This is a genomic window from uncultured Shimia sp. (genome assembly GCF_947498095.1).
Lineage (GTDB): Bacteria > Pseudomonadota > Alphaproteobacteria > Rhodobacterales > Rhodobacteraceae > Shimia.
Genome location: NZ_CANMJE010000009.1, coordinates 111,231 through 206,530, shown reverse-complemented (window position 1 = coordinate 206,530; position 95,300 = coordinate 111,231). Strand labels below are relative to the sequence as shown.

The following is a 95,300-nucleotide window of genomic DNA, read 5'->3' as shown; positions in this document are numbered from 1 at the left end:
GGAAACCATCATACCAATGGAACCCAGGCCGATCATGCACTAACAATCAACTTGGACCCGTCAGATAGGGCTGCTCAGTCCAGCAACCGTCCGTCACATCATCATACAACGACACCCTGTACTTGTTCAATTCTTGTAAGGTTAGCCATCTTGCGTCGTCAAAAACAAAGGTGCTTTCAGCTTCTGCGCGCGCACCACTCGCCGCCACTGTCACAGCGAAAGCCAGTACGACAACTAAATGATAGAATTTCATTCTCAATTACCCCAATTAGGTCCGGATAACTTGAAGTTAGTTACCGCTTTTTGGGATTGAACCACTGTTCACATTGACGCTACGTCAGAAGGTTAAACCTGAAATCAACTGAAACACAGAGGGCAGGCTTACGCTCATTTTCCAAACGATTGCCAAGTGTCATCGCTTGTCGATGGGGCAACTAAAAGCCGGGGTGGGCCTTGGTCTGATGAGTGAAAAAGGGGCCACCGACGGGACAGAAGGTGACCCCATAACACTCAAGCATCCATCAATTGGGGAATGGATGTAAACACATAGGCAGCTGGTCATGGCGGGACTGTGGCGACGGCGGGGATTTGTAGTGGCGTGAGAGAAGGCTTGCAGATGTCAGCTAGCGGTCCACTACCCCTAGACATAGGCCGATAAACGCTCCAACCCCCGCAAATACGATAAGTGCCTCGTTTTCACGACCCAGTGTTGAAAAGTTTCGAGGCAACCATTCAACGCTCATGCCGATTGCGTTTATCCCATAACCGAGAAAGGCTCCCAGAATTGCGCCAATTGCAATTTTCATCAACATTGAACGCTCCCACTGACTAAACCTAATGGGCATTTTGGCATGATTGAACCAAATCACCAAATTAGGTCAGTCAAATATGGGGATGAGCCTAACGATAGTGCCCCAGTTGGATACTGAATGCGATTGTTTCCAAAGTGGCCGGACGTTCTCAGTATTTGACAGAACTGTTTCCATCTTCACGTAACGTTCGCCATCTGTCCTGCTGAAAACTGTTATCTGCTTGAACTCTCGCAGCCACGGGCGACCTTGTTTCCATCAATTTTTAGCAAAGTTGCCTTATCTCGCTGGCATTTCGGGTGAGCGCCATCGCCCAGCCACCATTATCGAACTAAGGTCGCACCCCAAGCGAAAGGCATCGTGAACGGCGCCGACTCTGGTACTGTGCGCAGAAACGTCCTTGCGACCCGTGCAACGCTGAAAGATACGAGAAATCGTTGCCGGGTCCAAAGGGGTCCGTTTCCCGCCTTTCTGCGACTTTGTAAGGATGGGGTCGTTTAACTTTAGCTCAGCCATCTTTATCCATTCAAATACTGCCCTCGTCCCAGCGGGAGACAAGTAGGCATAAGCTCTTTCTCCAAACTGATCCGTCTTTGAGCGCTCAATGAATAACAGGCTGGAGCCGTCTTCCTGCATGTTGACATCTTTCACCTTGAACGCGACGATTTCAGAAGCACGACACCAACTGTCGGACGCAATCCAAAGGGTTGCTTTGTCCCTGGTTTCTAGACGTGACTGTCCGAGCTTCTCGATTGCATCCAACACTTCACGCTTGCAAAGCGGTGGGACTTGGTTGGTACTTGCGCCGTAAGTGCGCTTAACTCCTTTTAGAGCCAACTCAACCAAACGATGCCTTGTGGGAGAGGCACAGAAGTTCGCGTTGTGATACTCCGAAATAGCCCAGAGCCTGGTTTCTATGGTATTGGGTCGTATTTTCCCGCCTTGGTATTCAACATACTCTGCCACAATTCTTGGGGCGACCGGTGGTTTAGAGTCATGTCCGTGCTCCTGACACCAACTCTTGAAGTTGGCAATTATCTGCCTGTAGTTCCTCCGCGTTGATGCGGCGAAAGCTATCTCTGATCTGCGTTGATATTCTTCAATCAACTCCTGACGAGATTGCGCCGGTGCTTCCAGAAGTTTAACTGCGGTTTGAAATCGTTCTGTTTCCCTTTCGAACTCTTCAGGCATATCGATTTCCTTTGTCTCGATTTGGCCCGCGCCTCCTGCCCCAAGCTTACCCTAATCACATATGCCTGTCCTTCGTAGAAACTCGAACGAGGCCAACTCCAATCGTCTTTAGCGGCTGCGTATTTACGCCAAGTTTTCGAAAGCAAATCTCAAAAAAACCAGAACGCCAAAAGCACAAGCAGCCACCTTGGTTAGACTTCTTTAAAAGCAAATGCCGAAGCAAACTAACGTCAACCCCACTAGGCAAGAGTAAAGTTGCGCCATCATGAAACCTGTCATGCCAGCGGGTATATCATTGTCCCTAAAAAGGACAAATAGGCCTACAGACCCACCCGAGCGGGGTTCTTCTTATTCTCGTCATACTCACGACATGCTCCCTAGTTAAGTTACATCATGGCCGGTGTCCTTTTGGCCTTGTGAAGCATTTCAAATAAGTGCGCCCCGTCTCCCCCAGAGGCGGGGCTTTTCTTGCCTGAAACTCACCAAGTATCCAAGCCGCTCTAATTGGCAACATGCCCCTCGGCAAAGCTCCCCTTCAGTGGGGGCATCTTCATGGGTGAATTAGGACGTGGCCGTGAAGGCGATGGAAGGGAAAGAGCGGGGGAAGCCCGATGTGCCATCAATGTGATGATAGAGAACTTGTAAGTAGGCTGAAATTGTAAAGGAAAAGCGAGGCCGAAGCCCCGCCATTTGTTGTCTGACACATCACGTCGGAACTGATTTTCTAAAACTAGACTCGCAAAAACGCGGCGCACACTTGATCCAGTTGAATATTAGCCGTTTTCTTCCGTTTCCTGTATGTCTTCGTCCGAAGCATTCGTTACGGTGGCGTCAGAGGTAGCTCCCGCTTCTTCTCCGTCAGATAAAGCTTCTTCTATTTCCGCGTCGGTAGGAAATCTGGCTTGCACAGCGCCCAGCACATCTTGGGCTTCGCTGCTCGTCGGATCTAAGGTCTCTTTGTAGCTCGCTAGAACGGCGGCTTGGGCAACCGTCACGCTTTGTTCAACTGCCAGAGCTTCTGCCTGGGCTTCCGCCAAAGCTGCCATCGTGGTTGAGTCTGTAGTGTCAACCAGTGATTCTGCCGCGGTTAACGCAATAGCTTCTTCACTTGTGGGATCGAGGGCAGCTTTGGCATCTTCAGAATAACTACCAATAAGCGCAACAGCCGCCGCTAAGGCTTCCATCTCCGGACTAAGTGCTTCCTGTTGGCTCGCGTTATACTGAGCGACCGCCAATGCCGCAGCAACCCCAACCGTACCATTGTAATTTCCGTTACGGATATGGGCGAGCTTTGCATTCACACTGGAATTAATCATCCCGTTGATTTTCCCAAGTTTACTGGGGTGCATATGGTCTTTTGTTTTGCCAACAGTCTTCGTTCCAGTCTTGGCCGCATTGCCATTGGCTTTGCCAGTGTTACCTTTTTCCTTTCCTTTGATGCCGAAGACGCCCAGTGCGCCTTTCAGCCCACCGCCAAATATGCCGCCACCGGATTTCCCTTTACCGTTTCCTCGATTACCATTAGCGCTCGAACTTTTGCTAAAGCCCTTTCCGCCCGATTTACCGTTATCGGCTCCATTACCACTGCCGTTGCCGTTTCCGCCACCATTACCACCACCGTTCCCGTTCCCACCGCCATTTCCATTTTTGGCGATAGCAAAGTCAGCAGTCATGAGCAGCACTGCAGGAGCCGCTACAAATGTTGATAAAAGCAGGGATGCCATCCCAATTCTCAAGAGCTTTTTCATTTTAATCTTCCTTTCAGGCGCAGCAGAAGATGTGCCAATACTTCGGTCCGATTTAGACATAATTGCCGAATCTGACAGGTTTGTGGCCGCCAGAGAAGTTTTCATCTCGGAAGCGAAAACGAGCGAGCGGCAAACCAAAAGGTAGGAATCTTGTACAAGTACCGGCTGGCCTTTCGGGACCAATACGCGCGCGCGAGGGCAAACGGGGTGAAGGCGGCCACATCTCGTTGCGCCGCACAGAAGTTGCCCGGTTCATACCGGGAAATAACGGGCAGAAAAACAAAGGACGGAACCGGCCCGAGTTTATCAGAATCGGATCTGTTTGTCACAGTACGGCATTAGCGTACTTTGATGCCGTATTGGGAGCGCAGTGTGGAAATGGGCTGGCATCCTAAATGTACTAAAATCAAAAAAACCAACAAAAGCATAAGGATGAAGAATGCAATGACGCCTAAGATAGAAGTGAAGTTGGGCGCGCCGGAAACCCCAAATGTTCTGTAACTGAACAATTGCCTTGAAAGGCGACTATGTTCCAACTGCCTTAAAGGCCCGCCTGCTCGTCATAAAATGGGAAATTGCCACGCCCAAGGCTCATTGGGTGGACGAAAGGGTGGATATGAAGCCGATCAAAATCTCTAATAGCTTGAGGGTATTGTGATTTTTTTAGGAAAATGGTGCTGTGAGGGAGGATTGAACTCCCGACCTCACCCTTACCAAGGGTGCGCTCTACCACTGAGCTACCACAGCATCTGTCGTGGCGCGGGATTTAGACTCAAAGTGCGACCCTTGCAACCCTAATCTGGACCCTTTTTTAAGGCTCATGTAAGGAAAGGTCATGCAAAGCAATTCGCACCCCAACAAACACAAGCCCAAACCAAATGCACGGGAAGAGCGGCTCAAGGCAGCTCTCAAGGCAAATATGGGGCGTCGCAAGGCTCAGGCCCGCGCACGTGCCACCGTGGATGAGGACAACAAGGGCACAGAGCAGGACAAAGGGCAGAGCTGATGGATTCGATTATTGTACGTGGAAATGGCCCGTTGAGCGGGCAAATTCCGATTGCTGGCGCCAAGAATGCCTGCCTGACACTGATGCCGGCCACATTGTTAAGCGAAGAACCGCTTACATTGACCAATGCGCCGCGTCTTTCGGACATCAAGACGATGAGCGAATTGCTGGCGTCTTTGGGCGCCGAAGTCAGCAGTTTGCAGGACGGCAAAGTTCTGGCGATGTCGAGCCATGATCTGAACTCAACCCATGCCGATTACGACATCGTGCGCAAAATGCGCGCGTCTAATCTGGTTCTCGGGCCACTCTTGGCGCGGATGGGACAGGCTGAGGTTTCGTTGCCTGGCGGGTGCGCCATTGGTGACAGACCGATGGACTTGCACATTCACGGTCTTGAAGCGCTGGGCGCCGAGATCGATCAACGAGACGGATACCTTTACGCCACCGCGCCCAAAGGTTTGAAAGGAGCAGAGGTCAATCTGACATTTGCCTCTGTCGGTGCCACGGAAAACATCCTGATGGCAGCCACACTGGCCAAAGGGACCACCATCATCAACAACGCCGCGCGTGAGCCGGAGATTGTCGATCTCGCAACGTGTCTGCGTGCGATGGGGGCCCAGATCGAAGGCGATGGCACCAGCCGCATCGAAGTACAGGGTGTTGACCGGTTGCACGGCGCGACGCACCCGGTTGTGACAGATCGGATTGAGCTGGGCACTTACATGCTTGCCCCTGCGATCTGCGGTGGTGAAGTCGAATGCCTTGGCGGGCGGATCAACCTTGTCAGCGCCTTTTGCGAGAAACTGGATGCCGCTGGAATTCACGTCGAAGAAACCGCCAATGGTATCAAGGTGGCCCGCAAAAACGGCCGGGTTAAAGCGGTTGATGTTGTTACGGAGCCTTTCCCCGGCTTCCCAACGGATTTGCAGGCCCAGATGATGGCCCTGATGTGCACCGCCGAGGGCACCTCGGTTCTGGAAGAGAAGATTTTTGAGAACCGCTTTATGCACGCCCCCGAGTTGCGCCGCATGGGCGCTTCGATCGAAGTTCAGGGGGGCACCGCCACTGTACACGGTGTTGAACGGTTAAAGGGTGCGCCTGTGATGGCCACGGATCTGCGTGCGTCGGTCTCGCTGATCCTTGCGGCGATGGCCGCCGAGGGTGAAACCGTTGTTAACCGCGTCTATCATTTGGATCGCGGCTATGAGCGCGTCGAAGAGAAACTGGGCAATCTAGGGGCCCATATTGAGCGGGTAAAAGTCTGATGGCAGCGGATGCACGTTTCGAAGATGGTGGTGACAAGCCGCTGAACCTTGGCGCATTAGATGCTGAGGATTTGCAGATTGTGTCCTCATTGGCGCAAGACGCCATTTTCCCGGCGTCCGAGATGCAGTGGCGGGCAAGCGAGCGCCGGTTTGCTCTGCTGCTGAACCGTTTTCGCTGGGAAGACGCACTTGCCGCCGAGCGGCGCGGCAGAGCTGCGGAACGTGTTCAGTCTCTCTTGGTCGTTGATCAGGTTTTGTCCGTCGCGTCTCAGGGCGTTGAGCGTGGTGATGCGGATACGATCCTGTCTCTGCTCTCGGTCAGTTTCGAACCCGGTGAAGATGGCGCGGGGCAGGTGATTCTAACGCTTGCAGGCGATGGGGCAATACGCTTGTCAGTCGAAGCGCTGGAGGTGACGTTGAAAGATGTGACTCGCCCCTATCTGGCCCCCTCGGGGCAAGTTCCTCAGCATCAGGATTAAGGTGCGCGGCCTGTCCTGACGCCATGGTCGGTCCAAACCTGTTCGACCGCATCACGTAAGAACCACAAGAAGCCGTGGCTGCGGGGTTGAGACCCGTGTCCAGCAAGGGTATTGAGCGCCTAAAGGAGAGCTTTATGCCCCAGTTTCTTGATGCCAGCGCGCCTGATTTCGAAGATCGCTTTATCGCTCTTTTGGGGGCCAAGCGCGAAGACAGCCCGGATGTCGATGCCGTTGTTGCGGAGATCATCGAAGACGTGCGTACGCGCGGCGATCAGGCCGTTCTTGATCTGACGGCGCGGTTTGATCGGCTGGAATTGACACAGGAAACTTTGGCGTTCTCCGCTCAGGAGATTGCGGATTTCTGTGCCGAGGTCAGTGACGAAGATCGCGCAGCCCTTGAACTGGCGGCAGACCGAATTCGGGACTATCACGCACGCCAGATGCCAACGGATGAAAGCTGGACGGATGAAAGCGGTGCAATGCTGGGCTGGCGCTGGACACCAGTTTCAGCCGCGGGGCTTTACGTACCGGGCGGGCGGGCATCCTATCCGTCCTCGGTTCTGATGAACGCGATTCCAGCCAAGGTTGCCGGGGTTGAGCGTTTGGCGATTGTCGTGCCTACGCCGGATGGCGTGGCCAATCCTCTGGTCCTGCTTGCCGCACAGCTGGCGGGTGTAGATGAGATCTATCGCATTGGCGGCGCACAAGCAGTGGCCGCGCTGGCCTATGGCACCGAAACAATTGCGCCGGTTGATAAGATCACTGGCCCCGGAAATGCCTTCGTCGCTGCTGCCAAGCGGCGGGTGTTTGGCAAGGTCGGCATTGATATGATCGCCGGTCCGTCCGAAATCCTTGTGATTGCTGACAAAGACAACAACCCAGATTGGATTGCTCTGGACCTGCTCAGCCAGGCCGAGCATGACGAGAGCGCACAATCTATTCTGATCACGGATGATGCTGCCTTTGGGCAGGCCGTGAGCGAGGCCGTGGACAAGCGGCTGGAAACGCTTGAGCGCCGTGCCATTGCTGGCGCCAGCTGGCGTGACAACGGCGCGGTCATCGTGGTGTCCAGCCTTCAGCAGGCGGCGGATCTGTCCAATCGTGTGGCGCCCGAGCACTTGGAGCTTTGCGTTGCGGACCCTGACGGGTTGTCCGAGCAGATCACCCACGCCGGGGCCATTTTCCTTGGCCAATACACACCCGAGGCCATCGGGGACTATGTTGGCGGGCCAAACCACGTATTGCCCACGGCCCGGTCCGCGCGGTTCTCGTCTGGCTTAAGTGTCATGGACTTTCTCAAGCGTACAACGCTGTCAAAAATGACGCCCGAAGCCTTGCGCGCGATTGGTCCGGCAGCGGCCACATTGGCAACCAGTGAAAGTCTTGAAGCACATGGCCTGTCCGTCACAGCACGCTTGAAGGCATTGAACGACTGATCCTTGGCGTTGCCCCGCTTGCTTTGATCCGCTAGTCAGGATGGAATTCAGAGTAAGCAAGAGTCCCATGTCCCGTATTAACAAGATCGAAATCGACGATCGTAATCTCCCGCCTCCGACGCCAGAGATCGAACAAGAGCGCAAAGTTGCCATGTTCGACCTGCTGGAAGAGAACAGTTTTGACTTGCCCAAGCGGGATGACCGGTTGGTGCCGGATGGCCCGTTTAGCGTAGACTTGTCGATCCGCGATAAACGCCTGGTATTTGATGTGACGGCTGAAAGTGGTGACAAAGCGGCTGAGTTTCACCTGTCGTTGTCGCCTTTCCGTCAGGTGGTGAAAGACTACTGGGCGATCTGCGAAAGTTATTATGACGCGGTGAAGAACATGCCACCCAGCCAGATCGAGACCATCGACATGGCAAGGCGCGGCATCCATGACGAGGGCGCGCGCATTTTGGCAGAGCGTCTGGAAGGTAAGGCGACAATCGATCACGACACCGCGCGGCGCCTGTTTACCCTCATTTGCGTGCTGCATTTCGGAGCGTGAACCAAGTGAGTCTGGATCTTCCTCAATCGGTTCTGTTCTGCTGCGATCATAACGCAGTGCGCTCGCCGATGGCCGAAGGCATCATGAAGCAGTTCTACGGATCAGACACCTATGTGCAGTCTGCCGGGATAAAGAACGATTTGGAAATTGACGGCTTTGCCATTGCGGTGTGCAAAGAACTGAACGTGGAATTGTCGCGCCACCGCTCGCGCAGTTTCGAAGAGATGGAAAAATGGGGTGACCACCTGTCATCCTTTGATCTGGTCGTGGCTTTGACACCTGCGTCACGCCGTGAAGTGCAGGACCTGACCCGATATTACCACCTTGAGGTCGAGTATTGGCCCATTTCAGACCCGTGCGGCGTGGGCGAGACCCGCGAGACACGGCTCATGGCGTATCGACAAAGTCGCGATGAAATCATCGCCCGGCTAACCGAACGCTGGGGCGATCCGCGCGGCTGATTTTGTTGTCAAAGGCGTCGCAAACGGCGTGGCGGCCTCGGTTTTCCAAGTTACTCTGACCCGCAGAAACTCATGAGGGTGCGATGAGCAGAGACACGATTCAACGGTACTATGACGCTTTTAATGCAGGTGATCTGGCAGGCATGCTGGACTGCTTGTCAGAGGACTTTGTGCATGATGTGAACGAAGGCGACCGGCGTAGCGGCAAAGAGGCATTCGCGGATTTCTGCGGGCATATGAACGCCTGCTACAAGGAAGAGCTGACCGATATAGTGTTGATGGCCAGCGCAGACGGAACTCGCGGTGCGGCGGAATTCACGGTGAACGGAACCTATCTGAAGACCGATGGAAATCTGCCTGAGGCAAAGGGGCAGAGTTACCGCTTGCCCGGCGGTGGGTTCTTTTCTCTGAAGGATGGCAAAATCACCCGGGTCACGACCTATTACAATCTCGCCGAGTGGATGCGGCAGGTGTCATGATCGAATGCCGTGTTTTGACCGGAGAGGGCCTGGAGGCGGCCCTTGACGATGTAGCGCGGTTGCGGATCACGGTGTTTCGGGCTTTTCCTTACCTTTATGACGGCGATCTGGCCTACGAACGGTCCTATTTGCAGAGCTTTCGCAGCAGTGATCGCGCGGTATTGGTTGGGGCTTTTTACGGCGAAGGCCTGATTGGCGCGTCGACTGGCGCGCCTCTTTCAGATCATGCGGATGAGTTTGGTGCAGCTTTTGACGGAACCGAGCTGGACCTCGACACCATCTTTTACTGCGCCGAATCTGTTCTGTTGCCACAGTTTCGTGGGTTGGGCATTGGACATGCGTTTTTTGACCAGCGCGAGAAGCACGCCCGCGCGCATGGGTATGTAAAAAGCGCATTTTGTGGGGTGGTCAGGCCGGCGAACCACCCGTTGCGGCCCAGTGACTATGCGCCGCTTGATCCGTTCTGGCACAAGCGGGGTTATGCGCCCCTACCCGGTGTGCTCGCCAGGTTTCGCTGGAAAGACATAGATCAAGTGGGTGAGACCGCCAAGCCGCTGCAATTCTGGATCAGGGACCTGTGATTTCATGGCCTCTGGTCCTTGGCGAAAAACCGGCTTACATAACGGGCAATGAAGTTTCTATGGAGCAAGCTCAAGATGATGGGCAAGGGCCGCCAGACCCGGGACGGGATCAGGATTTATGAAGACGCGGATTTCGCGGGGATGCACAAGGCCGGTGAGCTGGCCGCGCGTATTCTTGATGAAATCGCCGAACACGTCTTTCCCGGTCAAACAACGGGTGAACTGGACCGGATGATCGAGGAAAAGGTCGATGCGGCGGGCGCAACCTCGGCCACCATTGGCTATCGCGGCTACAAACACGCCAGCTGTATCAGTGTGAACCACGTGGTCTGTCACGGCATTCCCGGCGACAAGAAATTGAAAGATGGCGATATTCTGAACATCGACGTCACGGTGATCGTCGATGGCTGGTTTGGCGACACAAGCCGTATGTATGTGGCCGGTAAACTGAACCGTAAGGCCGAGCGCCTGATTCAGGTGACCCATGATTCTCTTATGAAGGGCATTGAGGCGGTCAAACCCGGCAACACTTTTGGCGATATTGGTCACGCCATCCAGACCTATGTGGAAGGCAACCGCATGTCCGTCGTACGCGACTTCTGTGGCCATGGTCTGGGTCAAGTGTTCCATTCTCCACCCAACGTGCTGCACTATGGTCGTCCGGGCACCGGCGCCGTGCTGGAAGAAGGCATGTTCTTTACCATCGAGCCGATGGTGAACCTTGGCCGCCCCGAAACCAAAGTACTGGCGGATGACTGGACGGCCGTAACTCGTGACAAATCCCTCAGCGCGCAGTTCGAGCATTCGGTCGGTGTCACGGCAGATGGAGTCGAGATCTTTACGCTCTCGCCATCGGGTAAGTTTCACCCGACCTACTAAAGCCCCAGCAAGGTCGCTGCTTCATTCATTGAGTTTATCGGTTCTGCACCAGCTGCGGCCAGTGTGTCGTGCTGGCCGCGCTCGGCAAAGCCCAAACAGCGGATACCAGCATTGCGTGCAGACAGACATCCTGGTGCGCTATCGTCGATCATCACACTCAGATCCAATGGCGCTCCGGTTTCGCGGATCGCGTGTAAGGGCATATCCGCTGCCGGTTTTGGCGTGAACTGCTCACGTGACATGATGCGCCCGGCAAACCGGTCCCATAAGCCAGAGGGGCCAAGCGAAACCCGCATTTTGCGCATAGGCCCGTTAGAGGCCACCCAGATCGCAACGCCCCTGTCTTCCAGCGTGGCAATCAAGTCCAGCACGCCTGGAATGGTTGCCGCCCCCTGCTCGAGCCGGTCGAGGACCTCTGTATAAAGCCCTTCAATCCAATCGTCGGGCAGGTTTGCCCCGAGACGTCTGGCTTTGTCAAAGACGTCCATAACGGTTCCGCCGATGAACAGGTTTTCACAATGCTCTGGCGTTATTGGCAGGCCATGACGGCTAAGATTGGCGGCAAGAACCTCATTGACCGGCCCTTCGGTGTCGACGAGGACACCGTCGCAGTCGAATATGACCAGCTTTGGGATCATGCAAACTCCAGAAGGGTCACATGGGTGTCGCCATATTTGCGGGTGTCGAGCAGAGTGAAGCCTTCGGGTGCGAATTGCGGCGCGCTTTCTTCCCAGACGATCAAGGCCTCGGGTGCGATCCAGCCTTGCTGGCGCGCGCTTTCAAGAGCTTTTTGCCCCAGCGATTTGCCATAGGGTGGGTCCAGGAAGATCAGGGTCGCCGGTTCACCTTCGCAAGGTGGCAGGCGGGTTGCGTCGCGGGAAATGATCTTAGTCGCGTCCTTGCTGCGCGTGAGACGTATGTTCTCGCGGATCAGGCTAGTGGCTTTGCGGCCATCGTCGACAAAGGTGACTTGGGTCGCACCACGCGAGAGGGCTTCGAGCCCCAGCGCGCCGGTGCCAGCAAACAGGTCCAGCACAATGGCGTCGGTGATCGGATCACCGAACTTCCCGCCCATCAGCACGTTGAACAGGCTCTCGCGCACGCGGTCGGTGGTTGGGCGCAAATGTGCGCCCGCGTCACCCTTGCCGACGCTGGCAAGGGCCGTGCCGCGAAATTGCCCGGCGATGATCCTCACAGGCGCATCAGCGCTTTCATGTCGGTGTCCGGGTCGGCGATCATGGCCGGTGCGGGGGATTTGCCGCCTTCGATCAGGCGCTTGCCGATCATGTAGTCGCGCGGTGCGTTCATCGCGTCCACGGCCAAAAGCGTGTCACCCTGATAGTACCAGAACGAGACAGACCCTTCGTCGCCATTGCGGGTCACCACGGTGTCATAGCCAGTGTTGAGGCCTGCAATCTGCAGTTTGACGTCATACTGATCCGACCAGAACCACGGCTTGGCGACATAGTCCTTGCCTGCACCCATGATGTTCTCTGCCACGCATTCGGCCTGGTCGATGGCATTGGGCACGCTTTCCAGACGGATACGTCCGCCTTTGTAAGGGAAAGACGCGCAATCGCCCGCGGCCCAGACATTGGGGACAGAGGTGCGGCCATGAGCATCCGTTTTGATGCCGTTGTCCAATTCGATCCCGGCGGCCTCGGCCAGACTGGTGCCGGGCATGATGCCGACGCCGACAATCACGAAATCCAACTCTAACTTGGTGCCATCGGTCAGTTTTGCACCCGTGACATGGCCCTCGCCAATGAGGTGATCGAGGCCGACGCCTTCAATGATGTTTACGTCGTGCGATTGGTGCAGATCGCGGAAGTAGTCGCTGGTTTCGGGCGCTGCGACCCTTTGCAGGATGCGGTCGGCCATTTCGACCAGTGTCACACTCAGTCCGCGCGAGGCCGCGACAGCCGCCGCCTCAAGGCCGATATACCCTCCGCCAACGATCAGAACGCGTTTGCCTTCGGTGAAGTTGGGCGCCATCGAGTCGACGTCTTTGAGGTCGCGCACGACTGAGACGCCTTCGAGAGTTCCGCCAATGGCGGCCGGGAGGTATCGCGGGGCCGAGCCCGTCGTCAGAACCAACTCGTCATACGACAGAGTTTCGTCACCCGCCGTGACCGTCTTGGCATCGGTATCAATGGCCGTGACTTTTTCGTTCAGGCGCATGGTAATGTTGTTGTCGCCGTAGAAACTCTCGGGTCGCAGAAACAGGCGTTCCAGCTCCATATCGCCAAGCAGGTATTTCTTAGAAAGCGGAGGGCGCTGGTAGGGCGGGACCGGCTCGTCTCCGATCAGCGTAATCTGTCCTTCAAAGCCGCCATTGCGCAGTTTTGCCACGAGGGACGATCCTGCCTGTCCCGCACCGATCACAACTACGTGGGTCATTGAACCCTCCCGATTTTTGTCATTGCCCATTCAACGCTGGACCCTATATCGACGAATCCGGATAGTGCAATCAATGAGATGATTAACATGACAATTAATGTGGGTCAAAAGCTTCCCGACGGCGTTTTTATGTACCTGAGCGACGGGGTTCCTACCCCTATTAACGTGGCTGATCTGACAAAAGGGCGCAAGATTGCGCTCTTCGGGCTGCCGGGGGCCTTCACCTCGACGTGTTCCAGCGCGCACTTGCCCAGCTTCATGCGTAATGTTGCAGCACTAAAGGCAAAAGGCGTGGACGAGATTGTCTGTATGTCGGTGAATGACCCGTGGGTCATGGATGCCTGGGACAAATCCACTGGCGCAGGCGAGGCGGGCATCACGATGTTGACCGACCCTGATGGAACGTTGAGTACCGCAATGGGGTTGGAGTTTTCGGCGGCACCAGTTGGATTTGTAAACCGCACCCGCCGGTTTGCAGCGGTGGTGGAAGACGGCGTTGTGACCTGGCTTCAGGAAGAAATCGAACGAGGCGTTTGTGAGTTATCGGCGGGCGAAACACTGCTGGGCGCGCTGTAATTTGCCGTGTCAACGTGGAAGCAATGGGACCGGAGTTAGCCACTTCGGTCCTTTTTTCTTTGCAATCTAGAGCGTGTCGAGTTTGCGCGCGAGTTTCGCGTCCAGGGCGCTCAGCCCATCGACATCATGGGTGGTTAGAACTACGTCGACCCGATTGTAGACGTTAGACCATTCCGGATGATGGTTCCATTTCTCGGCCCAAATGGCCGCGCGGGTCATCCAGCCAAAGGCGTCAATAAAACTGGGAAAGCGGAACGTCTTTTGAATCGCGTCGCGTCCTTCGACCATTTCCCAACCATTTTCGAACAAGGGGCCAAGAACCGCGTCCCGCGCCGCTGCGCTGAGTTTTTCGCTCATTCGTGATCCTCTCTGTTATCCTTGCGAAACGGTCCGTATGACGTCAGCACTTCGATCTCTTCGGCCACGGCATCGCGTTCGGCATTCAAGTATTGTTCAACCGCATTGGCAAAGCCCGGATCGGCGATCCAGTGCAGTGAATGTGTCGTCACAGGCAGATAGCCGCGCGCCAGTTTGTGCTCCCCCTGTGCGCCAGCTTCGACACGCCTGAGGTCATTGGCTATCGCCCAATCCATGGCCTGATAGTAGCACAGTTCAAAATGCAATGAGTGATGATCCTCGGTGCATCCCCAATATCGGCCATAAAGCGCCTCGCGCCCGATGAAGTTCATCGCCCCGGCCACGGGAACCCCATCCCTCATGGCAAAGATCAAAAGGATGTCATCGCGCAACGTTTCGTGGGCACGGTCAAAGAATGCGCGTTCCAGATACGGCGTGCCCCATTTCCGCGCGCCTGTGTCCTGATAAAACCGCCACATGTAATCCCAATGCACGGGCTGGATGTCGTCACCTGTCAAAAGCACGATGTCGCCACCAAATGCTTGTGCCTTGGCGCGTTCCTTTCGGATATTCTTGCGTTTGCGCGACGACAGCGTGGCAAGGAATGTATCGAAGTTGGGGTAATCCTCGTTCAGCCAATGAAATTGCTGCCCAGTGCGGTGCATCAACCCCATTTGTTGCCCGGCTACGGCCTCATCCTCGGCACAGAATGTCAGGTGCAGGGACGACAATTGATTGTCGGATGCCACTTGCACGGCCCCTTGGACCAGTGCGCTGATTCCTGTCACCTCATGGCCGGGACGTGTCAGAAAGCGGCGGCCTGAGACCGGGGTAAAGGGAACAGCCGCCTGTAACTTGGGGTAATAGCGACCGCCGGCCTGTTCGTAGGCATGCGCCCAACTGTAATCAAAGACGTATTCGCCCTGAGAGTGCCCCTTGGCATAAAGCGGCATGACCGCAATTGTCTCGCCAGAGACCCGGGCGCTCAGGTATTGCGGTTGCCAACCGGTGCCGGGGCCAACAGACCCGCTGTCTTCAATCGCCTTGAGAAACCGATAGGTGGTAAAGGGATCGTTGGGGCGATCCCCTGCAGCAGCCTCGGGGCAGGCGCAGGCGTCCCACGTGGCCTCGCCTATCGAGGACAGGCTTTGGTGCAATTCAATCTCGATGCTGGCGCCGTCCATCGTGTTCTCCCATTCGCCCTGTCATATTTGGTGCGTATGAGGTGGGGATCAAGCCGGTATCTCGGCGGTGTACCCTTCAAACGTTATGTTGTCGGCAACCATGCGGGCTTCGGCTTCTTGTTGCTTCGACTTCACCGTCCAACAAAAAACCGGTGCACCACCTGCTTTGATCTCGGCCACGCGCGGGCGTGACAGGTCAGCGACACCGTGGCTGATAAAGCAGGCTCCGACCCGGTCAAAATCGGGAATTTCGCGCAACTCGTCCCGCCGCTCGGAGCGTAACAGCGACCAGTTTTGCTCAAGGTAGCCATCCGTCACGAGACCTCGCGGCACGTTTGGCGCCAACTCTTTCAATCGTGCAACGGAGTGCGGGTTGAAGGACATCAGCGCCACCGGCCCCTCATATCCCGTAACCGCGGCAGCCGCAGCGGCTTCAAGTGGCCCCAGGTTGTCGCCCATTGCGCCATCTTGATCCTTTAGCTCGACCAATAGCGGAACCTGACCGTCCACCAGAGCCAGAACTTCGGACAGAGTCGGGATGCCTTCATCGCCGCCTGACAAGGGGATTGCGGCCAGATCACTTGCGCTGCGTTGCCGAACCGGACCGCTTTCCGGGGTTAAGCGATCCAGAATATAGTCATGGAACACCATCGCCTGTCCGTCCGAGGACAATTGCAGGTCGATCTCAATACCGTAACCTGCGGCAATGGCCGCGCTGATGGCCGCGCGACTGTTTTCGGGTCTTCCATCGGTCACATCGTGAAAACCACGATGCGCCAATGGTATCGACAAAAAGCTTGGGTGCAGCATTCTGAAGTTATCGGATTTGGAAGATGCCTTCGATCTCAACAGCTACGCCAAGAGGCAGCGAAGCGGCAGAGACGGCTGAGCGTGCGTGGCGCCCGGCATCGCCCAAAGCCTCGACCAGGAAATCCGATGCGCCGTTGATGACCTTGGGCTGATCGGTGAAATCACCGGTCGAGTTTACAAAGCCCGTGAGTTTGATCACGCGGACCATCCGGTCCAGATCACCGCCACACGCGGCTTTTACTTGGCTCAAAAGGTTGATTGCGCAGGTCTTGGCCGCCTTGGCACCGGCTTCGACGTCCATGTTTTCACCAAGCTTGCCAGTAATCAGGCCGTTAGCGTCCATCGAGATTTGTCCGGACACATGCAGCAGCTCACCGACCTGAACAAAAGGCACATAATTCGCGGCAGGGGCTGGAGCGTCGCTCAGGGTAACGCCCAAGTCGGCCAGTTTGGATTCGATTGCACTCATAGTTGTTACTCCAAGTCATTCTGTTCGCAGGGACGCTAGAGATGGCGGCGCCATAAGAAAAGCCAAAAGTCTCGCAGGTTTCAGCCTTCGCGGAAGGCCTTGGCAAAATAGTCGGTAAAGGGTTTCACCAAGTATGCCAGAGGACTGCGGTCATTGGTTCGCAGATAGGTTTCTACGGGCATTCCGGGAATCAGGATCACACCCTCAGGGAGTTTTTCGATTTCCCCTTCGTTCATGGTGATTTCTGCCCGATAATATGCGGCACTGGTGGCTGATCCTGAAAGGCATCGGCGGAAACGGTGGTCACCTGGCCAAACAGTTCGGGTGTATTGCGCTGATCAAGCGAGGAAAACCGCAGCGACACAGTTTGCCCGCTATAGACCTGATCGACATGAATGACCGGAACCTGCGCCGCAATGACCAGTGGCCGATCTTGGAGTACAATAAACAGAACAGGGTCCGCGGCGCGAAGGACGGACCGCTCTGCAAACACCTGTAGGCCGTAAACGATCCCCGAGACTGGGGATACGATGTCGAGCCGCGATAGGCGCTCGGCCATGGCGCGTCGCTGCTCGGTCAGTTCCAGTTCATTGTATTGAAGATCCCGAAGGCGGGTGATTGCATCTTCCCGCCGACGTGTCTCGAGCTTGATAACCTCGATCTCCATCTCGGTGATGCGTCCTTCGAACTGGGCCTTGCCTGCAGCCAATTTCCCGGCGCGGCCCTGCAATTGTGCCTATTGGCGGCGCAGGGCCAGAACCCGGCTGGCCTGTGCGAGACCCTTGTCCAAGAGTTCCTGTTGATCGCGCAGCTCGTCGGCAAACAGATCCAATTGGATCTTGAGCGATCTTTGCTGGGCTTCGATCCCGCGGATCTGATCCTCGATCTGGATGCGTCGCTTGTGAAGCTGTTCGATTTTGCGTTGCAGAGATTCTGCGCGGGTGCTGAACAGGCGTTCCTGACCGGCCATGATGTCGGCGATGTCCTGATTGGTTTTCGCATCTCCATCAGCTCGGCGTCAAAGGTAATTGTTTCTGCCTCGTCGCTTTCGGCTTCAAGGCGCACACGTCTGGCCAGAATTTCGAAAAGCTGCCCTTCGACAATCGTCAGGTTCGAGGCCAGCAGGGTAGAATCAAGTCGCAAGAGGACTTGCCCGGCTTCAACGCGGTCACCCTCGTCGACCAGAATGGACGCGACAACGCCGCCGTCCGGGTGCTGCACAACCTGCCGATTGCTATCAACCTCAATCCGACCGCTGGCGATAATGGCGCCAGAGATATTGGTGACGGTTGCCCAGGTTCCAAACCCGCCAACAAGCAAGAGCAAAGCCAGAATTCCGATCAACATGGGCGTGCGAGCCGACCAGTTTGGCGTTGTAGGCAATGTCATTTCACGCCTCCGGGGCCTTGGGCCTTTTGAATATCCTCGTGGGTTTTGACCATTTCCCGCAGGACGTCGTCGCGCGGTCCGAATTTGCGAACGGCACCGCCATCAAGCACCAAGAGTATTTCGCATTCCTGAATTGCTGCTGGACGATGTGCCATGATCAATACTGATTTCCCTTCGGCCTTCATTGCCCGAATGGCGGCATTCAGCGCGTTGGATCCCTCATTGTCGAGGTTCGAGTTCGGCTCGTCCAGCACGAGAATGATCGGGTCCGAATACATCGCGCGCGCAAGGCCGATCCGCTGAATCTGTCCCCCCGACAATCGCCCGCCGTTTGCACTGACTCGGGTATCGTAGCCGTCTGGCAGTTTGACAATCATATCGTGGGCAGCGGCTTTTTTGGCAGCTTCAACAACCATGTCCGAATCCGGTTCCAGCGACAAACGGGCGATATTCTCCGAAATTGTTCCGTCAAACAGTTGCACGCGCTGTGGCAGATAGCCGATGTATGTTCCCAGAATATCGGGGTCATATTGATCCAGAGTTGCGCCATCCAGCCTGATTTTCCCACCTGCCGGGCGCCAAACTCCGGTGATCGCGCGCGCAAGCGTGGATTTGCCTGACCCGGATGAGCCGATAATGCCCACGGCCTGACCCGGTCCAACTTGAAAGGTCACGTTTCGCAACGTCGCCTGCGCATCTCCGGGGGCAATGACGGAAAGCTGTTCGGTTTTGAGGGGCGCTTTTGGGGACGGGCAATTGCGTGCGTGGAGCCTCGGGCGGTACGTCATCCAGCAACGTTGCCAGACTTTTCCAGCCGTGACTTGCCCGTTGCACAAGTGCCCATTGACCAATTGCCGGTTCGATCGGAGCCAAGGCGCGTCCCATCAGGATAGCCCCCGCAATCATCGCTTCGGGCGTCAGCTCGTTCTGAAGAACCAGATAGGCGCCAAGACCCAGCATCGCGGATTGCAAAAATAGCCGGAAGGTCTTGGTCGCGACCGTAAAACCGCCGCTCAGGTCGCTGGCCTGTACAGTGCTGGTCATTGCTGACATGCGCGATGTCTGCCAGCGGTCAAAGGCTGCACTGCGCATTCCCATCGCCTGAACTATTTCTGACTCGGTGCGAATTTGCTCTCCAAGGAGATCGGATTTGTGAGATCGGACCGCGGCCTCCTGAAGCGGACGTTTGCTGAACACCCGGTTCAGCAAGGTCGCAGCCACGAGGATTGCCCCACCTGCGATAGCCAAAAGGCCGAGGGCAGGGTGGAAAATGGATATCCCAAACAAGAACAATGGCGTCCAGGGCAGGTCAAAGGCGGCCATCAGAACCGGCGAGGACATCAATTTTTGGACGACGCCCAAGTCTTTTAGGCCAGTCATAGCGGCCTTAGTGGGCTTGGTTGATGAGCTTTTAACCACAGCAACAAACACGCGGCGTTCAAGGGCGTCCTGAAACCGGGCCGCGCCGCGCGACATGATGCGACCTCGAGCAAAATCCAAAAGCCCCATGATCCCATAAAGAAAGATGATGAGGACTGATAACGCCAGAAGTGTTTCAAGAGAACGGCTGCCCAGAACTCGGTCATATACCTGAAGCATATAAAGAGGCCCGGTCAGCATCAGCATATTGGCAAAAAAACTGAACACACCAACGGCCCAATACAGCTTTCTGCTTTGCTAGCGCGCAGCAATCAATTCTGAAATGCCATCATGTGGAGCTGTAGGAGCCATCGTTGTGTTATCCGGAAAATGTTCTTAAAACGTGGGGCTAGCCCTGAGTATGGCGGTTTGTCTCACATCTGCCACAGGCGTTGCGGATATGATTGCAAAGACTTGGGGCTCATCTGAAAATTGGTCTACACGCTTTGATACGCAGATTAACTTGAGAATTCTATTGCTGTTTTTGTACGATCTTAACTTCCGGCCATTGTTTCTAGCCGTCACCCTTGTTGCAGGCGCGCTGGTGCTGTCCGGCTGCGCCTCGCAAGAGGCATTGCAAGCCGAGGGGGGAATTTATGATCCCTACGAGGAAGACAACAGACAGACGCACGCGTTTAATAAGGCGGCGGACAAGTATCTTGTTGACCCCCTGTCACAAGGCTACGGCAACTCCACGTCGGGTGGTGTTCGTGAAGTGGTCGGCAATTTTTCATCGCATCTCAGCCTGCCAAACGACGTGATCAACAATGTTTTGCAAGGTGATTTCGGCTATGCGGCCCAGAACACTGGGCGGTTTCTATTGAACACCTTTGTCGGGTTCGCCGGTTTTCTAGACCCGGCAGAAGAACTCAACATGCCGCGTGTGCGGGCTGATTTTGGACAAACCCTGCATGTCTGGGGCGCCGGAGAGGGCGCCTATGTTGAACTTCCATTCTGGGGGCCTTCGACATCGCGAGACACCGTCGGCATTTTTGTCGATCTTGCCCTGGATCCGTTCTTTGTGGTTTTGCGAAGCCCTGAAACTTATATTGGTGGCGTTGCCTATATACTGGATGCCATGGGGAGCCGTTACACGTTCGATGCCACGGTTGATTCGGTCTTGTATGACAGCGCCGACAGTTATGCGCAGGCACGAAGTATTTACCTGCAAAACCGTCGTTACGAACTTGGAATAACGGGGGAGGACCTTTACCTTGATCCTTACTCTGACCCGTATTCGGACCCATACGAGGATTTTTAAGATGAAACGCCGTGGTTTTATTGGTTTTGTTTCGGCTTTTGCCCTCAGCGCTGCCCTCCCTGGCACTGCCTCAGCGTTGAATGATGCACAAGCCAAAGCGTTGGTGGACAATGTGGTGCGCGACATCAATAAGGTGATCGCGAGCGGAAAATCGCTGAATTCAATGATCAAAGACTTCGAAAGAATCTTTGTGAAATACGCGGATGTTCCGATCATCGCGAGGTCCGCGTTGGGCGCCGACGCCCGCCGCGCCACGGGGTCGCAACTCAATTCTTACACCAAGGCGTTTCAGGGCTATATCGCGCGCAAGTACGGCAAGCGGTTCGAAGAGTTTGTTGGTGGGCGGATCGAAGTCAAAGATGCCCGCCAGGTCAAAAGCTTTCACGAGGTTCGCACAATTGCCTATCTCAAGGGTCAGTCACCCTTTGATGTGAATTTCCTGGTCTCCGACAAATCTGGAAAGCCGCGCTTTTTCGACATGATCATCGAGGGCATTAGCCTGCGACTGAGTGAAAAAGAAGAGATCGGCGCGATGTTGGATCGCCGCAAAGGGAACATCGACCAGTTGACCCAAGACCTGAAAAAGGCCGGCTGAGTACGCGCAAACATTGCGCACTCGCGCGGCAACTATCTTTCAGATCAGTTGCCGCCAAAAATATCTCGCAAGATCGTGTTGACGGTATCTTCAATGACTCTGCCGGGCGATTTCCGCTTGTTTCCCGTTTCAGGGCGTGGCGCCTTGGGTTTGGGGTCAAAGGCGGGCAAGGGGCTTGGTGTGACCCCCTCGTGAATTCGGATCATTGCTTCGTGCCAGATTTCCGCCGGAAGGCCGCTGCCGGTCACACCGGTCAATGGCGTGTTGTCGTCGTACCCCATCCAGACACCGGCGACATATTCTGACGTGAACCCGATGAACCACGCATCCCGCGCCGCTTGGGTTGTGCCAGTTTTCCCGGCAACTTGCCAACCGGGCAGTCCCGCGCGACCTCCGGTTCCGTTGCTCACCACTTTTTCCATCATATAGATCAGCTCGCGTGCCGCAGCTTCGGTGATGACCCGTTCGCCAATCCCGCCGCCTGTACCCATCAACGGATTAGGGTCGCCTGCCAGCCGTAGTTCGATCAACCCATAGGGCGTTACCGATGATCCGCCATTCAGGATGCCGGCGTAAGCGCCGGTCATTTCCAGAAGCGAGCTTTCAGACGCACCCAGTGCAAGTGCGGGTCCCGCGGCCAGATCGCTTTCAATGCCAAACTCGCTGGCAACCTTTCGGACGTTTTCGCGCCCAACCGACTCGGAAATCTTTACGGCGGGAACATTGAGAGAATCCTTGAGCGCCGTGGTCAGCGTGACCATGCCATAGTGTTTGCCAGTGTAATTGCGCGGACACCACTCACCAGACCCCGGAGTGTTGATGCAATAGGGCGCGTCGCTGACAAGATCGTCATAGGCATAGCCGAGGTCCAATGCAGCGCCGTAGACAAAGGGTTTGAAGGCCGAGCCAGTTTGTCGTTTTGCCTGAACGGCGCGATTGAAGGCGCCTGACACTTTGGTATCGCGACCGCCGAGCATTGCGCGTACTGCGCCGTCTGCGCTCATGACAACAATGGCGGCCTGTGCTTTGGACCCTTCGCGGACCTTGTTTTCAAACACCCACTGCATGCCTTCTTCGGCCGCTGCCTGAATACGGGGATCAAGGGTTGTCCTAAGAACCACATCTTCGGTGGTGTTGCGGGTAAAGTAGTCAGGCCCTGACCCCATCACCCAATCCGCAAAGTACCCACCTGTGCGCGCCTCGGCGGCCTCAGACAGAACCGCTGGATTGGCTTGCCAATAGGCGGTCTCTTTTTCCGTCAGGTATCCCTGTTCCTGCATCAGGCGCAGGATGGTCGCGGCGCGATCTTGCGAGCGTTTCAGGTTGGAAGTTGGTGCCAGAGACGACGGTGCCGTCAGAAGCCCGGCGATCATCGCGCTTTCTGCGGGGGTCACCACGGCGGCGGGTTTGCCAAAATATCGTTGAGAGGCCGCCTCGGCGCCGTAGGCACCGCCGCCCATATAGGCGCGGTTCAGATAGATAGAGAGGATTTCGTCCTTGCTGTACTTCACTTCCATCGCAAGCGCATAGATCGCCTCTTTGGCTTTGCGCGACAAAGACCCACGGCGACAGTCTTTGACATAAGCCGCCTCGCTCTCCCAATCATCCGGATCGAACTCAACGCCAAGACACAACAGCTTGGCGGTTTGCTGGGTAATGGTTGACCCACCGTGTCCTGACAAAGGCCCACGCCCTTCGCGCAGATTGATACGGACCGCGCTGGCAATCCCTCGGGGGCTCACTCCAAAATGCCGGTAAAAGCGCTTGTCCTCGGTCGCGACAACCGCGTTCTTCAAATCAGGTGAAACCGAATTGGCGGTCACAACCCCGCCAAACTGATCACCGCGCCAGGCAAACACCTGATCGTAGCGGTCCAGCAAAGTGACTGATCCGCGCGCGCGCCCGTCCAAAAGTTCGTTCATCTCTGGAAGCGTCGTATAAATGTATCCGACTGCCAACGCGACGATGAGGGCAACCACGGCACCAACGCGCCAGGTAAAGCCCCAGACAATGCGCCAAACCCAATTCAGGAACCGCATGACAAAGGCGACGATAGGATGCCGTTTCTTGGCTGACGGTTTGCGGGCGGGTTTGCGCTTTCTAACCCAAAAGCCCGACTTGGACTTGGGTTTTGCCTTGGGTTTGGATGCAGGTTTCCGGGCCGCTGGCTTGGATTTGCCATAGCGCCTCTCAGCCACAAGCGGTGGCTTTTTTCGTCCTGAATCACTCACGAGCTGCTCTGCCGAGTCTGTTTGTTTGCAAGCACTCTAAACGGAATTGGTATCAAAGTAGAGAGGACGTGCGCGGATCCTCGCCTTTTTGTTATGTTCAAAAATTAAGCATCTGATTCAATTTGTGCAAAAAATGTGCGTTTTTACGTGTTTTCCTCCCAAAATTTCCCCGTTCCGTCTTCGATTCTGCGGTACGGCGCGGTTTTTCTGCATGTGCAAAACGCAGGAACAACCCTGTAATCGAAAAGGGGAAAACGGTGAAACTGATTATCGCAACAATCAAACCGTTCAAGTTGGAAGAAGTTCGCGAGGCGCTGACCGGTATTGGCGTGCGCGGCATGATGGTGACCGAAATCAAAGGTTTTGGATCACAGTCGGGGCACACGGAAATCTATCGCGGCGCTGAGTACGCGGTGAATTTCGTTCCCAAAGTCAAACTTGAACTCGTTGTGCCAGCCGCGATGGCTGACCAGGTGGCCGAGACCATCACCAAGACCGCGCAGACCGGCAAGATCGGCGACGGCAAAATCTTTGTACTGGACGTGCAGCAGGCCATTCGCGTGCGCACCGGAGAAACCGACGCGGACGCGCTCTGAGCGCCGCCACGGGAAGGAAACGACACATGAAAACTCTTATGAAATTTGCCCTGCCAGCCGCGCTTGTCGCGCTGCCGGTTGCGGGCCTTGCCGAAGAAGGTCCGGTGGCGGGTGTCAACGCTTCGACCGACACCGTCTTTATTCTCAACTCGCTTTTGTTCCTCGTCGGCGGCTTTCTCGTGTTCTGGATGGCAGCTGGATTTGCCATGCTCGAGGCGGGTCTGGTGCGTTCCAAGAACGTAACCATGCAGCTTATGAAGAACGTGGCTTTGTTTTCACTGGCCGCGATCTTTTACTATCTGATTGGCTACAACCTCATGTACCCCTTGGGCACATGGTCGGTTGACGGCATCCTGTCTGGCGTCTGGGGGCCCGGAGTTCTCGAAGCCGTTGGTGTTACCGCTGACGCAGCAGACGACTATGGGTATGCGTCAACAGGATCTGACTTTTTCTTCCAGCTGATGTTCTGTGCCACCACGGCCTCGATCGTGTCGGGTACGCTGGCTGAGCGGATCAAGCTGTGGCCTTTCCTGATCTTCACGATCATCCTGACAGCGATCATCTATCCGCTGCAGGCGTCGTGGAAGTGGGGCGGTGGTTTCCTGGATGCGATGGGTTTCCTCGACTTTGCAGGCTCGACCGTTGTGCACTCGGTTGGTGGCTGGGCGGCTTTGACCGGTGCGATCATCCTTGGGCCACGCCTGGGCAAGTACAATAAAGAGGGCAAAACAGTTCCGATCCCCGGTTCGAACCTGACCCTTGCTACCTTGGGTACGTTCATCCTGTGGCTTGGCTGGTTCGGCTTCAATGGCGGCTCTCAGCTGGCTATGGGTACCGTGAGCGACGTCGCAGACGTGAGCCGCATCTTCGCAAATACCAATACGGCTGCTGCCGGTGGCGCGATTGCCGCAATGATCGTCTCGCAGCTGATGTTCAAAAAGCCTGACCTTACCATGGTCCTGAACGGCGCGCTGGCCGGTCTGGTTTCGATCACTGCAGAACCCCTGACCCCCTCGCTGGGCGCAGCCACTTTGATCGGTGCTGTCGGCGGTGTGATCGTAGTCTTTGCCATTCCTTTCATGGACAAGCTCAAGATCGACGATGTCGTCGGTGCCATTCCGGTTCACCTGATCTGCGGTATCTGGGGCACGATTGCGGTGGTTTTCACCAACGCTGATGCCTCGCTGATGACCCAGCTTTATGCGATCGTCGTGGTTGGTATCTTCACCGTCGTGACCTCTGGAGTTGTCTGGTTCATTCTCAAGGCCACCATGGGTATCCGAGTGGATGAAGAGACCGAGATCAATGGTCTGGACATGGCTGAACTGGGTATGGAAGCTTATCCCGAGTTCACCAACGGCTAAGTCAAAATACTGAACAAAACAAGGGCCCGGACGCCATGTCCGGGCCCTTTTCTGTTTACTGCCCCTTAGGGTTTTACTGTCACCATCACGCCATGACACAGACTGGCCTTGATAAGAGCAATCGCGCCGGCATGCGCCGAACCATTGGGCGTCTGGTCTGTCTTTTTGCCAGCTTGGTTTTGGGCAATGGTCTCTATGCGCGGTGCGGTTTGCCCCAGGATTTTATGGCGCTGGTGGACAGTCTGTATGTCACCACCCTCCCAGATGGGGGCGCGGATTCTGCATTGGCGCAGCGGCTTGGTCGCGACGCCGCAGCTGTCGATATGAAAAAGGTGAGTTCAAAGCTGTTTTCGCTTGGACTATCCGACCGGAGGGACCGGGTAGACTCCATCTTGAACGAAGCGCAATCCGTTGCTCAGACTGGCAGGGCGCAGAGCCCATGCTTATTGAGGGAAAAGCTCAAGCGAGCTGAACGCCTGAATGATATGGTGTGCAACCTTGAGCGTATTCAAGAGAAACAGTCGCCCTCGCAAAGCGCTTCGGACATTGGTCAAAAACAAGACAGTGTTGCGTTGCCGTTTGACCTGAGTAACTTGGGAACGACAGCCCGTATCGCTGGCTTGCTCATGGTCATGGGGGCTCTGGTCACATTCCTGTTCGTCCTAAGATCTGCATGGAGCTTGGCCGTCAGACATTTTAACAGTCAGCGCACCTGCCGTGTTTCAGCCGCAGTAGAGCAAGGGCTGGATGTGATTGACGGGCACATCACGGTCTTGGGCAAGGGTGCCTGCCGTTTTCGGCCTGTGAACGAAGGAGCTTATGATCGTGTGGTTGCGCTCAATGCCGATCGTACAATCTATGTCATTGTGGCGGGACATCGGTTGCCGACGCAACTGAGCGACGCGCATGGTGTTTTTGTCGATCTGGTATTTTCCTGGCCATTAATCAGCGCAACCCAATGTGAGATATTGGAAGCCTCCCGTTTAAAGCCTCAGATGTTGCAAAGCGGGACGTCAATTGCCTATCTGAAAACCCGCCGTTCCCCTTGGTTCTCGATGTGGCGCAGTATTACGGCCCGATAGAAAAAGGGGCGCAAATGCGCCCCTTGTCATCAGGATGTCATAGGTTGACCGATTCCGTTCAAATGCCGACTTCGGCAATCGCATTGGCAAGGATCGGAACCGTCGTGGAGTTCAGGCCCGCTATGTTCAGGCGGCTGTCAGACACCATGTAGATACCGTGTTCTGCGCGCAGGCGCTCGACCAGATCTGGCGTTGTTCCCAAGAGCGAGAACATGCCGCGGTGTTGCGCAATAAAGCCAAAACGATCAGATCCACACAGGCGCTGCAGCTCACTAGCCAATTGTTCGCGCAGGCGCAGCATGCCCAGACGTGTATCTTCCAGTTCTGCCGCCCAATCCGCACGCAAGCCATCATCTGTCAGAATTGTGGTCACAACCCGGGCGCCGTGATCTGGCGGGAAGGAATAGTTCTGTCGGTTCAGATAGTTAAGATTGGCTTGGGTCAAACCGGTATTGTCCGCCGTTTCCGACACGGCCATCAAAAGGCCCGTGCGCTCGCGGTAGACGCCAAAGTTCTTCGAGCAGCTGCCTGCAATCAGGCATTCTGAGACGCTTGAAGCAACCAGGCGTGTTGCGGCGGCATCTTCTTCCAGCCCATCCCCAAAGCCCTGATAGGCGATGTCGATCATCGGGATCAGGCCTTTGTCGTTCAATAGATCCACAACGGCCTGCCACTGGGTCAGGTTGAGGTTGGCGCCGGTTGGGTTGTGGCAACACCCGTGCAAAAGCACCACATCGCCAGCCTTGGCACCGGCAAGGTCTGCCATCATGCCGTCAAAATCCACACCACGGGTCTCGGCGTCGAAATAGCGATAGGCGGTGTTTTTCATCCCAAGGTAATTCAGGATAGACACATGGTTGGGCCAGGTCGGGTTCGACACCCAAACGGTGGCCTCGGGGCTGGTATTGCGGATCAGCTCGAAAGCCTGACGTACCGCGCCGGTCCCACCCGGGGTCGCTATCGCGGCAACACGGTCACGATCGACCGATGTTCCAAGGATCAGCCCAACCATCGCATCTGAGTATGCGGGGTCACCGGCCAGCGCCACGTAAGCCTTTGAGGTTTGCTCTTCGACCAGACGACGCTCGGCTTCCTTAACGGCGCGCATGACCGGCGTGATACCCTCGGCGTTCTTGTAGACGCCAACGCCAAGGTCAATCTTGGTTGGGCGTGGATCTTCGCGATACATCGCCATGAGGGCGAGGATTTTGTCGGCAGGTTGTTGTTGCAGCTTGGTCAGCATCAGGCTTCTCCCGTGGAAATAGGCAATGTGGGGAAGGCTCCCCATTCAGTCCAGGACCCGTCGTAAAGGGCAAAATCTGTTTTGCCAAAACGTTGCATCGCAAGGCACAGCACCGCAGCAGTGATGCCGGACCCACAACTGGTGATGACGGGTTTTGACAGATCGACGCCCGCGGCCTCGAACACCGCGCGTTGGTCTTCGGGCGATTTCATGGTCCCATCGCTGCCCAACAGCTCGCCGAACGGAACATTCTTGGCGCCGGGAATATGGCCCGCGCGAATGCCCTCTCTCGGTTCAGGCGCTTCGCCTTTGAACCGAGGCGCAGCCCGTGCATCAACGATTTCAAAGTCACCCAGTTTAGAGGCAGACGAAACCTGCGTAACATCCTTGACCAGATGATTTTGCCGCCGAACCGTCATGTGACGATCACGGATAATGGGCGGCATGTCTTCGATGGCGCGGCCTTCGGCCTGCCATTTGGGCAAGCCGCCGTCCAAAACGGCCACATCGTTTTGGCCCATCAGTTTGAACAACCACCAGACGCGGGGAGCCGAGAAAGTGCCAGCACCGTCATAGACCACCACCTGATGGCCGTCTCCAACACCCAAGGCGCGCATCCGGCTCATAAATTTTTCAACGGGCGGGACCATATGCGGCAGGTCGCTGCGCAGATCTGAAATCTCATCAATGTCAAAGAAGCGTGCGCCGGGAATGTGGGCAGCATCGTATTCTGCGCGTGGATCACGGTTGTGCGCGGGCATGTACCAGGACGCATCTAGAATGCGCAGGTCCGGGTCTTTGATATGCGCTGCAAGCCAGTCGGTGGAAACAAGTGTTCTGGGATCGTCCTGTGCCATGAGGCCCCCTCGAATTCGTCTCGTCCTGAGTACTATCCAAGGGGCAGAGTCGCAAGGGGCGCCAGCTTGAATAGCGGCGCCCCCAGCAAGATTATTCCTGTTTTTACTTGTCTATGGCGTTGCGGATCAGCCCAATGACCGCCAGCACCACGCCGCCACCAACTCCGCCCGAGACAACCTGACCGATGATGCCAGCAATATCCATGCCGCCGCCAGCAAGGCCACCTGCTCCTACGGCGCCCAGAAGAGTGCTGCCAATACCGCCGCCCACAATGCCCGCGACGGCGTTTATCAGGGTGCCCTGGTCGATTTTCGAAATCAGTTTGCCTGCGGCTGTGCCACCAAGCGCGCCGGACAGAAGACCAATAATAAGTTCCATGATGTTTCTCTTCCCTCAGGAGCTGTGAACCATTGTAACCGGAGCTCCACTATCCGGATTTGCCAGCACCCTGACAGGTGTGATGGTTTGGGTCAGCGGGAAAAAGGGGGGAAACCTCCCCGCGGGTCACTCTCCGTGGCGCAGGAGACGCTGTTTTTGACGTCCCCAGTCGCGCTTGGCCTCGGTTGCACGTTTGTCGTGCACCTTTTTACCCTTGGCGATGCCGATCTTCATTTTCACAAACCCCTTGTGATTGAAGTACATCACAAGCGGTACAAGGGTCATGCCCTTGCGTTGGGTTGCATTCCAAAGATTCGACAGTTGCTTGCGGCTGACCAGAAGTTTGCGGCGTCGTCGTTCCATATGGGGGAACATGGCGCGCTCGTAGGGGGCGATATGCGAATTGACCAGCCACAGTTCGCCATCTTCGACGGCTGCATAGCTTTCGGCAATGTTCGACCCGCCCTGACGCAAGGATTTGACCTCGGACCCGGTCAGAACAATGCCGCACTCGAGATCATCCTCGATGGCATAATCGAACCGCGCGCGCCGGTTTTCGGCGATCACTTTATAGTTCGGATCGGATTTTTGCGTCTTCTTGGCCATAACCGCGTCTGATTACAGCGCGCTTTTCTGAGTGTCTATGGGGAACGACTTTACAGCGCCGCATTGTGTCCGTAACACTGCGGTTGATGGTTCCTGCCCTTCGGGGTGGGAAATGGGAACACGGTGCGGCCCCGCCTAGATTTTGGTAGAGCCAAGTCCGAGACTGCCCCCGCAACTGTAAGCGGCGAGCGACCCTGAAACAGCCACTGGCCAAGCGCCGGGAAGGTTCAGGCAAGCGATGACCCGCAAGTCAGGAGACCAGCCATCACTAACTGTAACCGAAACCGGGCGGGGTGCTCCGGCAGGAGGCTGATCTGATGACGCATTTCGTTCCAAAATCTGGTTTTTCTGTCCCCCCGCACAAACGCGGAGGGCGTCATGAACCGGAAAACACCTCACCAAATCACACGTTGTTCAATCTGTCCCCACACGGGCGAGGCCTGTCACATCGGCTTTGAACTGGCCCGTAAGCTGTGCCAGTCGATTTCGGCTGGCGGCGACATGATTTCGGACGATTTCGAGATCACGGGCCATATCGAATTGGTCGGCTGCATGCGCCCCTGTACCGCGGCTTTTCATGCAACCAAGAAGGCCTGTCACATGTTCGGGGATGTCATCGAAGGCGCCGATGTCGATGCGCTGTTGTTGGATACCTCGGCCGCTGCCGCGATCACGCTTGAACAGGGCGGAATGCCGATGATGTAAACGTTGAAGCCGATTGCGGATGCCTGTGTATGGGCGTACCAGTACCTTGAACAACAAGCGCTATTCTATCGCCGAAGACTGATTGTGCGATACGGGTTAAGTCGACTGGTAGGCCTATGGAACACATCCACATAACCGGGGTTTCTCCCAGAACCGGCACGACATTGATGATGGAATTGATGGTCAGCTGTTTTGAGTTTGACGGTTGGCCAGTTCACGAACGAAGCCTTCTGATCCCGCCACGCGAGGAATTTGCGCGGTTTTGCTCAAAGAATCCTGGTCCAGACGACCTTCGGTTTGCCAAGGCAGCCCTGACGAAAAACCCGAACCTTTGGATCATTGCTATGGTTCGTGATCCAAGGGACGTTGTTGTCAGCAGGCACCGGGCAAGCCCTGATCATTTTTGGTCGGATCTGGAGTGGATCAAAGTAAGAGTGCGTCTGTTCAACAAGGCCATATCCCATCCCAGATTCATCTCAATTCGCTACGAAGATCTTGTGGCAAACCCTGACGAGGTTCAGGCGACCCTGATGCGTAAGATCGGCTTTTTACGTAAGAAAGCGGCGTTTTCTGATTTTGCCAAGGTGGCGCGTCCTTCGGAGTCCGCGGTCCGTGCCTTGGGAGGTGTTCGGGACATCTCAACCGAGAGTATTGCGCGCTGGCGAGGCGAGCTTGCGCGTTTGCTGGGGCAGATAAAAAAGTTTGGTCCGATCGATGGGGTGATGCAGGATCTGGGATACGATCTTGAGGGTGATTGGGACAGCGTGTTTGACGGTGTTGAGCCTGATATGGAACCCGGTTTCTGGGAAGGGATCCGCAAGAGAAGAAGCCTTTATCGGACCGTGCGTTCAAGTGTTGTACGATGGCCGCTGAGATTACGCTTCCTTTTGGGCTTTCCGGAGAGGTCGGATAAGGATTTGGTCAGGCCACCGAACGCAGACGCGGCGCCCGCCAAAGAGCTTTAGGTAACGAGTGGTCGTTAAGTCTTTGAATATTAAACGAAATCAGACTTACAGGGCTGCCGAACTTGCGACCCGGACGCCCGTTTTTTGCCGCTTCCGGCGTTGGGTATTTGCGCTAGTTCACTACCTTCTGCGGATCCGCGTCGGGAAAACGCTGTAATAGCGCCTTGGTCAGCATGTCTTTCATCTCGTCCCGGCTCCGGGTGGCGGGGCGGGTGACGATGGCAAAACCATTCAACGTCAGCTCACCGCGCCAGAACTCTTCACCCAAGGCCGGGTCAGACCAGATTTGCGAGCCGATTTCGACGATGGTTTCCAGCTTTTGTGTCATCGTATCCTCCTCAGATCTTTCGTTAGTGATAGCGCTAACGTTACCTGCATACTGCGGCGGAAAGTTGACTCTGTCAAAGCTATTTTTTGTGAAGTCAGAGGGCGGTCCGCCTTCGGGCCGCGATCACTTTGTCCTGCGCCGCCACGCATGTATGTAGTTCGAAGCCAACTTGGGACCCAAGTTGGCCCTGAAACGTCCGCGACATCAGTCGGTTCTGCGCGTCTCGCCCTTTTGCTGCGAGACTAATAAAGAATGCTTATTGCGTGAAGTCGCGTGTTTTTCCGGCCTCGCGCAATTCCTGTATTGTCCGGTCGGCGCAATCTCCGGCATTCATGGTGTCAGTAGGTTTGATTTTGCCGTCGGCCCCAACCAGGGCTACCCCACCGTGGATGCCTGCATACAACGCCGATCCGTCGCTTTCGATCTTGGACAAGTACACGACATAAGTCTGATCTGATACGGCGCACATTATTGCGGCCGGGAGGTCCGCCACATCTTCAGCCCTTGATGTATTTACCCAGGTGATCTGGCTGAGCGTCAGGGCGGCACCAACCAACAACATTTTTGAGACGCGCATTTTGGGGTTCCTTGTGATTTTCTTGTTGGCCCATGATTTCTTGTCTACGTTTGTGTGTCGAGTGTTCTTTTTGTCTTAGTGCCTGTGGCGTCCGCGCTGATGCTGGCTAATTGCCTCTTGCTCAGTGACATCACGATTGCTGTTTTGGTGATTGCCTTATCCGTGCCTGAGATTTGGGTCAGGCTTGTCTGGGGTCAACAGGTGCCTGAGCAGCGCTACCGGATGGCTGCGCAGCGTCAGCCGCATTGAAACGTAATCCTCGAGCACCTCTTCGCCTTCGGTCATCACCGGCAGGTTCGAGGTGGGTTCCAGAATGCCTTCGCCATCCATGTCCCCGGAAAACAGCGGCAGAGGGTTTTCTGAGCGGATCGCGCGGGCCTGCCATAACGCCTCGCGTCGGGTCATGCGCAGGGATAGGAAGGCATCCGCTTCGGCCAGCCGCAACAGCACCGGGGGGCTGATCCCGGCGCGTCGCCAGACATCTTCGACCGAGCGATAGCCATTGCCCCGCGCTGCGGTGATCCAGGCGGCATCCTCTTCGCGCAGCTTCTTGACCTGCCGGAACCCGAGCCGTAGCGCCCAGCCCCCCCTGCCATCGGGCTCCATCACGTTGTCCCAATAGCTTTCGTTGATGTCGACGGGCCGTACCTCGACCCCGTGCTCGCGGGCGTCCCGCACGATTTGGGCGGGGGCATAAAACCCCATAGGCTGGCTGTTCAAAAGCGCGCAGGCAAAGATCCCCGGATGGTGGCATTTGATCCAGGCGCTGGCATAGACCAAGAGCGCGAAACTGGCGGCGTGGCTTTCGGGAAAGCCATAAGATCCGAATCCTTCAATCTGGCTGAAACAGCGGGCGGCAAAATCCTCTTCATAGCCGTTCTTCTTCATCCCCCGCATGAAGCGGTCATGAAACTCGCTGACATTGCCATGTTTCTTGAAGGTTGCCAGCGAGCGCCGCAGCCGATCCGCCTCTTCCGGGGTGAAGCCTGCGCCGATAATGGCGATCTGCATGGCCTGCTCCTGAAACAGCGGCACGCCCAACGTCTTGCCCAGCACCGCGCCCAGTTCATCGGAGGGAAATGAGACCTTCTCTTCGCCATTTCGGCGTCGGATATAGGGATGCACCATGTCGCCCTGAATGGGCCCTGGCCGGATAATGGCCACCTCGATCACCAGATCGTAGAAATTGCGTGGTTTCATGCGTGGCAGAAAGTTCATCTGCGCCCGGCTTTCCACCTGAAACACGCCAATGCTGTCGGCCTTGCACAGCATGTCATAAACGCGGGAGTCCTCTTGCGGCAGGTTGGCCAGCGTATAGCTCTGACCCATATGCTGGGTCATCAGATCAAACGCCTTGCGGATACAGGTCAACATCCCCAAGGACAGCACGTCGACCTTCAAAATCCCAAGGGAATCAATGTCATCCTTGTCCCAACAGATGACCGTGCGGTCCTCCATCGTGGCGTTTTCAATCGGCACCAGCTCGTCCAACCGTCCCTCGGTCACGATAAAGCCGCCGACGTGTTGCGACAGGTGGCGGGGAAAGCCAATGATCTCGTTGACCAGCTCCATCGTTTGTTTCAGGCGGCGATCATTAGGATCGAGACCAATCTCGCGCATGCGCTCGTCCGCGACTGCATCAGTTGAGAAAAAGCCCCAGAGCTGCGAACTGAGTGCAGAGATCGTATCATCCCCCAACCCCATGGCACGCCCTACCTCGCGGATGGCGCGTTTGCCGCGATAATGGATCACCGTGGCACATAGCCCCGCGCGGTGGCGGCCATAGCGTTCATAGATCCACTGGATCACCTCTTCGCGGCGTTCATGTTCGAAATCGACGTCAATGTCCGGCGGCTCGTCGCGGGCCTCAGAGACAAAGCGTTCAAACACCATGGTGCCCACCTCGGGGCTGACGCTGGTCACCCCAAGGCAATAGCACACAACCGAATTGGCAGCGCTGCCGCGCCCCTGGCAGAGGATGTCGCGGGAGCGTGCAAAATGCACGATGTCGCGCACGGTCAGGAAATAGGGCTCGTAATTCAGCTTGGCGATCAGGGTCAATTCATGCTCAAGCATGGTCTTCACCCGCTCAGGCGCGCCATAGGGATAGCGCCAGCGCAAACCCTCATGCGCAAGCCTGCGCAAACGTGCGTCGGCGGTCTCGCCCTCTGCCACTTCGCTGGGGTATTCATAGCGCAGGCTGTCGAGGGAAAAGTTGGCTTTCGCGGCCAACTCCGCGGTGTTTTCCAACGCATCCTCATAGCCCTGAAACAGGCGTTGCATCTCGGGGATATTGCGCAGGCGTTGTTCGCCGTTGGCCAATGCATCGCGCCCCAATGCGTCGATGCGCTTGCTGGTCCGGATGGCGCTAAGGACATCCGCCAGCCGACGGCGGCGGCCCTGATGCATGCGCGGGGTGCCGCTGGCCAAAAGCGGCAGATCAAGCTGGGTGGCCAAAGCTGCGATGGCCTTAAAGCGCTGCGAGTCTTCGCCGTTATACGTGGGCGCCATCAAAAGATGCATGTGCCCAGCAAAGCGGCGCGTCAATCGTTTCATATGGGGATGCCAAGCGCCCGCGCCGCGCGGAGAGGCTGGCGCTTGGGGCGGCGGATGTAGGATCAGTTCCAGCCCTTTGGACTGCGCAAGCAGGTCCGCGATATTCAGGATGCATGTGCCTTTTTCTGCGCGCAGCCGCCCTTTGGAGAGAAGCCGGCACAGGTTGGCCCATCCCTGTCGTGTGGCGGCCAGAGCGGTGATGGGGGGCGCATCGGTGAAAATCAGACGGGCAGCGGGTATGAGCCGCGGCGTGTTGTAAATTGCGGCTGAGGGCACAGCGGACAGGCCCTCTGGGCAAGGCGGCCCGATCAGCCCGTGCTCTGCGTCAAAGCGCTGTCGGTTGCGAACCTGCCGGGCAATGTCACGGGCTTCGGTATGGGCGCGTACGATGCCCGCCACCGTGTTGTCGTCGGCAATCGCAATCGCCTCGTAGCCCTCCAGAGCCGCACGGCGCATGTATTCCTCGGGGTGAGAGGCCCCGGTGAGAAAGGTGAAATTCGAAGTGATGCAGAGTTCTGCCACCATGCGCAGGGCCTCGTGTCTCGACAGAAGAGGGCGAATCGTAATAAAGAGAACAAAAAGAGAACAAAATGCTGCCCGCATGTCAAACCGTCGTACACTTTCCCTGTGGTTCCCGCGTCTGGGGGCTGACCGCCTGATCCGGATTGAGCCGGATCTTTGGGGGCAGTCTTTGGCTGTTCTCAGGGACACGGGCCAGATGCAGGTGGTGTCGTCGCTGTCCGAGGTGGCCGCACGGGAAGGCGTGCATGTGGGCCAACCGCATCGCGATGCCCAGGCCCTGTGTCCCGGTTTGGTGACGCGATTGCAAAACCCGCAGGCCGAAGCCGCGTTCCTGTCGACGTTGCGGCGTTGGGCGGTGCGGTTTTCCCCTTGGGTGTCCGAGGAGGCGCCCGCCTCGCTCATGCTGGATATCACTGGTTGCGCCCATCTTTTTGGCGGTGAGCGCGGGCTGATCGACACGGTGCAGGACGGCTGTCTGAGAATGGGGCTGAGTGTCCGCGCCGGGATTGCGGATACCCCCGGAGCGGCCTGGGCGCTGGCAAGGTTTGCTGGGGAGACCAAGATGCCAGCCCATCGCAGTGGGGATGCCATCGACCAAGAGGCCCCGGCAACCCGCGTGCGCGCGGCGCGGCGACGCCATTGGACCAAAGGAGGCCCGGCGCCGCACATCGGTCTCAAGGGGCCTGTGCCATCTGCCATTGCGGGCCGTGGGCAAACCCGGACAGCACTGGCCGACCTGCCGGTGGCGGGGCTGCGTATCGACCAAGAGACCCAAGCGCATTTGGCGCGGTTGGGGCTGCGTAAGATCGGGGATCTGGCAGGGCAACCTCGGGCAACCGTGGCGCGGCGCTTTGGCAAAGGGCTGATCCTGCGGCTGGATCAGGCGTTGGGTGTGACGCCCGAGCCGATCACCCCGGCCCGCGAGGCCCCTAATTTTGCCGTGCGGCTGACGTTGCCGGAACCGATTGGCCTGCGAGCAGATATCGAGGCCGGGATGCATCGCTTGCTCGAGCGGCTTTGTAACCTGCTGCAGGAACGCGGCAAGGCGGCGCGCAAGGTTCGCCTGCAGGCCTTTCGGGCGGATCAGGGGGTGGAGTGGATTGAGGTTGGGCTGGCGCGGCCTTCGGCAGTGAGTGACCGCATCCGCCCGCTGCTCGAGATGAAGCTGGACGAGATTGATGCCGGGTTTGGCGTGGACATGCTGCGGCTTGAGGCTGTGCAGGTCGAGGCTGCGCAAAAGCGTCGTATGGCAGGGCATTTTGAGGCCCGCAATACGGCCGCAAAACGGTTGGGGGATGATGAGGCACTGGATGATCTGATCGGGCGGCTGGGCGCGCGGGTCGGGTTGGACCGTATCATTCGGTTTTATCCTGCGGACAGTCATCTGCCCGAAAAAACATCAAAGCCGATGGCGGCGGCCTGGGCCGGGCCGTATGAGGACCCCTGGCCCGTTCCAACCACGCCGCGCCCGCTCCAGCAGTGGCGCCCCGAACCGGTCATGGCACCGGACAGCCCGTATCCTCCGGGCCAGTTTCGCTGGCGGGGGCAGGATCTGCATTTGGCGGTTGCGATGGGGCCGGAGCGGATCACGCCGGAATGGTGGCTGGATGATCCTGACTGGCGCAGTGGCGTGCGCGACTATTGGCGTGTGACCTGTATCGAGGGGGCGTGCCTGCATCTGTTTTATGCGCATGGTGACACGATGTCCGCAGGCTGGTTTTGCCAGGGGCGTTTTGCTTGATCATCTAAATGTCAGGAAAAAGAAGGCCCTCCGGCGACACAGACTGGGTGGGGGCAAGAACGCCGCGCCGCCGGAGGTAGCGTTTGTTTCGCTATGAAATCAATATGCTGACGGCATGCGGCGACAAGAGGGAGAGCAAAAGGCCATTTGCCGAATAAGTTGCGGCAAAAACGGGGCAGGGTTGATTTTTTGCTAATCCGGGGTGAGGGTAGGAGGTATGAATGCCCAACCGCCCATCCCATTTGGCAAACCCTCTCAAATGCCTGCGCAGGTGGCGTTTCACCGAACCGAGCTCAGCCTGATCCTGTCGCTATATGGCCGCATGGTGGCTGCTGGAGAGTGGCGCGATTATGGCATTTCCAACCTGCGCGACGTTGCTGTGTTTTCGATCTTCCGCCGTACAGCGGAAAATCCTCTCTATAGAATTGAGAAACGTCCCAAGCTGCGCAATCGTCAGGGTCTCTATGCGGTGATTGGAATTGATGGCCAGGTTTTGAAGCGCGGCCATGATCTGAAAACCGTGTTGCGCGTGCTTGAGCGCAAGCTGATCCGTTCCGTTGAATAGATAGGGCGCGCCAAGGCGCGCGCAGGATATCTCGTCATCGGGCCTTTGGCCCGCTGTCTCGGGGTTGCCTCCGGCGGGAGTATATTTGCCAAAATGAAGCCGGGACCGGATTACCCCGCGATCCGTTTGGCCATCACACAGAGTAGTTCAAACATGATCGAGACGCCGAGGAAGGCCGTGCCTCCGCTTTCGTCGAATGGCGGGGAAACTTCGACCATATCTGCGCCAATGATATTGAGACCATCCAGTTCGCGCACCACCTGAAGCGCCTGGAACGAGTTGGGGCCGCCGACCTCGGGCGTGCCTGTGCCGGGGGCATAGGTTGGGTCGACAAAGTCGATGTCGTAAGAGACATACGTGTCACCGGAGCCGACAATCTCGCGGGCTTCAGCCATGACATCCGGAATGCCACGATCGAAAAATTCTTCGATGCGAATAATGCGAATGCCGACACTGTCGGCAAAGTCGAGGTCCTCGCGGTCATAGGCGGTGCCGCGAATGCCGATCTGGACGACTCGTTTGGGGTCAAGCAGGTCTTCTTCGACGGCGCGACGGAAGGGGGTGCCATGGGTGAACATGGTGCCGCCAAAATAGCTGTGAAACAGGTCTGTGTGGCTATCGAAATGCACCATGCCGACGGGGGCGTCGGCGGCCAGCGCGCGTAAGATCGGCAAAGAGGACAGGTGATCGCCGCCCGCCGTCAAAGGCGCGATGCCACGGTCCTTGAGCTTGGCATAGAACGCCGTGATCCGGTTCATACTATCGGGGATATCAGCCGGGTTTGGCCCGACGTCCCCCATATCGGCGCAGTTCACCAGCTCAAACGGGCGCACACCGGTGGCGCCATTTTCGGCGCGGATCATGGTGGAGGCATCACGTAGCTGTCTGGGGCCATGGCGTGGACCCGGACGGTTGGTTGTGCCGCTGTCCCAAGGCACGCCGACGAGGCCGACCTGCACCTCGTCACAGCGGTCATGGTCAAACCCGACATGTGGCAGGCGCATAAAGCTGGGCACGCCGGCAAACCGTGGCAGGTCCATCCCTGAGACGGGAGTAAAGAAATCATTGCTCATGGTTGAACCTCTTTGGTGGGGCGTTTGTGGGACGTGACGTGACCGTCGCCTTGTTTCTCGATTCTGGCAATAGCCGCGTCGATGTCCTCATAGGCTACGGCCATGTGATGGGCGTTCGCGTGGATTAGCGTACTTGCGGTGACGACCATGGCGACATGACCTTTCCAAAACAAAAGGTCGCCGCGTTGATAGGGGCGAGCGGCGTCGGGAAAGGCCGCCTCTTGCAGATCGCTGTCGCCGGGGCAGGGGATGCCGCAGGCGAGAAGCGCTGCCTGCACGAGGCCGGAACAGTCGATACCAAAGGCCGAGTTGCCGCCCCAAAGGTAGGGTGTGCCGAGGAAGCGTTCGGCCATTGCGACGGGGTCATTGTTACTGGTTGCTGTGGGGACGAGATGTTGGTCTGGAACAAAAAGGTCTCTTGGCACGGTGCCGCGCGACCAGGCAATGCGGCTCCAGCCGTCCTTCTGATCCAGCACGGGCAAGAGGCTACCAAAAGACAGGTTGGTGACCCGCCCCATATCCTTGAGACCGGGCGTGGATTTGCCGTAACTCATTTGAGCAATGACGCGATGTGTCGGTTCGGGCAAACCCCCTGAGATCAAATCAGCAGAATCGATCCATCCGGCATAGCCGTCTTTCTTGGCGTAGCCAAAGGCCAAGCCCTCATCGATGTCCAAAGCGACAAATGCCTCGCCCCGTAACAGCTGACGATCTCGCGGCCCGGAGGGTTTTGCACAAAGATCAGCGACTGTGCTGGCAACACGATGCAGGTCGCCCTTTAAGAAGTGTTCGGCTTTGACCTTGCCTTGCAACGAGATATGCGCCACCCGGCCATTGGATCTGAGCAGTCGCCGATCCATCACAGTCCCAGCATGTTGGGCAGGGCCTGCAACAGGGCGCGCGCGCCCATGCCGGTGCCGCCCTTGCTGCGTGCTGGGGCTGCGTTGGGATTCCAGCCATATATGTCAAAATGGGTATAGCGTGGGTTATCCGTGAAACGGCGCAGGAACAAGGCTGCTGTGATCGACCCGGCAAATCCGCCTTTGGGCGCGTTGTCGAGGTCGGCAATGCCCGGTTCGATCATCTTTTCATAGGGGTCCCAAAACGGCATGCGCCAAACCGGGTCAGAGACCTCGCTGGCGGCCTTTGCCAAATCCGCCGCGATGCTTTCGTCATCCGTGTAATATGGTGACAGGTCCGGACCGACTGCGACCCGGGCGGCCCCGGTCAGGGTCGCCATTGAGATCAAAAGATCGGGGGTATCTTCATCCGCCAAAGTCAACGCGTCGGCCAACACCAACCGTCCTTCTGCATCGGTGTTGTTGATCTCAACCGTAAGACCTTTGCGCGAGGTCAGGATGTCGCCGGGTCGAAACGCATTGCCCGAGACCGCGTTTTCCACGGCCGGAATCAGGACACGCAGTTGTATCGGCAGGTTCAGCGCCATGATCATACGGGCCAAACCCAAGACTGTTGCCGCGCCGCCCATATCCTTTTTCATCAACCCCATGGACGCGCCGGGCTTGAGGTTCAAGCCACCGGTATCAAAGCAGACGCCTTTGCCAACCAGTGTCAGCTTTGGACCATTCTTACCCCAGTGCATGTCGATCAATCGCGGTGCCTGATCAGAGGCGCGACCCACTGCATGGATCATTGGCAGGTTCTGCTCTAGCAGGTCATCGCCGCGTGTAACGGTTATCGCCGCGTCAAACTCAGCCGCCAATGTGTCCGCGGCCTGTTCTAACGCGACGGGGCCGAGATCTGCCGCAGGTGTATTGATGAGATCGCGGATCAGTGTTTCGGCTTGCGCGATGGCCTCGACACGTTGGGCATCAACGCCGTTGGGGCAGATCAATTGGGCCTCGGAGCCGGATTTTTGCTTATAGCGGTCAAAGGCATAGCCGGACATCAGCCATCCCAAGACTTCGGTCTCAAGGTCTCCGGCCGGAAGATCATTGGCAAGGGCATAACAGCCTTTGGGCAACTTGGCGGCAGCCGCTCCGAGGGGGAAACGCCCGCGCGCGCGAGCTGCGGGATCGCCAAACCCCGCAACGGCAAATGCTGGATGGCCGCTACCGTCAGGAACAACCTGAACAGATCCGATCGAGGGTTTGAAACCCATCGACGCCAACCTCACTTTGGTTGCTTCTTCTTGTGCCTTGAGCCAGCCATCATAATTCTTGGCATCGACCAGAAATAACGGAATAGCTGGGCTGTCGGCGGCGGCAAAGGTCAGGGGCATATCGGTCCTGTTCAGGCAGTGTTTGTTTCCCACAGCCTATCCGCTTTGGCGTATCCTGCAAGCGCCATCAGCGACGTGTGCCTTGCAACTCCCAGATTTCACTTAAGGAGGTTTTGCCGCTTCGCATCAGGCGGGTAAAGGTCGCAGACAGCGCGACCAGATCACCTGAATCGATACAGGTCACAACGTCATCCTCGGCCATCGTCAATGTGTCCAACCCAATCTGATCTGCAATGGCCAGCAAAGAGCGCGTGTATTTGCGCATATCCAGCTGATGCTCGGATGTGTAGCAGTTTTGAACCTGCTCAAGGCGCAAAGCCAACGCTTCCATCGCCCGGCTGAGCACATCCCTAGCCGCGTCATTCCCCAATTGCCGTTTTAGTTGAACCACCCGTTCCGGATTGAGGCACACATGCTCATCCGGCCGCAAAAGGCATACCTGTTCCACACTCTCACCCTTAGAAATTTCACCCTCACCGGGGCAGAATGTGGCTGCAATAAGTATCCAAATCGTTAGGCCGCGACCAAATTTGCACTCGAAATCCTGTCAATTTGAGATTATCTCCGAACAAACGAGGGAGACCAGAGAGACAATGCAACACGCCAAGCCATTGCCGAATTACCTGATCCAAAGGTTCCAGGGCTGGAAAGCCACGACTTACGAAAAGAACCAAAGCTGGTACAAACACCTTATGACCCAGGGTCAGCATCCGCGTGCGATGATCATATCCTGCTGCGATAGCCGGGTGCATGTCACGTCGATCTTTGGGGCAGATCAGGGCGAGTTCTTTATCCATCGCAACATTGCCAACCTTGTGCCGCCCTACGAACCGGATGGCAACAAGCACGGGACATCCGCAGCAATTGAATATGCGGTAACTGCGCTGAAAGTGGCGCATGTGGTCGTGATGGGCCATTCCCAATGTGGCGGTGTGCGTGGCTGTATGGACATGTGCGAAGGCAATGCCCCGGCGCTGGAAAGCAAAGAAAGCTTTGTTGGGCGTTGGATGGACACGCTGCGTCCTGGTTATGAAAAAGTCGCTGAAATCAAGGATACCGAGCAACGCGCTGGTGCTTTGGAGCGTGAAGCGGTTCTGGTGTCACTGGAGAATCTGATGACATTCCCGTTTGTGCGTGACGGTGTCGAGGCTGGCGATCTGACCTTGCATGGATTGTGGCACGACATTGGTGCGGGCGGGCTGGAATGCTTCAACTCGCAAATAGGCGCGTTTGAAGCGGTCTAAGCCAGAATAAGAAAAGCGGCCCTGCCCCCATTTGACCGGACCGCTTTCCTAATAGCGAAACAAACTATTCGTTACAGTGAGACCCGTCTTTAGATAAAGAGGTTCTCTTCGGACTCTTCACAAACCAGAAGAGCGCGCAGTCGGCGTTGACGTGCTTTGTCCAAAAGTGTCGTGCCGGGTTGGCCTGCGGCCTCGATACGGGGTGTGTAAAATTCCTTACGCATTGTTTCAGTCTCCTAAGCGTTTTGCCCTTGCTTGATGAGATTGAGTATGCGGACGAACTGTGGCCAAATTTTTGCAAATTGGGGCGATTGCAAGGCAAATGACCCCGAAAACGGAAACAGTCCGTTCGGATTTTGGCAACATTATCAGTCTGTTACGCTTGCGTAAACCTTGGCCCCTGTTCTGGCAAGGGAATAGGGCGATAGTTTCCCCACTTTGCGGAAACACTGTGTTTGTCGTGGCGGAAATGGGGCAAATGAACGACGGGGCGCCCCAAAGGACGCCCCTATTCAATAACATAGATCGCAGGTTCAGCCCTTTTTCAGAACTTCCCGGCCCAGTGTCTCGGCGATCTGGACGGCGTTCAGGGCAGCACCTTTACGCAGGTTGTCCGAAACGCACCACAGGTTCAGGCCGTTGTCGATGGTCGAGTCCTGACGGATACGGCTGATGAATGTCGCAAAGTCACCAACGCATTCTTTTGGCGTGACGTAGCCACCGTCTTCGCGCTTGTCGATCACCATGATGCCGGGCGACTCGCGCAGGATGTCGCGTGCTTCGTCTTCGTCGAGGAACTCTTCAAACTCGATGTTCACTGCTTCCGAGTGGCCGACGAACACTGGAACACGCACGCACGTTGCGGTGACCTTGATCGAGGTATCAATGATCTTTTTGGTTTCAGCGACCATCTTCCATTCTTCTTTGGTCGAGCCGTCTTCCATGAAAACGTCGATGTGCGGAATGACGTTGAACGCGATTTCCTTAGGGTAGACCTTGGGGGGAACGTCCTGCGTAGGGTTGTAGACCGCCTTGGTTTGATCCCACAGTTCTTCCATTGCCTCTTTGCCCGAACCCGAGACCGACTGATAGGTCGACACGACAACACGTTTGATCTTGGCGCGGTCATGCAGGGGCTTCAGGGCGACAACCATCTGCGCGGTCGAGCAGTTGGGGTTGGCGATGATGTTTTTCTTGGCGTAGCCGTGGATCGCATCTGCGTTGCACTCAGGAACAATCAGCGGCACGTCGGGATCATACCGGTAGAGTGACGAGTTATCGATCACCACGCAGCCAGCTTTGGCCGCAATGGGCGCATAGACTTTGGTCGCGTCAGAGCCGATGGCAAACAGCGCCATGTCCCAGCCGGCAAAATCGAACTGTTCGATGTCCTGGGTCTTGTGGGTTTCGTCGCCAAAGCTGACTTCGGTGCCCAAGCTACGACGGCTGGCAAGAACGGCGATTTCATCCACCGGAAACTGGCGCTCGGCCAGGATGTTCAGCATTTCGCGACCCACATTGCCAGTGGCACCCGCGACAACGACACGATAACCCATGTTATCTCCCCAAAATTATATGCGTTTCAGATCAGGTTCTGATGAACTTGCTGCCGAAACGCCATTCGACGCGCCCTATTAGCGCCGATTCCCCAAGGACAAAAGAGGGGCAACCGGGTTTTTCGTGAAGTGGGACATTTCGCACCGCGATGAATGCGCCCTCGGCGACGCCGCTTTGATGTGTGCGTTGGCCAAGGTGGCGTTAGTCTGTTCTGTCAGTGCTAAACAGATACACCATAACACCCATCAGCGTCAGCAGGCCAAACAGAGCAAACAAAGTCTGATAGGCAAGTATTGGGGAAGTCTCAGCGAGCGATCCGTGCAATTTTCCTGAAACGGCCTGCATGACGCCAACGCCCCCGATGCCAAACAGATTCATCAAAGTGACACCGCGCCCGGTCAGGTGCGGTGGAATGAAACTGCGTGCATGTGCGATAATCACCGGGAACGAGGCCCCGAACACGCCGATGGCTGACATCATGATGATTGCAGGAACGGGACCGGCCTCGATCCACCACGCCAGGGCAAAGCACGACAGAGCAACGGCGAAATTGCCAACAATGATGACCCATTTTCGGGTGCCGAAAATCCGATCAGCCGGACCGTAGAGCAGCGTGCCAGCAATCATGGCCATGCCCATCACTAGCGACGCTGTGCCAATTTGCGATGTGCTGAGCGCAAAAACATCGCTCAGATAGGGGCCAATCCAAAGGCCACGGATACCGCCCGAGGGCATATAATTGACAAGCATCAGGGGAAACAGCAGCCACAGTGCGGGCATTTTCAACAGGTCAAGCACAGACCCCTTTTCGTCATGTTCAACCTTGGGCGGGTCTTTGACGATGAACCCCAGTCCAATCGCAGTCACTGCACTGAAGGCTGCCAGAGCCACCAGTGACATCCGCCAGCCGATCGTTTCAGCGGCCCAGGCCATCGGATAAGAAGCCACGAGATTGCCAACCGACCCGACGCCCAACATCAACGCGGCCAAGGTTGCAAACTGCGCTGCCGGATAGCTGCGGGCAAAGATGTAGTAACTTGCCATCAGCACAGGTGAACAGCCGATCCCAATCAACGCCATTGCCATATTAATATGGGCAGGCGACGTCGCAAAGGCGAACAGCAAGGCCCCACCACCGCCACCGATCAGCAACAGCACCGATGACGTCAGCCTGGGGCCAATTCGATCCAATGCGGCGCCAACAGGGATTTGCATTGCCGCAAAAACCAAAAACCAAAGACCTGAGGCAAAGGCCAAATCTTCCGGCGTGGCACCGAGGTCAGTATTCAGAACCTGAGTGAGAACGGCCAGAAATGCGCGAAAAAACTGGCTCAGCACATAGGCAAAGCACAAAAGTATCAGGTCTGGGCGCATGTCCGGTCTCCTATTGGCTGAGCGACATGACCCCAGCAGACCCGGAAAGGCAAGAGCGCAGCCTTGTCTGCATAGGGCCGGGAACTGAAATTGATCCGGATTAGTGCGGGCGCCGTAGTTCTAGTGACTATGGCAAACAAAGCGCATGATATGGCGATGATCTCTGAAACATCTGATTTCTACGACACGATCCAACCAGTCGACGACTTTCGTCGGCTTAGCGACGTGTCAGCGTATACAGCCTTGCCCGACGATTGGGTGGTTGGCACCGCTGATATTGTCGGGTCGACCAAAGAGATTGCAGCAGGTCGATACAAGACGGTCAACATGATAGGTGCCGCGGTGATCTCGGCCCAGGTTAATGCTGCCGCGCATCGATCCTTTCCATATGTGTTCGGGGGTGACGGTGCTGGATTTGCCGTATGGCCAGAACAGCGTGCGGCCGCGGAACGCGCATTGTTGGCCGTTCAGCGTTGGGCACGTGAAGAGTTCGACATTGAACTGCGTGCGGCCACAACCACCGTCGCCGAGATTCGCGCAGCTGGTCAGAATGTGCGTGTGGCCCGGCATCGCGCCAGCAGCGGCGTCGACTATGGCATGTTTTCTGGCGGGGGCATGGCCTGGGCGGAAAGCGAAATGAAATCCGGAAACCTGCGGCTTCGGGAAACGGAGTCGGTGGAGCGTCCGGATTTGACCGGGTTGTCCTGCCGGTGGTCCAATATGCCCGCGCGAAACGGCATTGTGTTGTCACTGGTTATGAAGGCCGGGCAGGACGCGTCAGAAACGGCTGTCGCTTCGGTGGCCTCAGATATCATCTCGGTTGTTGATGGGCTCGAGCGGTCCGGCCATCCGGTTCCGATCAATGGGCCGGGATTTCGCTTCCCACCCGAGGGAATTGGGCTCGAGGCGCGGGTCTCGCGCGCTGGGCGTTCGCTATGGCGCCAGCAAGCTGCGCTTTTCGTGCAGAATGCTTTTATCTGGGCGATTTTCACGATTGGGCGACGGCTGGGTAAGTTTGAGCCTTTGCATTACCGCCAGATGACCGCTCGAAATGCGGATTTTCGCAAGTTCGATGACGGCCTGAAAATGACACTGGATTGCGATCCGGTCACCCGTGACAAAATCCGAAGTCGACTGGAACAGGCCCAGGCCGATGGGGTCATTCGATATGGGCTACATGAGCAGGACGAGGCCATGATGACCTGTTTTGTCCCGTCACCGTCTGAAGACACCCATGTTCATTTTGTTGATGGCGCGGCAGGGGGCTATGCCCATGCCGCGGCTCAAATTGTCTGAGCGAGGTCTGAGATGCTTTTCATTCTGGCCATTTCAGCACTGCGGTACCTGTCCGAGAGGCGCAGGCCTAAAGACTAGGTCAGGGTGCCAGCCACCTCTTGGATAACATCAAACGCCAGCATGACATCTTCGCGCGTGGCGTCGACCTGTCCGGCCTGAAACCGGACCACAAGCGCATCGTTGACGCGGGTCTGGGTGATGTAGATACGCCCATCATCATTGACTGCGTCGACCAGCCGTTGATTGAGGTCATCCAGATCCTCAACCCCGTCCGGCGCATATCGGAAGGTGAACAGCGATAGCACCGGTTCGGTCACAATCTCATATCCGGGGGCTGCGGCGATCACGTCATGCAACTCTTCGGACCATGCCACGTGGTCACGGATCATTTTTTGCAGCCCTTCGACACCATAGATGCGCAGCACGAACCAGATCTTCAGTGCGCGAAAGCGCCGCCCCAGTGGTACCGACCATTCTGAATAGTTGATGATCCCATCTTTACCGTGGGTCTTCAGATACTCGGGCCGGATAGCAAGCGTCCGCACAAGGTCGTCCGGGTTTTTCACAAAGTGTGCGGAACAGTCGAACTGCATGCCCAGCCACTTGTGGGGGTTGAAGACCACCGAATCCGCCTTGTCGACTCCTTCCCAAAGGTGTCGGAACTCGGGGCAGATCATCGCCGCACCGGCCCATGCGGCATCCACATGTACATAAAGCCCATATTTTTGCGCGATATCGCAGACCGCGGACACATCATCACATCCACCAGTGCCCGTGCCACCAACGCAGGCCACAATGCCCGCTGGTTTCAGCCCATTTGCAATGTCTTGTTGAACGGCCTGTTCCAATGCCTCTGGCTGCATCGCCCTGAGCGGTCCATGCGTCGGAATGCGCTGCAGGTTGTTCTGTCCGATGCCAGACACCCAAATGGCCCGATCCACGGATGTGTGCACCTCTTTCGAGCAATAAATCCGCAAGGTGTCCAAGCCGCTCAGACCCTGTTCATTGCCCTGCCAGCCTAGTGCCTTTTCTCGCATGGTCAGCACCGCTGCGAGGGTCGCTGTTGATGCGCTGTCCTGAATAACGCCCTCAAAATGATCTGCCAGACCTAGCGACCCGCGCAGCCATTGCAGCATGCGCGTTTCCATTTCGGTCGCCGCAGGCGAGGTTTGCCATAACATGCATTGTGGGGCGATGACCGTGGACAGATAGTCAGCCAGCATTGAAGGCGGCGTTGCATTGGCCGGAAAATAGGCAAAGAACCGGGGATGTTGCCAGTGGGTGATCCCCGGCATCACGATGCGTTCAAAGTCTTCAAACACACTCTCCATATCTCCGCCGGTCTCAGGTGCAGTCATGGGCAGTTGACTGAGAATGTCACCAGGCGCAACCTGTGCGCGCACTGATCGATCTCTCAGGGTTCCGTGATAGCCGCGTGCCCAATCAGAAATCCGAGCACCCCATTTTGCGAACTCATTCCAGTCCATAAAACTCTCCTCCACACTTTAATTAACACGTTAATAAAGTGCGACGATGTTGACAACCCAATGATATTGCCCTTTTCGGGCGTAGCGTGCATGAATGAATTATGGCGACAAAGACAAAAAACCCGTCCACCACCCGATCCCTTCCTATCGCGTTGTTGCGGTCACGTGAACGGGTCATGGGACCCATTCGCGGCATGCTGGCAGATGCGGGTGTGACCGAGCAGCAATGGCGCGTATTGCGCGTGCTTGACGAAGAAGGTCCGATGGATCCCACTTCCATTGCCGAGCGTGCGGTTTTGCTGCTGCCCAGCCTGACCCGGATCTTGCAAAAACTCGAAGACAAGGGATTTGTCACCCGCGAGCGTGATGACTCGGATCGCCGCCGTCAGATCATCCGCGCGACGCAAGCCGGGCGCAACGTGATCGCCGCGAACATGGACACCAGCCGCCGCATTCTGACAGATCTGCGCGAGAAGCTGGGCGATGAGCGGCACGAAACGCTGATCGAGTTGCTGAACGAACTGACAGCCCTCGAAGAATAACCCGTTTCTTAGACGGCGCCTTCCAAAACCTTGAGATGCGGCTGCCCCAGCCGCTCTAGCGCGTCCATCACCTTGGTGCGGCACGCGACACCTTTCCAACCCTCGGGAAAGAAACTCGGCGGCAGGTCCGCGTGCGAGAACAGCGCCTTGCGCCAGACGTGCACGACAATCGTGCGCAGCGTCGCAACCTCGAGAGGCCCAAGACTGGGCATGTCCTCACACATCACGGCAAAGCGCTCCAATGCCGCGTCCAGATCCTCATAGGACTGCATGACCGCCTGTGGTGCGATCTTGTCCCGCAGCCAATCCGGCACATTGTTCACGTCTCCGGTCATGGTCAGGCTGTCTGGCACGGTGTCCGCTTGGGCTGGCGCCAGAAAGACACCCGGGACCACCGGCAGGACACCCTTGCGCCGCATCGCCTTGTCCCGCGCACCCTTGCCGCCCTGTCGGGTAGGCGGGGCAATGCTCAACTGCCAGGTTTGCGGATAATCGATCACGCGCTGGTAGATCCTTGGACTGGCCGCCTGACTTTGTGCCAAACCGCTGTCGGTCAAAGAATAGTGGCTCGTGCGGCCTTCCCGCTCGCTGCGAATCCAGCCGTCTCCGCGCAAACGGTGCAGGGCAACACGCATGGCTTCGGGCTTAATTCCCATCGGTTCGGTCAGGCGCGACAGGACCGCACCACTGATCCGATCGCCGGGGCGTTGGGCAAGATCACCAAAGATGGTCACGATGATCGACCAAACCCGCTGATTGCGGTTGTAGGTCAGAACGTCGACGCTTTCGGCAAACCAGTTCTTGGGGTCATCTCGCATGCCCCATTCAATATCCGGGCTTCTGGTGTTTGGCCAGAGCGCCCGGAGGTTGAACAGGTTTTGTCCGACCTACGCCGGCACCTTAATAGGCGTTCATGGTCAAAAGCTCATACTCTGCGACCATCTCGTCATCCTGATTGGTCAGCGTCACGTGCCAGCGCACTTCGCCGTACTCCTCGTTGCGCGGAGTCTTTTTCTTAACCGTCAGGCGAACCTTGATGCTGTCCCCGGCCGACACCGGCTTCATAAAGCGCAAGTTGTCCAAACCGGTGTTGGCCAGAACCGGCCCTTCGTTCGGCTCGACAAACAGACCCGCCGCAAAGCTGAGCAAGAGATAGCCATGCGCCACGCGACCCGGGAAGAACGGGTTCCGCTCGGCGGCCTCCTGATCCATGTGGGCATAAAAGGTGTCGCCCGTGAAATTGGCGAAATGCTCGATGTCGTCCATCGTGACGGTGCGCGGCTCGGTGTGCAGGGTTTCGCCAATCGAGACCTCGTGGAAGGTGCGCGTGAATGGATGCGCCGGGCCTTTGATTTCGGTGCCGCCGGGCACCCATGTGCCGCCGATTGCCGACAGGATATCGGGTGAGCCCTGAATAGCCGTGCGTTGCATATAGTGTTTCACACCGCGCACGCCTCCCATTTCCTCGCCACCTCCGGCACGACCCGGACCACCGTGCACCATGTGAGGCAGGGGTGAGCCGTGGCCGGTCGACTCTTTCATAGAGTCGCGGTTGTTAAAGTACAGACGCCCGTGATAGGCGCCCGCACCAATCGCCACCTGACGCGCCACTTCCGCATCATGGGTGATGACCGAGGCCACAAGCGAGCCCATGCCCTTGTTGACCAGTTCAATCGCGTGGTCGACATCACGGTAGCCCATGATCGTGCTGACCGGACCAAAGGCCTCGGTATCGTGCACGCGCTTTGCGGCATCTGGATTGGCGCAATGGAACAGCATGGGTGGCACAAAGGCGCCTTTCTCGGCGTCTGCCCCATCGACGTTGAAATTCTCAGGGTCGCCGAACACGCGCTCGGCTTCCTGACCGATGATCGCCGCCTTTTCCAGCACGTCACGTTTCTGACCGCCTGAGACCAGCGCCCCCATACGGGTGGTCTCCAGACGTGGGTCGCCAATCACGGTTTTGGCCAGACGATCCGACAGGGCCTCGATCACCGCTTGCACAGTGTTTTCCGGCGCAAATATCCGACGGATGGCGGTACATTTCTGCCCCGCTTTTGTGGTCATCTCGCGCTGCACTTCTTTCACGAACAGGTCAAACTCGGGCGTGCCGGGTTCCGCATCCGGCCCCAGAATGGAGGCATTCAAGGAATCCTGCTCGGCCACAAACCGCACTGAGTTCTCCAAGAGGATCGGGTTTGAGCGCAGCTTCAGCGCGGTGTCGGCTGAGCCGGTAAAGCTGACCACATCCATCATGCCCAGCCGGTCCAGCATGTCGCCCAAACCACCCGAGACCAATTGCACAGAGCCCGCCGGCATCAATCCGGACTCGATCATCAAACGTACGCACAGCTCGGTCACGTAACACGAGTTTGTGGCGGGCTTTACGATACAAGGCACGCCCGCCAGGATCGTCGGCGCCAGTTTCTCAAGCATGCCCCAAACCGGGAAGTTATAGGCATTGATATGTACCGCGACACCTTGCAAAGGCGTACAGATGTGTTGCCCCAAAAAGGTGCCGTTGCGCGACAGCTGTTCAACCTCACCGTCCAGATAGACATGCCCGTCCGGCATTTCCCGACGCCCTTTCGAGGCAAAGACCAGCATGGTGCCGATGCCACCATCAATGTCGATCATGTGATCTGACTGGGTTGCTCCGGTATCAAACGACAGGTCATACATCGCCTGACGGTGCTCACGCAGGTAAAGTGCCACGGCTTTCAGCATGCGCGCACGGTCATGGAAAGTCATCTTGCGCAGGGCAGGGCCGCCCACATTGCGCCCGTAGTCCAGCATTGCTTGGACGTCGAGATCATTGTTGCCCGCGCTGGCGATCACCTCGCCGGTGATAGCACTGGCAATGTTGCGCGCACCCGCGCCGGGGGCCAGCCACTCACCTGCGGCAAAGCTGGAAATCTGTTGGACAGTCATTGATGTCTCCTCGTCCTGTCGCGCGTTGCGACGTTCGAATCCGGTTGTTGCTACCAATCTAATACATGACCGAACGGTCGGTCAATAAGGGTGCCATAAGGAATACGCGGCACCCGTCGTTGGGATTAGCTCAGACGGGCGGGCAGGCTGGCGAAGCCACGGAACCGCAAGCGGCCGCCGCGCTTTGTGCCGGGCAGTATCTCATAGTTCGGGTAGCGTTCCAGAAAACGCCCCACCGCGATGCGCCCTTCCATTCGCGCCAGTGTCAGGCCCACGCAGGTATGTGCGCCTCCGGCGAAAGCGATGTGCTTGTTGGGGCGGCGGTCCAGAACCATCTCGTCGGGGTTCGGGAATTGTGCCGGATCGCGATTGGCGCCGCCCATACACAGGTGAATATCGGTCCCCGCCGGGATCGTGGTCTCATGCATCTCGACCTCAGATGTGGTCAGCCGATTGCCAAATTGGTTCGGGCTTTCCATGCGCAGGAACTCGTCTACCGCCGTGGTGATCAGCTGGGGATTGGCAATCAACTCGGCACGTTTGTCCCGGTGTTGATCCAGCAAGGCAATTGAGTTGCCGATCAGGTTGGTTGTGGTCTCATGCCCTGCATTCAGAATGAAGATACAGTTCTGATACAGCTCCACCTCGGTCAGATGATCGCCTTCGGTGTGGATAAGCCGCGTCAGCACATCCACTTCCGGGTCACGCGGGTTGGCATTGCGGTCCTCGATGATGTCGCGCAGGAAGATCTTGAAATCCGTGACCGACTGGTTCCCCAGCGCTTCCTGTTCTGGTGTCAGCGCAGGCTCCAGCGCGCCGAGGATGGCCAACGACCAATCCCTGAGCGGATCGCGAAGCTCGTGGGGAATGCCCAGCAGGTTGCCAATCACCTCAATGGGAATGGCGCCCGCAAAGGCCTCGATCAACTCGACTTCGGCCGGGCCATCCATCTCGTCCAGCAACCCGGCGATCAGCTTTTCCAGCCCCGGTTCCATCTGCGCCAATGCGCGCGGGTTCATCGCCCCCACCATCACCTTGCGCACGCGGGTGTGCAACGGCGGGTCGTTGAACACCAGCGAATTGGTGTGATGCTCATACAGCGGCGAGTCGACGCCGTACTTGGGCCCAAACACCGCCTTCTTGTCCGAAATGAACGTAGTTGTATCGCGGTAGATCCGATCCAGATCCTCATACCGCGAGACGATCACACTGCCATCCGGTTGCACGCAAGCGGGCGCCTCTTCTCGAAGCGCCCGGTAGTGCGGGTAGGGGTCGTCGTGAAACCCCTCCGGAAGGTCAGTCAGGACAAACATCAGTGACCCATCGCGCCCATCTGTTCAGGCAGCACCAGCACAATCCACGGGATCAGCACGATCAGTGCCAGTCGGAAGATGTCGGCAATCCAGAACGGTGTCACCCCGCGGAAAATCGTGCCCGTGGACACATCGCCCACGACCCCTTTCAGGATAAACACGTTCAATCCCACCGGCGGTGTAATCAAGGAAATCTCCGTCACAACAACAACCACAATACCGAACCAGATTGGATCATAACCCAAAGATGTGACAAGCGGGAAGAAGATCGGCACCGTCAGCAAGAGCATCGAAAGTGACTCAAACACGCAGCCAAGGATGATGTAGATGCCAAGGATCATCAGGATCACGACAAAGTTTGGCACATCATAAGCCGTGACCATGGCGATCAACGCCTCAGGCAGTCCAGCAAGGTTGATGAAATTCGAAAAGATCTGCGCTCCGATCAACACCGAGAACAGGGCCGCCGCGGTGAACGAGGTTTCTTTCAGCACCTCGAACGTCGACTTGATGGTCAGCCCACCCCGTGACAGCGCGATCAAAAAGGCGCCCATGGCCCCCATGCCCGCAGCCTCGGTCGGTGAGAAGGTCAGGTTCAGTGGATAGAAATCAAACGCGCCGTAAAGGCCGCCGATCACAAGGAAGAACAGCAACAACACAGCCCAGACCGACTTCATCGCCATCAACCGCTCTCCCCAGCCCGCGCGCTCGCCCGCAGGGCCCGACGCCGGGTTACGCCACACGGTCCAACGCACGGCGAACAGGTAGAACAGGATGCCCATGGCGCCGGGCAGAATGCCCGCCATGAAAAGCTTACCGATCGAGGTTTCCGTCAGAAGACCGTAAATCACCAGGATCACCGAGGGCGGAATGAGAATGCCCAGCGTACCTCCGGCAGCAATCGACGCGGTCGACAGCTCGTCTGAGTAGCCATAGCGGCGCATCTCTGGCATCGCGACCTTTGACATGGTGGCCGCAGTTGCCAGCGATGAGCCACAGATGGCCGAGAACCCGCCACAAGCGGCGACGGTCGCCATCGCGATACCGCCTCGCATGTGACCAAGGAATGCGTTCGACACGGCGTAAAGCTCTTTTGCCATGCCACCCTTGTTCACAAACAGTCCCATCAGGATGAACAATGGAACCACCGACAGACCGTAATCTTGTGCGGTGTCGGTGATCTGACGACCCACCATCGACATCGCGGCCTTCAGGCCTCGCTCCGACAGGATCGAGCCGCCACGCTCATAGGCAAAGCCCAGCGTCCCAACCAGCCCCATGGCAAACACAATCGGCAAGCGCACCAGCACCAGCACGAGAACAATGGCAAATCCAATCAGTGCGGCGGTCATGAGCGGCTCTCCACAAGCAGGCGAGGGGCAAAAAGATGCAATAGGCCCACCACGATCATCGCGATGGCGGCCAGGGCGGTGAAGACGGCGATAAACCAGCCGACATAAAACTGTGGAATGGCGAGGTATTCAGTAACGTCGCCATAGTCACGAGCGCGCTCAGCCAGGATCCAGACCCGTTTGACTGGCCAGAACAGCATGACGCCTGAAAGGAGGTACACGAGGCCGTCGCGCAACCGTGTCAGATGCAACCGGGCGAACAGTCCGTCTGTGAGGTCGACCGCGATATGGTCACCTCGCGCTGAGGCCACGGGCAGAACGGCAAACACCAGAATGGCCATGAGGATACGGGTCAATTCAGTCGCGGCCTCAATCGGCGCGTTAAAGATTGACCGCAGGATCACGTCGCAAAAGGTCATGACCATGAGAATGAACAAGGCGACCGAAGCCACCAGAACCGGCACGACGCTCAGCCGGCGGATGATATGAAGCAGAGAGGCCATGCGGCAGCCCTTTCTTCGAAAACGGGGTGAGGGGATGAACCCGGTGCCGAAACACCGGGTTCAAGGGCAGGCTTAGTAGGCCGCCATTTCCTTGGCGATCATGTCGTATGCAGCTTGGGCATCGACACCTTGTTCGGCCACTTCGGCGATGACACTGGCGCGCACGTCAGCAGCGATCGCTTCGAATTTGGCCAGATCTTCCGCAGTTGCGGCATTGATCGCATTGCCTTCGGTCGATGTGGTTGCGTCACGACCAATGGTGTCGATCTCGTCCCAGATCTTGCCGATCTCACGGCTCAGGGGCTCACCAAAGACTTTCTCTTCCAGAGCGGCCTGAATGTCGGCAGGGAGATCGGCGAACATGTCTTCGTTCATGATGAAGGCGAACGATCCACGATAGAGACCACCGGGAACTTCATAAACGTTCTTGGCAACTTCGGTCAGCTTGAAGCCCTTGCGGCCTTCGAAAGGCATCACAACGCCGTCCGCTGCGTTCGAAGCGAGGGTTTCGTAAACCTTCGGAGCGGGAACCGCGATACCGGTTGCACCCAGCGCCTTGCCAACGTCACCGCCAACACCACCAGGGATACGCACTTTCAGACCAGCAACATCATCCAAGGACGTTACAGCAGCGTTCGAGTGCAGCTGTGCCGGGCCGTGGGTGTGCAGGGCGACAACTTTCACACCACGGTGCTCGTTGGCCTTCGACAAATACTTGTCATAGGCGCGCCAGTACGCAACCGATGCGGCTTCTGCCGAACCCTCGTAGCCGGGCAGCTCGATCATCTTGGTCGCGGTAAAGCGACCTGCCTGATAGCCGTGGAAAATGATGGTCAGGTCGGCTGCGCCGTCCATGACAAGGTCCATCTGTGCCGGGGGCGGGGCCATGCCCAGCTTCAGCTCTGCGGTCACCTTGCCGTCGGTGGCTTCTTCAACCATTTCGACGAACTTGGGCCACATCATCGCGTTGATACCATGCGTGGGCGGTGCCCAGCTTGAGATGGTCAGCGTATAATCAGCAGCGTTAGCCGCCGCACCGGTTACGGCCATTGCGGCCCCAGCCAGAAGCGATGTGAGTTTCGAGAATTTAGCCATTTGGTCCTCCCAATACAGGCGTAGTAAACAAAGCAATTGTGAATGTGTTAAATGTTAATTTTGTAACTATCAACACACTCGGTTCATTTTTCAAACCGCGTTCAGCTTCTCCGCGATTATCCAGGAGTTGGGGCTCTCCACGGCCACCAAGCTCATGAATTCTTTTGTCTTTTTCAGAGTGGTCTCTTCTGCATAGCGCATGGGGCCACCGCGCCAGCGCGGGAATCCATAACCATGCAGTTTGACGATATCGACGTCCGAGTCGCGTTCAGCGATCCCTTCTTCGACGATTCTTGCCCCTTCATTGGCCAGCACAGCCAATAGGCGCCCCGAGATGCCCTCATCCGAAAAAGTGCGGCGCGTGATGCCCTGTTTCGCGGAGTATTCTGCAACCAAGGCTTCGACATCCGGGTCGCGGTGCGGCGTGCGATTGCTGTCTTCGTAGGAATACCACCCCTTGCCTGTGCGCTGGCCCAACCGCCCCCGTTCGCACATCTCGTCGGCGATCGTGACATACCGCTCATTCGGGTCGCGCGTTTCGGCCTGCCGCTTGCGGTTGGCCCAGGCAATCTGAAGTCCGGTGAGGTCTTGAACCTCGTAGGGCCCCATCGGCATCCCAACCTTCCGCATAGCCGCATCGACCTGATAGGGCATCGCGCCATCCGCGAGCAGATAATCAGCGGCACGGCGATAGGCGGTCAGCATCCGATTGCCGATGAACCCGTCGCAGATCCCGGACAGAACCGAGACCTTGCGCATCCGCTTGCCCAAAGCAAACCCCGTCGCCAGAACTTCAGCGCTGGTGTGGGGCGTTTTCACGATCTCCAAAAGTTTCATGATATGGGCGGGGCTGAAAAAATGCAGGCCAAGACAGCGGTCTGGATTGGCAATACCATCAAAGATCTGCATCGGGTCCAGATAGGACGTATTGGTTGCAAGGATGGCATTTTTGTCCATGACAGCGGCGAGGCTGGCAAAGACCTGCTGCTTGACGCCCATGTCCTCGAACACTGCTTCCACGGCCAGATCAACCTCTGCAGCTTCGGCGTAATCCGATACCGCCCGGAACGCGCGCATCCGCGCCTCAAGCGTTTCCGCGGACATTTTTCCGCGCTTCACGGCACCTTCCAGCAGGCCGCGAACCCGCTCATCCGCGCCCTTCGCAGCCTCGTCATCGCGTTCGATCAGGGTCACGTTCAGACCTGCGTTCAGCGCCGACACCGCAATGCCTGCGCCCATCAGCCCACCGCCAACCACGGCTACCTTTTCAATATCTCGCGGTGTCGCGCCTTTGATCGCTTGGGGCTTGGCCACCTGTCGTTCAGCAAAGAACGCATGGCGCAAGGCACGGCTCTCGGCGCTTTGGCGCAGTTCCAGATGGCGCGCGCGTTCTTTGGGTTGACCGACCTCAAACGGCTCAGTTGCCCATTGCAGCGCAGTCAAATTCTCCAACGGCGATTGCTGCCCCTTGGCACGTTTCGTCAAAGCCACCCGCTTTGTTTCGAGAAGATCATCGGCAAACCCAGCCACGTCACGCTGGCGCACCGCAACCGGTCTTGCAGGCAGGTCGGCGAGGAAATCTGTCACGGCCGCGTCCAGATCTTCGGCCACGATGTCGATCCCGCCCAAGGCTAGCATCTCATCGGCTTTCACGATTTTTCCAGAGCAGGTGATATCAATGGCCGCATCCATACCGATCAGGCGGGGCAGGCGCTGTGTGCCGCCCGCGCCAGGGATCAATCCCACGTTCACCTCGGGCAGGCCAAAGCCTGTTCCCTTGGTCGCGATCCGCCATGCGCATCCCATCGCGATCTCAAAACCGCCGCCCAGAACATTGCCGTGCATCACGGCGACAAACGGTACGGCGCTGTCCTCGATCATCTGCACGACATCAGGAAGGTGAGGTTCAACAGGCGGTGCGTCGAACTCGGACATATCCCCGCCCGCAACAAAGCTGCGCCCATTGCAGCGCAAAACCGCAACACGTGCGCCTTTGACCGCGGCAACAGCTTCGGCCAGCCCTTGCCGGACCGCCGTCGAAGTCGCGTTGACCGGCGGATTGTCGATGACGACATGTGCCACGTCGCCTTCAATACTCACTGTCACTACCGGTTCGTTCGCCATGCCCAAAAATTCCGCGTTTTAAGAATCAAGTTGCGGAGTTTTATTGACCAACCGTTCGGTTTATGCAAGAACATGATTGAAATTTTCGAACTGAGAGCACGGCATGAGCGATACGATTCTTGCGCAAGACAATGGAAACTGGGTGGAAATCACGCTGAACCGCCCAGACAGACTGAATTCCTTCAATGACGAAATGCACTATGCCCTGCGCGCCGAAATCGAAAGTGCGCGCGATAATGGCGCCCGTGCGATCCTTTTGACGGGTGCTGGTCGCGGGTTCTGCGCCGGGCAAGATCTTGGTGATCGTGACCCGTCGAAAATGGATGGCCCGCCGGATCTCGGCAAAACGGTGCGCACCTTTTATGCGCCTCTGGTCAACCTGATCCGTTCTTTGAACTTGCCTGTGATCTGCGCCGTCAATGGTGTGGCTGCGGGTGCAGGGGCCAACCTCGCGCTTGCCTGCGACATGGTATTTGCCGCCGAAAGTGCCAAGTTCATTCAGTCGTTTTCCAAGGTCGGCCTAATCCCCGACACCGGTGGCAGCTGGCATCTGCCGCGCCTGCTGGGCGAAGCGCGCGCCAAGGGGCTGGCCTTTACGGCTCAACCATTGTCCGCCAAGCAAGCCGAAGATTGGGGGTTGATTTGGAAGGCCGTCGCTGACGAGGTTCTGATGAAAACGGCCCGCGCTCAGGCAGAAATGCTCGCCAACGGCCCGACCCTCGGGCTTGGCCTGACCAAGCAGTGTATTCAGGCCGCCGCAGTGGACACTTTGAAAGATCACCTTGAACTTGAGGCCGACGCAATGAAAACCTGTGGCGAAAGCGCGGACTATGCGGAAGGTGTCTCAGCCTTCCTCGAAAAACGCGCACCGGTCTTTAAAGGAAAGTAAGCATGACGCCCAAGGAACGCGCAGAGAAATCAGCCGCCGCAATGTGGGCCGGCGACCGCGCCAGCAAGATGCTGGGCATGTCCATTGTCGAGATGGATGAAGGCAAGGCGGTCCTGCAAATGACCGTGCAAGAAGATCACGCCAACGGTCACGCAATCTGCCACGGCGGCATCACCTTTGCGCTCGCCGACAGCGCCTTTGCCTTTGCTTGCAACAGCCGCAACCAGTCTACCGTCGCCCAGCACAATATGATCAGCTACCTCGCGCCGGGTCGTGTCGGAGACGTGCTGACAGCCACCGCCATTGAAACAAACCTGACCGGACGCAGTGGTATCTGCGACGTTCAGGTCACCAATCAGGACGGCACCAAGATCGCAGAGTTTCGGGGGTTTTCCCGCGCGATCAAGGGCCAGCTATTTGAAGAATAATCCGCCGAGGAGAACGCCATGAAAGACCTTAGCCCAAACAAATCCGACCTCGATCCGATCGAAATTGCCTCGGTCGATGAAATCCGTGCGTTACAGCTTGAGCGGATGCAATGGTCGGTGCGTCACGCCTATGAAAATGTCCCGATGTACAAGCAGCGCTTTGACGAGGCTGGCGTACATCCCGACGATCTGAAGTCGCTCAAGGATCTGTCCAAGTTCCCTTTTACTTACAAGAACGACCTGCGGGACAATTATCCGTTTGGTCTCTTTGCGGTACCGCGCTCGGAAATCATTCGTCTGCATGCCTCATCCGGCACGACCGGCAAGGCGACTGTGGTTGGCTACACCAAGACTGATATCGACAACTGGGCTGATCTTGTCGCGCGTTCCCTGCGTGCAGCGGGTCTGCGCAAGGGCGACATGGTGCACAACGCCTATGGGTATGGTCTCTTTACCGGTGGTCTTGGCGCCCACTATGGCATCGAGCGCCTTGGAGCGACCGTGGTCCCGATGAGCGGCGGCCAGACTGAGAAACAGGTGGGCCTTATCACCGATTTCAAACCCGATGGCATCATGGTCACCCCGTCCTACATGCTCAACATCCTCGAGCAATATCACAAGATGGGCATGGACCCTCGCGAATGCAGCTTGTCTGTCGGCATCTTCGGCGCCGAACCCTGGACTGACGCCATGCGCAAAGAGGTTGAAGCCGCCTTTGATATGCACGCGGTTGATATCTACGGCCTGTCGGAGATCATGGGGCCGGGTGTCGCCAACGAATGCGTCGAGACCAAGGATGGGCCGGTCATCTGGGAAGACCACTTCTACCCCGAGATCATCGATCCCGTGACCGGTGAGCCGGTCGAAGATGGGGAAATGGGCGAGTTGGTCTTTACCACGCTGACCAAAGAAGGTCTGCCGATGATCCGCTACCGCACCCGTGACCTGACGCGGCTGTTGCCGGGCACCGCGCGCTCAATGCGCCGGATGGAGAAAATTACCGGACGTTCGGATGACATGATCATCCTGCGCGGTGTCAACGTCTTCCCAACGCAGGTTGAGGAACAGGTGCTCGCCACCGGTGGCATCTCTCCACATTTTCAGATCGAGCTTTATACCGCTGGGCGCATGGATGCGATGCGGGTTTACGTTGAAGCCCTGCCCAGTGCCGCCGATGGCGCCAGCAAAGCAGCCGCCTCGCGCATGCTGTTGAAACGGATCAAGGATATGATCGGGGTCTCGACCGAAATCATCATCGGCGATCCAGGTGAGGTGGCCCGTTCCCAAGGCAAGGCGGTTCGTGTTATCGACAACCGCAGCAAGGAGTAAGTTTTGGCCCGCACGATTGCAAAAGACCACGACCAGAAGCGCGAGCAAATTCTGCAGAATGCCGCCAAGGTTTTCGCCACCGAAGGATTTGACCGCGCCTCCATGTCGCTTTTGGCGCGTGAGTGCGGGATCTCTAAAGCGAATATCTACCACTATTACGACAGCAAGGATGCCTTGTTGTTTGATATTCTCGAGACCTATTTGCGCGTTTTGCGGGATGTGATCTGCGGCATCGATATTTACGGCCTCTCGCCTGAAGAAAGTCTGCGCAGCGTGGTGTCTGCCACGCTCAAGGCCTATCAGGGCGCCGACTATGAACATCAGGTGCAGATTGGATCGATGACGGCTTTGCCTGAGGATCAGCAAAAGCTGCTACGCGGGTATCAACGCGATATGGTAACCTTTGTCAGCAACATCGTGGAATCCCTGTCTCCGGGCGATTTCTCAAATAATGCCAATACGTTGCGATCTACGACAATGTCGGTATTTGGCATGCTGAATTGGTATTACATGTGGAACAGCGGGTCCGGCACGGAAGCCCGAGAAGACTATGCGGATCTTGTGACGAAACTGGTTCTGGGCGGCGTCAAAGCGCTTTAGATCTGCGCCTCGGGCACAGATCTGGGTGCCGGAAAGACCACGTCATATGTCCAGTTGAACACATAGGCATAGACAAGAAAAAACGCTGAAAACCCAAGGTCCAGCAGAAATGCTTCCCAATAGCCGATAGTGAGCCACCATGCGGTCAGGAAAATTCCGACGGTCACCAGAAAGGCTTCGAACAGCACGGCATGTACGACCCGAATGCCCGGCCCTCTTGGGGCCATGTCGCGATACTTCAGATCCCAATGGTCAAACAGCCAATTGAAGACAAAGTTCCACGCCATTGCGAGCAGACTGAACATCACACCCAGTGACCCAATCTCTGCCATGGAATGCCCCGTTAGCCACGCACCTCCGGTGGCCACCACCCCAAGGGCGATGCCTTCAAACATGATTGTGTGACGTAGGCGGTCTTTAACGGTTCGCATTGATTAGCTTACTAGAAAGGTATACTGTTGGGGCAGGTATAGGGCACTCTGTGTCACCACTCAAGCGGGAAGGGTCTTCGATATGACCGAGAAACCGACACTCAGCGCAACGCTGCAGGACTTCTCAGACAATTGGCCTGAATTTGATCGTCCGGAAACGCGCGTTATGCTGGGTCTGATCCGGTTGAATGATCTTGTCGTCGAGAGCACCCGAGAGCTGCTGACAGAGCACGGCCTGAGCCCGTCAGCCTTTGAGGCACTGATCACGCTAAGGGGACAGCCAGAGCCTTGGATCATGACGCCGACAGCACTGGCCGATGCCATCCTGATCACCACGGGCGGTATGACCAAGGTGATCAAGCAGTTGGAGCAGGGGGAATTGGTGCGCCGCGTCGACAATCCCGATGACAAGCGCAGTCGCTATCTACAACTCACCCCCAACGGCAAGCTTCAGGCAGAAACCGCAATGGAGGCAGTGTCAGCGCACGATCGAATACTTCTGGAACAGGCGCTGAACGCTCAACAAATTCACCAGCTTTCCAAGGTTCTGTTGCGCACCGTCAACAAGATTGAAGACCAGCAAAAAGCCTCTCCCGCAATGGCGAAAGAGGCTTCGTAAGTCGGACAGTCTTGTCCGACCCACCTTTTACTTGGCTTGCAGGCCCAGCTTATCCAGGACAGCCTTGGTTTCGGCTTCCCAGCGGGTCTTTAACTCAGCGTTGGGCGTCTTGCGCAGGCCCATCGCCTTAAGACTGTCGGCCTTGGCTGACTCTCCTGAACCGAAAGAGGCCGCAACACGAGGCCACCAATAGTCGACACTTGCTTGTAGGGCGCTGTTGTCACCGGCTTCCGCCAGTTTTGCCACACCCTCTTCTGCCAATTCTGCATGGCGCGCTTCTACTGGGGCGATCGCGCGGAAGGCTTCGGCCAGCGGTTGATAGCTCACCATCGAAAACTCGGCCATTTGTACAGCCACGGCACGCCCCATCAGCAGGTTCATCACCACCGCGTCGGCCCAGCCCTGCAGCGGGTAGTTGAACACCGCCAGGCGCATGTCCTGTTCGGTCCGGCTCGCGCCGATATCGGCGTCGCGCGCCAGGCGTGCGGTCCAGGGGTGATGGTTGGCGTAACGATCTCCGTCGACACCAAATTCACCCATGATTTTCAACACCTTGTCGGCATTGTCTGTCTTTTCCAGCACGATCTTGGCAGCGGCGATGCGCTCCTTGATGCCTGGTCCGGCGTTGATCACGTCGGCAAAGCCCGCAGCCCCGGCCAGCTCTGAATCCACGAAGGTGGTCATCAGCTTCATCAGTTCTGCGCGGTACCGAGCTGACACATTGGTTGGGTTGGTCAGAACGCCACCTGCGGCGAGATAGCTTTCAATGCTCATATCTTCGGCCATGATCAGACCTCCTTATTGGTCATAATCGACAACGACGTTGTCGGTGACGGGGTAGGACTGGCACGACAGAACATAGCCCTTTTCAACTTCGTAATCCTCAAGCGCGTGGTTTGCCACCATGTCGACCTCGCCCTCCAGAACACGGCAGCGGCATGTCGAACAAACTCCGGCCTTGCAGGCAAACGGGGCGTCCATCTTGTTGCCCAGTGCAGCATCCAGAATGGTCACGTCCTTGGCCATCTCGACCGTCTGTGTTGCCCCATCCAGCGTGATTGCGGCGGTCGCCTGATTGGTGCCGGATGCGGCATCCTTGGATACGGCAGGCTTCTTCGCACAACCCGGTTGGCCCGAGGCAAACAGTTCGAACTTGATTTGCCCGTCGTTCAGACCTGCCGTGCGCAATGCGGCGGCAATGCCCAGCATCATCGGCTCGGGGCCACAGATGAACGCGGTATCAACGCTTTCAATGTCGATCCAGCCGGTCTTGAACAGCTCAGCGCATTTTTCTTCGGTGACCAGCCCTGTGAACAGATCGATTTCTTGCGCGTCGGTTTCCAGCACGTGGATCACGTTGAACCGGCCCATATAGGTGTTCTTCAGATCTTCAAGCTCTTCGCGGAACATGATCGTGTTCACGCCCTTGTTGGCATAGATCAGCGTGAACGACGACTGCGGCTCGCGCGTTAATGTGGTCTTGATAATCGACAGGACCGGCGTGATGCCTGAACCCCCGGCAAAGCCAAGATATGTCTTATCATTGGCTGCATCGAGCGGCGTGAAGAACCCGCCCATCGGGGACATCGCCTGCAACGTGTCGCCAACCTTTAGGTCTTCATTGGCCCAGGTTGAAAATGCACCGCCATCAACGCGCTTGATGCCAACTTGCAGAATGCCGTCGTCCTTGCCTGCGCAGATCGAATAAGATCGGCGCAACTCGTCGCCGTCAAAGTCGCGGCGAAAGGTCAGGTACTGGCCTTGGGTAAAATCAAATTCCTCAGCGGCGCCATTGACGGGCTTAAGAGTGACGACAACGGCGTCGCGAATGGTCTTGTGGACGTCAGTGACTTCCAGATCCTGGAAACGTGCCATTTAGGTTCCTCCCTAGATGCACTTGAAATATTCAAATGGTTCAAGACAGTCCTGACAGCGCCATTGTGCCTTGCATGGGGTTGAGCCGAATTGGCTCAGCTTTTCGAGATGGTCGCCGCCACAGCGGGGGCACCGTTTTGGGCCGCCCGCTGGTTGCGGTGGGGCGATCCCGTATTTTTCCAAGGCATCGCGCGCCTTGTCCGTCATCCAGTCCGTGGTCCAGGCCGGGGCCAGCTGTTGCTTAATCTCGATCTTGTCGAGCCCGCAATCGCGCAGCTTGGTCTCGATATCCATGTTAATCATCGAAGTCGCCGGGCAGCCCGAATAAGTGGGCGTCACCGAGACCACACAGGTCTCATCATGCAACTCCACGTTCCGGATGATGCCGAGATCGACAATGGTGATCACGGGGATTTCGGGATCGGGAATGGTTTCCAGCCATTCCCAGACCTGTTCCACTGAAGCAGACGTCATGGTGGTTACCACTCGCAGCCAGGATAGGCACGCTGCAGCCACTGCATCGAAGTGAGCAGATGCCCCAGATGCTCAGTATGCATCGCCCCGTTACGCCCGCCTTTGTGGTTGTAGCGGCTGTCGGGAATGGTCAGCGTTGCTTCGCCTAAAACCTTGCCAATCAGCGCGTCGTACTCTTCGCGCAAACCTGCCGGATCGGGTGCAACCCCAGCCGCCGCCATCGCGGCATCGGTGTCGTCGCTCTCAAACATCTCGCCGGCATAAGGCCAGAGATACTCAAGCGCCGCCTGCATACGGTCGTGGCTTTCCTCGGTGCCATCACCCAGCCCAACGACGGTGTCCGCCGAGCGCTCAACATGATAGGCAATCTCTTTCGAAGCCTTGGCCGCGATTGCTGCCACTTGCTCGTCCGAAGACTTCATCAACCGGCCCATCAGAACCGACTGAAAGGCGTCAAACAGGAACTGGCGCAGCAAGGTTTGACCAAAGTCGCCGTTCGGCATCTCGACCAAGAGCACATTGCGGAAATCCCAGGCGTCGCGCAAGAAGGCCAAATCATCGGCGGTTTTGCCTTCGCCCTGAACTTCGGCGGCATAGCCCAGCCACATCTGCGTCTGGCCAATCAGGTCCAGCGCGGTGTTGGCCAGCGCGATATCCTCTTCCAGAATGGGCGAGTGCCCACACCATTCCGAGACGCGGTGCCCGAGCACCAGGGTGTTGTCCCCCTGACGCAGCAGGAACTGCAAAAGCTGTTGTTTATCGACAGACATTACATGCTCCCCACTTCTTCGGGGATGTCGAAGAAAGTCGGGTGACGGTAGATCTTCGATTCCGACGGCTCAAACAGCGGGCCTTTGTCGCCCGGCGCTGTGGCCGAAATGTGCTTGGCTTCGACAACCCAGATCGACACACCTTCGTTGCGGCGGGTGTAGACATCGCGGGCGTTTTTGATCGCCATTTCGGCGTCTGGTGCGTGCAGACTTCCGACGTGACGGTGGCTCATGCCATGTTGACCACGGATAAAGATTTCCCAGAGGGGCCATTCGTTTTTCATAATCTCATTCCTCCTCGAGATTTATTCGGCTGCAACTTTGGCAGCGGCTTTTTTCTGAGCATGTGCCAACAGGCCATCACGGACCCATTCGCCATCGTCCCATGCCGCGACACGATCTTTCATCCGGTCGACGTTGCAGGGGCCATTACCTTTGATGACATTGAAGAATTCCGACCAATCGGGATCGCTGAAATCATAGTGGCCGCGTTCTTCGTTCCACTTGATGTTCGGGTCCGGCAGATCCAACCCAAGGTACTCGATCTGCGGCACCGTCTGATCCACGAATTGCTGGCGCAACTCGTCGTTCGACTTGACCTTGATTTTCCAGGCCATCGACTGATCCGAGTTGGTCGAGTCCGCGTCGGTGGGTCCAAACATCATGATCGCCGGGAACCACAGACGGTCGACGGCGCTTTGGGCCTGACGCGTCTGCTCAGGCGTGCCAAAGGCCATTTTCATGATCGCGTGATAGCCCTGACGTGCGTGAAAGCTCTCTTCTTTACAGATGCGGATCATCGCGCGGCTATAGGGGCCATAAGAGGTCCGCTGCAACGCCACCTGGTTCACGATGGCCGCGCCATCGACCAGCCAGCCCACTGCACCAATATCCGCCCAGTTCAGCGTCGGGTAGTTAAAGATCGACGAATACTTCATCCGACCCTCATGCAACAGGCGCACCAGCTCATCGCGGCTCTCGCCCAGCGTTTCAGCGGCAGAGTAAAGATACAGACCATGGCCTGCCTCATCCTGCACCTTAGCCAACAGGATCGCCTTGCGCTCCAGTGTTGGGGCGCGGGTGATCCAGTTTCCTTCGGGCAGCTGACCCACGACTTCCGAGTGCGCGTGCTGGCCGATTTGACGGATCAGCGTGCGGCGATAATCGTCTGGCATCCAGTCGCGCGGCTCGATCTTGATGTCGTTGTCGATCTTGTCCTGAAACTCACGCTCTTGGTCCGTCATCTCTTCGCGAGATTTGACGCCCGCGGACGCGGTCTTGATCATCTGTGCATACATTTTAGGGCTCCTCCCTTACACACGTTCAAGGATCAGGGCAGCGCCCTGTCCAACTCCGACGCACATGGTGCAGAGCGCATAGCGCCCACCGGTGCGTTGCAATTGATAAGCGGCGGTCAGCACCAGCCGCGCGCCGGACATGCCCAGCGGGTGACCGATGGCAATGGCGCCACCATTAGGATTTACATGGGGGGCATCATCCGCCACGCCAAGCGCGCGCAGCGTTGCCAACCCTTGGCTCGCAAAAGCCTCGTTCAATTCTATCACATCCATCTGGTCGATGCTCAGACCCGCCCGTGCGAGGACCTTTTGGCTGGCAGGCACCGGGCCAATGCCCATGACGCGCGGTGCCACACCGGCAACTGACATGCCCACCACGCGGGCCATCGGCTTGAGACCGTTTTTGGCCGCAGCGGCTTCACTGGCCATCAAGATTGCGGCGGCTCCATCGTTGACGCCGGACGCGTTGCCCGCAGTCACGGTCTTGTCCGGTCCATTCACACCCTTGAGGCCCCCCAGCTTTTCAGCGCTGGTGCCGGGGCGGGGATGCTCATCAGTGTCGACCACAATCGGATCGCCCTTGCGCTGCGGTACGCTGACCGGGGTGATCTCGTCCTTGAAAATGCCCGCCTCATGCGCAGCCGCCCAACGGGCCTGGCTGTTCGCGGCAAAGGCATCCTGATCGGCCCGATTGATATTGTAATCTTCGGCCACGTTGTCCGCCGTTTGCGGCATCGAATCCGTGCCGTACATTTCGTGCATTTTCTTGTTCACGAAACGCCAGCCGATGGTGGTGTCATAAACCGCATTGGCGCGGGTAAAAGCGCTGGCGGCTTTCGGCATCACAAACGGTGCGCGGCTCATGCTTTCCACACCGCCGGCGATGGCCATGTCATAGTCTCCGGCCTTGATCCCGCGGCTCGCCATGCCTACGGCGTCCATGCCGCTGGCACAAAGGCGGTTCACAGTGGTGCCAGGAACGTCGATAGGCAGGCCTGCGAGAAGGGCTGCCATGCGCGCCACGTTGCGGTTGCTTTCGCCCGCCTGATTGGCGTCGCCATAGATCACGTCGTCGATGCTGGCCCAGTTGACCTGCGGATTGCGCTCGATCAGCGCGGCAATGGGCAGGGCTGCCAGATCGTCTGTTCTGATCGAAGAAAGCGCGCCGCCATATCGCCCGATCGGGGTCCGCGTCGCGTCGCAGATGAATGCGTCCATGGGTGTTACCTTTGTCCTGTTCATCGCCGGGATTAGCCGACCGCATGGTCGGGATAAGTCAGCTTGCGATTCGATGCAAGAGAAATGTTACACAAATTCACTAAATTGAAAAATTTGGTAACAAAAGGTCTCAAAACCGGAGTTGCACGTTTGTACAAACGCCCCATTGGCAAAAACAATTGTACAAAGCGATCAAACCGCGTGGTATGAGCCGCTCGTTCAAATCTTAGGAAAAGGTGGCCGTCAGGACGGTTTGACCGCGTCCGGGTAGGCTGCCGCAAAGGCTGGGTGCTGGGCGCAAGCTGCCTCGATGCTTTGAATGCGGGGGCAATCTGAGAAATCCACGCCCCAGCGGTGCGCATTGTATAGCTGCGGCATCAGGCAGATGTCGGCCAGTGTCGGGGCCGCGCCACTGCAGAACGGATCTTGTGCAAATTCCGCCAGCATTCCTTCAAAGGCCCGCAGTCCGGTTGAGATGAAGTGTTTCATCCAATCGACCTTGGCCTCGGGGTGATCCGGCACCAGCTTTGACACATGGGCTACCACCCCCAGATTGCAGACTGGATGCACATCTACTGCCACGGAGTGAGCCAGCGCGCGCAGCTTTGCGGCCTTGGCAGGATCCTCAGGGAGTAGGTTCAAGTTTCTGGTTTCGTTTAGGTAATCCAGAATGGCCAGCGATTGTGTAAAGCTGTGACCGTCAATCTCCAGCACCGGCACCAACCCTTGAGGGTTCCGCGCGATGTGCTCTTCCGACTTGTGATCTCCTTTGACCAGGTCCACTGAGACAGCACGATAGTCGATCCCGGCGAGGTTCAGGGCTATCCGCACCCGATAGCTCGCCGATGAGCGCCAGTAGTCGTAGAGGGTCGTCTCGGTCATATCTTGCCTTGCTGGTCAAAAAAAACCGGCCCCGAAAGGCCGGTTTCTTAGTCTTACAACAGTTCACTTGCGATGTTAAGCGTTCTTGTCGAGTTCTTTGGCGTGCAGCCATGCCGCGTGCTGAGGGGCTTTCTTGGTGACAGACCATTCGTTCAGCATGTCCCATTTCACCTCGTCCATACGCTTCAGCATGGCTTCTTCCTCTGGATCGGGGCAGGCCAGTTCAACACGGTGTCCATTGGGATCGAAGAAGTAGATCGAGTGGAAGATCGAGTGGTCGGTAACCCCCAGAACTTCGACACCCTCACGCTCAAGATGTTCTTTGAATTCGATCAGGGTCTCGCGATCTTTGACTTTGAAAGCAATGTGTTGAACCCAGATTGGCGTGTTTGGATCCCGGCCCATTTCTGGTTTGGTCGGCAGCTCAAAGAAGGCCAGAACATTGCCGTTTCCGGCATCCAGGAACAGGTGCATGTAAGGATCAGGCTCGTGCGTGGACGGCACGTGATCCTCGGCAATCGCCAGGACAAAGTCCATGTTCAGCATTTTGCCGTACCATTCAACGGTTTCTTTGGCGTCTTTACAACGATAGGCGACGTGGTGGATTTGTTCGATTTTCATGGAAATTACTCCTCGGATTTAAGCGCGGCAGCGGCCAACGCCTGTGTCAGGATTGCGCGGTCACCGATGTGATTGGCCAAAACCAGAACCAAGCGGGCATTCAATGCATCGCTGTCCGATTTTGACAGACCTTCATGGGTAGCCAACAGTTCGGCGTAGAAATCATCAGCGCCAGCAATGTTCGGGGCCAGAGTGAGATCAGACATTGGGTTTACTCCTTGCCGATAGCGCGGCGGATCGCGGCGCGGATCAGATTTTCGTCAAAGCTCGGACGGCGTGCCGCAACGTGCTGGTCAGGACGGATCAGGTAGACTCCGCTTTCGGCGTCGCCCAGGAACCGCTCTTTCAGCATTTGCGTCGGATCGTTTTTGGTCGATAGCGCCAGGCGGGTCACGGTGACTCCGCTTTCCTCAATGGATTCAGGCGCCTCTGCGTCGATTGTCAGCAGTGTGAACTTGTCGCCCAGTTTTGGCAGCAGGAAGTCGTCGCCCAGTGGTACGTCGGGGCAGGGGCTGCCGGGACGGGTCCGCGCGGGGCCGTCAAGCAGCGCGTCTGCCGAGTTGAGCGGCGAACCATCATAAGTGCAAGGCACCGACAGACGTCCTGAATTCACCAGTGGACGGGCAAATTCATGAACTTCCGACAGGTCGAGAACCGCATCCCGCAGTACACGGCTCATGTCCGATTTCGGTGTGATGAAGTCAGTCGAGCGGGACGAGTTCATGATGTTCTCATCGGCGCCGTAGATACGTTCGTAGTCGTAGCTATCAAGCAACGACTCGTCGGCAATCCCGTCAAAGATCAACTTCATCTTCCACACGAGGTTGTCGGTATCCTGAAGACCCGAGTTTGCACCACGGGCACCGAACGGCGAGACTTGGTGGGCGGCGTCGCCAGCGAACAGCACGCGACCCTTGCGGAAAGTCTCCATACGGCGACATTGGAAGGTATAGATCGACACCCACTCAAGCTCGAATTCGACATCGTCGCCCAGCATCGCCTTGAGACGCGGGATGACATTCTCGGGTTTCTTCTCTTCTTCCTTGTCGATGTCCCAACCCAACTGCAGGTCGATGCGCCAAACACCATCAGGTTGCTTGTGCAGCAGTGCCGACTGGCCTTTGTTAAAGGGCGGGTCGAACCAGAACCAACGTTCCGTCGGGAACTCAGCATCCATAATCACGTCAGCAATCAGGAAGTTGTCTTCAAAGATCCGACCTACAAAGTCCAGGCCCATCATACCGCGGATGGGCGATGTGGCGCCGTCACAGGCAATCAGCCATTCGGCTTCGAGGTCGTATTGGCCTTCTGGCGTGTCGACGAGAATGGCGGCGTGGTCGCCCTTTTCTTCGACTTTCAAAACTTTGTTGTTGCCTCGGATTTCGATTGGGGCGCCTGCGGCCTGCAATTCGCGGACACGGTTCACCATGTACTCTTCGAAATAGTATTGCTGCAGGTTGATAAAGGCGGGGAATTCGTGACCGTCTTCTGGCAGAAGGTCGAATTGGTAAACTTGGCGTTCGTCAAAGAACACCTTGCCGATGTTCCATTCGACGCCCTTGTCGACCATGGGCTTGCCACAACCCAAGCGATCCAGAATTTCCAGCGGCCTCTTGGCATAGCACACGGCGCGTGAGCCGAAGCTGACCTTGTCGTTGTCGTCCAAAACGACGACTTCAATGCCTTGTTGGGCAAAGTCGATGGCGGCCCCCAGGCCGATAGGGCCAGCACCCACCACAACCACCTTGCGGCGGACGGGTGTGTCGGCATCCTGATCCGGGCTACGCTCATAGGCGTAGAGGGGGATTTCGAAGATCTTGTTCATTGGGTCTCCTCCCTAAAATGGGCAAATCTCTCCTGTGCCCCGGCGCGAGTGCGCCGGAACGATTGCGTTTAGTGTCTCATGTCCCCGGTGCGCGTCACACGATCTGGATCAAACGCGCTTTTGTGGGGTTAGCCCTGTAGGGCTGCCCACATGTCCAGATCGCGCTGAGCGGTCCAGATGCGGGGGTGTGCGATGCCGCGTGCTTCGTCATAGGCGCGGGCAACGTTGAAGGGCAGGCAGTGCTCATAGATCGCATAGTCCGCGAATTTCGGATCACAGCTCTCGCGCACAGCGTCCCATGCTTCTTTCAGCGAACCACCGCGGGCGGCTACACGGGCCGCGGGCAGATAGGTGCTTTGAACAAAGTCGCGTGTGCTTTCGATGGCGCGTTCCACAGCGTCTTTGCCAACAAGCGCGCCGCCACGGCCGGGCGCAATGGCGTCCACGTCGTAGGCTTTGATGTTGTCCAGCGTCTGGCCCCAGTCGGCAAAGTGACCGTCACCGCAGTAACAGGCCGAATGGTCTTCGACGATGTCGCCGGTGAACATAACGTTCTGGTCCGGCACGTGGATCACAGCATCACCGGCGGTGTGGGCACGGCCGATCTGTTTGATGTTCACGCGACGCTTGCCAAGGAACACGGTCATCTCATCGGTAAACGTCGTGGTCGGGAACGTCAGGCCGGGGATCGACTCGTGGCCTTCGAACAGACGTGGAAAGCGTTGAAACTCGCTGTCCCAGTCTTCCTGACCACGCTCCAGCACCATGTTATAGGCGGTGTTGGACATGATGACTTGCTGGGCGTTGAACGCTGATGCACCCAACACGCGCACAGCGTGATAGTGGGTCAGTACGACGTGAGTGATCGGTTTGTCGGTCACCGAACGCACGCAGTCGATCACCTTGTTGGCCAAACGCGGCGTGGCCTGCGCTTCAACGATCATGACACTGTCATCACCGATGATGACACCCGAGTTCGGGTCACCCTCAGCGGTAAAGGCATAAAGGCCTTCACCGATTTCATCAAAGGTGATTGTCTTTTCAGTCATGTCCCCTTGGGACGCGAATGCTTTTGCCATTTTGTCGTTTCCTTAGCGTTTGTAGGGGTCATCAAGTGCGGCGATAACGGTGCCAACACAATCGCCGAAGCCGATGGTATAGCCGTCGCCCTTGGCGTTGCCTTTGAGGATCAATGTATCGCCATCTTCGATGAACGAGCGGGTCTCACCGGTTTCGAGTGTCATCGGCTCTTTGCCACCCCAGCTCAGCTCCAGCAGCGAGCCGCGGTTTTCTTTTTCGGGGCCAGAGATGGTGCCCGACCCGAGGAGATCGCCAACGTTCATTGGCGAGCCTGCCGTGGTGTGATGCGCCAGTTGCTGCGCCGCCGAGTAGTACATCTCATTATAGTTGGTGCGCGCGATGGTCGTAGCGTCCTTGCCGTCGGGGGCCATAGTGACTTCGAGGTCGATGTCATAGAGCATCGGCCCGCAGTCTTTGATGTGGTCGAGCAGTTCGAACTCGCGCTCTGGTGTATCGGTGCGGAAAGGTTCCAACGCGTCCTTGGTCACGATCCAAGGGCTGATGGAAGTTGCTGTCGCTTTGGCTTGGAACGGGCCCAGCGGCTGGTATTCCCACGCTTGGATGTCACGCGCGGACCAGTCGTTCAGCAAGACGTAGCCAAAGATGTTGTCGTCAGCTTCTTGCACGGTAATTGGGCCATCGGAAGACGTGCCTACGATCGCACCCATTTCAAGTTCAATATCGAACCGGCGGCAGGGCAAAAAGGCGGGTATGTCGTGGTCAGGCGATTTCAGCTGACCCCATGGACGGCGGACATCTGTGCCCGACACAATCACAGACGATGCTCGGCCATTATATCCGATCGGAATGTGCAGCCAGTTCGGCGGCAACGCGTTTTCGGCGCCGCGGAACATGGTGCCAACATTCGTCGCATGGTGACGACCAGCATAAAAGTCGGTGTATTCCGGCACGACCAGCGGCATGTGCATCTCGGCGTCCGCCATCGCAACCAGCAAGGGCTCGGCCTTGGCTTGATCCGCGCTGCCTTCTTTCAGAACTTCGATCAGGCGAGCGCGCAGCTCGGCCCAGGCATCGCTGCCAAGATCCATGAACTCGTTCCAATAAGGCGCGTCAAACACAGCGATCTCTGAAATGGTAATCAGCCCGGTCTCTTCCGCGGCGGCCATATCAAGGATCATGTCACCGATGGCAACGCCGCAGCGTTCTTCGGTTCCGTCGGTCGAGAACACACCATATGGCAGGTTGTTCAGCGGGAAAGGGTGGTTCGCATCATTGGCCGAAGCCACCCAGCTTTTCATCAAAGGCATCTTTGCTTTTCCTTACTTCTTGCCCGGAGTGCCATCGAATTTCTTTTCGATGTCGGTCCAGCAATCAATGTAATCATCCTGTAGCGGTGCTTCATCTGCGGCAAATGCGGTCAGATGTTGCGGGAAGCGTGTTTCGAACATGAAGGACATGGTGTTGTCCAGCTTGTCCGGGCCGAGGTTCGAATTCGACGCACCCTCAAACGCATTCTTGTCCGGTCCATGTGGCAGCATCATATTGTGCAGTGACATGCCGCCCGGGATGAACCCCTGAGGTTTGGCGTCGTACTGTCCATAGATGTTGCCCATCAGTTCGGACATGATGTTCTTATGATACCACGGCGGACGGAATGTGTCTTCGGCAACCATCCAGCGCTCACGGAACAGGACAAAGTCGATGTTCGCGGTACCCGGCTGGCCCGAAGGAGCTGTCAGTACGGTAAAGATAGAGGGGTCCGGGTGGTCAAACAGGATCGCGCCGACCGGGCAATAGGTGCGCAGGTCGTACTTCACCGGTGCATAGTTGCCGTGCCAGGCGACCACGTCCAAAGGTGATTGACCGATCTGTGTTTTGTGGAACTGACCACACCATTTCACGGTCACGGTCGAAGGAACTTCGCGATCTTCAAAAGCCGCCACAGGTGCTTTGAAGTCACGCGGGTTGGCCATGCAGTTGGCGCCAATTGGCCCGCGGCCAGGCAGCTCGAACTTCTGGCCGTAGTTTTCGCAGACAAAACCGCGCGCCGGGCCTTCGAGCACTTCCACACGATAAAGCAGGCCACGCGGGATAATGGCGATTTCTTTCGGCTCAAGGTCGATGACCCCCAATTCGGTCGAGAACCGTAGGACACCTTCTTGCGGCACCACCAGCAACTCGGAATCTGCAGAGAAGAAATAGTCGTCTTCCATCGACTCAGTCACCAGGTAGATGTGCGTCGCCATGCCGACCTGGGTGTTCACGTCACCAGCTGTTGTCATGGTGCGCATACCCGTAACCCATGTCAGTGCCTCGTCCGTATGCGGCACTGGGTCCCAGCGGTATTGGCCAAGGCTGGTCACATCAGGGTCGACATTCGGGGCCGATTTCCAATGCGGTACATCGATCTTTTCATAGCGATGGGAATGCTTCACCGAAGGGCGAATACGATAGCACCACGTCCGCTCATTCTGATGGCTGGGTGCTGTAAAGGCCGTGCCTGACAGTTGCTCGCCATAGAGGCCATAGTTGCATTTCTGAGGTGAGTTCATGCCTTGCGGCAGGGCACCGGGAAGAGCCTCGGATTCATAGTCGTTGCCAAATCCGGGCATATAGCCCTCATGCGGGCCTGCCATAGAGGGGGCCATTTGCATTCGGGTCGGAACAGTATGTTTTGTCATTTTCGCGCGCTCCAGTTTCGAATTTAGTTGCTTTGGTAATAGTTCTTTTTGTAACTAACAAGGCAAAGGAGACGTGAAATGCCGAAAAATGATGACTTCGATCTACAGGTGTTTTTGCCGTATCTGCTCAATCAGGCGGCAGAAGAAAGCAGTCTTGCTTTCACGCAACTCTATAAAAACAAATACGGAATGCTGCGTACTGAGTGGCGGGTCGTGTTTCACTTGGGCGCCTTCGGAAAGATGACGGCCACCGATATTGTGGTCCGTGCGAAAATTCACAAGACCAAGATTTCACGTGCTGTCACCAAGCTCGTTGAAAAGCGATTCGTTGTGCGGGAGCGCTCGCAGGATGATCGTCGACAGGAGTTTTTGACGCTGACACCCGCGGGTGAGGCAGCTTATCGGGACCTGCGCGATGTGGCAAAACGCTATGACGCGGACATCAGTCGCAAATTTACCGACGGAGAAGTTCGGCTGTTGCGTATGATGCTTAAACGACTGGCTGGAATTGATTGATTGCCGCTGCGTTTCAATTAGCAAAAGGAGATTTTGAAATGGCATCCGGACTGAACTGGGATGGTCTGTCACGCTTGAACCATTGGTTGGTGGCTGCCGCAATGGTCGCCATGTTGGTGTTTGGTGTTTATCTGCATGAGTTCGTACCGCGCGGCCCGGAAAAGGGCGCTTTGATCGGTATTCACAAGGCGGTTGGCGTGGTGGTGCTGATCTACGGCGTTTGGCGGGTCGGGTATAGGTTGATACAGGGGTTTTTGGAAGAAACCACCGCAATGCCGAAATGGCAGTCAACTTTGGCTAAAGTCGTGCATTGGGTGCTGCTGATTTCGGTGATTGCCATGCCTTTGACAGGAGTGCTTGGGTCGTATTTCGGCGGGCGCGATATTGATGTCTTTGGACTTTTTACGATCGCCAGCGCCATGGAGCCGACCAAAGGGCTTTCTGATGCTTTCATGGGGATGCATGGCGTCTTTGCCAAAATGACCATTCTGGCGCTGGTCTTGCATGTCCTTGGGGCGATCAAGCACCACTACATAGATCGGGACGACACGCTGAAACGCATGTTGGGCCGTGCCTGACCAAAAACTGAGGGGCTAGGTCGCCTGCCGCGCCAACAGTCCCAATGTGCTCGCGATCAGCCGCGAAACGGTCAAAGCCCCGAGGTCGCCAATATCGGCCTCGGGCATGTATTCGACAAAGTCGATGGCGGCGATGCGTGCCTTGTTGGCTGTGCCGCGGATCAAGTCGAGACATTGGAAATAGCTCAACCCTCCGGGTGCCCGCCCAATGACACCGGGCACGATGGAAGGGTCTAAAACGTCGACATCCAAGCAAATGACCACATTCGAACCAGCAGGAATCAAATCCAGAACGGCCTGCACACCGTCTCGGTGGAGGTCATGCGCCGGAACAAACTGGGCACCCCATGCTACGGCATCAGCCAGATCGTCTGAATGCCCCGAACCAATGCTGCGCGCACCGACCTGAATAATTCGCTCGATATGATCCATCTCAGAGGCACGTCGCATCGTTGATGAAAGGCCCATATCCTCTCCCATGTGCTCTTGGCGCCAATCGATATGCGCATCAAGCTGCAGGACCGTGTAGTGATCGCCCGTCGTCCCAAGAGCCTCAAGCATTGGGATCGGTACGGAATCGTCGCCGCCTATTAGAACAGGCACCGCACTTTTAGTCAGAATGGTTGAGATCGCGTTGTGGATTGTATCGCGGTTGATCGCAAAATCCTGATCGTCAAAGGGCAGGTTTCCACAGTCGACGGCACGCGTGACCTGTGTTGGAAAAGTTGGTCCACCAAGGTCGAAATTGTGCCGGTCAATGTTGGATGCCAGTGCGCCTGTAGCTTTGCGCAAAGCATCCGGGGCGTTTCTGCAATAGGCGCCAACGGACCCATAGGGCGTCGCACCCAAGGCACTGATCAGCGCAACCGGTGCCGACAAAGCTTCCAGATTTTCGCACTTTTCAAGACCCAGAAAGGTGTCGGTCTTTGTCGCCCCAAACAATGCGGCCAGATCAGGTTTGTCGTTCATGATACCTCACTATGGGATCAGAAGTTCACCTCGACCCCGGGTAAGTTCAGCGCCTTCAAGAGGTCACGCAACTCTTGCCGTGCTGCAACATTCGAGATGTTCAATTGCTTCACGCCGATGTCGCGCAGGTCAAGCAACGTCAGGCCACGTGGGAACAGCTCACGGAAGATGACCCGCTCGTTGAAACCGGGTGCCACACGGAACCCGATGCGCCGCGCGAGATTGTCCAGGGCTTTGCCCATCTTTTCCTTGTTGACCATCTGCTGTGCGCCCATGCGGTTGCGCAATACCACCCAGTCAATCGGCTTCAGGCCCGCCTGCGCACGCAATTGGCGGGCATTCCAAACCATTTCGGAATAAACTGATGGCCCGAGGATTTTTTCGCCATGAGGATCCGTGTGCGCTAAAAGATCGAAATCCACGAAACTGTCATTCAGTGGCGTCACAAGGGTATCTGCCAGCGAATGGGCTACCTGGCTTAGTCGTGTGTGCGAGCCAGGGCAATCGATCAGGATAAAGTCGCTGTCCGACTCAAGCGTTGCCACGGCGGCTGACAGACGATGGTCATAGATATTCTCGCCGGGTTTCAGGGTGGCAGGGTCAATTTCTGGCAATTCATGATATTCCGGGCTGGGGAGCGACTGCCCCGCCTCAGCCAGAAACGACCGTCGATTGTCGACGTACCGTCCAAAAGTCTTCTGCCGCAGATCCAGGTCCAAGGCGCTGACCTTGTGGCCCATTCGTGCCAATGCGGTCGCAATGTGCATGGACATGGTTGATTTGCCCGCGCCACCCTTTTCGTTTCCTACAACGATGATATGCGCCATTGCCCTAACTCTCCACTCGCCCATCTGGTCTGATTGCCTGCGCTCTGTGGCGCGCTGGCGGGTTTATGCGCACTATATGTTGAGGCTGGCAAGAGGGGAAGCGGCACCAATGCACTCGCAAGGATTTGTGTTGGTTGCACAATGAAATTGCGACATTTCTGCCCCTTTTGCAGAGTAACCCCGCCGTTGTCTGGCTCGTTGACCTGTCGCTCAAAGGACCGCCGGAAAAATGGCAATAGGTGCGCAATCGTTTCTTCTGCCATAAGCGCGATGTCGCGATTCAGCCCACAATCTCTTGCAAGGACATCATTGTTCGCAATTCATGAACAGTGGGTCAATTGGGGAAGAAACGATGCGTAAAACATAACAGTTTCCCGCATCTTTTAATGTCGAATGCCGTGAAATCGTTCAATTTTCTTGTCTTTTCGGTAAATTATCCAACGATAACGGAGTTGTTTCCGAGTTATCTTTAAACAATTTTTAGGAGTTAGGGCGTGATTGGCCTGGCGTACAGGACCCTGTTCCCCCGCGCCGTTTTCTACTTTGCGGGTGTGCTGTTCCCAGCTTTTGTGCTCGGGGGCGCCGGGTTTGTGTCGGCCGAGACCGATGGTCTTGATGCACCTTATGAATTAGTCGAATACCCAAGCGCAGAAACGCTCAGAGACTTCGTGGCCCGCCACCTAGATGACCCGGACCTTTGGCCCACGGTTCTAAAAATCAACAACGTTGCGTCGCCGGCTGACCTGAAGCCCGGCACAATCGTTCGGATGCCCGTAACGCAAGTGCGGTTGGCCGATGATGCCCTGTCGACGTCGCTGGATGCGATTCAGCAGGCCACTGCCGAGGGCGCGAGGTTGTTTGCACCGCAGGAAATCGGGACCGCCATTGAGAATCGCGAAGTAGCGGTGGATCGGCGCGGAGAGGGCGAATGGCGCGACGTCGTGGAGTTTTCGGATGTCGCTACGGTCCAGGCAAATGAAGCCTTTGAAATCTCTCTGGAACAACGGGACCGTGCGGCAGAAGCGTTGATTACCGACATTCAGGGTCAGGTCGAAGGGCGTGACCCCACCGAGGCTGCGTGGTCTGACCAGACTTTGGATGACGTCCTGGTTGAGTTTGAGCGCCTGCGCACCTTGTCGAACTCAACCACGCAAGTCACATTTCGCGATCTTAGTCGCTTGCGGTTGAACCCAAATTCGAATGCGACCATTCAGAGGATGCGATCTGATCCTTTGACCGGCAAGGAAGTCACCAAAGTCAGCTTGGCCAGCGGCGACTTTTACGCGTTATTGAATCAGCTTTCGGATCAGGACAGCTTTGAAATTGATGTTCCGGGCATCAAGACCACCACGGAATCCAATGATTTCTGGATCAAGAATGACATCGACAGTGCGCGATTTGTGAATTTCGACGCAGAATCCCTCGATATTCTGGCCGGCGGCCAACAGGTCTCACTGGGCTTGGACGAAGGTGTGGTGATTATGTCTGATGGCAGCACGGCAAAGACCGAAGCACTGGATCGCGCGTTACTCATTGCACCGTTGGACAAAGATGAGGTTTATGGAACCTCAGTCGACCTTGCTTGGGAGATCTTTCCGGACGCTGCGGGCTATCGGTTAGAAGTTGCGGGTGATTCCAGTTTCAATCGCATGTTGGCCTCAGAATGGGGTCTGACGTCGACAGGGTTCACTCCAGAGAACCTGACGCCGGACCGGCCTTGCAGACGCCGTTAGGTGCGGTGCACGATGTGCTGCGTTTTGACGCCAGTGGGTCACAGGACCCTGATGGCCACGGCGTTCGCCTTTCATGGGATTTCGGAGATCAGACCAATGCCACAGGTGCGATTGTTCGGCACCGCTATGCCACGGCTGGTGAGTACACGGTCACAGTGACCGCCCGTGATACAACCGGACTGGTATGTGGTGTGGCGGAAGACACGACAACCGTTACCGCCACTGCGCGTGATAACTAGAGCATGCGTTTCCCACTTACGCTTAAATTCTTCATCTTTGCCGCGCTGGTGGCCGTGGTGCCATTGGCCTTGGTGGGTGACAACCTCATTCGGATCGCGCGTGATGAGTTGAAAAGTGCGGTTAACGAGGATTTGACCGGTGTTGCCGGACAAGTAAGCGGTGAATTCGACGCCCTTTACCAAGGGCTCTGGTTGGTGCCTCTGTCTGTCATTCGATCCGGCGTGGACAACCCACAACTCGATGTCTCGCAAAAGGTTTCACTCCTGACCGAAGGGATGGAGCAAATGCCGGATGTCGTGGCCTTGAAACTGAGTGTCGAAGGCGCGGCGTTGCCGTTGATGGTGACCGATCAGGCCTTTAGCCAACGCCTTGAGGCGGCAGGATTGGACCCCATCGCCGTGCTGACTACAGCACCGGAATTGGTCGCCAACATCGAAGGAACAGGTCAGTTCGGGCGACCGATCATATCACGTGTTGAAGAAACCGGGGATTGGGTCGCGACGCTTACCCTGCCGATGGAAAGTCGCATTGCCGGACGGCAATTGACGCTCGCCGCAAAAATTGATCTCGGAACGCTGCGTGAGCGTGTGGAACGCCATCCGTTTCACCAACGCGGACAAATCACAGTTGTAGATCACGCCGGGCGGCTTGCATTGGTCGACGATGTACAGGTCGTTGCCGACCGTTCAATCGTGGCGTCTGCCATGCCTTTGATCGTGGCCGGCGCTCGGGCTGACGCACTGGAAAGCTATTCGCGCGCCAATGGTACGATAATGCTCGGGGCTTATGCGTTTCCGGATTGGTTCCCTTGGGCCGTGATTAGCGAGCTTTCCGAAGCAGACGCCTATGCTGTGGTCGACCAAATGATGCAACGTATCCTCTTGGTTGGTGCATTGGGGTTCGCCGCCGCGTCTGCTGCCGCGCTAATTTTTTCGCGGGGCCTGACAAGCCCCATTCTCAAGATCGGGCGGGTCGCAGAACAAATCGGCCAGGGAGAGTTTGCGGCGCGCGTTCAAAACGTCCGGTCTCGCGATGAGATCGGCGATCTGGCCAAACGGGTCAACGTCATGGCGGGGGAACTGGGTGAGAGGCTGGAGCTGATGAAGTTTGTCAGCCAGGAAACCATCACAGCCATTCAGGCGCAAGGCAGCGAGGGGATTTCTCGCGGTGGTGAACGGCGTGCGGTGACCATGCTGTTCAGCCATATTCGTGGCTATACCGCCTGTTCCGAAACCGTTTCGCCGGAAGAAGTGATCGAGGTTCTGAACAGATTGTTCGAGGTGCAGGCCGGGATCGTCGAAGAGCATGGTGGTGATATCGACAAATTCGTCGGCGATGAATTGATGGCGATGTTCACCGGCGACAACAAAGAACACCGGGCCACATTATGTGCCGTTGAGATCGAGCAAGCTCTGGCGGAGACAATGGGCTCTCAGACAGGCGGCGCACTTGAGGTTGGTATTGGCATTGCCTCGGGCGATGCGGTTCTGGGCGCCATGGGTGCACGCGACCGCATGGATTACACGGTGCTCGGCTCAACCGTGAACCTCGCGGCGCGGCTGTGCAGCAAGGCGAGAGGTGGTCAGATTCTGATCGAAGAGGCAACACGCAAAGCTGTGGATGGATCAGAAGGTATCGTCCTGACAGAATTGCCTGCGGTGACACTCAAAGGCATTGCAGAGCCAGTGCCGATCTATTCAGCATCACCGAGCTGACGGTTTGCCCGGTAAGCGATGCAAAGGCGCATCATTCCACTGACCACTGAGCAACCCGTCGATGGTCCAGTCTCCGACCGCATAACGGATCAAGCGTAGGGTCGGATGCCCCACAGCGGCGGTCATACGACGAACCTGTCGATTGCGTCCTTCCTTGATGGTCAGCCGCAACCAACTGTCTGGAATGGATTTGCGTACCCGAATGGGCGGCGTGCGTGGCCACAGCCAGTCGGGTTCATCCATGCGGTCAACACCTGCCGGGCGGGTCATTCCATCCTTTAGTTCAACGCCTTTGCGTAAACGAGAGATGGCGTCTTCTGACGGCGTGCCCTCGATTTGTACCCAATATGTCTTGGGCCATTTGTTTTTGGGGTTGGCAATCTGTTGCTGAAGCCGCCCATCGCTGGTGAGCACCAAGAGCCCCTCGCTGTCACGATCCAGCCGTCCCGCCGAATAGACTTTGGGAACGTCAATAAAGTCCGAAAGGGTCCGGCGAGTGCTGCCTTCGGTACCTTTGTCGGTGAATTGAGACAGCACATCATAGGGCTTGTTGAACAGGATCGTGCGGCTCATGGGCTCTCCGGTATGAAGTGCCTCTTGAATAGGCGCGCAGGCAGGGCCTTGCAAGTCATCGTACTTTGGCGGCAGATAGGCAGACCCCTGAACGAGGAGTGGCGCATATGGACCCCAAAGACATGCACCCAGCGACATTGGCCGCACAGGCCGGTGGCGTCATTGATGCCCAAAGCGGGGGGGTTGTGCCACCGATTCAACCTTCGACCACCTTTGCACGTGACCGCGATTACGCACCGTTGAACCCCGCCAACACCTATGCGCGCGACCACAACGATGCGGTGCGTCAGGCCGAGGCGGTTCTGGCCGGGCTGGAAGGGGGCAACGGCGCGCTCTTGTTTCCTACCGGCATGGCAGCGATTGCGGCGCTGTTCCGTACGGTCCCGAACGGCGGACGTGTTGTTGTGCAGTCGGGCATTTACTGGGGCACAACCAGATGGATTCGCGATTTCTGTGAGCGTCGGGCAGTAAAACTGTGCGAGGTGGATGCGTCGGATTCAAAGGCTCTGGAAAGTGCATGTGCTGCGGCGCCGACACAGATCGTCTGGATTGAGACCCCTTCTAATCCCTGGCTGAAAATCACGGACATCGCAGCAGCCGCACAAGCGGCGCACGCGTCTGGGGCATTGCTTGTTGTTGACAGCACTGCAGCGACTGCCATTCTGAGCCAACCGTTGAGCTTGGGCGCGGATATCGTCATGCATTCGGCCACCAAGGCAATTAATGGGCATTCAGATGTTCTGGGCGGTGTGCTGGTCACCCGAGAAGACACTGAAACCTGGCAAGCCATTGCCGAAGATCGCGCCACCGCCGGCGCAGTCATGGGCCCGTTTGAGGCATGGCTCTTGTTGCGGGGCATGCGAACGTTACCGCTGCGTGTCAGACAGATGTGTGCCAATGCCACTGAGATTGCCGCGTTTCTTGAGGATCATCTACGCGTCGAAACGGTGCTCTACCCCGGCCTCGCGGGCCATGCAGGTCACGAGACGGCAAAAAGGCAGATGCAGGGCGGCTATGGGTTCCTCATGTCTTTTGTGGTGCGTGGCGGGCGCGATGCGGCATTGGCAGCAGCAGGACGCCTGAACCTGTTTCATCGTGCAACATCGTTGGGAGGCGTAGAAAGTCTTGTAGAACATCGCGCCACGATCGAGCCGAATTCGGGTATCCCAGAGGGCTTGCTGCGCATTTCCGTTGGCATCGAAGATGCCGGCGACCTGATCGCCGATCTGGCACAGGCGCTGGGGCAATAAGCAATCAATCTCAACCCGTCAATTCAGCTATACAGGGTGCCGCGGGCGCATTAGCGTGAGCGAATGCAACACGAAAGTCCCTTAGACAGCCGGTATTCCTGGATCCGTCTTGGAATAACCCTTGCCATCGCGCTGATCGTGAACGTTGGTATGTGGGCCGTGATCGTTGTGATGCCCTCTGTGCAAGCCGAGTTCGGCATAGACCGTGCAGACGCCTCAATGCCTTACACTTTGACAATGGTGGGGTTTGCGCTGGGCAATCTATTGATTGGTCGCGCAATTGACAGGTTTGGCGTGACCTATGCGCTGATTGGGGCGGCGCTTTTGGCGGGGGCAAGCTATGTCGCCGCGGCCTTTAGCAACAACGTCAATGTGATCTCTCTGGTGCATTTGGCGTTAGGTTTTGGCACGGCAGCGGGTTTTGGGCCGCTCATTGCAGACATCTCTCTTTGGTTTCACAAACGGCGTGGCATTGCCGTCGCGGTTGCCGCCAGTGGGAACTATCTGTCTGGCGCCATTTGGCCAATTCTGCTGAGCGGTGTTCTCACGTCCTATGGCTGGCGTGCGGTCTATTTGGTGCTGGCCGCAATCACAGTGGTAGTGGTGATCCCACTGGCCATGACCCTGCGCCGCCGCGCACCGCTTGACGCTGAGCCAGCGCCCGGTGCGCGTATTAAGAGCTACAGCACCGGCTTTTCGCCACGTGCATTGCAGGTGATGCTATTTGTTGCGGGCGTCGGATGTTGCGTCGCCATGTCCATGCCTCAGGTGCATATCGTGTCGTTCTGCGTGGATCTTGGATATGGCCCTGTCGTTGGAGCCGAGATGCTGTCGTTGATGCTTTTGGGCGGCGTTGTTTCGCGGTTGATCTCAGGGGCGCTTTCGGACCGGTTGGGTGGGTTGATTACGCTGTTGATCGGAGGAGCCCTGCAGTGTCTGGCCTTGTTCCTTTACCTGCCATTTGACGGGCTTGTGCCGCTCTATGTTGTGAGCCTGATCTTTGGATTGTCCCAGGGTGGAATTGTGCCAGCCTATGCCGTGATTGTGCGCGAATACATGCCCGCAAAAGAAGCCGGTGCGCGGGTGGGGCTGGTGATGATGGCCACCATCTTGGGAATGGCGCTGGGTGGTTGGATGTCAGGATGGATTTACGACGTGACAGGCAGTTACCAGTGGGCCTTTCTGAATGGCATTGCGTGGAACTTTCTCAACATAGGCATTGTGTTGATCATCCTGATGCAAAGCCGTCCCAAAACTGGACATGCGACCCCAGCCATGGGCTAAGCATGCGGCTTTATCCCTGTTGTTGGTCGGTGTAGGGTCCGTCAACTTCAGGATCAGGCGCTCAAAGAGATGACACAAACCTCCCAGACCAACGGTGCAAAAAACAAGCAATTCGACCGGATAGGGCAAGTCGAGGTCGATGGCCGAGTTGGGTGGCGTAAAGAGCCTGAGACTTTGTCTTTGTCCTTGCGGTTACGCAAAGGGGATCCGGCCAAGGGGTTTGAACGCGAAAAAGCCACCTATATCGCCCTCCAGGGCAAAGGATTGCCAATTCCAGAGTTGTTAGATTCCGGAGATGGGTTCTTCGTCATCGCGGATGCGGGGACCAATCTGAATCGCGTCAGAATGCATACGATCGACACCCCTGAAGTGTTTCACAGGGCTTTGTCAGATGGGGCAACCGCTTTGGCACGTCTGCACAGCGCTGGATATTGCCACGGTCGCCCAGCCCTTAGAGACATCTGCTGGGAAGATGGGTGCATCACCTTTATCGACCTTGATCGCACACGGCCCGGAACTGAAGACGGTCGCTGCTATGGCCTTGATATCCTGATCTTCTTTTTTAACACGATTGCTCAAACGGGAGGTGTTGGCCCCGAAGTCTTGGCCGCTAGAGAGGCGTACCGAGCAGCCGACACCACCGGGAACTGGCAACACGCTGTTGCTCGGGCGAAACGTCTTAGGCCGCTGGCCGCTTTGCTGTCGCCGTTGTCAAAGAAATTTAAGAAAAAGCGTGAGTTTCGATCGATTCAGCCAACGATCGCGTTCTTTACAAGTAGCGACTAAGCGCGCCGCAAAGAAAAACGCCGCCCTGGATTGGAGCGGCGTCTTCGTTTGAAATCTTGAAGCGGTGCTTAGAAGCCCAGGCCTTCGTATTTCTTTTTGAACTTCGACACGCGGCCGCCAGCGTCCAGCAGGCGCGAAGTGCCGCCGGTCCAAGCTGGGTGCACGGTTGGGTCGATGTCCAATGACAGCGTATCGCCGTCTTTACCATAGGTCGAACGCATCTTGAGGATGGTGCCGTCGGTCATTTTGACGTCGATGAAGTGGTAATCGGGATGAGTGTCTTTTTTCATGTTACCGCTCCTTACGCTTGCTTGGGCTTATAGTGGGTGTCTTCTGCGATACGCGCGGATTTACCGCGACGCGAGCGCAGATAGTACAGTTTGGCGCGACGTACACGACCGCGACGCACAACTGTGATCGAGTCGATGTTGGTCGAGAACAGTGGGAAGTTACGTTCCACACCTTCACCAAAAGAAATCTTACGAACAGTGAACGAACCGGCAATGCCTTTGCCGTTGTTACGGGCGATGCAAACGCCTTCGTAGTTCTGGACGCGCGAGCGCGACCCTTCGGTCACTTTATAGCCGACGCGAATGGTGTCGCCGGCTTTGAAGTCGGGGATGTCTTTCCCCAGGGCGGCAATTTGTTCCGCCTCAATCTGTGCGATCAGATCCATCTGAAACGCTCCTTATTTTGCCCGTGGTTAATCCACGAAGATTTGCGCGGTTCTCTAGCTCCTGGTCTTCGCTCGGGTCCGCATGCGCGCCCGCCTGAGGGTGAACCGTCTTTCCTTAGTCCGTCTTCGATCCCGCTTTTGCCAAAATCACTCGAGGCAGAAGAAAACCCGTTGCGATCCTTGGCACGAACACCAAAAACACCCGAGTCGGAATCTCCGACCGGGAATGAGCGGCTTTTATGGAAGGTTTAAAGGTTTGGCAAGGGTCTTCCCACGCGTGGCGTCCTAGTTTTTCTAGAAAGCTTCCGCGAGCAGAACTTCCTGAAAAGTTCTGCTCGATTGTATCGATGGCCTCAGGTCAGGTCTTTGGTTTCAGCACCCGGTGCGTTCTTCATAACCGAAGCAATACCATTGTCGCGGCCTGAGGTGCTTTCGTAGCTTTCCGACGTGCCGATCACCTGGCCGTTGGTGGCTTTCAAGTTGAACATATGCTTGCCCGACTTGGTTTCCTTGCGCTCGTAACGCGCATCTTCAGAGGCATTTTTCTGCACCGAAGCAATGCCGTTTTCGGCGCTGGCGCGTTGCTTGTAGCCTTCGCTGGCCAGAATAATCTCGCCATTGCCTGCTTTCAGACGAAACCGATATTCACCCGCTTTGTCGGTGTAGAGTTCAAATTTACCAGCCATTGCTAAATCTCCCAATAATCAAACTGTTCGCAAAGATATAAACATGGCTAGGCGGGCATGCGCAACGACTTCTGGTTTACCCTTGGTCACCCTCATCCTTGTCTTCATGGGTGGCCCACATGTCCGGACGCCGTTGGCGGGTCAGGTCTTCGGCCTGAGCCTTGCGCCATTTCTCAATATTGCCGTGATGCCCTGACATCAGGACCTCGGGGATTTCGCGACCCAACCACTCGGCGGGGCGGGTGTACTGCGGATGCTCCAAAAGACCGTTTGAATGGCTCTCGTCCTCAATGCTGTCGGCGTTGCCGAGCACGTCCGGCAACAGCCGTACCGTCGCATCGATCATGGCTTGCGCTGCAATCTCACCGCCGGTCAGGACAAAATCACCAAGGCTGACCTCTTGAATGTTGTAGTGATCCAGAACCCGCTGATCGACGCCCTCAAAACGGCCGCACAGCATAGTGATACCGTCGCATTTCGCCCAAGCGCGGGCCGCCTTTTGATCAAAGCGTCGTCCACGCGGGCTGAGGTAAACAAGTGGCCAGTTGCCCCGCGCGGCGCGCATTGTGTGTTCGATCGCGTTGCCCAGCACATCCGCACGCAACACCATGCCCGCGCCGCCGCCTGCTGGGGTGTCATCCACGTTACGGTGCTTACCAATGCCAAAGGGACGCAAATCTGTGGTCTCAATCTGCCACTTGCCGTCTTTCAACGCTTTGCCCGTCAGGCTCTCGCCTAGCACACCGGGAAAGGCATCGGGAAATAGCGTGATGATCCGCGCAGTCCAGACGCCTGCCAGCTGTGGATTATGGGTCATCAGTTCACGCGGTTTCAACGACGCAGTGATGGTTTTTCGCCCATGCGAGCGGGGCTTGTCAGTCATGAGGCTGCACTTTCTTCATGGCGCTGCAGCACGGCTTTCTTGGCCGCGCTCCGCGCCTCCCTGTCGCTGATATTGCGGTTCAGGTCCAGCAATTCCTGCAAAACACCGATCGGCAAGCGCGTGTTTGCGGGCAGAATTGGTTCAAACTTTTTGAGGTCGGCGTCGGTCAGGCCAGCGAGTTTTAATAGTCTCTCTGCGGGTCCCAACCTGAGGGTGTTGCAGTCCTCAATTGGCACATGTGTCACAGAGTAGGGCGATACTGCGGTTTGTACTTTGTCCAGCACGGACCCAAAGTTCGCGGCGTTCGGAAAGCGGCCTAGAAAGGTATCCTGCGTGATCGTCATGGATGACGATTTCACATGTTCCCAATAGGCGCTGTTCAGCCAGCTGGATGCCGCGCGCGTGGTATAGACAAAGTGCAAATCAGGTTGGCGGTACCGTCTTACGAACGCGTCTCTGATTTCTCGTGCCAGAACGGCAGCCGCTGAATAATCCGCAATCTCCTCGCGGCCCGGCATATGGCCGGCCAGTTCCTCGGCAGACACGATCAGTCCGCGGTTCTTGAGGTCGGGCATGTCGTTCAGCCATTGATCCAGCCGGTGGGTCACTTTCATCAGGCTGATCGGATCGGGCCAGGTTGAATAGCCCCGCATGGCATGGGTCAGATCCTTTATGCGCCACTTCAATGCAAGCGCGGCATGTGGTTTCAGATTTGTCCGATTGTGGCGCAGAGTTGCCTGTACCGAAGACGTTCCGGTTTTGTGAAATCCGGCGTGGATGATGATCTTGCCGGTGGTGACACGCATGGTTTAGCCGTCCTGACTCTGCAGGTCATTCTCCCAACGTGTTCGCGCGGCACGTTTGGCTTGACGCATCTTGTCATAGTCCAAATCACTTTGATTGATGCGCAGGAACTCGTTGCGCAAATCCTCGGACACCGAGACATTTGCAGGGGGCAGTGGTTTCAACTTTCGGCGGATACCAGGTGAGATGTCCAACAGGTCCAAGATCGGCGTCAAAGGTCCAAGCGGCATCTTGGTCAAGCGCTCCAAGGGGGCAGTTTCAACCCGGTGAGGTTTGACGGCAATTTTCACCATGTCGACGATCCGGTCCAGTCGGGCACTGTCGGCATAGGCGTCAATGTATTCTTGGGTTGTCATGGTCATCCTGACCGCCCGTAGATGCTGGGTGTGGCAGGATGTGAGCCAGCTCGAGGCTTCCCGTGTCGAGAAGTAAAAGATCATCTCGGGTGGCTCGGGCATGACACGTTCAACCGTGTGCACAAAGGCCTTCATCAGGATCGGGGCGGCGTCATAGGTTGTCAGTTTGCGCCGTCCGGGCATGTGACCGATCAGGTCTTCGGAACTGATGCAGATGTGCTTGTCCGGGCCGTCCTTGTACCGGTCGAGAAAGTCGGAGAGCTCATAGGTAAAGGCCAGTAAGTCCAGCTTGTCCCGGCTTGCTGAAAAGGCACGTGCGTTTTCGCAAATCGACATGATGTGCTTGCGCAAAACGATGTGGGCCTCCCGACCCAGCAAGCGCTTGTTATGGGCCAGCATACGTTGCACGCTTGTGGTGCCGGTTTTGTGAAATCCGGCGTGAACCAACATTCGCACCATTCAGAAAAGCCCCTCAGGCGGGTCGGCAATGATCCGCGCGGCTTCCATGTCGATGGTTGGCACGACCTCATGTGTAAACGGCAAGAGGACCGTGGACTTCAGATCAGGGCCATGGATCTCTAACAGATCGGCAGCACCGTGATTTTGCACGGATTTGACATGCCCAAGCACGGTTCCTCCCGTGTCGCGTACCTCAAGGCCGATCAGATCTGCATAGTAGAATTCATCGTCCGGCAAATCAGGCAACCGGTCTCGAGGCACATAAAGGCGAACACCCTTAAGAGCGTCGGCATCTTCTTTCGTGGAGACGCCGGTCAGTCGGGCGACAAGTCCGTTTTTGATGGCTCGGGTTACGCTAACGCCAAACTCGCGCATGCCATCTTCGGTTTGCAGAGGCGCATAGTCGGCAATGGCTTCGGCGTCTGCCGTAAAGCTCTTGAGCCGTACTTCACCGCGCACGCCATAGGCCCCAGCCACTGCTCCGACACAAACCATGTCTGTCATATTCAATCCGCCGCTTCTTGTTATCAGTTTCCATGATCCGGCCTACAAGGGCAACCCGAGAGCGTCCGGCTCAGAGAGGATTGCGCGCTATCGCCGCGGTTCAGGCATTATCGGGTAAGTATTGGAAGGGCATTGCGCCGATCTTCCCATCCAAGTTGTTCAAGTTCAGGATGGTCCGATGAGGTCTTTGGATAGCCAACGCAAAGATACGCGACGAAGGTCCAGTCGCCTTCAACGTCCAGATCACGACCAAGCCGTTCAGGGTCTAAAACTGAGACCCATCCCACGCCCAATCCTCTGGCACGCGCTGCGAGCCAAAACAAGTTGATGGCACTGACCACTGAATATTTGCGGGTTTCGGGCATCGTGCCCGCACCCAGCCCATCGCCTTTTGTCGTTCCGTCGTCGCAATAGATGGCAAACTGCACTGGCGCTTCGGCCATGCCAGAAAGCTTTAGCGAGGCATAAAGCGCTGCTTTCTCACCGCGGTATCCCGTCAGAGCCTTGTCATTTTCAGCTTTGAAGTTTTCAAGCGCTGCGGTCCTTGCCGCATGGCTTTCGATCCGAATAAGGCGCCAAGGTTCAGATAGGCCGACCGAGGGCGCCATCAGAAAGGCATCGAGGCACTCTTGCAAGAGTGCCTCGTCTACCGGATCGGTTTTGAAATGGCGCACATCGCGGCGCCATTTCATAAGCTGCGTCAGGTCTTTCTGGAATGCAGTTGAAAAAGTGGTCATTCCAGAACGATCCCGGCTTATTCTTCTGCGGCTGCTTCTTCTTCCGCAGGCGCTTCGGCTGCTTCAGTCGCTTCTGCGGCTTTGGCGGCTTTCTCTTCAGCGCGGTCCTTGGCTTTTTGGCCAGGCTCGGCTTTCTGAGGGTTGTTACGCTCAGATTTTTCCAGCGTGCCAGCGGCTTCGAGGAAACGTGCAACACGGTCAGAAGGCTTGGCGCCTTGGTCCAGCCAGTACTGAACGCGTTCCATGTTCAGCTTCACGCGCTCTTCGCTGTCTTTTGGCAGAAGCGGGTTGTAGGTGCCCAGTTTTTCGATGAAACGGCCATCACGAGGCATACGGCTGTCAGCCGCAACAACGCGATAGAAAGGACGTTTTTTCGAGCCGCCGCGGGCGAGACGAATTTTCATAGCCATGGTGTGTATCTCCTGTTCCTAAGCTATTTGAGGGGTTTCCCCCGTCATTCCTGTTGTCCGGGTAACCCTTTGTTACCCTTGATGTTTCTTGTGGTGCCTGATGACCTCATCAATGATGAAGTTCAGGAATTTCTTGGCGAATTCCGGGTCAAGATTGGCGCGCTCTGCCATATCCTCGAGCCGGGAAATCTGTTTGGCTTCGCGCGCCGGATCCGAAGGCGGTAGGTCATGTTCGGCCTTAAGCTGTCCGACGGCTTGGGTGTGCTTGAACCGCTCGCCCAGCGTATAGACAAGGATCGCATCCAGACGGTCGATGCTTTCACGATGGTCTTTCAGCACCTCGGCGGCGCGGGTCACGGCGTCAGTCAAGGGCGTATCCTTTCGGTTTGAACAATGGGTCGGCGTAGTGGCTGATCTCCATTTCGATGCCGTCATTGATCTGGCTGTTTGCCAGTTGTTCGGCGCTCGGGTGGCGATAGACCACGTCATTGCCATCGACGGAGGCGGCTTCTTTGTCTTTTACCGCGCCAAGGCGTTCGGCCAGCCGGATCGAGTCGAGGTTCTTGGGATCGAGATAAGACACGGCCCCATCCCATCCCAGCTCGTTGTAGAAATACTTGCGCGCCGCATGTGCAGCCTCGAGCGCATAACCGTGGCCAACAGCCGACGGCCAGATGATCCAGGCAATTTCCTTTTCCGGCCAGGCTGCCGGCATCCAACCGCCTGCCATGCCATAGGTTTCGTCGGTCTCTTTGTCGTGGATCATCCACATGCCGTAGCCGCGAATGGTCCAATGGCCGATCTCGGCGGCATAGAGCATCCAGGTTTCATAAGGGTTCAACGGACCGCCCATGAATCGCGAGCGATACGACGCGAACGTCGCTTTGAACGCAGCATAGTCCTCCGCGTCCGGACCGCGCAGCACGAGACGTTTGGTCTCAAGGATAGGGATGTTTTTCGTGGCCATTACACTGTCTCCACTTTGGGATGACGATAGATGTGGCAGGATTTGCCCATCAGTGAATGTTCGCGCTCAAATTCTGCACCCAGCCGTTTGGCCATAGTGATGGACCGGTCATTGGCAGGGGCGATGTAACTCATCAGGTGGCCCAGTCCGAAATGGCGGGCGACATAGTCGCGCGCGGCCAAAACGGCTTCCGAGGCATAGCCTTTGCCCTCGCCATCTTCCATGACGCTCCAGCCCAGTTCAGGTTCGTGCCAGCCGGGGGCATCGATGATGCCGGCCCAGCCCATGAAAGTGCCCGTAGTCTTGTCTTCGAAATGCCACAACCCAAAGCCGCGAACTGCCCAGTGGCCAATGCGGCTGGTCAGGCTGGTGAAACAGGCCATTGCATCGCGCGGGCCGCCGACATAGGCGCTGCGCTTGCTGGCAAAGAACGCTTCCATGCGCGGCAGGTCCGACAGCTTCGGCGCACGCAGGATCAGACGATCGGTCTCGACAGTAGGGATGGCAAAAGAGGTCATGCATAGGCCTCCATGCCGCCGGCCGCGAGGTCATCCGCAGAAGGGTGGCGCCAGATATACATGCTGCCGAATGCGGGATGCTCATAAGTGGTCTCGAACGATGCACCGAGGCGCTTGGCAACTGCTTCGCTGGCAGCGTTGGCGGGGTCGATCAGTGAGATCGCCGTTTTCCAGCCGAGCGTACTATAGGCATGGTCCCGCGCCGCTATGGCGGCCTCAGTGGCAAATCCATTGCCCCAGGCTTCAGGCAGCAGCGACCAGCCGATTTCTGGCTCGGGCCAACCGTCAGGGCACCAGAGGCCAACCTTGCCCAGATACGCACCCGTTTTCTTGTCATCCACCGCCCAGAGACCATAGCCACGGAATGCCCAATGTCCCACTAGCGAACATAGCATGCGCCATGTTTCGTCGGGCCGTTTGGGGCCACCAACGAAACTGGATGCATCCGACGCATAGAACGCGGCCTCGGCCTCAAAATCCTTTTCCGCAGGGGCGCGAAGGATCAGCCGTTCGGATTCAAGCGTGGGTATGGAGAAGGTGGCGGTCATGAAGCTATTTCTTCTTCCCGAAACCGCTGAGGCCCGGAGGCAGTCCGCCGCCGCCCAGACCCGGCAGACCACCGGGCAGGCCACCTTTGCCGCCCATCGCTTTGGCTGCTTGCTCCAGCGCCTTGGGGTCCATGGCCGAGGGGTCCATACCCGCCATCGGGTCGCCGCCTTTGCCCATCATGCCTTTCATGGCTTGCTTGAGCATTCCGCCTTTGCCCATCTTGCCCATCTTTTTCATCATGTCGGACATCTGGCGTTGCATTTTCAACAGCTTGTTGAGGTCGCTGACCTCCATACCGGATCCGGCGGCGATGCGTTTCTTGCGGCTCGCCTGAAGGATCTGAGGGTTTGCACGCTCCATCTTGGTCATCGACTGGACCATGGCGATCTGACGCACGATCATCTTGTCGTCGAAACCTGCGTCCTGCACGTTCTTGGCCATCTTTGCCATGCCGGGCATCATGCCCATCAGGCCTTCCATGCCACCCATCTTTTGCATCTGCTCGAGCTGCATTTTCATGTCGTTCATGTTGAAGCGGCCTTTGGCAAAGCGCTTCATCATGCGTTCGGCTTGTTCGGCCTCAATGGTTTCTTGCGCCTTTTCGACCAGCGCGACGATGTCGCCCATGCCAAGGATGCGGCCCGCGACGCGGTCAGGCTCAAAGGTTTCCAGCGCGTCCATCTTTTCGCCAAGACCAACGAATTTGATCGGCTTGCCAGTCACAGCGCGCATCGAAAGCGCTGCGCCGCCACGGCCATCGCCATCCATCCGGGTCAAAACAACACCCGAGATGCCGATCTTGCCGTCAAACTCTTCCGCGACTTCCACGGCGACCTGACCTGTCAGGCCATCGACCACCAGCAGAGTCTCACGCGGGTTCACCGCGTCGCGCACATCTTCGACCTCTTGCATGAGGACTTCGTCGATCTGCAAGCGACCGGCGGTGTCGAGCATGTAAACGTCATAACCGCCCAAAGTCGCCTGTTGCTTGGCGCGTTTGGCGATCTGCACCGCGCTTTCGCCAGCCACGATCGGCAGGGTGTCGACACCAATCTGTGTACCCAGAACCTGCAGCTGTTGCATCGCGGCAGGGCGATAGATGTCGAGCGAGGCCATCAGAACGCGCTTGCCGTTCTTTTCGGTCAGACGTTTGGCGAGTTTACCAGTTGTTGTGGTCTTACCCGAGCCTTGCAGGCCGACCATCAGGATCGGGGCAGGCGGGTTGTCGATCTTGAGTTCACCGGGCTCTTCGTCGCCGCCTTGCAGAACGTGCTTTAGCTCGTCGTGCACGATTTTGACGACCTGCTGACCGGGGGTCACGGATTTGGTTACCGATTGGCCAGTGGCCTTGTCTTGCACGGCTTTAACAAAGTCGCGGGCAACAGGCAGCGATACATCGGCCTCAAGAAGGGCGACACGCACTTCGCGAAGGGCGGTTTTGACGTCGTCTTCTGACAGGGCGCCCTGCTTGGTCAGACGGTCAAAGACACCAGACAGGCGTTCGCTTAGATTCTCAAACATCGCTCAGCGGCTCCTTTACACCGTTTCCAACATGGTCCGAACTTAAGCACGAACCGCCCAAACGCCAATGTCCCCCGTGGGCGCAACGCGCTGACGGGGGGCGATCCCGGCCCAAGGGCCATGGGACCGGAAGTTTTGACAGACTCCCGGAGTTAGGGGGCATTTACGCTCGTGTGCGCGGCGAGTCAAGCACCCGAGGCGCTGCGCCTCTTGCCTGCGACGGTTTTACGACGCAGAGCGCCAAATGTGCTTTTGCCGAGGTATCCAAACGTCAGCTTCAAGGCGCCGACACGCGAGGACAGGTCAGGCTCTTGCCCAATGGCCATGCGATCCATCTGCCAGACATAATACTCGACCCTCGCCACTGTGTTGACCAGTGCGATCAGCCAGTTCTGCGCGTTGACACCCCACTTGCCCGATCCAAGGGCCAGGTCATCCTCATCGACGCCGATTTTTGCGACATCTCCATTGATCAGTTCTGACACAGCATCTGGATGCACACAAAGCGGGCGGGCTAATCCGATCATGTCGATCCCATCTTCGGTCAGGGCCTCTTCCATCGCCGCACGACTGCGAAATCCGCCCGTTACCATTAGCGGAATACTCACCACCTGGCGGATCTCACGCGCATATTCTAGGAAAAACGCCTCGCGTGCTTTGGTGCTTTCTCGTTGCGGCTGCTTGGGGGTAGCGGTGGCAAAACTCATCTCTTCATAGGTGCCACCCGAGATTTCCAAAAGATCTATGCCATCCTCCTGCAGCCACTGCGCCACCTGTTTGCAATCCTCAAGGCTGAACCCGCCTTTCTGGAAATCCGCCGAGTTCAGTTTGACCCCGATAGGACAGTCCGCGCCCACGGCGTCGCGTGTTGCATGCACCACTGATCGCAAGAGCCGTGCGCGGTTTTCCAGTGCGCCGCCCCATTCGTCAGTGCGTTTGTTGATGTTGGGCGACAAGAATTGGCTGATCAGATAGCCGTGGGCCGCG

102 protein-coding genes, 1 tRNA gene, 2 pseudogenes and 1 riboswitch (1 of these 106 only partly in view) are annotated in these 95,300 nt (G+C 56.9%); of the genes and pseudogenes, 35 read left to right on the top strand and 70 right to left on the bottom strand.

The features are described from left to right. Positions 1–46: 46 nt before the first annotated feature. The 5 genes from Q0932_RS15955 to Q0932_RS15935 all read right to left on the bottom strand — a co-directional run bounded on the left by Q0932_RS15955 (position 47) and on the right by Q0932_RS15935 (position 4,495). Positions 47–253, bottom strand: coding sequence for a hypothetical protein (locus tag Q0932_RS15955; RefSeq protein WP_299355322.1), 207 nt, complete (start codon positions 251–253; stop codon positions 47–49). A 370-nt stretch (positions 254–623) separates the two neighbouring features. Then, on the bottom strand, positions 624–812 hold the full coding sequence (locus Q0932_RS15950; RefSeq protein ID WP_299355319.1) for a hypothetical protein: 189 nt from the start codon (positions 810–812) through the stop codon (positions 624–626). 276 nt (positions 813–1,088) lie between these two features. After that, positions 1,089–2,000, bottom strand: coding sequence for a tyrosine-type recombinase/integrase (locus Q0932_RS15945; RefSeq protein WP_299355316.1), 912 nt, complete (start codon positions 1,998–2,000; stop codon positions 1,089–1,091). 773 nt (positions 2,001–2,773) lie between these two features. Next, positions 2,774–3,748: a hypothetical protein gene (locus Q0932_RS15940; RefSeq protein WP_299355313.1), complete on the bottom strand. Its 975-nt coding sequence runs from the start codon at positions 3,746–3,748 to the stop codon at positions 2,774–2,776. A 672-nt stretch (positions 3,749–4,420) separates the two neighbouring features. Continuing rightward, positions 4,421–4,495 (bottom strand) — tRNA-Thr (locus Q0932_RS15935). Between the two features lie 88 nt (positions 4,496–4,583). Between Q0932_RS15935 and Q0932_RS15930 the strand changes: the two genes are divergently transcribed. The 9 genes from Q0932_RS15930 (at position 4,584) to map (ending at position 10,881) form a co-directional block, all read left to right on the top strand. Beyond that, positions 4,584–4,754: a hypothetical protein gene (locus Q0932_RS15930; protein ID WP_299355311.1), complete on the top strand. Its 171-nt coding sequence runs from the start codon at positions 4,584–4,586 to the stop codon at positions 4,752–4,754. Then, positions 4,754–6,019, top strand: coding sequence for a UDP-N-acetylglucosamine 1-carboxyvinyltransferase (murA, locus tag Q0932_RS15925; RefSeq protein ID WP_299355308.1), 1,266 nt, complete (start codon positions 4,754–4,756; stop codon positions 6,017–6,019). The genes Q0932_RS15930 and murA overlap by 1 nt, the downstream gene beginning before the upstream one ends. Continuing rightward, positions 6,019–6,498, top strand: coding sequence for a DUF2948 family protein (locus tag Q0932_RS15920; protein WP_299355305.1), 480 nt, complete (start codon positions 6,019–6,021; stop codon positions 6,496–6,498). Before murA ends, Q0932_RS15920 begins: the two co-directional genes overlap by 1 nt. Before the next feature lie 134 nt (positions 6,499–6,632). Continuing rightward, positions 6,633–7,934, top strand: coding sequence for a histidinol dehydrogenase (hisD, locus tag Q0932_RS15915; protein ID WP_299355302.1), 1,302 nt, complete (start codon positions 6,633–6,635; stop codon positions 7,932–7,934). Between the two features lie 67 nt (positions 7,935–8,001). Beyond that, a complete protein-coding gene (locus Q0932_RS15910; protein ID WP_299355299.1) occupies positions 8,002–8,481 on the top strand; it encodes a UPF0262 family protein in 480 nt (159 codons plus the stop codon). A gap of 5 nt (positions 8,482–8,486) precedes the next feature. Continuing rightward, complete coding sequence (locus tag Q0932_RS15905) at positions 8,487–8,942, top strand: low molecular weight phosphatase family protein (RefSeq protein WP_299355296.1); 456 nt, start codon at positions 8,487–8,489, stop codon at positions 8,940–8,942. Positions 8,943–9,025: 83 nt separating this feature from the next. Beyond that, positions 9,026–9,421 (top strand): ketosteroid isomerase-related protein, encoded by a 396-nt coding sequence (locus Q0932_RS15900; RefSeq protein ID WP_299355293.1) that lies wholly within the window; start codon positions 9,026–9,028, stop codon positions 9,419–9,421. Beyond that, positions 9,418–10,002 (top strand): GNAT family N-acetyltransferase, encoded by a 585-nt coding sequence (locus Q0932_RS15895; RefSeq protein WP_299355290.1) that lies wholly within the window; start codon positions 9,418–9,420, stop codon positions 10,000–10,002. The genes Q0932_RS15900 and Q0932_RS15895 overlap by 4 nt, the downstream gene beginning before the upstream one ends. Positions 10,003–10,077: 75 nt before the next feature. Continuing rightward, positions 10,078–10,881: a type I methionyl aminopeptidase gene (gene map, locus Q0932_RS15890; protein WP_299355335.1), complete on the top strand. Its 804-nt coding sequence runs from the start codon at positions 10,078–10,080 to the stop codon at positions 10,879–10,881. Here map and Q0932_RS15885 read toward each other — a convergent pair. The 3 genes from Q0932_RS15885 to Q0932_RS15875 are packed head-to-tail and all read right to left on the bottom strand — an operon-like array spanning position 10,878 to position 13,281. Continuing rightward, positions 10,878–11,519 carry an HAD family phosphatase gene (locus Q0932_RS15885; RefSeq protein ID WP_299355287.1) on the bottom strand — a complete coding sequence of 214 codons (642 nt, stop codon included), beginning with the start codon at positions 11,517–11,519 and terminating at the stop codon, positions 10,878–10,880. The genes map and Q0932_RS15885 overlap by 4 nt on opposite strands. Continuing rightward, the gene (gene rsmD, locus Q0932_RS15880; RefSeq protein ID WP_299355284.1) at positions 11,516–12,076 is read right to left on the bottom strand and encodes a 16S rRNA (guanine(966)-N(2))-methyltransferase RsmD; all 561 of its coding nucleotides are present in this window, start codon (positions 12,074–12,076) and stop codon (positions 11,516–11,518) included. The genes Q0932_RS15885 and rsmD overlap by 4 nt, the downstream gene beginning before the upstream one ends. Next, on the bottom strand, positions 12,073–13,281 hold the full coding sequence (locus Q0932_RS15875) for an FAD-dependent oxidoreductase (RefSeq protein ID WP_299355281.1): 1,209 nt from the start codon (positions 13,279–13,281) through the stop codon (positions 12,073–12,075). Before Q0932_RS15875 ends, rsmD begins: the two co-directional genes overlap by 4 nt. An 87-nt stretch (positions 13,282–13,368) precedes the next feature. On the opposite strand from Q0932_RS15875, the gene Q0932_RS15870 reads away from it, so the two are divergent. Continuing rightward, a complete protein-coding gene (locus Q0932_RS15870) occupies positions 13,369–13,857 on the top strand; it encodes a peroxiredoxin (protein ID WP_299355278.1) in 489 nt (162 codons plus the stop codon). Between the two features lie 66 nt (positions 13,858–13,923). Here Q0932_RS15870 and Q0932_RS15865 read toward each other — a convergent pair whose 3' ends face one another. The 6 genes and pseudogenes from Q0932_RS15865 to Q0932_RS15840 all read right to left on the bottom strand — a co-directional run bounded on the left by Q0932_RS15865 (position 13,924) and on the right by Q0932_RS15840 (position 19,692). Next, positions 13,924–14,214, bottom strand: coding sequence for a 4a-hydroxytetrahydrobiopterin dehydratase (locus Q0932_RS15865; RefSeq protein WP_299355275.1), 291 nt, complete (start codon positions 14,212–14,214; stop codon positions 13,924–13,926). Further along, a complete protein-coding gene (locus Q0932_RS15860) occupies positions 14,211–15,398 on the bottom strand; it encodes a GNAT family N-acetyltransferase (RefSeq protein WP_299355272.1) in 1,188 nt (395 codons plus the stop codon). Before Q0932_RS15860 ends, Q0932_RS15865 begins: the two co-directional genes overlap by 4 nt. A 48-nt stretch (positions 15,399–15,446) precedes the next feature. Beyond that, positions 15,447–16,208, bottom strand: coding sequence for a glycerophosphodiester phosphodiesterase family protein (locus Q0932_RS15855; RefSeq protein ID WP_299355269.1), 762 nt, complete (start codon positions 16,206–16,208; stop codon positions 15,447–15,449). A gap of 7 nt (positions 16,209–16,215) precedes the next feature. After that, positions 16,216–16,677, bottom strand: a complete 462-nt coding sequence (locus tag Q0932_RS15850) for a RidA family protein (RefSeq protein WP_299355266.1) — start codon at positions 16,675–16,677, stop codon at positions 16,216–16,218. Between the two features lie 80 nt (positions 16,678–16,757). Next, positions 16,758–18,066, bottom strand: a pseudogene (locus tag Q0932_RS15845) (HlyD family type I secretion periplasmic adaptor subunit). Continuing rightward, positions 18,063–19,692 (bottom strand): annotated as a pseudogene (locus tag Q0932_RS15840) (type I secretion system permease/ATPase). The pseudogenes Q0932_RS15845 and Q0932_RS15840 overlap by 4 nt, the downstream one beginning before the upstream one ends. A gap of 256 nt (positions 19,693–19,948) precedes the next feature. Between Q0932_RS15840 and Q0932_RS15835 the strand changes: the two are divergent. Together Q0932_RS15835 and Q0932_RS15830 are read left to right on the top strand one after the other, a co-directional pair. Beyond that, entirely contained in the window at positions 19,949–20,746 is a 798-nt protein-coding gene (locus Q0932_RS15835) for a VacJ family lipoprotein (protein WP_299355263.1), read from the top strand. A gap of 1 nt (position 20,747) precedes the next feature. Beyond that, positions 20,748–21,341 (top strand): ABC transporter substrate-binding protein, encoded by a 594-nt coding sequence (locus tag Q0932_RS15830; protein ID WP_299355261.1) that lies wholly within the window; start codon positions 20,748–20,750, stop codon positions 21,339–21,341. 44 nt (positions 21,342–21,385) lie between these two features. Here Q0932_RS15830 and Q0932_RS15825 read toward each other — a convergent pair whose 3' ends face one another. Further along, positions 21,386–23,572 (bottom strand): transglycosylase domain-containing protein, encoded by a 2,187-nt coding sequence (locus tag Q0932_RS15825; RefSeq protein ID WP_299355257.1) that lies wholly within the window; start codon positions 23,570–23,572, stop codon positions 21,386–21,388. A 257-nt stretch (positions 23,573–23,829) separates the two neighbouring features. Here Q0932_RS15825 and Q0932_RS15820 point away from each other — a divergent pair, with 257 nt between their 5' ends. From Q0932_RS15820 to Q0932_RS15810, 3 genes are all read left to right on the top strand, one after another. Then, entirely contained in the window at positions 23,830–24,168 is a 339-nt protein-coding gene (locus Q0932_RS15820; RefSeq protein ID WP_299355255.1) for a P-II family nitrogen regulator, read from the top strand. A gap of 26 nt (positions 24,169–24,194) precedes the next feature. After that, positions 24,195–25,532, top strand: a complete 1,338-nt coding sequence (locus Q0932_RS15815; protein ID WP_299355252.1) for an ammonium transporter — start codon at positions 24,195–24,197, stop codon at positions 25,530–25,532. A 131-nt stretch (positions 25,533–25,663) separates the two neighbouring features. Continuing rightward, positions 25,664–26,614, top strand: a complete 951-nt coding sequence (locus Q0932_RS15810; RefSeq protein ID WP_299355249.1) for a hypothetical protein — start codon at positions 25,664–25,666, stop codon at positions 26,612–26,614. Positions 26,615–26,672: 58 nt separating this feature from the next. Here Q0932_RS15810 and Q0932_RS15805 read toward each other — a convergent pair whose 3' ends face one another. The 4 genes from Q0932_RS15805 to smpB all read right to left on the bottom strand — a co-directional run bounded on the left by Q0932_RS15805 (position 26,673) and on the right by smpB (position 29,699). Then, positions 26,673–27,857 carry an amino acid aminotransferase gene (locus tag Q0932_RS15805; RefSeq protein WP_299355246.1) on the bottom strand — a complete coding sequence of 395 codons (1,185 nt, stop codon included), beginning with the start codon at positions 27,855–27,857 and terminating at the stop codon, positions 26,673–26,675. Next, the gene (gene sseA / locus Q0932_RS15800; protein WP_299355243.1) at positions 27,857–28,714 is read right to left on the bottom strand and encodes a 3-mercaptopyruvate sulfurtransferase; all 858 of its coding nucleotides are present in this window, start codon (positions 28,712–28,714) and stop codon (positions 27,857–27,859) included. Before sseA ends, Q0932_RS15805 begins: the two co-directional genes overlap by 1 nt. A gap of 103 nt (positions 28,715–28,817) precedes the next feature. After that, entirely contained in the window at positions 28,818–29,093 is a 276-nt protein-coding gene (locus Q0932_RS15795; protein ID WP_299355240.1) for a hypothetical protein, read from the bottom strand. 126 nt (positions 29,094–29,219) lie between these two features. After that, positions 29,220–29,699: an SsrA-binding protein SmpB gene (smpB, locus tag Q0932_RS15790; protein WP_299355237.1), complete on the bottom strand. Its 480-nt coding sequence runs from the start codon at positions 29,697–29,699 to the stop codon at positions 29,220–29,222. A gap of 70 nt (positions 29,700–29,769) precedes the next feature. Next, a riboswitch (cobalamin riboswitch) is annotated at positions 29,770–29,981 on the top strand. A 96-nt stretch (positions 29,982–30,077) separates the two neighbouring features. On the opposite strand from smpB, the gene Q0932_RS15785 reads away from it, so the two are divergent. Together Q0932_RS15785 and Q0932_RS15780 are read left to right on the top strand one after the other, a co-directional pair. After that, positions 30,078–30,404 carry a hypothetical protein gene (locus Q0932_RS15785; protein WP_299355234.1) on the top strand — a complete coding sequence of 109 codons (327 nt, stop codon included), beginning with the start codon at positions 30,078–30,080 and terminating at the stop codon, positions 30,402–30,404. 116 nt (positions 30,405–30,520) lie between these two features. Next, complete coding sequence (locus tag Q0932_RS15780; RefSeq protein WP_299355231.1) at positions 30,521–31,369, top strand: sulfotransferase; 849 nt, start codon at positions 30,521–30,523, stop codon at positions 31,367–31,369. Between the two features lie 112 nt (positions 31,370–31,481). On the opposite strand, the gene Q0932_RS15775 is transcribed toward Q0932_RS15780, so the two are convergent. The 3 genes from Q0932_RS15775 to Q0932_RS15765 form a co-directional block, all read right to left on the bottom strand. Beyond that, positions 31,482–31,697: a hypothetical protein gene (locus tag Q0932_RS15775; protein ID WP_299355228.1), complete on the bottom strand. Its 216-nt coding sequence runs from the start codon at positions 31,695–31,697 to the stop codon at positions 31,482–31,484. A gap of 256 nt (positions 31,698–31,953) precedes the next feature. Continuing rightward, the gene (locus Q0932_RS15770) at positions 31,954–32,274 is read right to left on the bottom strand and encodes a hypothetical protein (RefSeq protein ID WP_299355226.1); all 321 of its coding nucleotides are present in this window, start codon (positions 32,272–32,274) and stop codon (positions 31,954–31,956) included. Positions 32,275–32,430: 156 nt separating this feature from the next. After that, positions 32,431–35,355: an error-prone DNA polymerase gene (locus tag Q0932_RS15765; RefSeq protein ID WP_299355223.1), complete on the bottom strand. Its 2,925-nt coding sequence runs from the start codon at positions 35,353–35,355 to the stop codon at positions 32,431–32,433. 76 nt (positions 35,356–35,431) lie between these two features. Here Q0932_RS15765 and Q0932_RS15760 point away from each other — a divergent pair, with 76 nt between their 5' ends. After that, a complete protein-coding gene (locus tag Q0932_RS15760) occupies positions 35,432–37,093 on the top strand; it encodes a DNA polymerase Y family protein (protein ID WP_299355220.1) in 1,662 nt (553 codons plus the stop codon). A 217-nt stretch (positions 37,094–37,310) separates the two neighbouring features. Next, positions 37,311–37,658, top strand: a complete 348-nt coding sequence (locus Q0932_RS15755) for a DUF2794 domain-containing protein (protein ID WP_299355217.1) — start codon at positions 37,311–37,313, stop codon at positions 37,656–37,658. Between the two features lie 110 nt (positions 37,659–37,768). Here Q0932_RS15755 and Q0932_RS15750 read toward each other — a convergent pair whose 3' ends face one another. From Q0932_RS15750 to Q0932_RS15735, 4 genes are all read right to left on the bottom strand, one after another. Next, complete coding sequence (locus Q0932_RS15750; RefSeq protein WP_299355214.1) at positions 37,769–38,731, bottom strand: agmatinase; 963 nt, start codon at positions 38,729–38,731, stop codon at positions 37,769–37,771. Next, positions 38,728–39,591, bottom strand: coding sequence for an NlpC/P60 family protein (locus Q0932_RS15745; RefSeq protein ID WP_299355209.1), 864 nt, complete (start codon positions 39,589–39,591; stop codon positions 38,728–38,730). The genes Q0932_RS15750 and Q0932_RS15745 overlap by 4 nt, the downstream gene beginning before the upstream one ends. Further along, on the bottom strand, positions 39,591–40,973 hold the full coding sequence (locus Q0932_RS15740) for a leucyl aminopeptidase family protein (RefSeq protein ID WP_299355206.1): 1,383 nt from the start codon (positions 40,971–40,973) through the stop codon (positions 39,591–39,593). Before Q0932_RS15740 ends, Q0932_RS15745 begins: the two co-directional genes overlap by 1 nt. Before the next feature lie 67 nt (positions 40,974–41,040). Further along, a complete protein-coding gene (locus tag Q0932_RS15735; protein WP_299355203.1) occupies positions 41,041–41,421 on the bottom strand; it encodes a hypothetical protein in 381 nt (126 codons plus the stop codon). Positions 41,422–41,566: 145 nt separating this feature from the next. Here Q0932_RS15735 and Q0932_RS15730 point away from each other — a divergent pair, with 145 nt between their 5' ends. Next, positions 41,567–42,217, top strand: a complete 651-nt coding sequence (locus Q0932_RS15730) for a carbonic anhydrase (RefSeq protein WP_299355200.1) — start codon at positions 41,567–41,569, stop codon at positions 42,215–42,217. Positions 42,218–42,306: 89 nt separating this feature from the next. On the opposite strand, the gene Q0932_RS15725 is transcribed toward Q0932_RS15730, so the two are convergent. From Q0932_RS15725 to Q0932_RS15715, 3 genes are all read right to left on the bottom strand, one after another. After that, positions 42,307–42,441, bottom strand: a complete 135-nt coding sequence (locus Q0932_RS15725) for a hypothetical protein (RefSeq protein ID WP_299355197.1) — start codon at positions 42,439–42,441, stop codon at positions 42,307–42,309. A gap of 309 nt (positions 42,442–42,750) precedes the next feature. Continuing rightward, a complete protein-coding gene (locus Q0932_RS15720) occupies positions 42,751–43,773 on the bottom strand; it encodes an aspartate-semialdehyde dehydrogenase (protein ID WP_299355194.1) in 1,023 nt (340 codons plus the stop codon). A gap of 202 nt (positions 43,774–43,975) precedes the next feature. Further along, entirely contained in the window at positions 43,976–45,148 is a 1,173-nt protein-coding gene (locus tag Q0932_RS15715; RefSeq protein ID WP_299355191.1) for an MFS transporter, read from the bottom strand. A gap of 90 nt (positions 45,149–45,238) precedes the next feature. Here Q0932_RS15715 and Q0932_RS15710 point away from each other — a divergent pair, with 90 nt between their 5' ends. Further along, positions 45,239–46,444, top strand: a complete 1,206-nt coding sequence (locus Q0932_RS15710) for a DUF3095 domain-containing protein (protein WP_366141422.1) — start codon at positions 45,239–45,241, stop codon at positions 46,442–46,444. Between the two features lie 74 nt (positions 46,445–46,518). On the opposite strand, the gene Q0932_RS15705 is transcribed toward Q0932_RS15710, so the two are convergent. Continuing rightward, positions 46,519–47,931, bottom strand: a complete 1,413-nt coding sequence (locus Q0932_RS15705; protein WP_299355188.1) for a pyridoxal-dependent decarboxylase — start codon at positions 47,929–47,931, stop codon at positions 46,519–46,521. 101 nt (positions 47,932–48,032) lie between these two features. On the opposite strand from Q0932_RS15705, the gene hpaR reads away from it, so the two are divergent. Then, on the top strand, positions 48,033–48,473 hold the full coding sequence (gene hpaR, locus Q0932_RS15700; RefSeq protein WP_299355185.1) for a homoprotocatechuate degradation operon regulator HpaR: 441 nt from the start codon (positions 48,033–48,035) through the stop codon (positions 48,471–48,473). Between the two features lie 8 nt (positions 48,474–48,481). On the opposite strand, the gene Q0932_RS15695 is transcribed toward hpaR, so the two are convergent. The 7 genes from Q0932_RS15695 to Q0932_RS15665 form a co-directional block, all read right to left on the bottom strand. After that, positions 48,482–49,291: a PaaX family transcriptional regulator C-terminal domain-containing protein gene (locus Q0932_RS15695; protein ID WP_299355182.1), complete on the bottom strand. Its 810-nt coding sequence runs from the start codon at positions 49,289–49,291 to the stop codon at positions 48,482–48,484. Between the two features lie 82 nt (positions 49,292–49,373). Continuing rightward, positions 49,374–51,404 (bottom strand): phenylacetic acid degradation bifunctional protein PaaZ, encoded by a 2,031-nt coding sequence (gene paaZ, locus Q0932_RS15690; protein WP_299355179.1) that lies wholly within the window; start codon positions 51,402–51,404, stop codon positions 49,374–49,376. Between the two features lie 125 nt (positions 51,405–51,529). Then, positions 51,530–52,717: a cytochrome P450 gene (locus tag Q0932_RS15685; RefSeq protein WP_299355176.1), complete on the bottom strand. Its 1,188-nt coding sequence runs from the start codon at positions 52,715–52,717 to the stop codon at positions 51,530–51,532. Continuing rightward, positions 52,717–54,069 carry a TRAP transporter large permease gene (locus Q0932_RS15680; RefSeq protein ID WP_299355173.1) on the bottom strand — a complete coding sequence of 451 codons (1,353 nt, stop codon included), beginning with the start codon at positions 54,067–54,069 and terminating at the stop codon, positions 52,717–52,719. Before Q0932_RS15680 ends, Q0932_RS15685 begins: the two co-directional genes overlap by 1 nt. Next, positions 54,066–54,572 (bottom strand): TRAP transporter small permease subunit, encoded by a 507-nt coding sequence (locus tag Q0932_RS15675; protein WP_299355170.1) that lies wholly within the window; start codon positions 54,570–54,572, stop codon positions 54,066–54,068. Before Q0932_RS15675 ends, Q0932_RS15680 begins: the two co-directional genes overlap by 4 nt. Positions 54,573–54,644: 72 nt before the next feature. After that, positions 54,645–55,667, bottom strand: a complete 1,023-nt coding sequence (locus Q0932_RS15670; protein WP_299355168.1) for a TRAP transporter substrate-binding protein — start codon at positions 55,665–55,667, stop codon at positions 54,645–54,647. 90 nt (positions 55,668–55,757) lie between these two features. After that, on the bottom strand, positions 55,758–57,791 hold the full coding sequence (locus tag Q0932_RS15665) for an FAD-dependent oxidoreductase (protein WP_299355165.1): 2,034 nt from the start codon (positions 57,789–57,791) through the stop codon (positions 55,758–55,760). A gap of 103 nt (positions 57,792–57,894) precedes the next feature. Between Q0932_RS15665 and paaG the strand changes: the two genes are divergently transcribed. The 4 genes from paaG to Q0932_RS15645 are packed head-to-tail and all read left to right on the top strand — an operon-like array spanning position 57,895 to position 61,037. Further along, entirely contained in the window at positions 57,895–58,680 is a 786-nt protein-coding gene (paaG, locus tag Q0932_RS15660) for a 2-(1,2-epoxy-1,2-dihydrophenyl)acetyl-CoA isomerase PaaG (RefSeq protein WP_299355162.1), read from the top strand. Between the two features lie 2 nt (positions 58,681–58,682). Next, positions 58,683–59,108 (top strand): hydroxyphenylacetyl-CoA thioesterase PaaI, encoded by a 426-nt coding sequence (gene paaI / locus Q0932_RS15655; RefSeq protein ID WP_299355159.1) that lies wholly within the window; start codon positions 58,683–58,685, stop codon positions 59,106–59,108. 18 nt (positions 59,109–59,126) lie between these two features. Next, a complete protein-coding gene (paaK, locus tag Q0932_RS15650) occupies positions 59,127–60,437 on the top strand; it encodes a phenylacetate--CoA ligase PaaK (protein ID WP_299355157.1) in 1,311 nt (436 codons plus the stop codon). Positions 60,438–60,440: 3 nt separating this feature from the next. After that, the gene (locus Q0932_RS15645) at positions 60,441–61,037 is read left to right on the top strand and encodes a TetR/AcrR family transcriptional regulator (protein WP_299355154.1); all 597 of its coding nucleotides are present in this window, start codon (positions 60,441–60,443) and stop codon (positions 61,035–61,037) included. Here Q0932_RS15645 and Q0932_RS15640 read toward each other — a convergent pair. Then, positions 61,034–61,468 carry a PACE efflux transporter gene (locus Q0932_RS15640; RefSeq protein WP_299355151.1) on the bottom strand — a complete coding sequence of 145 codons (435 nt, stop codon included), beginning with the start codon at positions 61,466–61,468 and terminating at the stop codon, positions 61,034–61,036. The genes Q0932_RS15645 and Q0932_RS15640 overlap by 4 nt on opposite strands. Before the next feature lie 82 nt (positions 61,469–61,550). Here Q0932_RS15640 and Q0932_RS15635 point away from each other — a divergent pair, with 82 nt between their 5' ends. After that, the gene (locus Q0932_RS15635; RefSeq protein WP_299355148.1) at positions 61,551–62,087 is read left to right on the top strand and encodes a MarR family transcriptional regulator; all 537 of its coding nucleotides are present in this window, start codon (positions 61,551–61,553) and stop codon (positions 62,085–62,087) included. Positions 62,088–62,114: 27 nt separating this feature from the next. Here Q0932_RS15635 and Q0932_RS15630 read toward each other — a convergent pair whose 3' ends face one another. The 14 genes from Q0932_RS15630 to hmgA form a co-directional block, all read right to left on the bottom strand. Continuing rightward, positions 62,115–62,873 carry a Phenylacetic acid catabolic protein gene (locus Q0932_RS15630; protein WP_299355145.1) on the bottom strand — a complete coding sequence of 253 codons (759 nt, stop codon included), beginning with the start codon at positions 62,871–62,873 and terminating at the stop codon, positions 62,115–62,117. Positions 62,874–62,885: 12 nt separating this feature from the next. Beyond that, positions 62,886–63,962 carry a 2Fe-2S iron-sulfur cluster-binding protein gene (locus tag Q0932_RS15625; RefSeq protein WP_299355142.1) on the bottom strand — a complete coding sequence of 359 codons (1,077 nt, stop codon included), beginning with the start codon at positions 63,960–63,962 and terminating at the stop codon, positions 62,886–62,888. Positions 63,963–63,974: 12 nt separating this feature from the next. Further along, positions 63,975–64,436: a 1,2-phenylacetyl-CoA epoxidase subunit PaaD gene (paaD, locus tag Q0932_RS15620; RefSeq protein ID WP_299355140.1), complete on the bottom strand. Its 462-nt coding sequence runs from the start codon at positions 64,434–64,436 to the stop codon at positions 63,975–63,977. A gap of 5 nt (positions 64,437–64,441) precedes the next feature. After that, complete coding sequence (gene paaC / locus Q0932_RS15615; protein WP_299355136.1) at positions 64,442–65,206, bottom strand: 1,2-phenylacetyl-CoA epoxidase subunit PaaC; 765 nt, start codon at positions 65,204–65,206, stop codon at positions 64,442–64,444. Beyond that, the gene (gene paaB, locus Q0932_RS15610) at positions 65,206–65,490 is read right to left on the bottom strand and encodes a 1,2-phenylacetyl-CoA epoxidase subunit PaaB (protein WP_299355134.1); all 285 of its coding nucleotides are present in this window, start codon (positions 65,488–65,490) and stop codon (positions 65,206–65,208) included. The genes paaC and paaB overlap by 1 nt, the downstream gene beginning before the upstream one ends. A 21-nt stretch (positions 65,491–65,511) precedes the next feature. Continuing rightward, positions 65,512–66,504: a 1,2-phenylacetyl-CoA epoxidase subunit PaaA gene (gene paaA / locus Q0932_RS15605; protein ID WP_299355132.1), complete on the bottom strand. Its 993-nt coding sequence runs from the start codon at positions 66,502–66,504 to the stop codon at positions 65,512–65,514. A 15-nt stretch (positions 66,505–66,519) separates the two neighbouring features. Beyond that, positions 66,520–67,722 (bottom strand): 3-oxoadipyl-CoA thiolase, encoded by a 1,203-nt coding sequence (gene pcaF, locus Q0932_RS15600; protein ID WP_299355129.1) that lies wholly within the window; start codon positions 67,720–67,722, stop codon positions 66,520–66,522. Between the two features lie 243 nt (positions 67,723–67,965). Continuing rightward, the gene (gene maiA, locus Q0932_RS15595) at positions 67,966–68,604 is read right to left on the bottom strand and encodes a maleylacetoacetate isomerase (protein ID WP_299355126.1); all 639 of its coding nucleotides are present in this window, start codon (positions 68,602–68,604) and stop codon (positions 67,966–67,968) included. Positions 68,605–68,679: 75 nt separating this feature from the next. After that, on the bottom strand, positions 68,680–69,225 hold the full coding sequence (locus Q0932_RS15590) for a VOC family protein (protein ID WP_299355123.1): 546 nt from the start codon (positions 69,223–69,225) through the stop codon (positions 68,680–68,682). A 5-nt stretch (positions 69,226–69,230) separates the two neighbouring features. Further along, a complete protein-coding gene (locus Q0932_RS15585) occupies positions 69,231–69,431 on the bottom strand; it encodes a DUF2783 domain-containing protein (RefSeq protein ID WP_299355120.1) in 201 nt (66 codons plus the stop codon). Between the two features lie 5 nt (positions 69,432–69,436). After that, the gene (locus Q0932_RS15580) at positions 69,437–71,050 is read right to left on the bottom strand and encodes an FAD-dependent oxidoreductase (protein ID WP_299355117.1); all 1,614 of its coding nucleotides are present in this window, start codon (positions 71,048–71,050) and stop codon (positions 69,437–69,439) included. A gap of 128 nt (positions 71,051–71,178) precedes the next feature. Beyond that, on the bottom strand, positions 71,179–72,129 hold the full coding sequence (locus Q0932_RS15575; RefSeq protein ID WP_299355114.1) for an MBL fold metallo-hydrolase: 951 nt from the start codon (positions 72,127–72,129) through the stop codon (positions 71,179–71,181). Positions 72,130–72,141: 12 nt separating this feature from the next. After that, entirely contained in the window at positions 72,142–73,398 is a 1,257-nt protein-coding gene (gene fahA / locus Q0932_RS15570; protein ID WP_299355112.1) for a fumarylacetoacetase, read from the bottom strand. 12 nt (positions 73,399–73,410) lie between these two features. After that, positions 73,411–74,772, bottom strand: a complete 1,362-nt coding sequence (gene hmgA, locus Q0932_RS15565) for a homogentisate 1,2-dioxygenase (protein ID WP_299355110.1) — start codon at positions 74,770–74,772, stop codon at positions 73,411–73,413. A 78-nt stretch (positions 74,773–74,850) separates the two neighbouring features. On the opposite strand from hmgA, the gene Q0932_RS15560 reads away from it, so the two are divergent. Then, on the top strand, positions 74,851–75,288 hold the full coding sequence (locus tag Q0932_RS15560) for a MarR family transcriptional regulator (protein ID WP_299355107.1): 438 nt from the start codon (positions 74,851–74,853) through the stop codon (positions 75,286–75,288). 38 nt (positions 75,289–75,326) lie between these two features. Continuing rightward, a complete protein-coding gene (locus tag Q0932_RS15555) occupies positions 75,327–75,866 on the top strand; it encodes a cytochrome b (RefSeq protein WP_299355104.1) in 540 nt (179 codons plus the stop codon). 15 nt (positions 75,867–75,881) lie between these two features. Here Q0932_RS15555 and Q0932_RS15550 read toward each other — a convergent pair whose 3' ends face one another. Together Q0932_RS15550 and Q0932_RS15545 are read right to left on the bottom strand one after the other, a co-directional pair. Next, entirely contained in the window at positions 75,882–76,835 is a 954-nt protein-coding gene (locus Q0932_RS15550; RefSeq protein ID WP_299355101.1) for an arginase family protein, read from the bottom strand. A 17-nt stretch (positions 76,836–76,852) separates the two neighbouring features. Then, on the bottom strand, positions 76,853–77,662 hold the full coding sequence (locus Q0932_RS15545; RefSeq protein ID WP_299355098.1) for a division plane positioning ATPase MipZ: 810 nt from the start codon (positions 77,660–77,662) through the stop codon (positions 76,853–76,855). Positions 77,663–78,156: 494 nt separating this feature from the next. Here Q0932_RS15545 and Q0932_RS15540 point away from each other — a divergent pair, with 494 nt between their 5' ends. Genes Q0932_RS15540 through Q0932_RS15530 form a run of 3 tightly spaced genes read left to right on the top strand, consistent with a single transcriptional unit; the run spans position 78,157 to position 81,350 of the window. Then, complete coding sequence (locus Q0932_RS15540; protein WP_299355095.1) at positions 78,157–79,395, top strand: FecR domain-containing protein; 1,239 nt, start codon at positions 78,157–78,159, stop codon at positions 79,393–79,395. Next, positions 79,380–79,634, top strand: coding sequence for a PKD domain-containing protein (locus tag Q0932_RS15535; RefSeq protein ID WP_299355092.1), 255 nt, complete (start codon positions 79,380–79,382; stop codon positions 79,632–79,634). Before Q0932_RS15540 ends, Q0932_RS15535 begins: the two co-directional genes overlap by 16 nt. 3 nt (positions 79,635–79,637) lie before the next feature. Continuing rightward, entirely contained in the window at positions 79,638–81,350 is a 1,713-nt protein-coding gene (locus tag Q0932_RS15530) for an adenylate/guanylate cyclase domain-containing protein (RefSeq protein ID WP_299355089.1), read from the top strand. On the opposite strand, the gene Q0932_RS15525 is transcribed toward Q0932_RS15530, so the two are convergent. After that, complete coding sequence (locus tag Q0932_RS15525; protein ID WP_299355087.1) at positions 81,339–81,923, bottom strand: rRNA large subunit pseudouridine synthase E; 585 nt, start codon at positions 81,921–81,923, stop codon at positions 81,339–81,341. The two genes, Q0932_RS15530 and Q0932_RS15525, sit on opposite strands and share 12 nt — an antisense overlap. Before the next feature lie 107 nt (positions 81,924–82,030). Between Q0932_RS15525 and Q0932_RS15520 the strand changes: the two genes are divergently transcribed. From Q0932_RS15520 to Q0932_RS15510, 3 genes are all read left to right on the top strand, one after another. Beyond that, positions 82,031–83,173 (top strand): PLP-dependent aspartate aminotransferase family protein, encoded by a 1,143-nt coding sequence (locus tag Q0932_RS15520; protein ID WP_299355084.1) that lies wholly within the window; start codon positions 82,031–82,033, stop codon positions 83,171–83,173. Between the two features lie 63 nt (positions 83,174–83,236). Further along, entirely contained in the window at positions 83,237–84,457 is a 1,221-nt protein-coding gene (locus Q0932_RS15515) for an MFS transporter (RefSeq protein ID WP_299355081.1), read from the top strand. 69 nt (positions 84,458–84,526) lie between these two features. Continuing rightward, positions 84,527–85,243 carry a hypothetical protein gene (locus tag Q0932_RS15510; RefSeq protein WP_299355078.1) on the top strand — a complete coding sequence of 239 codons (717 nt, stop codon included), beginning with the start codon at positions 84,527–84,529 and terminating at the stop codon, positions 85,241–85,243. Positions 85,244–85,311: 68 nt separating this feature from the next. Here Q0932_RS15510 and rpmE read toward each other — a convergent pair whose 3' ends face one another. The 15 genes from rpmE to Q0932_RS15435 all read right to left on the bottom strand — a co-directional run. Continuing rightward, positions 85,312–85,533, bottom strand: coding sequence for a 50S ribosomal protein L31 (rpmE, locus tag Q0932_RS15505; RefSeq protein WP_299355075.1), 222 nt, complete (start codon positions 85,531–85,533; stop codon positions 85,312–85,314). A gap of 11 nt (positions 85,534–85,544) precedes the next feature. Beyond that, entirely contained in the window at positions 85,545–85,919 is a 375-nt protein-coding gene (gene rplS / locus Q0932_RS15500; protein WP_299355072.1) for a 50S ribosomal protein L19, read from the bottom strand. Positions 85,920–86,272: 353 nt separating this feature from the next. Then, entirely contained in the window at positions 86,273–86,605 is a 333-nt protein-coding gene (locus tag Q0932_RS15495; protein ID WP_299355069.1) for a YegP family protein, read from the bottom strand. 76 nt (positions 86,606–86,681) lie between these two features. Then, positions 86,682–87,488, bottom strand: a complete 807-nt coding sequence (gene trmD, locus Q0932_RS15490; protein ID WP_299355067.1) for a tRNA (guanosine(37)-N1)-methyltransferase TrmD — start codon at positions 87,486–87,488, stop codon at positions 86,682–86,684. Continuing rightward, positions 87,485–88,294: a sulfotransferase gene (locus Q0932_RS15485; protein WP_299355064.1), complete on the bottom strand. Its 810-nt coding sequence runs from the start codon at positions 88,292–88,294 to the stop codon at positions 87,485–87,487. The genes trmD and Q0932_RS15485 overlap by 4 nt, the downstream gene beginning before the upstream one ends. A gap of 3 nt (positions 88,295–88,297) precedes the next feature. Further along, complete coding sequence (locus Q0932_RS15480; protein ID WP_299355061.1) at positions 88,298–89,107, bottom strand: hypothetical protein; 810 nt, start codon at positions 89,105–89,107, stop codon at positions 88,298–88,300. Beyond that, positions 89,108–89,611 (bottom strand): ribosome maturation factor RimM, encoded by a 504-nt coding sequence (gene rimM, locus Q0932_RS15475; RefSeq protein WP_299355059.1) that lies wholly within the window; start codon positions 89,609–89,611, stop codon positions 89,108–89,110. 107 nt (positions 89,612–89,718) lie between these two features. Further along, positions 89,719–90,348, bottom strand: coding sequence for a 5,6-dimethylbenzimidazole synthase (gene bluB, locus Q0932_RS15470; protein WP_299355056.1), 630 nt, complete (start codon positions 90,346–90,348; stop codon positions 89,719–89,721). Between the two features lie 17 nt (positions 90,349–90,365). Then, entirely contained in the window at positions 90,366–90,758 is a 393-nt protein-coding gene (gene rpsP / locus Q0932_RS15465) for a 30S ribosomal protein S16 (RefSeq protein WP_299355053.1), read from the bottom strand. A 72-nt stretch (positions 90,759–90,830) separates the two neighbouring features. After that, positions 90,831–91,127: a chorismate mutase gene (locus Q0932_RS15460; protein ID WP_299355050.1), complete on the bottom strand. Its 297-nt coding sequence runs from the start codon at positions 91,125–91,127 to the stop codon at positions 90,831–90,833. After that, positions 91,120–91,725, bottom strand: a complete 606-nt coding sequence (locus Q0932_RS15455; RefSeq protein ID WP_299355047.1) for a GNAT family N-acetyltransferase — start codon at positions 91,723–91,725, stop codon at positions 91,120–91,122. Before Q0932_RS15455 ends, Q0932_RS15460 begins: the two co-directional genes overlap by 8 nt. Continuing rightward, on the bottom strand, positions 91,725–92,243 hold the full coding sequence (locus Q0932_RS15450; protein ID WP_299355044.1) for a GNAT family N-acetyltransferase: 519 nt from the start codon (positions 92,241–92,243) through the stop codon (positions 91,725–91,727). The genes Q0932_RS15455 and Q0932_RS15450 overlap by 1 nt, the downstream gene beginning before the upstream one ends. Next, positions 92,240–92,791 carry a GNAT family N-acetyltransferase gene (locus Q0932_RS15445; RefSeq protein ID WP_299355041.1) on the bottom strand — a complete coding sequence of 184 codons (552 nt, stop codon included), beginning with the start codon at positions 92,789–92,791 and terminating at the stop codon, positions 92,240–92,242. The genes Q0932_RS15450 and Q0932_RS15445 overlap by 4 nt, the downstream gene beginning before the upstream one ends. A 4-nt stretch (positions 92,792–92,795) precedes the next feature. Continuing rightward, positions 92,796–94,313 (bottom strand): signal recognition particle protein, encoded by a 1,518-nt coding sequence (gene ffh, locus Q0932_RS15440; protein WP_299355038.1) that lies wholly within the window; start codon positions 94,311–94,313, stop codon positions 92,796–92,798. Positions 94,314–94,498: 185 nt separating this feature from the next. Continuing rightward, positions 94,499–95,300: the 3' portion of an NADH:flavin oxidoreductase/NADH oxidase family protein gene (locus Q0932_RS15435; protein WP_299355035.1), read on the bottom strand. It continues 503 nt past the right edge of the window; 802 of the gene's 1,305 nt are visible here — the last part of the coding sequence; the start codon falls outside the window, past its right edge; its stop codon occupies positions 94,499–94,501.

Coding starts and splice junctions, on each gene's coding strand:
- Q0932_RS15955 (WP_299355322.1), bottom strand. CDS start 253: ATGAAATTCTATCATTTAGTTGTCGTACTGGCTTTCGCTGTGACAGTG.
- Q0932_RS15950 (WP_299355319.1), bottom strand. CDS start 812: ATGTTGATGAAAATTGCAATTGGCGCAATTCTGGGAGCCTTTCTCGGT.
- Q0932_RS15945 (WP_299355316.1), bottom strand. CDS start 2,000: ATGCCTGAAGAGTTCGAAAGGGAAACAGAACGATTTCAAACCGCAGTT.
- Q0932_RS15940 (WP_299355313.1), bottom strand. CDS start 3,748: ATGAAAAAGCTCTTGAGAATTGGGATGGCATCCCTGCTTTTATCAACA.
- Q0932_RS15930 (WP_299355311.1), top strand. CDS start 4,584: ATGCAAAGCAATTCGCACCCCAACAAACACAAGCCCAAACCAAATGCA.
- murA (WP_299355308.1), top strand. CDS start 4,754: ATGGATTCGATTATTGTACGTGGAAATGGCCCGTTGAGCGGGCAAATT.
- Q0932_RS15920 (WP_299355305.1), top strand. CDS start 6,019: ATGGCAGCGGATGCACGTTTCGAAGATGGTGGTGACAAGCCGCTGAAC.
- hisD (WP_299355302.1), top strand. CDS start 6,633: ATGCCCCAGTTTCTTGATGCCAGCGCGCCTGATTTCGAAGATCGCTTT.
- Q0932_RS15910 (WP_299355299.1), top strand. CDS start 8,002: ATGTCCCGTATTAACAAGATCGAAATCGACGATCGTAATCTCCCGCCT.
- Q0932_RS15900 (WP_299355293.1), top strand. CDS start 9,026: ATGAGCAGAGACACGATTCAACGGTACTATGACGCTTTTAATGCAGGT.
- Q0932_RS15895 (WP_299355290.1), top strand. CDS start 9,418: ATGATCGAATGCCGTGTTTTGACCGGAGAGGGCCTGGAGGCGGCCCTT.
- map (WP_299355335.1), top strand. CDS start 10,078: ATGATGGGCAAGGGCCGCCAGACCCGGGACGGGATCAGGATTTATGAA.
- Q0932_RS15885 (WP_299355287.1), bottom strand. CDS start 11,519: ATGATCCCAAAGCTGGTCATATTCGACTGCGACGGTGTCCTCGTCGAC.
- Q0932_RS15875 (WP_299355281.1), bottom strand. CDS start 13,281: ATGACCCACGTAGTTGTGATCGGTGCGGGACAGGCAGGATCGTCCCTC.
- Q0932_RS15870 (WP_299355278.1), top strand. CDS start 13,369: ATGACAATTAATGTGGGTCAAAAGCTTCCCGACGGCGTTTTTATGTAC.
- Q0932_RS15865 (WP_299355275.1), bottom strand. CDS start 14,214: ATGAGCGAAAAACTCAGCGCAGCGGCGCGGGACGCGGTTCTTGGCCCC.
- Q0932_RS15860 (WP_299355272.1), bottom strand. CDS start 15,398: ATGGACGGCGCCAGCATCGAGATTGAATTGCACCAAAGCCTGTCCTCG.
- Q0932_RS15855 (WP_299355269.1), bottom strand. CDS start 16,208: ATGCTGCACCCAAGCTTTTTGTCGATACCATTGGCGCATCGTGGTTTT.
- Q0932_RS15850 (WP_299355266.1), bottom strand. CDS start 16,677: ATGAGTGCAATCGAATCCAAACTGGCCGACTTGGGCGTTACCCTGAGC.
- Q0932_RS15830 (WP_299355261.1), top strand. CDS start 20,748: ATGAAACGCCGTGGTTTTATTGGTTTTGTTTCGGCTTTTGCCCTCAGC.
- Q0932_RS15815 (WP_299355252.1), top strand. CDS start 24,195: ATGAAAACTCTTATGAAATTTGCCCTGCCAGCCGCGCTTGTCGCGCTG.
- Q0932_RS15810 (WP_299355249.1), top strand. CDS start 25,664: ATGCGCCGAACCATTGGGCGTCTGGTCTGTCTTTTTGCCAGCTTGGTT.
- Q0932_RS15805 (WP_299355246.1), bottom strand. CDS start 27,857: ATGCTGACCAAGCTGCAACAACAACCTGCCGACAAAATCCTCGCCCTC.
- sseA (WP_299355243.1), bottom strand. CDS start 28,714: ATGGCACAGGACGATCCCAGAACACTTGTTTCCACCGACTGGCTTGCA.
- Q0932_RS15795 (WP_299355240.1), bottom strand. CDS start 29,093: ATGGAACTTATTATTGGTCTTCTGTCCGGCGCGCTTGGTGGCACAGCC.
- smpB (WP_299355237.1), bottom strand. CDS start 29,699: ATGGCCAAGAAGACGCAAAAATCCGATCCGAACTATAAAGTGATCGCC.
- Q0932_RS15785 (WP_299355234.1), top strand. CDS start 30,078: ATGAACCGGAAAACACCTCACCAAATCACACGTTGTTCAATCTGTCCC.
- Q0932_RS15780 (WP_299355231.1), top strand. CDS start 30,521: ATGGAACACATCCACATAACCGGGGTTTCTCCCAGAACCGGCACGACA.
- Q0932_RS15775 (WP_299355228.1), bottom strand. CDS start 31,697: ATGACACAAAAGCTGGAAACCATCGTCGAAATCGGCTCGCAAATCTGG.
- Q0932_RS15770 (WP_299355226.1), bottom strand. CDS start 32,274: ATGCGCGTCTCAAAAATGTTGTTGGTTGGTGCCGCCCTGACGCTCAGC.
- Q0932_RS15765 (WP_299355223.1), bottom strand. CDS start 35,355: ATGGTGGCAGAACTCTGCATCACTTCGAATTTCACCTTTCTCACCGGG.
- Q0932_RS15760 (WP_299355220.1), top strand. CDS start 35,432: ATGTCAAACCGTCGTACACTTTCCCTGTGGTTCCCGCGTCTGGGGGCT.
- Q0932_RS15755 (WP_299355217.1), top strand. CDS start 37,311: ATGAATGCCCAACCGCCCATCCCATTTGGCAAACCCTCTCAAATGCCT.
- Q0932_RS15750 (WP_299355214.1), bottom strand. CDS start 38,731: ATGAGCAATGATTTCTTTACTCCCGTCTCAGGGATGGACCTGCCACGG.
- Q0932_RS15745 (WP_299355209.1), bottom strand. CDS start 39,591: ATGGATCGGCGACTGCTCAGATCCAATGGCCGGGTGGCGCATATCTCG.
- Q0932_RS15740 (WP_299355206.1), bottom strand. CDS start 40,973: ATGCCCCTGACCTTTGCCGCCGCCGACAGCCCAGCTATTCCGTTATTT.
- Q0932_RS15730 (WP_299355200.1), top strand. CDS start 41,567: ATGCAACACGCCAAGCCATTGCCGAATTACCTGATCCAAAGGTTCCAG.
- Q0932_RS15725 (WP_299355197.1), bottom strand. CDS start 42,441: ATGCGTAAGGAATTTTACACACCCCGTATCGAGGCCGCAGGCCAACCC.
- Q0932_RS15720 (WP_299355194.1), bottom strand. CDS start 43,773: ATGGGTTATCGTGTCGTTGTCGCGGGTGCCACTGGCAATGTGGGTCGC.
- Q0932_RS15715 (WP_299355191.1), bottom strand. CDS start 45,148: ATGCGCCCAGACCTGATACTTTTGTGCTTTGCCTATGTGCTGAGCCAG.
- Q0932_RS15705 (WP_299355188.1), bottom strand. CDS start 47,931: ATGGACTGGAATGAGTTCGCAAAATGGGGTGCTCGGATTTCTGATTGG.
- hpaR (WP_299355185.1), top strand. CDS start 48,033: ATGGCGACAAAGACAAAAAACCCGTCCACCACCCGATCCCTTCCTATC.
- Q0932_RS15695 (WP_299355182.1), bottom strand. CDS start 49,291: ATGCGAGATGACCCCAAGAACTGGTTTGCCGAAAGCGTCGACGTTCTG.
- paaZ (WP_299355179.1), bottom strand. CDS start 51,404: ATGACTGTCCAACAGATTTCCAGCTTTGCCGCAGGTGAGTGGCTGGCC.
- Q0932_RS15685 (WP_299355176.1), bottom strand. CDS start 52,717: ATGTTTGTCCTGACTGACCTTCCGGAGGGGTTTCACGACGACCCCTAC.
- Q0932_RS15680 (WP_299355173.1), bottom strand. CDS start 54,069: ATGACCGCCGCACTGATTGGATTTGCCATTGTTCTCGTGCTGGTGCTG.
- Q0932_RS15675 (WP_299355170.1), bottom strand. CDS start 54,572: ATGGCCTCTCTGCTTCATATCATCCGCCGGCTGAGCGTCGTGCCGGTT.
- Q0932_RS15670 (WP_299355168.1), bottom strand. CDS start 55,667: ATGGCTAAATTCTCGAAACTCACATCGCTTCTGGCTGGGGCCGCAATG.
- Q0932_RS15665 (WP_299355165.1), bottom strand. CDS start 57,791: ATGGCGAACGAACCGGTAGTGACAGTGAGTATTGAAGGCGACGTGGCA.
- paaG (WP_299355162.1), top strand. CDS start 57,895: ATGAGCGATACGATTCTTGCGCAAGACAATGGAAACTGGGTGGAAATC.
- paaI (WP_299355159.1), top strand. CDS start 58,683: ATGACGCCCAAGGAACGCGCAGAGAAATCAGCCGCCGCAATGTGGGCC.
- paaK (WP_299355157.1), top strand. CDS start 59,127: ATGAAAGACCTTAGCCCAAACAAATCCGACCTCGATCCGATCGAAATT.
- Q0932_RS15640 (WP_299355151.1), bottom strand. CDS start 61,468: ATGCGAACCGTTAAAGACCGCCTACGTCACACAATCATGTTTGAAGGC.
- Q0932_RS15635 (WP_299355148.1), top strand. CDS start 61,551: ATGACCGAGAAACCGACACTCAGCGCAACGCTGCAGGACTTCTCAGAC.
- Q0932_RS15630 (WP_299355145.1), bottom strand. CDS start 62,873: ATGGCCGAAGATATGAGCATTGAAAGCTATCTCGCCGCAGGTGGCGTT.
- Q0932_RS15625 (WP_299355142.1), bottom strand. CDS start 63,962: ATGGCACGTTTCCAGGATCTGGAAGTCACTGACGTCCACAAGACCATT.
- paaD (WP_299355140.1), bottom strand. CDS start 64,436: ATGACGTCTGCTTCAGTGGAACAGGTCTGGGAATGGCTGGAAACCATT.
- paaC (WP_299355136.1), bottom strand. CDS start 65,206: ATGTCTGTCGATAAACAACAGCTTTTGCAGTTCCTGCTGCGTCAGGGG.
- paaB (WP_299355134.1), bottom strand. CDS start 65,490: ATGAAAAACGAATGGCCCCTCTGGGAAATCTTTATCCGTGGTCAACAT.
- paaA (WP_299355132.1), bottom strand. CDS start 66,504: ATGTATGCACAGATGATCAAGACCGCGTCCGCGGGCGTCAAATCTCGC.
- pcaF (WP_299355129.1), bottom strand. CDS start 67,722: ATGGACGCATTCATCTGCGACGCGACGCGGACCCCGATCGGGCGATAT.
- maiA (WP_299355126.1), bottom strand. CDS start 68,604: ATGACCGAGACGACCCTCTACGACTACTGGCGCTCATCGGCGAGCTAT.
- Q0932_RS15590 (WP_299355123.1), bottom strand. CDS start 69,225: ATGAAAATCGAACAAATCCACCACGTCGCCTATCGTTGTAAAGACGCC.
- Q0932_RS15585 (WP_299355120.1), bottom strand. CDS start 69,431: ATGTCTGATCTCACTCTGGCCCCGAACATTGCTGGCGCTGATGATTTC.
- Q0932_RS15580 (WP_299355117.1), bottom strand. CDS start 71,050: ATGAACAAGATCTTCGAAATCCCCCTCTACGCCTATGAGCGTAGCCCG.
- Q0932_RS15575 (WP_299355114.1), bottom strand. CDS start 72,129: ATGGCAAAAGCATTCGCGTCCCAAGGGGACATGACTGAAAAGACAATC.
- fahA (WP_299355112.1), bottom strand. CDS start 73,398: ATGCCTTTGATGAAAAGCTGGGTGGCTTCGGCCAATGATGCGAACCAC.
- hmgA (WP_299355110.1), bottom strand. CDS start 74,772: ATGACAAAACATACTGTTCCGACCCGAATGCAAATGGCCCCCTCTATG.
- Q0932_RS15560 (WP_299355107.1), top strand. CDS start 74,851: ATGCCGAAAAATGATGACTTCGATCTACAGGTGTTTTTGCCGTATCTG.
- Q0932_RS15555 (WP_299355104.1), top strand. CDS start 75,327: ATGGCATCCGGACTGAACTGGGATGGTCTGTCACGCTTGAACCATTGG.
- Q0932_RS15550 (WP_299355101.1), bottom strand. CDS start 76,835: ATGAACGACAAACCTGATCTGGCCGCATTGTTTGGGGCGACAAAGACC.
- Q0932_RS15545 (WP_299355098.1), bottom strand. CDS start 77,662: ATGGCGCATATCATCGTTGTAGGAAACGAAAAGGGTGGCGCGGGCAAA.
- Q0932_RS15530 (WP_299355089.1), top strand. CDS start 79,638: ATGCGTTTCCCACTTACGCTTAAATTCTTCATCTTTGCCGCGCTGGTG.
- Q0932_RS15525 (WP_299355087.1), bottom strand. CDS start 81,923: ATGAGCCGCACGATCCTGTTCAACAAGCCCTATGATGTGCTGTCTCAA.
- Q0932_RS15520 (WP_299355084.1), top strand. CDS start 82,031: ATGGACCCCAAAGACATGCACCCAGCGACATTGGCCGCACAGGCCGGT.
- Q0932_RS15515 (WP_299355081.1), top strand. CDS start 83,237: ATGCAACACGAAAGTCCCTTAGACAGCCGGTATTCCTGGATCCGTCTT.
- Q0932_RS15510 (WP_299355078.1), top strand. CDS start 84,527: ATGACACAAACCTCCCAGACCAACGGTGCAAAAAACAAGCAATTCGAC.
- rpmE (WP_299355075.1), bottom strand. CDS start 85,533: ATGAAAAAAGACACTCATCCCGATTACCACTTCATCGACGTCAAAATG.
- rplS (WP_299355072.1), bottom strand. CDS start 85,919: ATGGATCTGATCGCACAGATTGAGGCGGAACAAATTGCCGCCCTGGGG.
- Q0932_RS15495 (WP_299355069.1), bottom strand. CDS start 86,605: ATGGCTGGTAAATTTGAACTCTACACCGACAAAGCGGGTGAATATCGG.
- trmD (WP_299355067.1), bottom strand. CDS start 87,488: ATGACTGACAAGCCCCGCTCGCATGGGCGAAAAACCATCACTGCGTCG.
- Q0932_RS15485 (WP_299355064.1), bottom strand. CDS start 88,294: ATGCGTGTCACCACCGGCAAGATCATCATCCACGCCGGATTTCACAAA.
- Q0932_RS15480 (WP_299355061.1), bottom strand. CDS start 89,107: ATGGTGCGAATGTTGGTTCACGCCGGATTTCACAAAACCGGCACCACA.
- rimM (WP_299355059.1), bottom strand. CDS start 89,611: ATGACAGACATGGTTTGTGTCGGAGCAGTGGCTGGGGCCTATGGCGTG.
- bluB (WP_299355056.1), bottom strand. CDS start 90,348: ATGACCACTTTTTCAACTGCATTCCAGAAAGACCTGACGCAGCTTATG.
- rpsP (WP_299355053.1), bottom strand. CDS start 90,758: ATGGCTATGAAAATTCGTCTCGCCCGCGGCGGCTCGAAAAAACGTCCT.
- Q0932_RS15455 (WP_299355047.1), bottom strand. CDS start 91,725: ATGGCCACGAAAAACATCCCTATCCTTGAGACCAAACGTCTCGTGCTG.
- Q0932_RS15450 (WP_299355044.1), bottom strand. CDS start 92,243: ATGACCTCTTTTGCCATCCCTACTGTCGAGACCGATCGTCTGATCCTG.
- Q0932_RS15445 (WP_299355041.1), bottom strand. CDS start 92,791: ATGACCGCCACCTTCTCCATACCCACGCTTGAATCCGAACGGCTGATC.
- ffh (WP_299355038.1), bottom strand. CDS start 94,313: ATGTTTGAGAATCTAAGCGAACGCCTGTCTGGTGTCTTTGACCGTCTG.